This window comes from Halomonas sp. TP35 (assembly GCF_052375975.1).
GTDB classification, from domain to species: Bacteria; Pseudomonadota; Gammaproteobacteria; order Pseudomonadales; family Halomonadaceae; genus Vreelandella; species Vreelandella citrativorans.
The window spans coordinates 110731-226073 of the sequence record NZ_JBQSUZ010000004.1 but is presented as its reverse complement, the minus strand read 5'-3'; the positions used below and the strand labels follow the sequence as shown (position 1 = coordinate 226073).

General features: G+C 54.9%; 94 protein-coding genes and 7 tRNA genes (2 of these 101 only partly in view). 38 read left to right on the top strand and 63 right to left on the bottom strand.

The window, feature by feature from the left end:
- The 3 genes in view from ACT3RU_RS07830 to ACT3RU_RS07820 are tightly spaced (at most 17 nt apart) and all read left to right on the top strand, a layout consistent with a single transcriptional unit that may run on beyond the window.
- Positions 1 to 2765, top strand: partial view of an efflux RND transporter permease subunit gene (locus ACT3RU_RS07830; protein ID WP_192528480.1) — the 3' portion only. The gene continues 331 nt to the left of window position 1, outside the view; only the last 2765 of its 3096 coding nucleotides appear in the window; its start codon lies beyond the left edge, outside the window; the stop codon is at positions 2763 to 2765.
- Entirely contained in the window at positions 2765 to 4165 is a 1401-nt protein-coding gene (locus ACT3RU_RS07825) for an ATP-binding protein (RefSeq protein ID WP_192528481.1), read from the top strand. The genes ACT3RU_RS07830 and ACT3RU_RS07825 overlap by 1 nt, the downstream gene beginning before the upstream one ends.
- 17 nt (positions 4166 to 4182) lie before the next feature.
- Entirely contained in the window at positions 4183 to 4887 is a 705-nt protein-coding gene (locus tag ACT3RU_RS07820; protein ID WP_192528482.1) for a response regulator, read from the top strand.
- A gap of 141 nt (positions 4888 to 5028) precedes the next feature.
- Here the strand turns inward: ACT3RU_RS07820 and ACT3RU_RS07815 are convergent, their stop codons facing one another.
- From ACT3RU_RS07815 to ACT3RU_RS07775, 9 genes are all read right to left on the bottom strand, one after another.
- Complete coding sequence (locus tag ACT3RU_RS07815) at positions 5029 to 5661, bottom strand: TetR/AcrR family transcriptional regulator (RefSeq protein WP_192528483.1); 633 nt, start codon at positions 5659 to 5661, stop codon at positions 5029 to 5031.
- A 35-nt stretch (positions 5662 to 5696) separates the two neighbouring features.
- On the bottom strand, positions 5697 to 7241 hold the full coding sequence (locus ACT3RU_RS07810) for a tripartite tricarboxylate transporter permease (protein ID WP_225733923.1): 1545 nt from the start codon (positions 7239 to 7241) through the stop codon (positions 5697 to 5699).
- A gap of 22 nt (positions 7242 to 7263) precedes the next feature.
- A complete protein-coding gene (locus tag ACT3RU_RS07805; protein WP_192528484.1) occupies positions 7264 to 7785 on the bottom strand; it encodes a tripartite tricarboxylate transporter TctB family protein in 522 nt (173 codons plus the stop codon).
- Positions 7786 to 7884: 99 nt separating this feature from the next.
- Complete coding sequence (locus ACT3RU_RS07800; protein ID WP_192528485.1) at positions 7885 to 8919, bottom strand: Bug family tripartite tricarboxylate transporter substrate binding protein; 1035 nt, start codon at positions 8917 to 8919, stop codon at positions 7885 to 7887.
- Positions 8920 to 9093: 174 nt separating this feature from the next.
- Positions 9094 to 9933 (bottom strand): sugar phosphate isomerase/epimerase family protein, encoded by an 840-nt coding sequence (locus tag ACT3RU_RS07795; RefSeq protein ID WP_192528486.1) that lies wholly within the window; start codon positions 9931 to 9933, stop codon positions 9094 to 9096.
- Positions 9930 to 11099 carry a dihydrodipicolinate synthase family protein gene (locus ACT3RU_RS07790; protein WP_192528487.1) on the bottom strand — a complete coding sequence of 390 codons (1170 nt, stop codon included), beginning with the start codon at positions 11097 to 11099 and terminating at the stop codon, positions 9930 to 9932. The genes ACT3RU_RS07795 and ACT3RU_RS07790 overlap by 4 nt, the downstream gene beginning before the upstream one ends.
- 1 nt (position 11100) lies before the next feature.
- The gene (locus tag ACT3RU_RS07785) at positions 11101 to 12252 is read right to left on the bottom strand and encodes a Gfo/Idh/MocA family protein (protein WP_087111938.1); all 1152 of its coding nucleotides are present in this window, start codon (positions 12250 to 12252) and stop codon (positions 11101 to 11103) included.
- 28 nt (positions 12253 to 12280) lie between these two features.
- A complete protein-coding gene (locus ACT3RU_RS07780; RefSeq protein WP_192528488.1) occupies positions 12281 to 13678 on the bottom strand; it encodes an enolase-like domain-containing protein in 1398 nt (465 codons plus the stop codon).
- A gap of 1 nt (position 13679) precedes the next feature.
- Complete coding sequence (locus tag ACT3RU_RS07775; RefSeq protein ID WP_192528489.1) at positions 13680 to 14492, bottom strand: sugar phosphate isomerase/epimerase family protein; 813 nt, start codon at positions 14490 to 14492, stop codon at positions 13680 to 13682.
- 311 nt (positions 14493 to 14803) lie between these two features.
- Here ACT3RU_RS07775 and ACT3RU_RS07770 point away from each other — a divergent pair, with 311 nt between their 5' ends.
- Positions 14804 to 15208: a hypothetical protein gene (locus ACT3RU_RS07770; protein WP_192528490.1), complete on the top strand. Its 405-nt coding sequence runs from the start codon at positions 14804 to 14806 to the stop codon at positions 15206 to 15208.
- A gap of 78 nt (positions 15209 to 15286) precedes the next feature.
- Here ACT3RU_RS07770 and exaC read toward each other — a convergent pair whose 3' ends face one another.
- The 11 genes from exaC to puuE form a co-directional block, all read right to left on the bottom strand.
- Positions 15287 to 16807 (bottom strand): acetaldehyde dehydrogenase ExaC, encoded by a 1521-nt coding sequence (gene exaC / locus ACT3RU_RS07765; protein ID WP_087111927.1) that lies wholly within the window; start codon positions 16805 to 16807, stop codon positions 15287 to 15289.
- A gap of 94 nt (positions 16808 to 16901) precedes the next feature.
- Entirely contained in the window at positions 16902 to 19184 is a 2283-nt protein-coding gene (locus ACT3RU_RS07760; RefSeq protein ID WP_192528491.1) for an ATP-binding protein, read from the bottom strand.
- The gene (locus ACT3RU_RS07755) at positions 19174 to 19686 is read right to left on the bottom strand and encodes a putative pterin-binding protein (RefSeq protein ID WP_087111923.1); all 513 of its coding nucleotides are present in this window, start codon (positions 19684 to 19686) and stop codon (positions 19174 to 19176) included. The genes ACT3RU_RS07760 and ACT3RU_RS07755 overlap by 11 nt, the downstream gene beginning before the upstream one ends.
- A gap of 247 nt (positions 19687 to 19933) precedes the next feature.
- Positions 19934 to 20362, bottom strand: coding sequence for a universal stress protein (locus ACT3RU_RS07750; protein ID WP_087111921.1), 429 nt, complete (start codon positions 20360 to 20362; stop codon positions 19934 to 19936).
- 10 nt (positions 20363 to 20372) lie between these two features.
- The gene (locus ACT3RU_RS07745) at positions 20373 to 22976 is read right to left on the bottom strand and encodes a TRAP transporter permease (RefSeq protein ID WP_192528492.1); all 2604 of its coding nucleotides are present in this window, start codon (positions 22974 to 22976) and stop codon (positions 20373 to 20375) included.
- Positions 22977 to 23108: 132 nt separating this feature from the next.
- A complete protein-coding gene (locus tag ACT3RU_RS07740) occupies positions 23109 to 24089 on the bottom strand; it encodes a TAXI family TRAP transporter solute-binding subunit (RefSeq protein ID WP_087111916.1) in 981 nt (326 codons plus the stop codon).
- 537 nt (positions 24090 to 24626) lie between these two features.
- The gene (locus ACT3RU_RS07735; protein ID WP_192528493.1) at positions 24627 to 25163 is read right to left on the bottom strand and encodes a DUF192 domain-containing protein; all 537 of its coding nucleotides are present in this window, start codon (positions 25161 to 25163) and stop codon (positions 24627 to 24629) included.
- Between the two features lie 13 nt (positions 25164 to 25176).
- Positions 25177 to 26646: a pyruvate kinase gene (gene pyk, locus ACT3RU_RS07730; protein WP_192528494.1), complete on the bottom strand. Its 1470-nt coding sequence runs from the start codon at positions 26644 to 26646 to the stop codon at positions 25177 to 25179.
- Positions 26647 to 26730: 84 nt separating this feature from the next.
- Entirely contained in the window at positions 26731 to 27222 is a 492-nt protein-coding gene (locus ACT3RU_RS07725; protein WP_192528495.1) for an ureidoglycolate lyase, read from the bottom strand.
- Positions 27223 to 27266: 44 nt separating this feature from the next.
- Positions 27267 to 28097, bottom strand: coding sequence for a bifunctional allantoicase/(S)-ureidoglycine aminohydrolase (locus ACT3RU_RS07720; RefSeq protein WP_192528496.1), 831 nt, complete (start codon positions 28095 to 28097; stop codon positions 27267 to 27269).
- Positions 28098 to 28108: 11 nt separating this feature from the next.
- A complete protein-coding gene (gene puuE, locus ACT3RU_RS07715) occupies positions 28109 to 29047 on the bottom strand; it encodes an allantoinase PuuE (RefSeq protein ID WP_192528497.1) in 939 nt (312 codons plus the stop codon).
- Positions 29048 to 29318: 271 nt separating this feature from the next.
- On the opposite strand from puuE, the gene ACT3RU_RS07710 reads away from it, so the two are divergent.
- From ACT3RU_RS07710 to ACT3RU_RS07700, 3 genes are all read left to right on the top strand, one after another.
- Positions 29319 to 30071 (top strand): aspartate/glutamate racemase family protein, encoded by a 753-nt coding sequence (locus ACT3RU_RS07710; protein WP_192528498.1) that lies wholly within the window; start codon positions 29319 to 29321, stop codon positions 30069 to 30071.
- Between the two features lie 143 nt (positions 30072 to 30214).
- Positions 30215 to 31573 carry an NCS1 family transporter gene (locus ACT3RU_RS07705; RefSeq protein WP_087111903.1) on the top strand — a complete coding sequence of 453 codons (1359 nt, stop codon included), beginning with the start codon at positions 30215 to 30217 and terminating at the stop codon, positions 31571 to 31573.
- Between the two features lie 64 nt (positions 31574 to 31637).
- Entirely contained in the window at positions 31638 to 33116 is a 1479-nt protein-coding gene (locus ACT3RU_RS07700; protein ID WP_192528499.1) for an NCS1 family nucleobase:cation symporter-1, read from the top strand.
- A gap of 146 nt (positions 33117 to 33262) precedes the next feature.
- Here ACT3RU_RS07700 and modF read toward each other — a convergent pair whose 3' ends face one another.
- Complete coding sequence (gene modF, locus ACT3RU_RS07695; protein ID WP_192528500.1) at positions 33263 to 34765, bottom strand: molybdate ABC transporter ATP-binding protein ModF; 1503 nt, start codon at positions 34763 to 34765, stop codon at positions 33263 to 33265.
- Between the two features lie 125 nt (positions 34766 to 34890).
- Positions 34891 to 36363 carry a ketol-acid reductoisomerase gene (gene ilvC / locus ACT3RU_RS07690; protein WP_087111897.1) on the bottom strand — a complete coding sequence of 491 codons (1473 nt, stop codon included), beginning with the start codon at positions 36361 to 36363 and terminating at the stop codon, positions 34891 to 34893.
- Between the two features lie 195 nt (positions 36364 to 36558).
- Here ilvC and ilvY point away from each other — a divergent pair, with 195 nt between their 5' ends.
- Positions 36559 to 37437 carry an HTH-type transcriptional activator IlvY gene (gene ilvY, locus ACT3RU_RS07685; protein ID WP_192528501.1) on the top strand — a complete coding sequence of 293 codons (879 nt, stop codon included), beginning with the start codon at positions 36559 to 36561 and terminating at the stop codon, positions 37435 to 37437.
- Positions 37438 to 37470: 33 nt separating this feature from the next.
- On the opposite strand, the gene ACT3RU_RS07680 is transcribed toward ilvY, so the two are convergent.
- The 3 genes from ACT3RU_RS07680 to ACT3RU_RS07670 all read right to left on the bottom strand — a co-directional run bounded on the left by ACT3RU_RS07680 (position 37471) and on the right by ACT3RU_RS07670 (position 39649).
- The gene (locus ACT3RU_RS07680; protein WP_192528502.1) at positions 37471 to 38187 is read right to left on the bottom strand and encodes a GntR family transcriptional regulator; all 717 of its coding nucleotides are present in this window, start codon (positions 38185 to 38187) and stop codon (positions 37471 to 37473) included.
- A gap of 169 nt (positions 38188 to 38356) precedes the next feature.
- Positions 38357 to 38755, bottom strand: a complete 399-nt coding sequence (locus ACT3RU_RS07675) for a phasin family protein (RefSeq protein ID WP_087111893.1) — start codon at positions 38753 to 38755, stop codon at positions 38357 to 38359.
- 198 nt (positions 38756 to 38953) lie between these two features.
- Positions 38954 to 39649, bottom strand: coding sequence for a glutathione S-transferase N-terminal domain-containing protein (locus ACT3RU_RS07670; protein ID WP_192528503.1), 696 nt, complete (start codon positions 39647 to 39649; stop codon positions 38954 to 38956).
- Positions 39650 to 39987: 338 nt separating this feature from the next.
- On the opposite strand from ACT3RU_RS07670, the gene ACT3RU_RS07665 reads away from it, so the two are divergent.
- Complete coding sequence (locus ACT3RU_RS07665; RefSeq protein ID WP_087111891.1) at positions 39988 to 41679, top strand: L-lactate permease; 1692 nt, start codon at positions 39988 to 39990, stop codon at positions 41677 to 41679.
- Between the two features lie 128 nt (positions 41680 to 41807).
- On the opposite strand, the gene ACT3RU_RS07660 is transcribed toward ACT3RU_RS07665, so the two are convergent.
- Both ACT3RU_RS07660 and glcC read right to left on the bottom strand, forming a co-directional pair.
- Positions 41808 to 42332, bottom strand: coding sequence for a gamma carbonic anhydrase family protein (locus ACT3RU_RS07660; RefSeq protein WP_192528504.1), 525 nt, complete (start codon positions 42330 to 42332; stop codon positions 41808 to 41810).
- A gap of 98 nt (positions 42333 to 42430) precedes the next feature.
- Complete coding sequence (gene glcC / locus ACT3RU_RS07655) at positions 42431 to 43207, bottom strand: transcriptional regulator GlcC (protein WP_192528505.1); 777 nt, start codon at positions 43205 to 43207, stop codon at positions 42431 to 42433.
- 213 nt (positions 43208 to 43420) lie between these two features.
- Here glcC and glcD point away from each other — a divergent pair, with 213 nt between their 5' ends.
- From glcD to ACT3RU_RS07635, 4 genes are read left to right on the top strand one after another with little or no spacing between them, the layout of a single operon-like run.
- A complete protein-coding gene (gene glcD, locus ACT3RU_RS07650) occupies positions 43421 to 44920 on the top strand; it encodes a glycolate oxidase subunit GlcD (protein WP_087111869.1) in 1500 nt (499 codons plus the stop codon).
- Positions 44921 to 44937: 17 nt separating this feature from the next.
- On the top strand, positions 44938 to 46038 hold the full coding sequence (gene glcE / locus ACT3RU_RS07645) for a glycolate oxidase subunit GlcE (RefSeq protein WP_192528506.1): 1101 nt from the start codon (positions 44938 to 44940) through the stop codon (positions 46036 to 46038).
- Positions 46039 to 46052: 14 nt separating this feature from the next.
- The gene (glcF, locus tag ACT3RU_RS07640) at positions 46053 to 47288 is read left to right on the top strand and encodes a glycolate oxidase subunit GlcF (protein WP_192528507.1); all 1236 of its coding nucleotides are present in this window, start codon (positions 46053 to 46055) and stop codon (positions 47286 to 47288) included.
- Between the two features lie 59 nt (positions 47289 to 47347).
- Positions 47348 to 47749 (top strand): GlcG/HbpS family heme-binding protein, encoded by a 402-nt coding sequence (locus ACT3RU_RS07635; RefSeq protein ID WP_087111863.1) that lies wholly within the window; start codon positions 47348 to 47350, stop codon positions 47747 to 47749.
- A 90-nt stretch (positions 47750 to 47839) separates the two neighbouring features.
- Here the strand turns inward: ACT3RU_RS07635 and ACT3RU_RS07630 are convergent.
- The 6 genes from ACT3RU_RS07630 to ACT3RU_RS07605 all read right to left on the bottom strand — a co-directional run bounded on the left by ACT3RU_RS07630 (position 47840) and on the right by ACT3RU_RS07605 (position 49239).
- Positions 47840 to 47916, bottom strand: a tRNA-Asp gene (locus tag ACT3RU_RS07630).
- Between the two features lie 56 nt (positions 47917 to 47972).
- Positions 47973 to 48048 (bottom strand) — tRNA-Val (locus tag ACT3RU_RS07625).
- Positions 48049 to 48086: 38 nt separating this feature from the next.
- Positions 48087 to 48163, bottom strand: a tRNA-Asp gene (locus ACT3RU_RS07620).
- A 38-nt stretch (positions 48164 to 48201) separates the two neighbouring features.
- Positions 48202 to 48278, bottom strand: a tRNA-Asp gene (locus ACT3RU_RS07615).
- 59 nt (positions 48279 to 48337) lie between these two features.
- Positions 48338 to 48413 (bottom strand) — tRNA-Val (locus tag ACT3RU_RS07610).
- Between the two features lie 94 nt (positions 48414 to 48507).
- Positions 48508 to 49239, bottom strand: coding sequence for an alpha/beta fold hydrolase (locus ACT3RU_RS07605; RefSeq protein ID WP_192527649.1), 732 nt, complete (start codon positions 49237 to 49239; stop codon positions 48508 to 48510).
- A gap of 144 nt (positions 49240 to 49383) precedes the next feature.
- Here ACT3RU_RS07605 and ACT3RU_RS07600 point away from each other — a divergent pair, with 144 nt between their 5' ends.
- The 4 genes from ACT3RU_RS07600 (at position 49384) to fnr (ending at position 54278) form a co-directional block, all read left to right on the top strand.
- Complete coding sequence (locus tag ACT3RU_RS07600) at positions 49384 to 51240, top strand: heavy metal translocating P-type ATPase metal-binding domain-containing protein (RefSeq protein ID WP_192527641.1); 1857 nt, start codon at positions 49384 to 49386, stop codon at positions 51238 to 51240.
- Positions 51237 to 51950, top strand: a complete 714-nt coding sequence (locus ACT3RU_RS07595; RefSeq protein ID WP_192527640.1) for a sulfite exporter TauE/SafE family protein — start codon at positions 51237 to 51239, stop codon at positions 51948 to 51950. Before ACT3RU_RS07600 ends, ACT3RU_RS07595 begins: the two co-directional genes overlap by 4 nt.
- A gap of 85 nt (positions 51951 to 52035) precedes the next feature.
- Positions 52036 to 53463, top strand: coding sequence for an oxygen-independent coproporphyrinogen III oxidase (hemN, locus tag ACT3RU_RS07590; RefSeq protein WP_192527639.1), 1428 nt, complete (start codon positions 52036 to 52038; stop codon positions 53461 to 53463).
- Between the two features lie 62 nt (positions 53464 to 53525).
- Positions 53526 to 54278, top strand: coding sequence for a fumarate/nitrate reduction transcriptional regulator Fnr (gene fnr, locus ACT3RU_RS07585; protein ID WP_087106005.1), 753 nt, complete (start codon positions 53526 to 53528; stop codon positions 54276 to 54278).
- Here the strand turns inward: fnr and ttcA are convergent.
- From ttcA to ACT3RU_RS07570, 3 genes are all read right to left on the bottom strand, one after another.
- On the bottom strand, positions 54265 to 55176 hold the full coding sequence (gene ttcA, locus ACT3RU_RS07580; protein WP_192527638.1) for a tRNA 2-thiocytidine(32) synthetase TtcA: 912 nt from the start codon (positions 55174 to 55176) through the stop codon (positions 54265 to 54267). The genes fnr and ttcA overlap by 14 nt on opposite strands.
- Before the next feature lie 195 nt (positions 55177 to 55371).
- Positions 55372 to 56034, bottom strand: a complete 663-nt coding sequence (locus tag ACT3RU_RS07575; protein ID WP_225733820.1) for a 3'-5' exonuclease family protein — start codon at positions 56032 to 56034, stop codon at positions 55372 to 55374.
- Positions 56031 to 57845, bottom strand: coding sequence for a DUF294 nucleotidyltransferase-like domain-containing protein (locus ACT3RU_RS07570; RefSeq protein WP_192527637.1), 1815 nt, complete (start codon positions 57843 to 57845; stop codon positions 56031 to 56033). The genes ACT3RU_RS07575 and ACT3RU_RS07570 overlap by 4 nt, the downstream gene beginning before the upstream one ends.
- A 720-nt stretch (positions 57846 to 58565) precedes the next feature.
- Between ACT3RU_RS07570 and ACT3RU_RS07565 the strand changes: the two genes are divergently transcribed.
- The 4 genes from ACT3RU_RS07565 (at position 58566) to ACT3RU_RS07550 (ending at position 65285) form a co-directional block, all read left to right on the top strand.
- Positions 58566 to 58826: a DUF4212 domain-containing protein gene (locus ACT3RU_RS07565; protein ID WP_087105999.1), complete on the top strand. Its 261-nt coding sequence runs from the start codon at positions 58566 to 58568 to the stop codon at positions 58824 to 58826.
- Between the two features lie 6 nt (positions 58827 to 58832).
- Complete coding sequence (locus ACT3RU_RS07560; RefSeq protein ID WP_192527636.1) at positions 58833 to 60629, top strand: sodium:solute symporter family protein; 1797 nt, start codon at positions 58833 to 58835, stop codon at positions 60627 to 60629.
- A gap of 102 nt (positions 60630 to 60731) precedes the next feature.
- Positions 60732 to 61253, top strand: coding sequence for a hypothetical protein (locus ACT3RU_RS07555; protein ID WP_192527635.1), 522 nt, complete (start codon positions 60732 to 60734; stop codon positions 61251 to 61253).
- A gap of 90 nt (positions 61254 to 61343) precedes the next feature.
- Positions 61344 to 65285: a hybrid sensor histidine kinase/response regulator gene (locus ACT3RU_RS07550; protein ID WP_192527634.1), complete on the top strand. Its 3942-nt coding sequence runs from the start codon at positions 61344 to 61346 to the stop codon at positions 65283 to 65285.
- 73 nt (positions 65286 to 65358) lie between these two features.
- Here ACT3RU_RS07550 and ACT3RU_RS07545 read toward each other — a convergent pair whose 3' ends face one another.
- From ACT3RU_RS07545 to ACT3RU_RS07535, 3 genes are all read right to left on the bottom strand, one after another.
- Positions 65359 to 66021 carry a LuxR C-terminal-related transcriptional regulator gene (locus ACT3RU_RS07545; RefSeq protein WP_016916171.1) on the bottom strand — a complete coding sequence of 221 codons (663 nt, stop codon included), beginning with the start codon at positions 66019 to 66021 and terminating at the stop codon, positions 65359 to 65361.
- A 272-nt stretch (positions 66022 to 66293) separates the two neighbouring features.
- Positions 66294 to 68243 (bottom strand): acetate--CoA ligase, encoded by a 1950-nt coding sequence (gene acs / locus ACT3RU_RS07540; protein WP_087105991.1) that lies wholly within the window; start codon positions 68241 to 68243, stop codon positions 66294 to 66296.
- A gap of 170 nt (positions 68244 to 68413) precedes the next feature.
- On the bottom strand, positions 68414 to 68995 hold the full coding sequence (locus tag ACT3RU_RS07535; protein WP_192527633.1) for a SprT family zinc-dependent metalloprotease: 582 nt from the start codon (positions 68993 to 68995) through the stop codon (positions 68414 to 68416).
- 69 nt (positions 68996 to 69064) lie between these two features.
- On the opposite strand from ACT3RU_RS07535, the gene ACT3RU_RS07530 reads away from it, so the two are divergent.
- Positions 69065 to 69733: a YecA/YgfB family protein gene (locus ACT3RU_RS07530; RefSeq protein ID WP_087105988.1), complete on the top strand. Its 669-nt coding sequence runs from the start codon at positions 69065 to 69067 to the stop codon at positions 69731 to 69733.
- Positions 69734 to 69759: 26 nt separating this feature from the next.
- On the opposite strand, the gene ACT3RU_RS07525 is transcribed toward ACT3RU_RS07530, so the two are convergent.
- From ACT3RU_RS07525 to ampD, 7 genes are all read right to left on the bottom strand, one after another.
- On the bottom strand, positions 69760 to 70887 hold the full coding sequence (locus ACT3RU_RS07525) for a phospholipase D-like domain-containing protein (RefSeq protein ID WP_192527632.1): 1128 nt from the start codon (positions 70885 to 70887) through the stop codon (positions 69760 to 69762).
- A gap of 50 nt (positions 70888 to 70937) precedes the next feature.
- Positions 70938 to 71645 (bottom strand): class I SAM-dependent methyltransferase, encoded by a 708-nt coding sequence (locus tag ACT3RU_RS07520; protein WP_483392651.1) that lies wholly within the window; start codon positions 71643 to 71645, stop codon positions 70938 to 70940.
- Positions 71642 to 72340 carry a tRNA (adenosine(37)-N6)-threonylcarbamoyltransferase complex dimerization subunit type 1 TsaB gene (tsaB, locus tag ACT3RU_RS07515; protein WP_192527630.1) on the bottom strand — a complete coding sequence of 233 codons (699 nt, stop codon included), beginning with the start codon at positions 72338 to 72340 and terminating at the stop codon, positions 71642 to 71644. Before tsaB ends, ACT3RU_RS07520 begins: the two co-directional genes overlap by 4 nt.
- Positions 72341 to 72445: 105 nt before the next feature.
- Positions 72446 to 73099 carry an adenylate kinase gene (gene adk, locus ACT3RU_RS07510; protein WP_192527629.1) on the bottom strand — a complete coding sequence of 218 codons (654 nt, stop codon included), beginning with the start codon at positions 73097 to 73099 and terminating at the stop codon, positions 72446 to 72448.
- Between the two features lie 309 nt (positions 73100 to 73408).
- Positions 73409 to 75460: a dihydrolipoyllysine-residue acetyltransferase gene (gene aceF, locus ACT3RU_RS07505; RefSeq protein WP_483392650.1), complete on the bottom strand. Its 2052-nt coding sequence runs from the start codon at positions 75458 to 75460 to the stop codon at positions 73409 to 73411.
- Positions 75461 to 75519: 59 nt separating this feature from the next.
- Complete coding sequence (aceE, locus tag ACT3RU_RS07500; RefSeq protein WP_192527627.1) at positions 75520 to 78192, bottom strand: pyruvate dehydrogenase (acetyl-transferring), homodimeric type; 2673 nt, start codon at positions 78190 to 78192, stop codon at positions 75520 to 75522.
- A 382-nt stretch (positions 78193 to 78574) separates the two neighbouring features.
- A complete protein-coding gene (ampD, locus tag ACT3RU_RS07495) occupies positions 78575 to 79159 on the bottom strand; it encodes a 1,6-anhydro-N-acetylmuramyl-L-alanine amidase AmpD (protein ID WP_192527648.1) in 585 nt (194 codons plus the stop codon).
- A gap of 107 nt (positions 79160 to 79266) precedes the next feature.
- Between ampD and nadC the strand changes: the two genes are divergently transcribed.
- Positions 79267 to 80121 carry a carboxylating nicotinate-nucleotide diphosphorylase gene (gene nadC, locus ACT3RU_RS07490; protein ID WP_192527626.1) on the top strand — a complete coding sequence of 285 codons (855 nt, stop codon included), beginning with the start codon at positions 79267 to 79269 and terminating at the stop codon, positions 80119 to 80121.
- A 30-nt stretch (positions 80122 to 80151) separates the two neighbouring features.
- Here nadC and ACT3RU_RS07485 read toward each other — a convergent pair whose 3' ends face one another.
- On the bottom strand, positions 80152 to 80682 hold the full coding sequence (locus ACT3RU_RS07485) for a GNAT family N-acetyltransferase (protein ID WP_172117409.1): 531 nt from the start codon (positions 80680 to 80682) through the stop codon (positions 80152 to 80154).
- 104 nt (positions 80683 to 80786) lie between these two features.
- On the opposite strand from ACT3RU_RS07485, the gene tsaA reads away from it, so the two are divergent.
- Positions 80787 to 81518, top strand: coding sequence for a tRNA (N6-threonylcarbamoyladenosine(37)-N6)-methyltransferase TrmO (gene tsaA, locus ACT3RU_RS07480; RefSeq protein WP_192527625.1), 732 nt, complete (start codon positions 80787 to 80789; stop codon positions 81516 to 81518).
- Between the two features lie 9 nt (positions 81519 to 81527).
- Here tsaA and purC read toward each other — a convergent pair whose 3' ends face one another.
- The 3 genes from purC to dapA all read right to left on the bottom strand — a co-directional run bounded on the left by purC (position 81528) and on the right by dapA (position 84238).
- Positions 81528 to 82244, bottom strand: coding sequence for a phosphoribosylaminoimidazolesuccinocarboxamide synthase (gene purC, locus ACT3RU_RS07475; protein ID WP_192527624.1), 717 nt, complete (start codon positions 82242 to 82244; stop codon positions 81528 to 81530).
- Between the two features lie 30 nt (positions 82245 to 82274).
- A complete protein-coding gene (gene bamC / locus ACT3RU_RS07470) occupies positions 82275 to 83258 on the bottom strand; it encodes an outer membrane protein assembly factor BamC (protein ID WP_192527623.1) in 984 nt (327 codons plus the stop codon).
- A gap of 95 nt (positions 83259 to 83353) precedes the next feature.
- Positions 83354 to 84238 (bottom strand): 4-hydroxy-tetrahydrodipicolinate synthase, encoded by an 885-nt coding sequence (gene dapA / locus ACT3RU_RS07465; protein ID WP_087105963.1) that lies wholly within the window; start codon positions 84236 to 84238, stop codon positions 83354 to 83356.
- Between the two features lie 251 nt (positions 84239 to 84489).
- On the opposite strand from dapA, the gene ACT3RU_RS07460 reads away from it, so the two are divergent.
- The gene (locus ACT3RU_RS07460) at positions 84490 to 84966 is read left to right on the top strand and encodes a peroxiredoxin (RefSeq protein ID WP_192527622.1); all 477 of its coding nucleotides are present in this window, start codon (positions 84490 to 84492) and stop codon (positions 84964 to 84966) included.
- A gap of 106 nt (positions 84967 to 85072) precedes the next feature.
- Here the strand turns inward: ACT3RU_RS07460 and ACT3RU_RS07455 are convergent, their stop codons facing one another.
- Together ACT3RU_RS07455 and ACT3RU_RS07450 are read right to left on the bottom strand one after the other, a co-directional pair.
- A complete protein-coding gene (locus ACT3RU_RS07455; protein WP_192527621.1) occupies positions 85073 to 86170 on the bottom strand; it encodes an AI-2E family transporter in 1098 nt (365 codons plus the stop codon).
- On the bottom strand, positions 86170 to 86430 hold the full coding sequence (locus ACT3RU_RS07450; RefSeq protein ID WP_192527620.1) for a sulfurtransferase TusA family protein: 261 nt from the start codon (positions 86428 to 86430) through the stop codon (positions 86170 to 86172). The genes ACT3RU_RS07455 and ACT3RU_RS07450 overlap by 1 nt, the downstream gene beginning before the upstream one ends.
- Before the next feature lie 155 nt (positions 86431 to 86585).
- On the opposite strand from ACT3RU_RS07450, the gene ACT3RU_RS07445 reads away from it, so the two are divergent.
- Positions 86586 to 88046 carry a M48 family metalloprotease gene (locus tag ACT3RU_RS07445; protein ID WP_192527619.1) on the top strand — a complete coding sequence of 487 codons (1461 nt, stop codon included), beginning with the start codon at positions 86586 to 86588 and terminating at the stop codon, positions 88044 to 88046.
- Between the two features lie 96 nt (positions 88047 to 88142).
- Here ACT3RU_RS07445 and nadA read toward each other — a convergent pair whose 3' ends face one another.
- The 8 genes from nadA to purL form a co-directional block, all read right to left on the bottom strand.
- On the bottom strand, positions 88143 to 89174 hold the full coding sequence (gene nadA, locus ACT3RU_RS07440; RefSeq protein WP_192527618.1) for a quinolinate synthase NadA: 1032 nt from the start codon (positions 89172 to 89174) through the stop codon (positions 88143 to 88145).
- 307 nt (positions 89175 to 89481) lie between these two features.
- Positions 89482 to 89557 (bottom strand) — tRNA-Lys (locus ACT3RU_RS07435).
- A gap of 52 nt (positions 89558 to 89609) precedes the next feature.
- Positions 89610 to 89685, bottom strand: a tRNA-Lys gene (locus tag ACT3RU_RS07430).
- A 270-nt stretch (positions 89686 to 89955) separates the two neighbouring features.
- Positions 89956 to 90822 carry a 23S rRNA pseudouridine(2605) synthase RluB gene (rluB, locus tag ACT3RU_RS07425; protein WP_087105950.1) on the bottom strand — a complete coding sequence of 289 codons (867 nt, stop codon included), beginning with the start codon at positions 90820 to 90822 and terminating at the stop codon, positions 89956 to 89958.
- The gene (scpB, locus tag ACT3RU_RS07420; RefSeq protein ID WP_192527617.1) at positions 90809 to 91633 is read right to left on the bottom strand and encodes an SMC-Scp complex subunit ScpB; all 825 of its coding nucleotides are present in this window, start codon (positions 91631 to 91633) and stop codon (positions 90809 to 90811) included. The genes rluB and scpB overlap by 14 nt, the downstream gene beginning before the upstream one ends.
- On the bottom strand, positions 91630 to 92544 hold the full coding sequence (locus ACT3RU_RS07415) for a segregation and condensation protein A (protein ID WP_192527647.1): 915 nt from the start codon (positions 92542 to 92544) through the stop codon (positions 91630 to 91632). Before ACT3RU_RS07415 ends, scpB begins: the two co-directional genes overlap by 4 nt.
- Before the next feature lie 122 nt (positions 92545 to 92666).
- Complete coding sequence (locus tag ACT3RU_RS07410; protein WP_192527616.1) at positions 92667 to 94427, bottom strand: DNA repair helicase RadD; 1761 nt, start codon at positions 94425 to 94427, stop codon at positions 92667 to 92669.
- A gap of 118 nt (positions 94428 to 94545) precedes the next feature.
- Positions 94546 to 98481: a phosphoribosylformylglycinamidine synthase gene (purL, locus tag ACT3RU_RS07405; protein ID WP_192527615.1), complete on the bottom strand. Its 3936-nt coding sequence runs from the start codon at positions 98479 to 98481 to the stop codon at positions 94546 to 94548.
- Between the two features lie 182 nt (positions 98482 to 98663).
- Between purL and mltF the strand changes: the two genes are divergently transcribed.
- A complete protein-coding gene (gene mltF, locus ACT3RU_RS07400; protein ID WP_192527614.1) occupies positions 98664 to 100130 on the top strand; it encodes a membrane-bound lytic murein transglycosylase MltF in 1467 nt (488 codons plus the stop codon).
- Positions 100131 to 100487: 357 nt separating this feature from the next.
- A complete protein-coding gene (gene fni / locus ACT3RU_RS07395) occupies positions 100488 to 101531 on the top strand; it encodes a type 2 isopentenyl-diphosphate Delta-isomerase (RefSeq protein WP_192527613.1) in 1044 nt (347 codons plus the stop codon).
- A 139-nt stretch (positions 101532 to 101670) separates the two neighbouring features.
- Here the strand turns inward: fni and tadA are convergent, their stop codons facing one another.
- Positions 101671 to 102123 (bottom strand): tRNA adenosine(34) deaminase TadA, encoded by a 453-nt coding sequence (tadA, locus tag ACT3RU_RS07390; protein ID WP_318779695.1) that lies wholly within the window; start codon positions 102121 to 102123, stop codon positions 101671 to 101673.
- Between the two features lie 107 nt (positions 102124 to 102230).
- Between tadA and ACT3RU_RS07385 the strand changes: the two genes are divergently transcribed.
- A complete protein-coding gene (locus ACT3RU_RS07385; protein WP_192527611.1) occupies positions 102231 to 103058 on the top strand; it encodes an acyl-CoA thioesterase in 828 nt (275 codons plus the stop codon).
- Between the two features lie 106 nt (positions 103059 to 103164).
- Here ACT3RU_RS07385 and ACT3RU_RS07380 read toward each other — a convergent pair whose 3' ends face one another.
- Positions 103165 to 104436 (bottom strand): malic enzyme-like NAD(P)-binding protein, encoded by a 1272-nt coding sequence (locus ACT3RU_RS07380; RefSeq protein ID WP_087105936.1) that lies wholly within the window; start codon positions 104434 to 104436, stop codon positions 103165 to 103167.
- A gap of 356 nt (positions 104437 to 104792) precedes the next feature.
- The gene (rpmE, locus tag ACT3RU_RS07375) at positions 104793 to 105008 is read right to left on the bottom strand and encodes a 50S ribosomal protein L31 (RefSeq protein ID WP_087105934.1); all 216 of its coding nucleotides are present in this window, start codon (positions 105006 to 105008) and stop codon (positions 104793 to 104795) included.
- A gap of 148 nt (positions 105009 to 105156) precedes the next feature.
- Between rpmE and ACT3RU_RS07370 the strand changes: the two genes are divergently transcribed.
- From ACT3RU_RS07370 to ubiB, 9 genes are all read left to right on the top strand, one after another.
- Positions 105157 to 107376 (top strand): primosomal protein N', encoded by a 2220-nt coding sequence (locus ACT3RU_RS07370; protein WP_483392649.1) that lies wholly within the window; start codon positions 105157 to 105159, stop codon positions 107374 to 107376.
- A 168-nt stretch (positions 107377 to 107544) separates the two neighbouring features.
- Entirely contained in the window at positions 107545 to 109230 is a 1686-nt protein-coding gene (gene argS / locus ACT3RU_RS07365) for an arginine--tRNA ligase (RefSeq protein WP_483392648.1), read from the top strand.
- 3 nt (positions 109231 to 109233) lie between these two features.
- Positions 109234 to 109989 carry an SPOR domain-containing protein gene (locus tag ACT3RU_RS07360; RefSeq protein WP_483392647.1) on the top strand — a complete coding sequence of 252 codons (756 nt, stop codon included), beginning with the start codon at positions 109234 to 109236 and terminating at the stop codon, positions 109987 to 109989.
- Positions 109990 to 110163: 174 nt separating this feature from the next.
- Positions 110164 to 110697 carry an ATP-dependent protease subunit HslV gene (gene hslV / locus ACT3RU_RS07355; protein ID WP_018918810.1) on the top strand — a complete coding sequence of 178 codons (534 nt, stop codon included), beginning with the start codon at positions 110164 to 110166 and terminating at the stop codon, positions 110695 to 110697.
- Between the two features lie 10 nt (positions 110698 to 110707).
- Positions 110708 to 112030, top strand: coding sequence for an ATP-dependent protease ATPase subunit HslU (gene hslU / locus ACT3RU_RS07350; protein WP_192527607.1), 1323 nt, complete (start codon positions 110708 to 110710; stop codon positions 112028 to 112030).
- 92 nt (positions 112031 to 112122) lie between these two features.
- Positions 112123 to 112506: a gamma-butyrobetaine hydroxylase family protein gene (locus tag ACT3RU_RS07345; RefSeq protein WP_192527606.1), complete on the top strand. Its 384-nt coding sequence runs from the start codon at positions 112123 to 112125 to the stop codon at positions 112504 to 112506.
- A gap of 197 nt (positions 112507 to 112703) precedes the next feature.
- Positions 112704 to 113459 (top strand): bifunctional demethylmenaquinone methyltransferase/2-methoxy-6-polyprenyl-1,4-benzoquinol methylase UbiE, encoded by a 756-nt coding sequence (ubiE, locus tag ACT3RU_RS07340; protein WP_192527605.1) that lies wholly within the window; start codon positions 112704 to 112706, stop codon positions 113457 to 113459.
- Positions 113460 to 113499: 40 nt separating this feature from the next.
- Positions 113500 to 114159, top strand: a complete 660-nt coding sequence (locus tag ACT3RU_RS07335) for a ubiquinone biosynthesis accessory factor UbiJ (RefSeq protein WP_483392646.1) — start codon at positions 113500 to 113502, stop codon at positions 114157 to 114159.
- Positions 114156 to 115343 carry the 5' portion of a ubiquinone biosynthesis regulatory protein kinase UbiB gene (ubiB, locus tag ACT3RU_RS07330; RefSeq protein WP_192527604.1) on the top strand. The gene runs 435 nt beyond the window's last position, so 1188 of the gene's 1623 nt are visible here — the first part of the coding sequence; its start codon is at positions 114156 to 114158; its stop codon lies off the right edge, out of view. The genes ACT3RU_RS07335 and ubiB overlap by 4 nt, the downstream gene beginning before the upstream one ends.

The window sequence follows — 115343 nt, the reverse complement described above, 5'->3', positions numbered from 1 at the left end:
AGCAGGCGGTCAACGCCATCACTACCCTACCCAGTGCCGCCGACCCGCCCCGCTTCACGCTAGCGGGCAGATCGCGCAGTGTGGTCAGCCTTCAGGTTTACGGCTCGGTTGGGCTTGCCGCCCTTCACGACGCCGCCGAGGATGTGCGCGCTGAGCTGCAGGCCGCTGAGGGTATTTCGCGCGCCGAGCTTTCGGGTAATCGCGAGCGCGAGATTCAGATTCATCTGGATGAAGAAGCTATTGAGCGCTACGGGCTTGATCATCAGCAGCTTGCCAGCCGCATTGGGGCTGAAGCGCTGGACCTGGCAAGCGGCCAACTCACCACGGCTGAAGGCGAATGGCTGGTGCGCTACCAAGGCCGACGCAACAGCGCCGCCGAGTTTGCCGACCTGCCAATCCTTACCACTGCCCAGGGCACGCCCATTTTGCTGGGTGATATCGCCCGCGTGAGCAACGGCTTTGCCGAAACGGACCGTGAAGAGTTTTATAATGGCGAGCCGGGGCTGTCGGTCAACATCTATCAAATTGGCCACCAAACCCCGACCAGCATTTCCGAGGCGGTCTACGGCGAACTGGAGCGCTTGCGAGCGGGGCTACCGCCGGGCGTTAGCCTGGACGTTGCACGCGACAGCTCGGAAATATACGAAGACCGCTTAAGCCTGCTGCTGAAGAATGCCTGGATGGGCCTGGCGCTGGTGATGGTGCTCATGGCGCTGTTTCTTGAAGCGCGGCTAGCATTTTGGGTCACGCTGGGTATTCCCACAGCCTTTTTGGGCGCCATGCTGTTCCTGCCCTGGATCGGCGTCTCACTGAACATGATGTCGATGTTTGCCTTCATTATCGCGCTGGGGATCGTGGTGGATGATGCGATCATGGTGGGCGAAAACATCTATAGCTATCGCGAGGAAGGCTACTCGCTGCGCGATGCGGCGGTAAAAGGGGCAGGTGAAATTGCCGTTCCGCTAACCTTTGCCATTTTGTCGAATATCGTGGCGTTTCTGCCCCTGCTGTTTTTACCCGGCTTTTTGGGCATGCTGTTTGCCACTCTGCCCGTGGTGGTCGTCACGGTGTTTTTGATCTCCTGGGCCGAAGCGCTGTTTATCCTCCCCTCTCACTTGGCGCATAGCCGTAAACCGCGTGAAACACCGGCCTGGCAGCGGCCGCTGGAAGCATTGCGCCAGCGCCTGCAGGGCGGGCTGCATCACTTTACATACCATCAGTTTGAACCGTTTCTTCAACGCGCACTTAATCAACGCTTACTGAGTGTTTCCATCGGCGTTGCGGTGCTGGTGGTAGTGCTGGCGTGGTCTATGAGTGGACGGCTGGGCTTTTCACTCATGCCCCGTGCAGAGTCAGATCAAGTTCAGGCAACGGTAACGCTGCCAATTGGCACCAATATCAGCGTTAGCCGAGAACTTAGCCAACAGCTACTGGACGCCGCCCAGCAGTTGAGCGAGCGCGAAGAGACACTGGCCTTTAGCAGCACGCGCAGCCGCCTGGACGGAGAAGAGTTGCAGGTACGGCTCGATATCGCCAATGACAGCCTGGAAGCCTGGCCACCTTCACGTATTGCAGGTGAATGGCGCGAGCTGGCGGGGGATTTAGTGGGCGCCCAGTCGGTACGTTTTGAGTCAGATTTTGGCGGCCCCGGCAGCGGCGCTGCGCTTAGCCTGCGCTTATCTCACCCCGATACCCAAGTGCTGGAAGCCGCCGCCACCCGGTTGGCCGAAGTGCTTGGTGAGTATGGGCTGACCGATATTGACAGCGGGATTGGCGATGGCAAACCCCAGCTTGAAATGCGCCTTTCCGCAGAAGGCCGGGCGCTAGGCCTGACCGGCAGCGACCTGGCCCAGGCACTGCGCGGACCTTTACAAGGTGCCACGGCGGTTGAGCAGTTTGTGGGCCGCAGCGAAATTAGCGTAGAGGTACGCCTGCCCGAAGCCGACCGCGCGAGCTTAAACGAACTTTACCGCATGCCAGTACGCACACCCGACGGGCTTAGCGTGCCGCTTGCTCGTGTGGCAGACATTACCTTAAGTCAAGCCTCAAGCAGCCTGCAGCGCATTGATGGCAGGCGCATTATCACCGTGACGGCGGACTCAGAGGGCGATCAAACCATTAACCAGGTACTGGCCACCCTTCAAGAAGACGTGTTCCCAACGCTTACAAACTCTTGGCCGGGGCTTGAGGTCAGCCTGGGCGGCCGCCAGCAGGATACCGCCGACAACCTGGCAGCCCTTCGCACCGCCATGTGGCTGATGCTGGCCGCACTTTACGCACTGCTGGCGATTCCCTTCAGAAGCTATTTGCAGCCCTTGCTGGTGCTTGCGGCCATTCCGTTTGGCGTTGTTGGTGCTGTGGTGGGCCACATGATTATGGGGTTTGGGCTTTCGATTATCAGTCTACTGGGCATGCTGGCGCTTTCCGGCGTGGTGATTAACGATGCGCTGGTACTGATTGATTACGCCAACCGCAAGCGGCGCGAAGGGATGGCGCCTCGCGCAGCCATTGTGGCGGCGGCTACCCGGCGCCTGCGGCCCATCATGATGACCACGCTTACCACCTTTCTGGGCCTGGCGCCCATGATTCTGGAAACCTCGCGACAGGCGCGCTTTATGATCCCCATGGCGATCTCGCTGGGCTTTGGCATGATCTTCGCGACGGCCATTTTGCTGATACTGGTGCCCTGCCTTTACCTGGGTATGGAGAACTGGCGCGAGCGTCTTAGCATGCCTCGCCAACCTCTTCAGGAGGGCACTTCCTGATGGCCGTTACCTTGCCCTCTTGGCGTCCATCCCGGCTAGGACTAAAGCTGTTCTCGGCCATACTCAGCGTTAACGTGGCCATTTCCGCCACCATGTTTCTAGCCGTTTCCTACAGTATCGACCGTGGTTTTATCGACTATTTAAACCAGGCCCAGGAACGCCGTGCCATGCTGCTGGCCGATGGTTTGATTACCCGCTGGGAAACCCAGCAGGACTGGCGCTGGCTTGAACACAACCCGGAACGCTGGCCGCATATCGTACGCTTTGAACTGGGTCAGGAGCATCGTGAACGCCCCTCACCCCTGGGCGAAGCGCAGGATTTTGCGCTGCGCGCGCCAAACGGTGAGTTTGTGATTCCGCCCATGAATGGCCGCATGGGCCCCGGCGATTGGCGCTGGCTCACGCTCCACAGCGACAACGAGGCCATTGGCTCGTTAGGGTTTCGCCCTCCTCAGCAGATGATGGAGCGCATGGAAAATCGCTTTCTAGAACTTCAACAGCGCAACCTGGTAATTATTGTTATCTCGATTGGACTAGCATCGCTGCTGCTGGCCGCCGGGCTCTCGTGGTGGTTAAGTCGACGTACGCGGGCACTGGCTATCGCCACGCGGCGGCTTACCGAAGGCAACTACCATACTCGCCTACCTGAGCGTGGTCGGGATGAGCTTGCCCGTTTGGCGCGGGATTTCAACGTGCTGGCGGCGACGCTAGAAGCCAACCGTGACGCCCGTGCACGCTGGGTCTCCGACACCGCCCACGAATTGCGCACGCCCTTGGCCGTGCTACGTGGAGAGATTGAGGCCATGCAGGACGGCATTCGCCCACTAAATCAAGAAAACCTCAGCTCGCTGGCACAGGAAGTTGCCCAACTTGAGCACCTGGTCGCCGATTTACGCCTGCTTTCGCAAAGCGATGCCGGCGCGCTAGATATTCATCTGGCCCCCATGAATCTTAGCGAAAGCCTGGCCAGCCGACTTGAAGATGCAGACCGTTGGCTCAATGGCAGCGGCCTTACACTGACGACGCACATTGCCCCCGACGTGATAATTCGAGGTGATGCCCAGCGACTGCATCAGCTGTGGAATAATCTGCTGGATAACAGCTGCGCCTACACCGATGCACCAGGCAAACTTCAAGTAACGCTCAACATTGAGCGTGCCCAGGCGGTGATTGTTTGGCAGGATAGCGCACCGGGCGTTCCGGAAAGTGAGCTTTCCCGGCTTACCGAGCGCCTTTACCGTGTTGAAGGGTCACGCAATCGGGCAAGCGGCGGTAGTGGCCTAGGGCTATCCATTGCAAGCGCCTTGGTGATTGCGCACGGTGCAACGCTTGAGGCATCCAATGCGCCGCTAGGCGGGCTTTGCTGGACCTTACGTTTTCCGTTACTGACTTCCCATTAATGACAAGCGAGTCCGCCATGTCCCAAGACGCCCCGCTATTGATTGTTGAGGACGAGCCCAAAATTGCCCGCCTCATGGATGATTATTTAAGCTCTCACGGTTTTAATGTTGCAACGCTGGGTCATGGCGACGATGTGATACCCTGGTTGCAGCAGCACCCCACCACGTTGGTGCTTTTGGATGTCATGCTGCCCGGCAAGGATGGTTTGACGCTCTGCCGGGAAATACGTCAGGCGTGGCCTGCTATCGCAATTATTATGGTGACCGCCAAGGTGGAGGAAGTAGACCGACTGCTAGGGCTGGAGTTGGGCGCCGATGACTATATCTGCAAACCTTTCAGCCCCCGCGAAGTAGTCGCCCGCGTGAAAGCGGTACTACGCCGCAGCCAAGCACTTGCCGAACAGGCCCACACCCCTGAGGCAGCGGTTTCAACCCCGGTGACCCTGAATGACGATGGCTGGCAGGCACTAGCCAACGGCCATGACCTGGGCCTCACCGCGGTTGAATTTCAGCTGCTGCGGGTAATGATGCAGTCACCTGGACGGATCTTTAGCCGTGAGCAGCTAATGGACCATATGTACCGAGACAACCGGATTGTTTCTGAACGCACCGTCGACAGCCATATTAAAAAGCTGCGCAAAAAAATCACCGAAGCCCTCCCCGAGCAGGAGATCATTCGTTCGGTGTATGGAGTAGGGTACAAATATCAGCCCGAGGGCTAACCCGCAGGATTCAAAGGCCTACAAGCGCTCCCCACAACCGGCTACCGGAGTTCAGCATTTGGCCAAGCCGCTTTGAACGCGGCCTGGCGAATGCGGGCCTTTATAGCAGGCTTTTGCAAGTGGGCGGATGAGCCTTGGCTGTCAGTCGTTTTTTCGATAGCGCAGATAATCCAGCACCATGGAGACAGCGTGTGCTTCACGTTCCTGAATCATGGCAATGTGCGAAAGATCTTTATCGAAAATGATCGACAGCGTATGGACATTAGAGATGTAGAAATACCCTAATGCGGCGATAGAAATGTACAGCTGAATCGGGTCCACATCCTGCCGGAACACGCCTTTTTCTGCACCCCGCTGGATCAGAGTTCGGATTTGAGCAACCAGCGGTGAATGCAGTTGCTTCACTTCCGGCAGCGTTTTCAAAAAGCGTGCATAGTTGAGATTTTCCGTCGTCAACAGGCGCAAGAACCAGGGGTTCTGATGAAAATGCCGGAAGGTAAAACGCACTAGCCGATCCATGGCTTCTTCCGGCGAGTACTGATCCAGGCTTAACTCTCGCTCGCCAGCACGAATCGTCTGATAAGCGCCCAGCAATACGATTTTGTAGAGCTCTTCCTTATTGCCAAAGTAATGGTAAAGCAGGCGTTTATTAGCACCGGCTTTTTCTGCAATGCTGTCGACGCGAGCACCCTCAAAGCCCCGCTCGCAAAATTCATCGTGCGCAGCTTTAAGAATGTCTTGTCGAGTTAAGTCCGGATTGCGTTTACGACCCACTGATAAGCACCTTGTAAGTTATTCGAATGACCGCATTACGCTCCGTTTTTGACAGGCCATTTTATTACTAGCCTCACCTTTTTCAGACCTCGCAAGAGCAGGCGGTTAACAGCCGGGATACTCAGCAGGATTGCAATAACGCTAATTAGACATAGTACCAAACTCACCGGGCGGGTAAAGAAAGGGGTCATGTCACCTCCGGTCAGCGCAAGCCCTCGGCGGAGGTTGGTGTCGAGCAAGCTACCCAGAATGATGCCCAGCACAATAGGTGCCATGGGATACTTCATTTCTCGCAGCAGATAGCCGGCTAACCCGAAGAATACCATCACGTAGACGTCAAACATTTGCTGGGAAATGGCAAACGAACCCACCACGCAGAGCACATAGATCACCGGCATCAATTTTTGCCGAGGTACGCTCAATACCTTGACCAGCAATTTGGTCATCGATAGACCATAGATAGTAATGGCCACCGTGGTGAACAGCAGCATCGCAATAACCTGATAGAGAAAATCCGGGTTCTCAATCATCAGCATTGGGCCTGGCCGAATATCATGAATATACATGGCGGCGATGAGGACGGCGGCGGCGGTAGAACCGGGGATTGCCAGCGTTAACACCGGGATCAGCGCGCCAGGAATGACAGCACTATTACCGGTTTCTGCTGCGGTCAGCCCTTCATAAGAACCCTTGCCAAATTTTTCCTTTTCCTTACTGGCGCGACGTGCGGCGGCATAGGAAGACCAGCTGCCGATATCTTCGCCCACACCGGGGATAATGCCCACTATCGTTCCAATGATTCCGGATCGAATCGCCGTTCGACGGTAATTCCAGACATCCCTAAAGTGAGGAATAGTGCGCCCTTGAGAAACAATTACTTGGGCGTCCAGCTTACGCCGCATAACGGTCAAAATTTCAGCAAACCCGAAGGCCCCCACCATGGCGGGGATAATGTCGATGCCGCCTGAAAGATTGGAAATGCCAAAATCGAAGCGCCGGAAAGCATGCAGGCTTTCCATCCCGATCATGGCCACCAGCAAGCCAAGCAGCCCGGCGATATAACCTTTCAAGGGATCGTCGGCACCGGTCAATCGCCCAGAGATGACAACCCCAAAGACCGCCAGCCAGAAGAACTCATAGGAACCAAAATTGAAAGCAAACTCGGCCAGTGTGGATGCCAGTATGGCCAGGAAGAAAATACCAACGAAGGTGCCAATCGCCGAGCTGGTAGTGGCCAGCCCCATTGCATAACCGGCCTTCCCCTGCTGGGCCAGTGGGTAGCCATCCAGACTGGTTGCTGCGCTGGCTGGAGTGCCGGGGATATTCAGCAAAATGGCACTGCGTCCACCACCGTAAATGGCCCCAACGTACATACAGATCAGCGTCAGAATGGCTTGGTCACCAGGCATGCCGTAGGTGAGTGTTACCAGCAACGCCACCCCCATGGTGGCTGTCAGGCCCGGCAACATGCCGATAACAATTCCCAGCAGGCTCGCCCAGGCAATATTAAAAAGGCTCATTGGGGTCATAAAATGCCCCACGCCTTGGGCCAGCATGCCGAGTTCTTCCATCATAAACATAGTGACTTCCTCATAGAGCCCTTCATGGCAGACGCACCAGGAAAATTTCCTGGAATACCAGCGTGACTACCAACGCCACCACTACCGATTGGATGCCTGCCAGGATCAAGCAACGCGCCAATGGCACGGGTTTAGCGGTCAAATAGCGCTCAAACAATACGATTGAGACAAAAATATACACAAAGGTCGCCAGCCAAAACGGTAACCAGCCGACCAATATCAGTGCATAGCTCAACGTTAGAATTAACATGGCCAACAGACGTCGGGATTCTTCGTTAGCCAGCATAGCGCGCAGGCTATTTAGGGGGCTGAAGTGCCTACTCGCCCCCTGACGCCAAGAGCGCAAAGCCAAGAGCAGACCGCTGAGCGCCAGCAAACCACCCAGAATCATGGGTACCAAGCCGGGGATGGTCGAAGGATGTATACCTCTCGACTCAAGGCGTGGCATGGTCCAGGACAAATAGAAGACCGTTAGACCCAACACCACAAATACAATGCCGGAGACCAGGTCGGCTTGGCTCAAACGGTTGGAGTTATTCGTCATCGGTCATTTCTCCTATGGGTAGGCAAATAACATTGATAGATGAACGGAGCCACAGGCTTGGGTAAAAAGCAGGGGCGGCCTTCCCGGCCGCCCTCGCTGTCACTGGGACACTTCGCTGCGCGTTTCACAATCAATACCGATTTCGATGGGATCAATCTCAGCCTCGCCGCGGTCAACGTAGGCACAGGCTTCTTGAATAGCGATCGGCATGGCCCGCTCACGCGCTTCATCGCCATAGGATGGGTCAAAGATGGCGCCTTGCCTGTCCGCATAATCCTGCAGTTCCTGGGACGTCATAATATGCTCCTCCCAGATGCGGTCCATGGTAGCGACGACTTCATCCGGCGCGCCACGCGGGATAAAAATCCCGAAGTAGTCAGGTGCGACGTGTATGTCGGGCAGCCATTCAGTGATGGGCGGAATGGGCTCGTCCATGCCATCAATTGTTAAGGAACGATCACTGAGCACGGCCAAAGGCTTAAGTCGCCCGCCTCGGAGCATCTCTGCCTGCTCTACGGCCAGCTGAGTGGTCAGCATGGCTTCGCCGCGTGCTGCCGCCACCACGGCGGGATTGCCACCGTCGTAGGTGATCATGTTGTAGTCAAAGCCACCCTCATCGCTGAGCGTGGCAATAGCGGTCCCGCCGGAGGATGTCACCCCAGCGGTTGCCACGGTGATTTGATTGCCACGTTCGTTCAATGCCTCAAGTAGCTCGCCGAAACTATCGAACTCGCTGTTGGAGGGGACGCTGACCACCGGCACGTTAGCGACCGACAGGTAAATATGCCAATCATCAATATCCGTGTCTTCAATCAGACCGGTAATTGAGTAGTTAGCATTATTGGCGATGGCATTGGCGGTCCATGTGTAGCCATCTCGTGCGGATTCCAACACTTCCCGTGTACCAATAGCACCGGAGGCACCGCTTTGGTTTACCACCACCACGCTCTGACCCAAGTGCTCTTCCAGGAGAGCGGCGGTTACTCGGGTCACCTGGTCAGTAGAGCCGCCCGCGCCCCAAGGCACGATGATGTTAATGGGTTTCGTGGGCTGCCAATCTTCCGCCAGCGCGGCCCCCGTCAAGGTGACAGCCGCTATTAAACCGCTGCTCAGTGTGGCCTTAATGACATTCATAGATCTCTCCGTTGTTGTTATTCAAGCAGCGTTAAAGCCGCTCTAGTTTGCTCAAAGGGATTCATGGACTCCGAACACGTTTGATACGTTTATTTTTATAGTAATCGTCGCGCTTTGGTTTTAATTACGGCTTAGCTTTAATCACAGTTTCGTTTTGATCACAGTGTCATTGATTTACACCACCGTCAGATAACGCTCCTTACACACCTGAAGCACTTCCTCGGCGGGCTTCTTCCACCAATGATCCGCAGAAAATATCTCCACCTCATGGAAGCCCTGGTAGCCTTCGGCTTCGACCCAGCTGCGAATCAGCGGTATATCAATGACGCCATCGCCCATCATGGCGCGATCCAGCAGCATGTCAGACATCGGCATGCGCCAGTCGCAGATATGGAAAGCCAATAGCCGTTCCTTGCCGGCCCGCTGTATCTGTTTCTTCAACTCCGGGTCCCACCACACATGGAAGACATCGAGCGCTATGCCGACGCCTTCGCCAAGCACATCGCATAGATCATTCGCCTGGCCCATGGTGTTAACGCAGGCGCGGTCTGCCGCGTACATCGGATGCAGTGGTTCTATGGCCAACGGCATACCTGCCTGGCGGGCATGTTCAACAATGCCATGCATTCCATCGAGGACCATCTGGCGGGCACCGGCGATATCCTTGGAGTGTTCCGGCAGGCCACCCACCACCAGCACTAAGCACTGTGCATTCAGTTGCGCGGCATCATCTATGGCGCGCCAGTTGTCTTCAACTGCGGCCTTGCGGGCCTCTCGCGTGGTCGCCGGGAACATACCGCCGCGACAAACGCCGGTAACAGTCATGTTGTTATCGCGTAGCAGTTGGGCCGCTTTGCTTACCCCGCACGCTTCCAGCTTGTCGCGCCAGATGGAAATTCCATGGATGCCCATGTCAGCATAGCCACGAATTTCCTCTTCCAGGGTCCATTGAACCTTGGTCGTGGCATCATTGATCGACAGTCGGCTAAAGTCCGTCAGTGGTTGTGCGATCATTGCGCCACCCCCCGCGTTACCATTACGTGCGTCATGCGTTGCGTGGCCAATTCGGGATCACGCAGCAGCCCGGCCTGGTCAGCGAGCCGGAACAGCTCGGCCAAGTGCAAGGTAGAGCGGGTGCTTTCCTGCCCGCCAACCATGGTGAAGTGATCCTGATGACCGTTCAGGTAAGCCAGAAACACTACACCCGTTTTGTAAAAACGCGTGGGTGCGGCAAAAACATGGCGAGCCAGTGGCACTGTTGGCGCAAATATTCGGTGATAGGTGTCTAGATCCCCCGCATCCAATGCGGCCATGGCGGCGGCTGCCGCCGGGGCGATAGGATCGAAGATACCCAGCAACGCATGGCTATAGCCCTGTTCGTCACCGGCGATCAGGTCGGGATAGTTGAAATCGTCTCCCGTGTACATTTTTACGCCAGCGGGCAAACGCCGACGCATGGCGATCTCCTTGTCCGCATCCAGCAGCGAGATCTTGATACCGTCTACCTTGTCGGCGTGGCGAGCAATAATGTCGATACAAACCTCCATGGCCTGTTCTGTATCAGCATGCCCCCAGTAACCGGTTAAAGCCGGATCAAACATATCGCCAAGCCAGTGCAGAATGACCGGCTCCTGCGCCTGAGATAGCAGCCGCTCATAGACGCGGCCGTAATCCTCCGGCGAGGTAGCCAAGGCCGCCAATGCGCGGCTGGCCATTATGATCAGTCGTCCACCCAAGGCTTCAATCGCGCTCATCTGTTCTTCGTAGGCGCGGATTACCCCGTCTATATCCTTGTAGTTCTCCGGCCCCAAGTGGTCAGTACCGCAACCGCATGCCAGGGTGGCGCCTGGCATATCGCGCGCGGCGTCGATTGAACGACGAATCAGTTCCAGGCTAGTCGGCCAGTCCAGCCCCATGCCTCGCTGGGCCGTGTCCATCGATTCGGCAACACCAAAGCCCAAACGCCACAGGTGCCGCCGATAGTCGATGGTACGCTCCCAATCAATGGCAGTACCCAGCCAGGGATCAACCAGCGCCAGCGGGTCAGACACTACATGAGCTGCTGCATAGGCAACCCTCGATTTGGGAGCGCCAAGGTTTCCCGTGAACGACAGTGGTTCGCCCAGTTGATACGCAACCGGTTTGCCAACATTGTCAGGCAATATCAATCGGGGGCTCATATCACTTCTCCAGCGCAGGTACGTCAAGCCAACGGCGCTCGGCGGAACTTTGCAGCGCCAGCTCGGCAAATTGAACGCCCTTGGCCGCTTCGCGCAACGTCCAGCGGTAAGGCGCGTCTTCCACCACGTGGCGGATGAACATTTCCCATTGATGCTTGAAAGCGTTATCGGTCGATTCACGCTCGGGGACTTTCTGCCAGTCGCCGAAGAAGTCCATTGTCTGCTTCTGGTCCGGGTTCCAGGTGGGCTTGGGGGTTGCCTCACGTGGCTGAATGTAGCAATCGGTTAGGCCTGCGACGGCTGAACCATGGGTGCCATCAACATGAAAGGTCACCAGGTCATCGCGGCGCACCCGGGTGTTCCAGCTCGACTTGATATGCACGATAGCGTCGTTGTCGAGTTCCACCGTCGCATAGCAAGCGTCATCGGCCGTTGCCTTGTAGACATTACCGTTTTCATCCCAGCGTTCGGGAATGTGCGTTTTACCCAAGCACACCAGGGATGTCGGCTCACCAAAAAGGTTATCGATGACATAGCGCCAGTGGCACATCATGTCCAGGATCATGCCGCCGCCATCTTCCTTGCGGTAGTTCCAGGAAGGACGCTGTGCAGGCACGGTGTCGCCCTCAAACACCCAGTAGCCGAAATCCAGGTCGACACTCAAAATGCGCCCGAAGAAGCCGGTATCGTTAAGCTGTTTTAGCTTCAGCAAACCGGGAAGCCAGAGCTTGTCCTGGACAGCACCGTTCTTGACGCCCGCTTGTTCGGCGGTACGGGCGATATCGAGGGCATCGGCCAGGTTTTCGGCAATCGGTTTCTCGCAATAAACGTGCTTGCCCGCACTGATCGCCTTGCGCAGTAATTCACAACGCAACTGTGTTGAGGCCGCGTCGAAAAAAATGCGGTCATCCTTATTGGCCAGCGCCGCATCCAGGTCGGTGGTCCAGCGCTCCACCTTGTAGGTTTCCGCAAGGCGTTTGAGCTTGTCTGCATTACGGCCTACCAGGATCGGGTCGGGGATGACTCGGTCGCCATTACTCAGGGTGACACCGCCTTGATCGCGAATAGCCAGGATCGACCGAATCAGGTGCTGATTCATGCCCATACGGCCCGTAATGCCATTCATGATGATGCCTAAAGATTGTGTAGCCATTGACTATCCTCTTGTTGCTTTTATGTCGTTAGGTTATGACGCGCATAACGTCATACGCAGGTACTGCTTCGCTGGTAAAACCGATACCGCCGAGCGAATCCAGGGCAATACGCCCTTCATTAATTCGCAGATGCAGCCCACTTTCGTCACGTCGATATAACGAAGGGTGGGCTTGAGCGAAGGCGTCCATTTCAGACTCCGCCGCTCCACTCATACCGTCCACATAGTGATGACCATTGCGCTCAACGTGCTCCAAGCCCAGCAGCGCTACCAGGGCTAGATCCTGTTGCACACAAAGCCCTGCCTGAGTGGTCAGGTCCTCTCCCGACAAAAACCAGCCCTCCCCTGGCCAGTGCTGTGTTCGAGCAAGATTGATCAGGGAGCGATACAGGCCCTTGCAGTTCTTCGACGAAACGCCCTGATAACCAAGTTCACGAGCCCGGTGATAACTGTTCAGTTCACTGTCACTTTCGTCGATCAGCAGGGGGACGCGCCGTGACAACGCATGCACCGGGCAGTCCAGCGCCAACGCTCTGGGTAGTGGCTGCTCTACAAAGAGCAATACTTGACGCAGACGGCGCAGTGCAGGCGCTCCTTCGATGGCATCAAGCAGGTCGACGAAATGCTGCACGGATGCGAACTGCTCATTACCATCCAGCGTGACTCGATAGTCAGGCAGCCGTTCCAGCAACGCCGCTATATCGGTCAACCGCTGTAGATCCGTATGCAGATCGCCACTGACCTTTAACTTGAAGTAATTCGGCTGGTAAACATAGATCACTTCACTGAGGCTTTCGGGAAGACCGTCATCGAGGCGCTCAGTGATGTCGTTGGGCGTCAAGGCATCGGCAAGACCAACGGTATGACGCAAGGCGATGCTTGATCGGGGTTGCAAGCTGGCCAGAAACTCATCCAACTCAAAACCTTCAAGGTCATCCGGCAAGTGCTCGGATGTAAGCCCCGCCACGTTGCGCTGAATAACCTGGTAAAAAGAGAGCTTTTTTAGCCGGGCCAGCGCATCAAGCACGGCTCTGGCCATTAGCGCTGGGCCGAAACCGGCCACTAGTCCGTTTTCATCGGAAAGCGTTTTGCGCTGTTTGGCATCCAGGCGCCAGGCATGGTCGGCGGCGGTCAAAGGGTCTTCGGCATTCAGCGTGAGATCAATGGCGCACTTAACTGAACGGCGCAGTTGATCAACATTGTCCGCTTCGCTCAGCGCAGGTGATTTATCAAACCATTTAGGCACCATCAGTTCAGCGGCGTGTCCGTCAGCTTCAAGTCCGGTATCTGCATCCCGAACCTTAATCCGCAAGTAGACTTGCGTCGCTTCGCGCAGCGTCACCACGCCAAAGCGAAACGGGAGCCGCATACGGAGGTCTCTTTCAAAGGCCACGGCTGACAATACAATCAGTTTGGGAGCATTCATTTCATACCTCCATGAGCCCGCGCAGGTAGCCAATAGCGCGCGCCGCCGTGGCTTGGCCATCGGGTTCATAGATAAAGGGCTCAACCGCCAATGTCCCCGCCCAACCATGCCGCCCAAGCGCTTCAATCACTCCTCGAAAACGATTATCACCCTGGCCGGGGCCACGTCGGTTGCGATCATTAACTTGAATATGAGCAATCAGCCCGGATGGCAGCCAGGTTTCCAACAGCTGGGCAGGTGTATCGGTTTCGGTGTTAGCCGCGGCGGATGTATCCAGCATGGTTTTCAGATGAGGTCGGTCCAGTCGCTTAACCAGTTCTACAGCTTCCGACAGGGTGTTAATGAAGTTGGTCTCTCTGCGCGCAAGCGGTTCAATGCAGTAGGTAACACCTGCCTGCGCTGCCCGCTCTCCCGCTGCGTCAAAGAACGCTTCCGCGCGCTCGCGGTCCCCATCACGGCTCAAGTGGCGTTGGCTGGGTGATCCATGCACCAGCACAGAACCACCAAGAACTGCACACTGATCAATCAGCCGATACATCAACTCGAACGTCTGGTCACGCAAGGTTTTGTCAGGATCGACAATGGATAAGCCCTTCGGTGCCACCAGTAGCCAATGCAGGCTGGTAATAGCGATTCCGGCATCCTCGGCCATAGCTTTGTAACCAAGAAGTTCTTTTTCGGACAAATTTCCAGGATTACCTGACAAGGTATAAGGCGCGACTTCAAGACCGTCATACCCCAGCTCGTATGCGTACTGGCATTGATGTTCGAAATCAAGATGTGCCAAAACTTCATTGCACAGTGAGATTCTCATTGGCTACCTTTTTATTTTTATAACCGTTTAGTTACTTAAAAGCTAGCAATAGCCAATTGATCTGTCAATCCTGTTTAAGTCGGATTGTTGGCCAAAATGACGTACAAAACCTTATACAAACTTCTGAAGTGAGCGGCGCCATCCCTCCCGCCCACTGCCAACCTTGCACGGCACCAATTCCCTACCAACATTGAGCCCTATAATCGGTGCTACACGATTGAAGGGATCATCACCGTTATTGCACACTCCGTGCATACGGTTTGCACTCCCCCGCTCAATACTGACATTGTCAACTTACCAGGAGGTACGTTATGAAAATGTCATTACGCCAAATGTTTGCCCCGGCTCTGCTGGCTATCGCGCTAACCCCACTTGCTGTGGTTGCACAGGCAGACCAGCATGAAGGTCGTCATTCAGGCGCTGACCGCGAAGCCTTCTCGCAGCGCATGGAAGAGCGCCGCCATGAAGTGTACGACCGCGCCGGTTTGAACGAGGAGCAGCAAACGGCCCTCAATGAGCTAAACGCAGAGCACTTCCAGGCCATGCAGGCGTTGCGTAAAGAGCATCAGGATAAAGTTGCGGATATTCTTTCCGAAGAGGAGCGCGAGTCTTTAAAGAACGCCATGAAAGAAATGCGTGACGAGCACCACGGGGATGGTAGAGGCCACGGTAGACACGGTCAGCGTGAAAACAGTGCGGAAACGGCTAGCGAATAAACGCTTTCTGCCCGCTTGATACGTCAAAACGCCCGGCTTTTGCCGGGCGTTGCTGTGCGTATACCAGGATGGCTGCGACTAAAAGAAGCCCAGCGGATTGATGTCGTAACTGACCAGCAGGTTTTTGGTTTGCTGATAATGCTCAAGCGCTACCTTGTGGGTTTCACGGCCAACGCCGGACTTCTTGTAGCCACCAAATGCCGCATGAGCGGGATATTGGTGGTAGCAGTTGGTCCATACGCGACCAGCCTGAATGCCCCGCCCCATGCGAAACGCAACGTTAATATCCCGGCTCCATACACCTGCACCCAAGCCAAACTCGGTGTCGTTGGCAATCGCCAGCGCTTCTTCTTCATCCTTAAAGGTGGTGACCGCCACCACCGGGCCAAAGATCTCCTCCTGGAAGACGCGCATTTTGTTGTCGCCTTTCAGCAGCGTCGGTTGGATGTAGTAACCCTTGTCGTAGCTGGGGTCGAAGCTTTCTTTACCTCCACCGGTCAGAAATTCAGCGCCTTCCTCACGGGCGATATCCATGTACGACATGATCTTGTCGTACTGCTCTTGAGAGGCCTGAGCGCCTACTTGCACGTCGGTATCCAAGGGGTTGCCACGCTTAATAGTCTTGGTGCGCTCAAGCACCTTGACCATGAATTCTTCGTACATGCTCTCTTGAATCAGCGCACGTGAGGGGCAGGTACACACTTCGCCCTGGTTAAAGAAGGCCAGCACTAGACCCTCTACCGCTTTATCGATAAACGTCGGCTCGGCGTTCATGATATCGGCAAAGTAGATATTGGGTGATTTACCGCCCAGCTCCACGGTGGAAGGAATAATGTTTTCAGCGGCGCACTTAAGAATATGTGACCCCACCGGCGTGGAACCGGTGAAGGCGATTTTGGCGATACGTTTGCTACTGGCCAGTGCCTGGCCGGCTTCTGCACCGAAGCCATTGACGATGTTGACCACACCCGGCGGCAGCAAATCTCCAATCAATCCCATCAGCACCAGCACAGATGCTGGCGTTTGTTCGGCAGGTTTAAGTACTACGCAGTTACCGGCGGCAAGCGCAGGGGCCAGCTTCCAAACAGCCATTAAAATCGGGAAGTTCCAGGGGATGATCTGACCCACCACGCCCAGCGGCTCATGAAAATGATAAGACACTGTGTTGGCGTCAATATCAGCAGCGGAGCCTTCCTGCGCCCGAATGCAGCCCGCAAAGTAGCGGAAGTGATCAACCGCCAAAGGAATATCAGCATTCAGGGTTTCACGCACGGCCTTGCCGTTATCCCAGGTTTCTGCCACGGCCAGCTTTTCAATGTTCTGTTCAATGCGATCAGCAATTTTTAGCAGGGTATTGCTGCGCTCAGCGGCAGAGGTTTTCCCCCAAGCAGGTGCAGCCTTATGGGCTGCATCGAGGGCTTTATCGATATCGTCAGCAGTAGAGCGCGGAATTTCGCAGAAGACCTGACCATTCACAGGGCTAATATTATCGAAATACTGCCCATTAACGGGCGGAACAAACTCACCACCGATGTAATTACCATAGCGTTTTTCAAACGAGACGACGGACCCATTATCACCCGGATTGGCATAAATCATGAGAAGGCTCCTGAGGATTATGATTATTAAACGTGCCCTAACAGTATTGTTTATTATTGCCAATGACGATATAGCTTGATGCCGGGGTTAGCCCTTATCCCTTGGTAGAAGACTGCCTCTGCCGCCAACGTTTGAGTGCGCTGTGGGTTCGTGCTGCGGTGTGGCGCACTACACCAAGTGATTCATCAAGCTGGCTTTTTGTATTTCCCTCCTCACGAGCTAACACTTCAAGGCTTTTGGCCTTCTCCGCCAGCGCCTCTGCGCCCATACTCAGTGACTCCCCACGAAGCTGATGTGCCAACCTGACTATCTGCTGCCGTGCCTGTTCGCTAAAAGGCGCTTCCGGCGTGGCAAGGCACGCGCTCAGTTGGGACACGTAGTCGCTGATCTGCTGATGATACAAAGCAACCAGATTTATCAAGTGCTCATCGCCCAGACTCTCCTGAAGCATGCTGAGCGTGTCAGCATTCAGTACATTGTGCTCAAAAACATTGTGTTCAAAAACATCGCGCTCAAACGTATCGCCCTGCAACTGCGCAGGTAGCGTTGTTTTACGGGCTGGCGCTGTCGGCGATAAATGCAGAGCAAGCACGTCACCCAGTGCCCGAAGCGAAAGCGGCTTGGTAATGTAGTCGTTCATTCCGGCAGCCAGGCAGCGCTGACGGTCATTGCCTCCCGCCGTCATGGCAACAATGGGCACGTTCGCCAACCAGCCTCCTTGCTCGCGCAGGCGCTGCGTCACCATCAGGCCATCCATATCGGGCAGCTGTATATCCATAAAGATTAAGTGCACCGGCAAGGACGTCGCCATGTCTAGCGCATCCTGCCCATTCTCGGCACACACGACCTCGCACCCCAAGCGTGACAAAAGTTCGATCGCGACTTTGCGATTAATGGCGTTATCCTCCACTAACAGCAGTGCTGTACCCGCAAAGTTTCTCGTCTGCTCATTAGGAAGCGCTGCCTCGACGGGCATCGCTTTAACCAGCGGCAGTTTGCACCAAAATGTACTTCCCTGCCCCAGCCTACTCTGCACACCCAACTGCCCGTTCATGGCTTCACTTAAGCGCTTACAGATAGCAAGCCCAAGGCCAGTTCCCCCGTAGCGGCGAGCGACCGATGCACCCGCTTGCTGAAAAGGTTCGAATAACGTCGTTTGTTGCTCTTCACTAAGCCCGCACCCAGTGTCGCTAACTTCCAGCAGCTGGTGTTCCACCGTTGAAGAGACCCGAACAGTGATCGCTCCGTGATCGGTGAACTTGGTCGCGTTCGCCACAAGATTAAGTAAAATCTGCCTCAGACGACCTGCATCAGCCATCACCCAACGCGGTACCAGCGGGTCGATATGCATGCTTAATGCAACCCCTTTGGCGCTCGAACGCGGTTCAAATAGCGCTACCACGCTATCAACCAAGGGCCTTAATTCAGTAGGTGACGCTTCAAGTGTTAAATGCCCTGCTTCGATTTTGGAGAAATCGAGAATCTCATTGATCATGGCTAACAGCTGGTTGGCGCTCTCATGAATCGTGCGCGCGTAATCTTCTACCTGGGCCGAGCTTGCTGGCTCACTTAGCAGCTCGCTCATGCCGATCACGCCATTAAGCGGGGTACGGATCTCATGGCTGACCATGGCCAGGAAGTCGGACTTGGCATGATTAGCAGCCTGCGCCTGCTCAGCGGTCACTTCCAATTGCTGGCTTAGTTGCTCCTGTCGGCGCCGGGCTGTCGCACTTTCACGCATTTCTCGAATCAGGAACGCAATGACCAACAGCACGGCCAGGCTCATACCGACCAGCAGCGTCATTAATAATTTATAAAGCGTGCTTAACACACGACGCTCTTCAGTGGCAGACTCCGCCAGGTAACCGTTGATGGTGATGACAAACCGCTCGGTTAGCTGGGTGAGTGCTTCAAGCTCTGCTTCAATTAAAACAACGGGCAGTTGATCCAGCACTTCATGAGGTGCAAACAAGAGGTCCAGCGGTTCCATCTGCTGGCCTATTTGCGTTAGCAACTGCCCCGCCCCTTCAATGTCAGTAATCAGCGAGTTAACTTCCCCTTCTTGAAGCAACATAAGGCGGCTATACAAAAGCTCAAAGCGCATATTCAGCTCGTTTTGAGCCGCCAGGGTCATCTCTGCACGGGATTCTGAAAGCAAGTGATTAAGCAATTGTACTGCGTCACGATCGAGTTTATAGGCTACCCAGGAGGTATCTTCGCGCAGACTCTGTGTGAGATTGTCCTGCCGCCAAGAGGCCAGAGCAGCGACTACTAATGCTGATGCAAACAGCAACACGGTAATAATGGCCACCAGTTTAAGGCGACGAGGGTAACGCAGCAGGCGGGGCGAGCTCACCTTGGCTCGGTTAAAGAACATCTATACGCCTAACCTGCCAAACAGCTCTAAAGCGCACTCTTTCACTTAACAGCGTCTCGTCCTGATCAAACGGATAAAGCACCCAAAGAGGCCCGAACTCACGAATAGGGATGAGCTGGTTATTTCGTTTAAGCGCCAGAATGACGTCGTAATCATAAAAATCCTTGATCGGTATTTCAGCCACATAGCCGTTAAGGGCCGCTACCTCTATCGCATCACTCTTGGCACCTACGAGCTCAAGCACATCACGTAACAACGGGCCTGAATATTGGCTGACGCCACTTGTCCAAGGCGTGCTCGTTTCAAACGCGTGCTGTGGCAGACCTTCTAACATGTCAATATCAAAGTCGGCACCCACCTCGGTATTCACATTTGCAATATTGCCCCTTACTTCCAGCAAAACGGCACCGTCTGGTGCTTCCAAGGGGGTGGACACATCGGCAAATCCAGCCAAGGGAGACCCTAGCGCCAGCAGAACCCACCCCAGTAATAATGTTCTCACGATGACATCCTCATATAACTTTGCTCTATAGTTTTCTATTCAACTTTCGATACAGACACCCGTAGAGTATCGCGATCTGCTTGCCCAGGTCAGGAAAAAAAGCGATTTTATATATTAATTACAGTTAGATACACCTAAATAACCACTTAAAGACTATTATTTTACTAGTTGTTATCGTGGGGTTAAAAAAAACTCCAGCTCATATGAGCTGGAGTTTTCATAGTGCCTGACACCTTTTAAAAAGCGGCTAGCGAACGATCATGACGGACACCTTTGAATGATGAACAACATGCTCAGCATTCGGGCCCAGTACATAGTCGACAAACTTATGCCGAGTATGAGAAGCCATCACGATCAGGTCAACGTCCAGCTTTTTACCCACCTTAATAATGGCCTCCCAAGGGGAGCCATCAACAATAATGCTTTGGGTTTTAACATCCTGCGGAATATTGTCCTGAATAAACGTATGCTGCGCCTCTTTCATGGCCTCATGCGCTTTTGCAGAAAAATTCTTGGGGAAGTAAGCCCCTACCATCGGCATTTTGAGTTCTGGCAGCACAGTGACAATGTGCAACGACGCACCGAAGGTCTGGCAAAGCGTTACCGCCGTGGGCAACGCTTTCTTCCAGGAACCCTCTTCATTCAAGTCCACGGGCAGTAATATTTTTTGGTACATGACAACCTCCCTAGGCCACTGCCGCGCCATCATGATCAGACTTTTTACTACGCCGACGACGCTGCATGAGCACAACAAAACCAAATATTGCCAACGCCGGTAGCCACATCCACTCTTTCGTCCAGCGGTTTACAGGGGCCAGTACTTCGATAATCTCCTGGTCGAAGTCAAAGCCCAGGTCCGCGGCCTGACTACCGAAGGCGACGAAGTCGACAAGCGTTTGATCACCGTCTACATACAGCTCCATACCGAGGTTTTCCAGACGCTCCTGGCCCGTATCACCACGAGGTACCGGGACCAGTACGTAGGTCGTCATTGGTGAACCAAAGTCATCTTCACCGGCGATTTGCACTCGCAGATTACTGCCATCCTCGACACGCTCAAGGGCATCAGCAAACTGGGCAGGCGGCACCGACTCATACGGGTCATGTATCTTGTCCATCCAGAAGCCTGGGCGGAAGAGCGTGAAAGCGACCAACAGCAGCAACAGCGACTCATACCACCGATTGCGCGTTAGCATGTAACCTTGCGTGCCCGCGGCGAAAATCAGCATCGCAACGGTGGCCACAACAAACACCACCACGCCCTGCATCGGAGTAACATCAATGAGCAGCAGGTCCGTATTAAAGATAAACAGAAACGGAAGCGCTGCCGTACGCAGACTGTAGTAGAACGCCTGGAAGCCTGTACGAATCGGGTCCCCTCCCGACACGGCGGCTGCCGCAAAAGAGGCCAGCCCCACGGGCGGCGTCACGTCCGCCATAATGCCGAAATAGAACACGAACAGGTGTACAGCGATCAGCGGCACAATCAGGCCATTTTGCTGGCCCAGCATCACAATCACCGGCGCCATTAAGGCCGAAACCACAATATAGTTAGCGGTCGTGGGCAAGCCCATGCCTAAAATCAAGCTCAACAAGGCGGTTAAAAACAAAATCATCATCAGGTTACCGCCTGACAGGATTTCAACCACATCTGCAAGCACCAGGCCCACACCGGTTTGCGACACCGCGCCCACCACGATACCCGCGGTGGCCGTCGCGATACCGATACCGATCATGTTACGCGCGCCGGTCACCAGGCCGTCCCACAGGTCCAAAAAGCCCTCTTTGATATCGGCTGCCATTTTGCTGCGCCCACGAAAGGTGGCAATAATCGGACGCTGCGTCACCATAATAAAGATCATGAACACCGTGGCCCAAAAGGCGGAAAGCCCAGGCGAGAGCCGCTCGACCATCAAGCACCAAACCAGCACAACAACCGGCAAAATATAGTGCAAACCGACCATAACGGTGGGCCGTGTTTGCGGCAGTTTAATAACCTTGGCGTTAGGGTCGTCCATTTCCAGCTCAGGATAGCGAGACCCGATTTTTAAAAGTCCTACATAAATAACGGCCAGGCCGATTGCAATGACCCACGGCGTCGCCTCTCCCAGCAAGGGTTTGAGCCATCCAAGGCCGTAATAGACCACCACCGACAGCCCCATTAACAGCAGCAGGCCGGTTAAAAAACCAATGATTTTGTTGAGCAAGGGACGGGCAGGGTTGTTGGAAGGCAGCCCTTGCATATTGGCTTTAAGGGCTTCCAAGTGAACGATATAAATCAATGCAATATAGGAAATAATCGCAGGCAGGAAGGCATGCTTAATAACGTCCACGTACGAGATGCCTACATACTCAACCATCAAAAACGCAGCCGCGCCCATTACCGGCGGCATGATTTGCCCATTCACCGATGAGGAGACTTCAATTGCACCGGCTTTCTCAGCGCTAAATCCCACCCGTTTCATCATGGGAATAGTGAAGGTACCCGTTGTTACCGTATTGGCAATGGACGAGCCGGAGATTAGCCCGGTCATGCCAGATGCCACAACGGCCGCCTTTGCAGGGCCGCCTTTAAGATGGCCTAACATCGAGAACGCGACTTTTATAAAATAGTTACCGGCACCAGCCTTATCGAGCAACGCACCAAACAACACAAACAGAAAGACAAAGCTGGTAGATACGCCTAGCGCGATACCAAAGACACCCTGGGTACCTAACCACTGGTGGTTGATCAACCCTCCCAGGCTTACGCCCCGGTGGGCAAGAATGCCCGGCATGTACGGGCCAAACAGGGAGTACCCAATAAATATCGCGGCAACCACCATCAGGGGTGGGCCAAGTGCACGCCGAGTAGCTTCCAGCAGCATGATAATGCCGACGATGCCCACCACGATGTCCTGCGTGATAGGGCGCCCGGGACGCTGCGCCAACTCTGAATAGAAAAGAAACAGATACCCACCGCAAAAGGCCGCCACCGCTGCAAACATCCAGTCCTGTAGCGGAATACGGTCGCGCGGTGAGCGCTTTAACGCGGGATAGGCCATATAGGCCAAAAACAGCGCAAACGCCAAGTGGATAGAGCGTGCTTCGGTAGCACTAAAAACACCGAAGCCGACCATATAAGGGAGTGGAGATGCAATCCATAGCTGGAACAGCGACCACGCTGCTGCAATGCTTACCAGCAACTTACCGGGTACGCCGTGAGGCTTCCTTGCCCCTGTGTCACTGGCGGCGACCATATCCTCCAGGTCGCTCTCAGTGGCGTTAGAGGGTTGTTTGTCATCACGCATACGCTTGCCCTGCCTAATGGTCAGCGCTGACAATCAGCGCTTTCAACAAGAAGCGCGGACACCCGAGGTGCCCGCGCTTGAACTTCAAAAGCAATCGCTATTGATCCTGGCTAATAGCGTCACACTTGGGTCTTATTCGATCCAGCCACGCTCGCGGTAGTAACGTGCAGCGCCATCGTGCAGCGGTGCTGTTAGACCGTCAGAAATCATGTCTTCTTCGTTAAGATTTTCAAACGCCGGGTGCAGGCGTTTGAAACGATCAAAGTTATCAAATACCGCTTTAACTGTTTCGTAAATCACCTCTTCATCCACGTCAGCAGATGAAACGAAAGTGGCTGCTACACCGAAGGTTTCAACGTCTTCGTCGTTACCACGGTACAGACCACCAGGGATCACAGAACGCGTGTAGTAAGGATACTCTTCGATCAGCGCATCGATTTCATCACCAGTGACCGATACCAGGTTCGCATCAATCGTGGTGGTGGCTTCCTGGATAGAGCCATTCGGGTGGCCTACGACATAGACCATCGCATCGATGTTGTTATCAGACAGAGCTGAAGCCTGTTCCGCCGCATCCAACTGAGATGCCAGCGCGAACGTATCTTCGTCCCAACCAAACGCTTCCATGACGACATCCATGGTGTTGCGCTGGCCAGAGCCTGGGTTACCAATGTTAACGCGCTTGCCTGGGAAATCGCTGATATTGTCGATACCCGCATCCGCACGCGCGACAACAGTAAGAGGTTCACCATGCATGGTGAATACCGCACGCATGTCCTCCCAAGGGCCTTCTTCTTCAAAGTTGGCTTCGCCGTTGTAAGCACGGTATTGAACGTCAGACTGGACAACGCCCAGATCCAACTCACCGCTTTTCATGCCATTCACGTTGGCAACAGAGCCGCCTGTAGAAGGCGCATTACAGCGAATGCTGTGCTCTTCGCTGCCACGGTTAACCATACGGCAGACCGATTGGCCTACGACGTAGTAAACACCGGTCTGGCCGCCTGTGCCGATTGTAATATAGCGCTCTTGAGCAACAGCGGGGGCAGCAAACGTAGCTGCTGCGATCAACGCGCCAGAAAAAGTGGCGGTAGAAAACACATGGCGATTCATGGATACACCTCTATCTTGATGTTGTGAGCGTTATGCGTTTTGGAACCACCGATGATCTGTTCCCTCGGGTGATTTTTCTTCCAAAACGTTTTCAAGACAAACTGTTACAGTTCGACATTCTGTAGTGCCGACCTTAACTACTTTAGCGAAAAAAACGCTAATTAGCGAAGCCAATGCGTGGCTTCAAGTATACGTGCGGCGCCTATTGAAACACGACTCTAACGCTACGTAACGTTTAGTCACCGTTAATTGCTATGCCTCTTTTGCATAGGGGGTATGAGATAAGCAATCAAACTTCCCGAAAACCTGCTTGGGCCGCCTGGAGGCTGGCTGCTTAATAAGGTATAGCTCAATAGACGGGGGTAGCCAAAATACAACCACTAAAACCCTGGGCGCCAAAACCCGCACGAAGGCTCCCTGGGTACTCGCTACCTGCACTCCGGCAACGGCAAGAACCACCCACGCCTTAAGCGTGATGTGGTTCCTTTTTACCGTTTCTTATGGCGATGCAAGCACCGACCGACACTTTGCAGATGCCTATTGATCGATGGGCTTGCAGAAGCCGGCTTGATCCGGAATCGAAATACAGTCGCCCACTTTAATACCCCGTTCAGCGAAGTAGCCGCCATTGACTTCAAGGGCTGCCCAAAAGGCGGCACCTGCCGGATAGGAGGGACAATTGGTCGGAACACTGGCCTCACAGGGAGGCATGGTGTTAATCGCTACGATACGCCCCTCCTGATCGATAAACGCGATATCCAGCACAATGAGCGTGCGGTACATCCAAAAAGTGTTGCCAGCAGGCTGCTCGCTCTCAAAACGAAACAGCATGCCGCGGTTTTCAGGCAGTGATTCACGCTCCATCAACCCTCGCTGACGCTGCGCCGCGCTTTTGGCCACTTCCACTTCCAGCCGGTGTGGGCCTCCGTCACTATGAATAGCCAGGGACAGTAAATCGCTCTCTGGGTCAACGCCCTCAGCCCAGGCGAGCGCGCCCCAAACCGTACCGGGAAGCAGCGCGGCCAAAGGCAAACCTAATGCAGCTTTTAGCATAAGACGACGAGTCGGGTTCATGGAGGCAGGTCCTTTAGTCAGCAGGCTGATCAATCGTCATGACTTTCATCGTATTGGTACCGCCATGGGCATTCATGTGATCGCCCCGCGTCAGGATGACATGATCCCCCGGCTCGGCAAGCTTATGTTGTACCAGCAGTTCCAGCGCACGGCGATTAAGCTCGGTCGCGCTCATTTCTGACGTATCAAACGGGAGCGACACGACGCCACGATAAAGCGCCATACGCCGCTGCGCGATGGGGTTATGGGCAAGGCCGACAATCGGCAAACCAGAACGAATGCGCGAGGCAATCAAGGGTGTATAACCGGAGGCGGTCATGCAGGCAATCGCAGCCACACCGGTCATATGGTTGGCGGCATACATCGCTGAAAGGGCGATAGTTTCATCGGGGCGAGTAAAGCCTTCATGAATCCGGTGGCCCGACTCTTGGGCCACCTTTTCACGCTCAGCGCCCAAACAGACACGCGCCATGGCTTCCACGGTTTCCACCGGATAGTCGCCTGCGGCAGTTTCCGCTGAAAGCATCACGGCATCACTGCTATCCAGCACGGCATTGGCCACATCAAACACTTCAGCGCGGGTAGGCAACGGCGCCGAGATCATACTTTCCATCATTTGGGTGGCGGTAATCACCGCACGGTTGAGCGAGCGAGCGCGCTTGATCATGCGCTTTTGCACGCCCACCAGTTTGGCGTCACCAATCTCTACGCCCAGATCACCGCGTGCCACCATAACCGCTTCAGAGGCTTCGATAATACCGTCAAGCGTCGCCTCATCGGCAACGGCCTCGGCACGTTCAACCTTGGCCACCAAGCCAATCTCTTTACCCTCTTCGCCCAACAGCCGACGCGCTTCAAGCATATCTTCGGCATGGCGCGGGAAAGAAATCGCCAGGTAATCGACGCCAATCTCAACGGCGGTTTTTAAATCCTGTTTATCTTTATCCGTTAGCGCCGGGGCAGAAAGCCCGCCGCCCTGCTTGTTAATACCCTTGTGGTTGGAGAGTTTGCCCCCTACTACCACTTGGGTATGAACCTGCTGGCCTTCTACACGGGTAACGTCCAACACCACACGGCCATCATCCAGCAGCAGGCGGTCGCCAGCGCCCACATCCTGAGCAAGAGTTTTGTAGTCGCAGCCCACTTGATGAACATCGCCTGCATCACTGTCCATCGCCATATCCAGCACAAACGGCTGCCCCTCTTTCAGGGTGACCATGCCCTCTTTAAAACGGGCAATGCGAATTTTGGGGCCCTGGAGATCCCCCAGTGCTGCCACGCTGCGCCCCAGCTTGGCAGCAATTTCGCGCACCCGTAAAAGACGCTGACGATGATCATCGGGCGTACCGTGGGAGAAGTTCAAACGTACGACATCTACCCCCGCTTTCAGCATTGCCTCCAAAACACCCTCACGGTCACTGGCGGGTCCCAGGGTGGCAACAATTTTGGTACGGCGAAGCGGGATATGTGTCTGTGCGTTCATAGTTTCCCTAAACAATCACGGGGTTTGTCATTAGCGTATCAGTATAAGACCACCAGGATGACAACCGTAAGGCGTGTGCACAAGTTATTCGCGTAAATCGACCGTAATTTCGAGCGAACACTCTTCGCAGTTATTACCTTCGCCACCGCGATCCACCACTAAAAACTCGCCTTCACGCTCAAGCACCGACTGTATTGCATGCCAAGTGCCCGCTCGGTAGTTAACTCCCTGGCGGCCGTCGGTAACAAACGCACGCACTGCCTTTGGATCAATCGTCTCGCCTAGCGGTGCGACCACCACAATAAAACGCTCCTGATGCAGCGGCATAAATGCCTGGCTGCCCAGAGGGTGGCGCTCTAAAAAGGTTAATTCAAGCGGTAAGGAAACGGGCTGACTCACAAACAGATTGATCAGCGTGTGGGCGTTTTCACCCAGGGTCTGCACCTTCGCCAGGTCGTGATGGCGCTGGGTACGCCCGGCGTTAATGGCAAACGAGGGTGACTCGCGCGCGTCGATGACCTCGCCAAAAGGCGCGAAGGCCTCACGCGTCAACGGCTCGGCGGTGAGTGTCAGCATGTTGGCCTCCTCATGGCTTTCTTCATTTCAACGAAAGCTTCATTTCAGCGAAAGAGCTTGAGCTTTGCGTGGCGATTGACGTCCTTGTAAAGCAGGTAGCGAAACTGCCCCGGACCGCCGGCATAGCAAGCCTGAGGGCAGAAAGCGCGCAACCACATGAAATCCCCCGCTTCCACTTCCACCCACTGCTGGTTCAGGTGATACACCGCCTTGCCTTCCAGCACGTAAAGGCCATGCTCCATGACGTGGGTTTCATCAAACGGAATCACGCCGCCGGGCTGGAAGTTGACGATGGTGACGTGCATATCATGGCGCACATCGTTAGGGTCGACGAAACGGGTGGTCGACCAGCGCCCTTCCGTGCCGGGCATCTCGCTGGGCGTGATCGCTTGCTCGTTGGTGACGAAGGCTTCCGGTACATCAAGGCCTTCCACGTACTCGAAGGCCTTGCGAATCCAGTGAAAGCGAACGGGCTCGCGGGATTCATTGCGCACTCGCCACTCCACACCCGGCGGAATAAACGCATAGCCGCCCGGCGCCATGGCATGGCGCACGCCGTCCAGACTCAGCGACAGCTCGCCTTCGACCACGAACAGCACACCTTCGGCATCCTCCTCAGGCTCGGGCTTGTCGCTTCCGCCGCCGGGCTGCACTTCCATGATGTACTGGGAGAAGGTCTCGGCGAAGCCGGAGAGCGGTCGCGCCAGCACCCAAGCACGGGTGCCCTGCCAAAACGGCAGGTTGCTGGTGACGATATCGCGCATGACGCCTTTCGGGATTAGCGCGTAAGCTTCGGTAAAAACGGCCCGATCCGCCGTTATTTGGGTTTGCGGTGGATGCCCGCCTTGAGGGGCATAATAAACTGGGTTGCTCATTGAATGACCTTTTATGAGGTAACGGGCGGATGGTGTTTCGCCCAGTGACGGGCGATATCGACGCGTCGGGCGACCCATACGCGATCATGGGTTTCTATATAGTCCAAAAAGCGCTGTAGGGCGCGGAAACGTCCCGGGCGCCCCAACAAGCGGCAGTGCATGCCGATGGAGAGCATCTTGGGCGCTTCTTCACCCTCTTCATACAGCACATCAAAGGCATCGCGTAGGTAAGTAAAGAAGTGATCCGCCGTATTGAAGCCCTGCGGCGCAGCAAAGCGCATATCGTTGGTGTCCAGCGTATAGGGCACAATCAGATGAGAGTGATCACTCCCTTGGCTGTCGGTAACAGTCGTCCAAAAGGGAAGATCGTCGCCGTAATAGTCACTATCGTAAAGAAAACCGCCTTCATCCAGAATCAGCTTACGGGTATTGGGGCTATCGCGCCCGGTGTACCACCCCGCTGGCTTCTCTCCGTATAAGCGCTGAAATATCTCCACGGCTTTTTGCAGGTGTTCACGCTCAATGTGTTCGGCTACTTCCTGGTAGTGAATCCAGCGATAGCCGTGGCACGCGACCTCATGCCCCAACGCTTTGAATGCCTGGGCGACATCAGGGTTTCGCTCTAGCGCCATCGCCACACCGAATACCGTTAAAGGCAGCCCCCGCCGCTCAAATTCGCGAAGGATCCGCCACACGCCTGCCCGAGAGCCGTACTCGTATATCGACTCCATGCTCAAGTGGCGGTCGGCGTAACTGGCCGCGCCGATAATCTCGGATAAAAACTGCTCAGAGCCATTATCTCCGTGCAGCACGCAGTTCTCCCCACCCTCTTCATAGTTGAGGACGAACTGCACGGCGATTTTGGCCTTGCCTGGCCAGTTGGCATGCGGCGGTGTGCGCCCATAGCCCTTTAAGTCACGCGGATAGCAGAGGTCAGTGGTTAGCGTCATCAGCGGGCCCTTCGGTTATCACCAAGCGTATAAATTTAATTAATCGATCAGTCTTGTATACAAAATAAACACATTAATAGTCCACGGCAATATGCCCAGGAGTGACTGACCAACACATCACACCTCTTGTAACTTAAAAAACTCTAAGCCTGAGTGCGTATTCGAATCTATTAGCCTTTTTAATGAGAGTAAAGACCTTGCTCTTGGCGATAAAGCCCCCTATTTTTGTATACAAGATACCTCGAATTGTTTACCTATAGGATCGCGTGCTGTGCACATACATATTATTAACCCCAATACGACGGCATCCATGACCCAAGCCATTGGGCAGGCTGCTGAGCTTTACGCCTCTCCGGGGACCCACATAAGCTCGTCTCAACCTGAATCAGGTCCGGTTTCCATTGAAAGCCATTTTGATGAAGTTGTAAGCGCGGTAGGCGTGGCCGAAGAGGTGCTTAAAGGTGAGCAACAAGGTGGTATTGATGCCTATATTGTGGCCTGCTTTGGCGACCCTGGTCTGCTTGCCGCACGTGAGTTAACCCGTGCCCCGGTGATTGGCATTGCAGAGGCAGCCTTCCATTTAGCCACGCTAATCAGCACGCGCTTCTCCATTGTTACCACCCTGGGGCGTACCGGCATTATTGCCGAGCACCTGCTTGAGCAGTACGGCTTTCGCCACCACTGCCGACGCATTCGCGCCGCTGAAATTCCGGTACTAGACCTTGAGCACCACCCCGATGCGGCGTTTACCCGAATTGTCGAGGAGTGCTGCCGCGCCAAGGATGAAGATGATATCGGCGCCATTGTGCTGGGCTGTGGTGGCATGGCGAACCTCACCCAACAGATTAGCCGCGAAGTGGGCATACCCGTCGTTGAAGGTGTAAGCGCAGCCTTGAAGCTTGCAGAATCCCTGGTCGGCTTGGGACTGCATACCAGCAAACATGGCGACCTTGCTTACCCACGACCCAAGCCTTTTACCGGTAAGTTTGCAGCCCTATCAAACCTTCAATTGCCGCTTAAATAGCACGGTCATCAGAAGGTCAGAAATTCGTTAAGCAGTGCATTCGTAAAAGAACCAGAACGTCCAGTAGTACGCCATGCCGCAAGCATCTTTCAGGCTAAAACCTGAGAAACCAACAATACTCATAATCTTGCGAGGACGACATCATGAGCATTTCAAATGCTGCTCTTGCGTCAGAAGACTCTTCTACAGCGCGCACCAAAGCCCTGGGGGAGGAAAGCCTGGCCCCCCAGGGTACCCGAATTATGGGGCGAGGCTCCTACTTTCTGGCCTGGTTTGGTGGCTGCGTTTCCATCGGTACCTTTGCCATGGGCTCAAGCGTTGTAGGTACGTTAAACCTGCTACAGGCAACGCTTGCCATCGCCATCGGGTGCTTTGTCATCGGCATTGCGCTGGCGATTAACGGTGCGGCGGGCTACAAATACGGCATTCCGTTTATGGTGCAGGCGCGCAGTGCATTTGGGTTTACCGGTACGCGTATTCCCGGTCTGGTTCGCGCGTTGCCTGCCGTGGTGTGGTACGGCTTTCAAAGCTGGATTGGCGCAGGGGCACTCAACATGGTGTCAGCGACCCTATTCGGCTTTGATAACCTGGTGTTTTACTTTATTACCTTCCAATTCCTGCAAATCGGCCTTTCGGTGATGGGCTTTCAAGGCATCAAGTGGCTGGAAAATATCGGCAGCGCGTTTATTTTGGCATCGCTGATGTACATGTTTTACGCCACGGTGCAGCGCTATGGCGATGAATTATCCGCCAGCCTGTTCACCATGGAAGGCTCTTGGGGTATGCCATTCTGGGGCGCCACCATGCTCTTTTTAGGCATCTACAGCACCATGATGCTTAACGTCAGCGACTACTCACGTGAACATAAAAAAGGCACGGCCCAGAGCCTGCTTACCACCATTTACGCCATGTCAATTCTACCCTGCACGCTGTTTATGGGCCTGATCGGCTATATGGTGTCGGAAGCCACAGGCACCGCAGACCCCATTCAGGTGTTTGCCAATGCAGTGGATAACACGCCGCTACTAATGACCACTCTGCTGTTTATCGCCTTTGCCCAGGTCACGACCAATGTACTGAACAACGTGGTGCCGCCTACCTATGTACTAATGGACATCTTCAAGATCAAGTTCCCGGTCGCGACCGTCATTGTCGGCCTATTAGCGTTTGCCACTTTCCCCTGGAAGCTGGTTCAACCGGGCTCAGCCGCCGGTTTACAGCTGTTTGTCCAAACCTACTCGGCCTTTCTTGGCCCTATCTTTGCCATCCTGGTGGTGGATTACTACATCATCCGCCGCCGCACGCTGGATATCAGCAAGCTCTACGATCCCACCGGTCCTTATCAAGGCGTCAATAAAGCGGCTCTCGTTGCGACCGCGGTGGGCATCCTGGCAGCACTCTCTTTCTCTGCGGTCTCCTGGTACGCCAGCTTAATTCCCGCCGGCCTTACCTATTACCTACTGATGAAACACTGGCCCGCCTGCCAGCGTTTTACACGCTAACCCTTCCCAACCGGCGGCTGCACACGTGTAGCCGTGCTGACGATTAATGCAGAGAGAGCCTGCCATGCATGAGCAACCGCCTAACAGCGATCTTGATATCAAGCAGTTCGATCCCTCGCTTTATAATGAAGACTTGGCCCCCTTAAAGCCCCAGGCACGTACCTGGGGTGCATTTGAAATCTTTAACGTGTGGTCCAACGATATTCAAAGCCTGTTTGGCTATACCCTCGCGGCATCACTGTTCCTCACCTATGGCTTGAACGGATGGGCAGTGATGGCAGCGATTATTCTCGCCGGTGTCATTGTGATGTATCTGGTGAACCTCACGGGTAAACCAAGCGTTAAATACGGCATCCCTTTTCCAGTGATGGTGCGCGCCAGCATGGGCGTGCGCGGTGCCAATCTGCCTGCCATGCTACGCGCGATTGTGGGTATCTTTTGGTACGGCGTGCAGACCTATTTCGCATCAACGGCAGTCGCCCTGCTGATTACCGCCTTTATTGGTGCGGGCAGTGGCACGACCTTCCTGGGCCTTTCTGGCGTCGCATGGGTGTCTTTTGTCATCGTGTGGCTTTTTCAAATCGCGATCTTCTGGCAAGGCATCGAACGGATTAAGCACTTTTTAAACCTGGCAGGCCCGCTGGTGTACGTGGTTATGGTCGTGCTGATGGGGATTGTCTGGTACCAGGCAGGAGACGAGTTGCTACCCGCCATTGGAACCATCTTTAGCGGAAGCGGTGAGCAAAACGTGGGCGCCGTAGGCGCGTTTCTTGCCATTGTAGGCACCATGGTGGCCTACTTTGCGGCCGTGGTGATCAACTTTGGCGACTTTACCCGCTTTGTAAAAACCGAGCGGCAAATGAAGCTGGGCAACCTGCTTGGGTTACCGCTTAACGTGGCGTTTTTCTCGTTTATCGCGCTTATTATTACTGCCGGTACGCTGGTACTGTTTGGCGAGGCGCTCACCAACCCCGCCGACATTGTTGAGCGCGTTGATTCATTACCGCTGACCATCATCGCCGCCCTCACCTTCTTTGCCGCTACCGTGGGCATTAACCTGGTCGCCAACTTTATTCCGCCCGCTTATGACCTGGCCAACCTCTTTCCCAGCAAAATCAGCTTTAAGGTGGGTGGCTTGATTACCGCCGTTATCGCCTTTTTTGTCGGCGCCTTCTGGATATCGTTTATCAGCCAGATCGGCATTCCCGGTTTCGTAAATGCGCTAGGCGCCATCGTCGCCCCGTTCTACGGCATTATCGTGGTGGACTATTACCTGATTAAACGCCAACAGCTGGATATTCAGGCGCTGTTCTCATCGAAACCAGGCAGCACCTACTACTACACCAACGGCTGGAATTCGCGTGCGCTGATTGCGTTCGGTGGCGCAGCGCTTTTCTCACTCTCTACGGTGTTAGTCCCCGCCCTTTCAAGCTTGGGCGGCTACGGTTGGCTCATTGGTGCAGGATTAGGAGGCGCGTTCTACTTTGGCTTGATGCGACAGTTTAAGGCAGCACCCACCTTTACCCAGCAGAAGGCAAGTTGAGGTGAGTGAGTTTTAACGGATACTTCAGGAACTGGTGATTTAAAAACTGATGATTTCAAACTGACAGTTTAGGCAACTTGAAAGCGCCATTAGCTTCGTGCCGATGGCGCTTTTTAGGGTGAAAGCGGCTACGAAAACGTCGGCGCCTAATGGTTTTTATCAAGCGTTAAATGGTTGTCTATTTCCTTTATCCTGTCTTCCGTGTGGTGATTGACGTACAGCACCGTGGTTTCCTTGCCTTCACAGATTTTCTCGATGAGCGCGAGAACGAGCTGGCGGTTCATGTCGTCAAGACCCAGGCAGGGCTCGTCGAGTATCAGAAGCGGTGGGTGCTTCACCATGGCACGGGCAATCAGTAGCAACCGCTGGTCGCCGTAGGAAAGCTTATTGAACGGCTGATCGGCACGCGTTTTCATACCCAATAAATCAAGCCATTGGTCGGCAATCTTTTGCTGATTATCGGTAGATTTTGTGTAAACGCCGATACTATCAAAAAAGCCCGAGATGATGACGTTCCTGCAGCTAGTGCTGACACGATACTCCCATTGCAGGGCCGTGGAGACATAGCCAATAAACTGCTTGATCTGCCAGATACTTTCGCCGTTACCGCGCTGGAAGCCAAACACGAAAATATCGTTGGTATAGCATTGCGGGTGGTCTCCCGTGATCAAGGACAATACGCAGGTTTTACCGCTGCCGTTAGGACCACTCAGTTGCCAGTGTTGCCCGCGTTCGATCGTCCAGTCGAGCGAGTCCACAATGACGGTATCGCCGTATTTAATCGTCGCTTGCTTAAGCTTCACTAACGGCTGGTTGGGGTCGAGCGCGGGCAACTGATGGGCAGGGTCGGCCTCGGGCACGCTTAGGTCAGTCGTTTTCAAATGCAGCAGTTGGTAAAGCTCGTTGAAAGCGGCCTCATCCCGGCGGTCTACCGTGAACGCCAGGCGCCCCTTCTCGCCACCTTTTTTATCCCCGCGTTTTTTATCCCCCTGTGACGGTTCCGGCCGGTCTTTATCCAGGTAAGCCACATGAGTGATGAAGTCCGGCATTTCGTCGAAGCGATTGAGCACCATCACCATGGGGACGCTTTCGATAATAGAGGCAAGATGTGCTTGCAGCATGGTGAGCGTGTCGACGTCCAGGCCATCGAACGGCTCATCTAGAATGAGCAGATCGGGCTTGTTAGCCAGCGCTCGGATCAGCATAACTTTGCGGGTTTCACCCGTGGAGAGTTTGCGAAAGGCGCGGTCGAGGAGTGTCGTTAGGCCGAATTTTTCAACCAGCTCGCCAGCGAGTTCGGCATCCTGGCAGTGCTCGAAAATCATTTCACTGACCGGCGTGCCAAGCGACACGACATCCATGATGTCGGCATCGTCTTTTTTCAGCTCTTCTGCGATAAGCTCGGCCTGCACTTCAAAAGAGACCAGCCCGACGCGCTCGGGAAGCCCTTGAACAGTGCCCGCTTCAATCTTGCCAACGCCAGCCAGTGCCGCCGCCAGGGCCGACTTACCGGAACCGTTAGCGCCGGTGATGACCCAATGCTGGTGAGGTTCGATGGTCCAGTCAATCTCGCTTAGGGTGAAGCGATCATCAAAACTGATCGTCGCATTGTTTAGCTGAATGCTCGCCAAGCGGGTTGAAGGCTCCATGAACATGTTCCTTACATTGGTAAAAAATCAGGGTTCGGAAAGTCTTTATCCAGGGACAAAAAAGCCGAGCATATCGTGGTGGATATCTCGGCTTTCAATTGATTACCTAACGATTAACCCTCGGGTTAAACGATCTTCTTCATATCGGCCATGTGGCCACGCAGCACGGCGCCAACAGCTTCCACCGGATGAGCGCGAAGCGCATCGTTGACGTCAATCAAACGTGCGTTATCGACACCGTTGTCGTCCAGATCAAGGCCTTTACCGATGACATCGGATTTAATGCCCTTCATGAAGTCTGCCAACAGCGGCACACAGGCGTGGTTGTACAGGTAGCAACCGTACTCCGCGGTATCAGAGATCGTCGCGTTCATTTCGTACAATTTCTTGCGCGCGATGGTGTTCGCGATGAGCGGCGTTTCGTGTAGCGACTCGTAGTAAGCAGACTCGGCAATAATGCCCGCTGCAGTCATGGTTTCGAACGCAAGCTCAACGCCCGCTTTCACCATGGCGACCATCAAAATGCCGTTGTCGAAGAATTCCTGCTCGGAAATTTCAACGTCGCTAGCAGGCGTTTTCTCGAAGTTGGTTTCGGCAGTGTCTGCACGCCATTTCAGAAGGTTAGCATCATCGTTCGCCCAGTCTTCCATCATCGTGCGGGAGAAGTGGCCGCTCATGATGTCGTCTTGATGCTTGTTGTACAGCGGACGCATGATGTCTTTCAGCTCTTCCGCCAGATCAAAGGCCTTGATCTTGGCCGGGTTGGAAAGACGGTCCAGCATGTTGGTCACGCCGCCGTACTTAAGCGCTTCGGTGATGTTTTCCCAGCCGTACTGAATCAGCTTGGAGGCGTAACCTGGCTCAATACCTTCTTCGATCATTTTATCAAAGCAGAGGATAGAACCGGTTTGCAGCATACCGCAAAGAATCGTCTGCTCGCCCATCAGGTCGGATTTAACTTCCGCGATGAAAGAGGACATCAACACGCCCGCTTTGTGGCCGCCAGTGCCCACTGCGTAGGCTTTCGCCAGCGCAAGCCCTTCGCCTTTAGGATCATTGGCTTCGTGCACAGCGATCAAGGTAGGAACGCCGAAACCACGAACGTATTCAGCACGCACCTCAGAGCCCGGGCACTTGGGCGCCACCATGATGACGGTCAGGTCATCACGAACCTGCATGCCCTCTTCAACGATGTTGAAACCGTGGGAGTAGGACAGGCAAGCGCCTTCTTTCATAAGCGGCATAACAGCGTTCACTACCGCTGTGTGCTGCTTATCCGGCGTCAGGTTCAAAACGATATCTGCCGTGGGAATCAGCTCTTCATAGGTACCCACCACGAAACCGTTTTCAGAGGCGTTTTTCCAGGACTGACGCTTTTGCGCAATGGCTTCAGGACGCAGTGCGTAGGAAACGTCCAGGCCGCTGTCACGCAGGTTCAAGCCCTGGTTGAGACCTTGCGCGCCACAGCCAATCACTACCATTTTTTTGCCTTTCAGCGCGTCGACGCCATCAGCAAATTCTGAGCTGTACATGAAACGACATTTTGCAAGCTGAGCCAGCTGTTCGCGTAGCGGTAAGGTATTGAAATAGTTAGCCATCGTTTACATCCTGATTAAGTATCATCACGCTATCGATGCACGACACACCGACACGAAAAAAGTGACACAGCCGCTCAATACGGGATCCAGCGCTATGTAAGTGAATCCAATCTAACCAAAAACGACTATTTCTTAAATTGATATATTTGCAACAACACGTCCCTATTTTCACAAAACGCTATTATCATGGCGCTTATGAACTTTAAACTTTTAAAACAATTCCTCGCGCTGGCCGAAACGCTGCATTTCGGCCGTGCAAGCGACGAGTGCTACGTCAGCATTTCTGCGCTTTCGCGCAACATCCGCCACTTGGAAGACGAACTGGGCGTGTCGCTGTTTAACCGCGACAACCGGACCGTGGTGTTGACTCAGGAAGGGCAAAAATTCCTCACGTATGCCCGCGATGCCAGCAGCCAATGGAATTTGATCCGCCATGAGTTAACCGACAATCTTGACCAATTAAGCGGTGAAATCAGTTTGTATGGCTCGGTGACGGCAAGCTACAGCTTTTTGCACGAGCTGCTTCGCCGCTTTCGTATCGCCTACCCGGCCATTGAAATCAAGCTGCGCACAGGCGACCCGGAACACGCCATTGCACACGTGCTGGATGGTAAAGAAGACCTTAGCATTGCAGCAAAGCCTGCCCATCTACCGCGGGGTCTGGCCTTTAAGCCCATCGCTACGTCGCCGTTGCTGTTTATTGCCCCGCTGGAACAGCAAGTGCCGAATGCGCCAACCGGCACGCCATTCACATCGGCAGAATGGGCGAACACTCCCATGATTCTATCGGAAAGCGGCGTTTCCAGAGCGCGTGTAGATGAATGGTTTCGCAAGCTGGACATCTCGCCACGTATTTATGCCCAGGTCACCGGTAATGAAGCCATTGTCAGCATGGTGAGCCTGGGCTTTGGCATTGGCGTGGTGCCTAAAATCGTCCTCGACAACAGCCCATTGGTGGGTCGCATTCGAGTACTCGACGTGGCGCCGGAACTAGCGCCCTACGATATTGGCTTGTTTACCCTGAAGAAGAACCTGAAAAACCCGCTGGTCGAGGCGTTCTGGAGCTTGATGTAAGCTCCACACGCGGCTTTAGCGATTAAGCTCGCCTCAGTCCCCAAATATCTGCTGTAGATCCGGGGCGCTCTCCTCTTCTTCGACCATGGAGAGCGAGGCTTCAATCGCTTTTAGGTGGCGGCTCATAAAGGCTTTGGCGCGTTCTCCGTTGCCGGATTCCAGATAGCCGATCAGGTCGTCATGGTCGTGGGATTCGCAGCCGAGGTGACCACGGTGACCATATACCGCAAGAATAAGCGATGAGCGCGAGCAGAGGCGCTCTACAAATTCGGCAAGTGTGGCATTGCCGGAAAGCTGGGCGAGGCGCACATGAAAATCCGCTGACAAGCGAATGGCGGTGCTCTGTTGACCACTGCGCAGCGCATGGCGCTCCTGGCGGGCCATCTCGCGCAGTTCAGCTGCTTCTTTTTCACCGATTCGCTTTGCCACATCGGGCATTAATCCGCACTCGACAAGCTGGCGAGCATCGAAAACATCCTTGGCTTCATCGGCGGTGGGTCGGGTAACACTGGCACCGCGGCGGGGCGTTAGGGTTACTAATTGCTCCAGCGCAAGACGCTGTAAAATCTTGCGTATGCCGGTACGGCTAATGCTAAACACGTCGGCAAGCGCATCTTCACGCAGCCTGGCACCGGGTTTTAGGCGCTGTTCAACAATCGCATCGCTTACCGCACGATATATAGCATCGTGACGTTCATCGCCCTCTTTTTCTGGAGCAACCCGCTTCGCGGTCGCCTGCGCATCACTCATGTGGCTCTCCTATCGCCTCCTTACGTTTGCATCGCGTCATGATATCGCGCTTGGCCTCGCTTGGGTGGGCGATATTACATGACGTTTGGCTAATGATGAGCAATAAAAAAAGCGCTGCGTCCAGAGGATCGCAGCGCTTTCATCGCCATGTGAATGGCTTAACAGGGATCTACTTTTTTGCCGACTCTGCTGACTTCTGAACGTTATCAGCCGCTTTCTGCGTGGCATTGCTCGCCTTCTGGGCATTTTCTTCGGCCATTTTGGCGCTGTCCTGCATAAAGCTCTGGCTGATAGAGGTTACTTTTTCAGAATCCCCTTTCACCCGCTCCATGAAGTCACTTGCAACGCGCTGCTGGCTTTCCATGGCTTTCTTAAAGCCATCAGCATCTTTAACATCCAGCCAAGTACGTGCTTGGGAAATGGTCATATCTGAGTAAGCGCGGGCAGCATCAAGTTGAGCACCCATCAGCTTTTCATAGTAATCAAGCGCTGCATGCGTGTAAGAACGCATAGGTGACACAAAGGCAGACTCGAACTGTTGGGTGTTATTCTCTGCAGTCTTCATCATCACGACATCTCCTTGAGTTAGCTAGCAGGCCGCCGCCCGTTAGTCGTGGAGGCGCTGCTATTGCGTTGGCATTTGCCGCTGCTGAACGTAAACCTAGCAGTGCTTTTTGTGCAGCGCAACATGGTTTTTTATATTCCCGTGCGCTGCATGCCACGTACTGCTCTCAAGGCGCTTTTTAATCAGCAGTTTATTCGATTTTTAATTTAAATCACGAATCGTGATTGCCTGGCGCGCAATCCCATTATGAGCATCCAGCATACGCGTAAACCACTCAGAGACCGGATCATCGGGTTCGGTCAACGGCTCAAGCGAGACGGTGTGGGTCCACATCATGCTTCCAAACAGTAAGTAATCGATACCGCTGGGTGTTTCGCCATCCAGAAAAGGGCTGCCATGTAACTGCTCACGCACCGGCGCCAGCACTTGGTAAAGCTGCTGCTTGCCCTGTTCGGGGTTATGCACTTCTTCCAGGCGTGCCCCAAAGCGTGCTTCGCGGGTTTTACGAAAGTAATCACGGTCATCGGGATGAATAGCGGCCAATAAATCCAGCGCAACGCTACGAAACAGTGAGGGCGTTACGCTGCGCTCGACATAGTATTTAAAAAACAGCGCGCGTTGGTACGCCGTTCCTTCACCCAATACAGGGGCGTCGGGATAGGCTTTATCCAGGTAGCGCATTATCTTAAAACTATCGGTAATGACCTGATCCCCATCACACAGCACCGGGACTTTATCGTAGTCGGCGAACGCCAGCGCCTGCTTGTCCTCAAATCGCCAAGCGATGGTGTTATAGACCAGACCTTTATGAGCCAGCGCCATGCGCACGCGCCAGCAATAGGGAGAGAAACGCAGTCGTTCGTCACGGCCACACAGGTCATAGAGCGTACGTGTCATCTTTTGCCCTTACCGTTAATGAAAAGAGGAGATTCAAAAATGGCGCATTCATCGCCATTGAGTTTAAAGCACTGTCTGGAGAAGTAGCGAGCCCCTGCACTCTCTTTTAGTCTAATGACGCTCTCTTCCAACAATGCTTGAAACTCCTTAATAACCACAATGAAACAATCACTTGATGATTACCCCGCAGCATTATGCTGCCCCTAAACAACGCGTTTTCTGACAAGATCAACGTTTCAATAGTGTTATTTCCTGTGCTGAGCCGTATCTTTCTCATTAGTACTTAAAACGATAGACAACGATTGCGGGATATCAATAAATAACAAGGCGTCTCTCCCATGAACGAAACAACACTTGCTCTTCTGGCTTTTTTGCCATTACTGCTGGCAGGTATTTTACTCGTTGGTTTTAAAATACCGGCCAAAATAGCGATGCCGATTGTATTCCTCACCGCAGCCACCATTGGACTGACTGCCTGGGATATGTCATTTAGCCGCGTGGCCGCCTCGACTATCCAAGGCCTTATACAAACAGCAGGCCTGCTGTGGATTATTTTTGGCGCCATTTTGCTGCTCAATACCTTGAAGCATTCAGGGGGCATTACCGCTATTCGCAATGGTTTTTCAGGCATCAGTCCGGACCGTCGCGTTCAGGCACTGATCGTTGCCTGGCTGTTTGGTTGCTTTATTGAAGGCGCTTCTGGCTTCGGCACCCCCGCCGCCGTGGCCGCACCGCTAATGGTTGCCTTGGGCTTCCCGGCACTTGCCGCGGTCGTAGTGGGCATGATGATCCAATCTACCCCGGTGTCGTTCGGCGCCGTGGGCACGCCTATTATCGTGGGCGTGGGCAGCGGGCTGGACCGCGCGGGCATAACGGCACAATTGGAAGCGGATGGCTCCACTTGGGGCACATTTTTCCAACTGATCACCAGCGAAGTGGCTATTACGCATGGCATCATCGGCATCTGCATGCCGCTGATTTTGGTACTGGTGATGGTGCGTTTCTTCGGCGCCAACCGCTCCTGGAAAGAGGGGCTTTCGATTGTACCGTTTGCCCTTTTCACCGGCATTTCGTTTGTGATTCCTTATATGTTGGTGGGCGTTTTTCTGGGCCCAGAATTTCCCTCCATGATTGGCGCCATGGTCGGCTTGGCAATTGTTGTACCGGCAGCGCGTAAAGGCTTTTTGCTTCCCAAAGATACCTGGGACTTTCCGGAATCAACCTCTTGGCCAGATGAGTGGATTGGCAACCTGCAAATCAAGCTTGAAGATGTCGCCGGAAAGGCCCCGATGTCTACTTTTATGGGTTGGGTTCCCTATGTATTGCTGGCGCTGTTCCTGGTAGCTTCACGAACCATTGAACCGCTGCGGGTGGCACTCACTTCTATCAGCTTGGACTGGAACAACATTCTAGGCGAGACGGGCGTTAGTGGTGGTGTACAGCCACTTTATCTACCGGGTGGGATTATTATGGCGGTGGTGATCGTTACCTACTTCCTGCACAGGATGAACCCGAGCAAAATAAGCGCGGCGGTATCAGAGTCAACCAAAACGATATTGGGCGCGGGCTTTGTATTGATTTTCACCGTACCCATGGTACGTATTTTGATCAATTCAGGGGTTAATGGGGCGGATCTGGTGTCAATGCCGGTAATGATGGCGCAGGCAGTTGCTCATGGCATGGGCAACATTTATCCCTTCTTCGCCCCCACAGTGGGCGCCATGGGTGCCTTTATTGCAGGTTCCAATACGGTTTCTAACCTGATGCTGGCAGAGTTTCAATTTAACGTCGCCCAAACGCTGGGCGTTTCAACCGCCATGATGGTGGCTCTGCAGGCAGTCGGTGCCGCTGCGGGTAACATGATTGCGATTCACAACGTTGTGGCGGCTTCTGCGACCGTTGGCCTGCTGGGCCGTGAAGGTACGACCATTCGTAAAACCATTATTCCCACCATCTACTATCTTGTCTTCGCGGGTATTATTGCGATGGTAGCGTTCTATGTGCTTGGCGTTACGGACCCACTTATGTAGAACATCTGATTAGCTTCACTATTTACGACACCCCAAGCCTGCCTTGGGGTGTCGTGCTTTAAACGCAAGGAACGTCGTTAGAAAGCCGCGCATTCGTTGATGTGATCGCTAATGTAATAGTTGATGTGCTAATCGATGCGTTTTAGCGAGGTTGCATGCTGCTGGCCGCGTATAACATAGCTTTGCGCGTTTAGCTTAAGCCCTTCTATGGCATCAGGAGAAAGCGTGCGTACTACCCTCGCAGGTGAGCCCACAATCAGCGAGTTGGGCGGAAATACAGCGCCCTCTTTAATAAATGCCCCCGCACCTACCAGACTATTTTCACCGATCACAGCGCCGTTAAGCACCACGGCTTGAATACCGATCAAACAGCCATCGCCTACGGTACAACCATGCAACATGGCTTGGTGGCCAACCGTGACGCCGCGCCCCACTTTGAGCGGATACCCCGGGTCGGCATGCAATACGGCGCTATCCTGAATATTGCTCTCTTCGCCTATTTCCAAAAGGTCGCTGTCCCCGCGCAGCACCGCTTGATACCAGACGCTAGAGCGCGCTTTTAAGATTACCTGCCCTATCACGTCTGCGGTTTCAGCAACGTACACGTCGTCATGAATATCAGGCTGATGCTCACCGAACTGGTAAATAGCCACACCGCTCTCCTTTGATTATTGTCATCGCCTAGGCTAGCGCCTGTGTTAGCCGCTGAGCAACGTGAATCTTTTAGTCCGGTACTTTTTTCAGCCCAGAATCACCACGGCTCCATACGCATGGCTGAGCGCTCCAGGCGCTCGCTCTCTGCTTCCAGCTCCCGTAGCAGCTCGGTAATGCTGGTGAGATGCTCCAGAGCCACCTGCCTGGCCTGTTCGGCGTCGCCGGCGACAACCGCATCATGCAGCCGGGCATGCTGGCGGTTGATCATTTCACGCGGGCCCGCGCGGTGGTAAAGATGCTTAACCGAGGCAAATACCGAACTTAGCAGCAGGTCGGTCAGGCTTTGCAGCGTATGTACCAGCACCGGGTTGTGCGATGCCTGAGAGACTGCTAGATGAAAGGCGTGGTCAAGCCGTGCCAGCCGCTCAACATCAATGTGCTCGGCGTGCTCGGCATAATCCGCCAGCTCCTGGTAGCGCCGGGTAATCAATACGCGGTCCATGGAGGTACCTCTCGTCGCCGCCAAAAAAGCCGACTCTCCTTCCAGCAGGGCGCGCACTTCGAGCAGATCAAACAGCGTGCGCGGATGATCATGGAACAGGTGCATCAACGGACTTTTATCCTGCATGGGTAGAAGCAATGCCACGGTTGAGCCATGCCCTTGGCGAGTTTCAATCACGCCTCTGCTACGTAGAATGCGCAGGCCTTCACGCAGCGAGGCTCTGGATACTTTAAGTCGCTCGCAGAGGCGCCGCTCAGAAGGCAGCAGTTGGCCTGGCCGAAAGACGCCATCCAGAATCAAGCGCTCCAAACGGGCGGCGACATGGTCAGGCGTACGCAGGCCAAGTACAGGTTCTTGATTGGAAAAGGGCATCTGTTTTCTCTCATCCAAGCGTCGGTTGGTCGCCAATGGCAAGGTGAGATTTACTCATCGGCAAGTAGGCGCCATCGCGTTTCAACATCGACTAATTACTGGTCTGACCATTGCACCACACCCTGGACAGCCGCACAAAAAAAGCTCAGATTGACGCCATAGCGAATTGACCGTGCGGTTACCTTTAACGATAAAAAAACCAGAGATGTTGTGATGAATATTCTCTTTGATGAGCGCCTTGACGGCGAGCTTGTCCACCGCGATAAAGCCGAGGTTTTAAGCGATATACAGCAGGCGGTACCCACCATGACCCTGCTGCACCGGGAAGAAGACCTGCGCCCTTTTGAGTGCGATGGCTTGGCGGCGTACCGGGTGCTACCCATGCTGGTGGCGCTGCCTGAGAACCTTGAGCAGGTTGAAGCCCTGCTAAAGCGCTGCCACGCACTTGATGTGCCCGTAGTGACGCGCGGTGCGGGCACCGGCCTTTCCGGCGGCGCACTTCCGCTTGAACAAGGTGTGCTGCTGGTAATGTCGCGTTTTAATCGTATTTTAAGCGTTGACCCGGACGCCCGCCTGGCGCGTGTGCAGCCGGGAGTACGCAACCTGGCTATTTCTGAAGCGGCCGCGCCTTACGGGCTTTACTACGCCCCTGACCCGTCATCTCAAATCGCCTGCTCAATTGGTGGCAACGTGGCGGAAAACGCAGGCGGCGTGCACTGTTTAAAGTACGGGCTCACGGTGCATAACGTACTTCGTGTTGACGTACTTACTATTGAAGGCGAGCACATGACGCTGGGCGCCGAGTCGCTGGATGCGCCGGGGTTTGATCTTCTGGCGCTGATGAATGGTTCAGAGGGCATGCTCGGCGTGGTGACTGAAATTACCGTCAAGCTGCTGCCCAAACCAGAAACCGCCAAGGTCTTGATGGCAAGCTTCAACGATATTGAAAAAGCGGGCCGAGCGGTGGGCGATATTATTGCCGCAGGCATCATTCCAGGCGGGCTGGAAATGATGGACAGGCTAGCCATTAAAGCGGCCGAAGATTTTGTTAAAGCGGGTTATCCCATGGATGCTGAAGCCATTTTGCTCTGTGAGCTTGATGGCGTTGAGGCAGATGTAGATGACGACTGTGAAACGGTACGTCGGGTACTCGAAAAGGCAGGCGCCACACAAATTCAGCAGGCCCGCGATGAGGCTGAGCGAGCCATGTTTTGGGCCGGACGTAAAAATGCCTTCCCAGCGGTTGGTCGTATGTCGCCGGACTACTACTGCATGGATGGCACGATCCCGCGCCGCGAATTGCCGCGCGTACTCAAGGGTATCGCCGCACTTTCTGAACAGAGTGGGCTGGCCGTGGCCAACGTGTTTCACGCAGGCGATGGCAACATGCACCCGCTGATTCTGTTTGATGCCAACAAAGAGGGGCAGCTTGCGCTTGCCGAGGACGTTGGCGGCAAGATTCTGGAGCTTTGCGTGGAAGCAGGCGGGTCCATTACCGGCGAGCACGGCGTGGGGCGCGAAAAAATCAACCAGATGTGCAGCCAGTTCCAGGCCGATGAGATCCGCATTTTTCATGCGCTAAAAGCCGCGTTTGATGCAAAGCGCCTGCTCAACCCCGGTAAAAACATCCCTACGCTTGCTCGCTGTGCCGAATTTGGCGCCATGCATGTGCATAACAATGAATTGCCGCACCCGGAGCTTCCGCGGTTTTGATGGCATAAGGAACACTCATGACCGATCCAGCGATTAACGCCGCAGACCGCGATATCTCTGAGCGCCTGTGTGACCAGGTGCGTAACGCGTATGAAACGCGCACGCCACTGCGTATTGCAGGGGGGAACACCCGTGCGTTTTATGGCCGCCCTGTGGAAGGCCAGCCGCTGCACATGGCAGAGCACAGCGGAATTGTCTCTTACGACCCCGTAGAGCTGGTGGTCACCGTGCGGGCGGGCACACGGTTAAGCGTGCTTCAGGCAGCGCTTGCCGAACACCATCAAATGCTCCCCTTTGAGCCGCCCTCTTTTGGTGAGAACAGCACCATTGGCGGCGCTGTGGCGACCGGGCTTTCTGGCCCCCGGCGCCCCTGGGCGGGCGCCGCACGCGACTTTGTGCTCGGCACTCGCATTATTACCCAAGAGGGCAAACTGCTGCGCTTTGGTGGCGAGGTGATGAAAAACGTGGCGGGGTATGATCTTTCCCGCTTAATGACCGGTGCCCAAGGCACGCTTGGCGTACTGGCCGATATCTCCTTTAAGGTGCTGCCTGTTCCCACAGCAAGCCACTGTCTGCGCCTGTCACTAAGCCTTGAAGAGGCCTTACACAAACTGGCTGAACTTGGCCGCGAGCCACTACCCATCACTGCCGCAGCCTGGCACGCAGGCGAGTTATTTATTCGCCTGGAGGGGGGCGAAAGCTCGGTAAAAGCCACCCGTGAGCGCCTGGGGGGCGAACCGCTGGAGGCCAGCTTTTGGGCCTCGCTGCGTGATCATACCCATGACTTCTTTAAGTACCGCGATGACCCACCGCTGTGGCGCCTTTCTCTCCCTCCGAACACTGACCCGCTTGCATTGGATATTCCCCAGCAAGATATCTTTTACGACTGGGGCGGCAGCCAGCGCTGGGTAAAAACCACCCTCGATGCAGCAACGTTACGCGAGGTATGCCAGGCCGCCGGCGGGCACGCTACCTGCTACACCCCGCAGGCGCGAGGTGGAGCCGCTGAGCCCTTTACGCCGTTAAACAGCGTGGTTGAAAAGTATCACCGTAGGCTGAAAGCGGAGCTGGATACTCACGCTATTTTTAATCCCGGTCGTCTTTATGCGGCGCTTTAATCAGGAGAACTGATATGCAAACGCATTTTACCGATGCGGATCTTCAAAAGCCGCATATTCAGGAGGCGGAGCGCATTTTGCGCACCTGCGTACACTGCGGTTTCTGTAACGCGACCTGCCCCACTTACCAGTTGCTGGGCGATGAGCGTGACGGCCCCCGCGGGCGCATCTACCTGATGAAGGAACTGCTGGAAAGCCGCGACGACGATGACCAGGTCACCGCAGAAACCCGGCTGCACCTGGACCGCTGCCTAACCTGCCAGAACTGTGAAACGACCTGCCCTTCCGGGGTCGAGTATCACAAGCTGTTAAATATCGGCCGCGCTGAAATTGAGCGTCGAGTACCGCGCCCGCCAGCCGAGCGTGCCCAGCGCTATGCGCTGCGTAAAATGATGGTGGAGCCAACGCGCTTCAAGGCGCTGCTTAAACTGGGCCAAACCTTCAAGCCGCTGGTGCCAGGCAAGCTGCGCAATAAAATACCAGCCGCGCCCGTTGATGCTGGCAAACGGCCGGGCAGTACGCAGCATACTCGGAAAATGCTGATGCTAGAGGGGTGTGTACAACCTGGATTATCGCCCAACACCAACGCCGCCACAGCGCGGCTGCTGGACCGACTGGATATTAGCTTAACGCCCGTCACAGAAGCTGGCTGCTGCGGGGCCATTGACTTTCACCTCAATGCCCAGGACGACGGCCGAGCACGCATGCGCGCCAACATTGATGCCTGGTGGCCACATATTGAGCAAGGAGCGGAAGCCATTGTCCAAACGGCCAGTGGCTGCGGGGCATTTATCAAAGAGTATGGCTATATGCTCAAGGATGACCCGCGCTATGCTGAAAAAGCCCAGAGAGTCAGTGCGCTGGCAAAAGACATTGTTGAGATACTTCGAGAGGAACCCCTGGACGCCCTTCAGGTAAAAGAGACTCAGCGGCTGGCCTTTCACTGCCCTTGCACACTACAACACGCCCAGAAGCTTAACGGCGCGGTTGAAGGCGTATTAACCACGTTAGGGTTTACGCTGACCCCGGTGCAGGATGCTCATCTCTGCTGCGGTTCAGCGGGCACCTACTCAGTCACCCAGCCGGAACTGGCCACACAGCTGCGCGACAATAAGCTCAATGCCCTGGAGGCAGGCAATCCTGAGCTTATTGTAACGGCTAATATTGGCTGCCAAACGCACCTGGCAGGCGCGAACCGCACGCCGGTTCGTCACTGGGTCGAAGTGGTAGACGCCGCACTCGCTCAATAACATTCATTAACCAGATACTCTTTAAAGCACTGTTTATCAACTAACCAATAGGAAATGATATGCAAACCAAAGCCGTACTGACGCTTACCGATATCAACAAGATACTTGATGCCGCGCAACAAGAAGCTGACAACAACCGCTGGCCGGTGACGATTGTGGTCACTGACGATGGCGGCCATCTACTGGCGCTACGCCGCCTGGATGGAGCCGCGCCCTTTAGCGCGGAAATCGCCTCTCATAAAGCGCGTAATGCCGCTATTGGCCGCAAGGAAACGCAGGTGTTTGAAGAGATGATTAACGGTGGCCGCACAGCATTTGTTTCCGCGCCCTTCCCCGGCTTATTGTCGGGTGGCGTTCCGGTGATCGTCGATGGGCAAGTGATCGGCGCGGTAGGCATTTCCGGTGTAAAACCTGAGCAGGACGTCCAGATTGCCAAGGCAGGTGTTAGCGCGGTTGCCTGACTAGCGTAACCAACCCGCGCACATACGAAAAACCCCGGATCAATGATCCGGGGTTTTAGAATTCGTTCGGTATAAACCGAAGGTGCTTAATGGCGGACCGGACGAGACTCGAACTCGCGACCTCCGGCGTGACAGGCCGGCATTCTAACCAACTGAACTACCGGTCCACATATAAGGCACTTAACGCGGTATTACAATTACCACCATTTAAAAGGACTTTAAATGGTGGGTGGTACTGGGTTCGAACCAGTGACCCCCAGCTTGTAAGGCTGGTGCTCTCCCAACTGAGCTAACCACCCAAGATGTTGATCTTCATCAACGAATCTGCAAGTTATCGTGGCGGACCGGACGAGACTCGAACTCGCGACCTCCGGCGTGACAGGCCGGCATTCTAACCAACTGAACTACCGGTCCGAATAGCGATAACTGCTACAAAGTAAAACGTATGATGATGGCGGACCGGACGAGACTCGAACTCGCGACCTCCGGCGTGACAGGCCGGCATTCTAACCAACTGAACTACCGGTCCGCATTACATCATGCTGATATTACTTTGGTACTGCTTTACGTTTCCAGACCATCTTTCGATGGTGGGTGGTACTGGGTTCGAACCAGTGACCCCCAGCTTGTAAGGCTGGTGCTCTCCCAACTGAGCTAACCACCCGCTGGTCACGTGGCGCTGCATTCTACAGAAGCCCTGCTGAATGTCAACACGTTATGTTTAAACTTTATGATTTAAACCAGCGCGTTGCTCACATTCACGAAGGCGTTCCATGAGCGCGGACGAAGGATGCCGCAAGTGAGGCTGCCTCGTCAATCAAAAACTCATGTTTTAATCCAGAAGCACGCCTTGGCTTAAAGTCATGGTCACCATCAGTTAGCCAGTCAAGCCTGGTTTGAGGCGTTAATGGATAGCCAATTACTTCTTCACGCGTACCAAACGGGTCACGCTCGCCTTGTAGTACCAGTACCGGACAGTGAATATCAGGCCAGTGACTTAACCGACGTTTTTCAGGTGCTTTCGGCGGATGAAACGGATAGCCCGCGGCGATAACACCAGGGCAAGCCTGCTGGCTGGCCAACATCGTCGCAACCCGTCCGCCCATCGACTTTCCGCCCACCCACAGTGGCGATGCCGCCAATGGCGCAAGCAGACGATACCAGGCAGTAAAATGCGCTACCGTGTGAGCAACCGGCGGTGGCGGGCGGCGTTTCCCCTGTTGATTAATCTGCTGCATATAGGGAAAGTCAATCGCAAACACCTGAAGCCCCTGGGCTGCCAGCCCATTGATCATGCGCTGCATAAAAGACGACTGATGCCCAGCGCCTGCGCCATGCGCCCATAAAATACGCCCGATATGCGCCCGCCCCACCACTGCCAGCGGCCCAAGCCCCTCCACTAAAAAGAATCTGGGCGCTTCAATTTTCGTCAAGGCATCCTCCAGCGCGTCTGGTGGAAGGGGCAAATATCCTGCATAAGCGTCTGGCATCACGGTTTTCTTCCTCTTGGCATTTTAATCCGTTAAACCTTCACTATTCATTCAAGAGTTTTCAGATGGCTGCTACCTTAAGGAAACACTCTTGCCTGATAAAGCGTTGATGATACGGTTATTTAAAGAACGGGCAACGAGGCCATGACAACGTTATCGGCCTCCTCTTGTTACCACTGTGGCAGCCCTGTTCCGAGCAATGCGCCTTGGCATATAACGCTGGACGCCACCACGTACCCGTTGTGCTGCCCAGGCTGCGAGGCCGTTGCCCATGCCATTGTACAGGGCGGCCTGGAGCGCTATTACCAGCAGCGCACTGAACTGCCCGAAACGCCCGCCGGAGAGTCACTCGATAGCGATGCCTGGGCGTATTTCGACAGCCCTGAATTTGAGACAAAATTCCGGAAAACATTGCCCCCTGACGTCGACAGTGACCAGTTAAGCGCTACGTTCGCGGTAGAAGGTATTACCTGCAATGCCTGTGGCTGGTTAATTGAACATCGCTTAAATGCGCTGAAGGGCATCACCTCAAGTGCCGTCGATTTATCACGGCATCGCCTTCACGTTAGCTGGCAACCCAGCAAGCTTAAGCTTTCCCAGCTACTGGCCGAGCTTGCCGGTATTGGCTACAGCGCCCTGCCTTTTGAGCCAGACCCTGAACAGGAACGCGTGCGCTATAAAAAGCGCCTGGGTGCTTGGCGGCTGGGAGCATCGGGGGCGTGCCTTCTCGGTATCGCGCTGCTCATGCTTTTTTTGCAAGGCGAAGCACGGGGGGATCTCAATACGCGTACTACTACGCTGCTTCACTGGCTTCCCATGGTACTGGCAACGCTTGTCATGCTGTTTGCCACACCGCCTTTTTTTCGACAGGCGCTTGCCGATATAAAGCGTGGTTTGTTGGGCCCGGCCGTGCCTATTGCCCTGGCCTTGGGCAGCGCTTACCTGGCCAGCGGCTACGCATCTTTTTTTCACACAGGGGAGCACTACGTTGGCATGTACGTTGGCATGATTGCGCTGCTCACAACGCTGTTACTGCTTCTTGGCTGCGCTAGATCATTGTCAGGCTTAAGAAGCCCTCAAAACACATTTAAAGGAGCCCTACCCGCCACGACCATTCGGCGCTATCCCGACGAAAGCGAACGAATTTTACCCGCGTGCGAGCTTTGCCCAGGTGATCGTATCGTTGTGAATGCGGGACAGCGGGTACCTATTGACGGCATTATCGAGCAAGGCGCATCAAGCCTGAACACCTCACAGCTCACCGGCGAACCGCTCCCGGTGAGTTACGCTAAAGGAGATAGCGTGCTGGCAGGCTGCCAAAACCTCGAAAACCCGCTGGTGATTAACGTAGTCCAACCGCCTGCCCATACCCGTATCGCAGCGCTAGGCGCCTTGGTTGGCGCTGCTTTTACTGGAAAGCACCTGGCCAGTATTAATGCGCGCAGCGTGCACAAGTGGGCCGTTGGCCTGCTTATCATAACGCTGGGTGTGGCAGCCCTCTGGTGGTGGTTTAAACCGCTAATGGCATTGGATGTACTGCTTTCTCTGCTGATAGCAGGCAGCCCTTGCGCCTTGGCGTTGGCAACCCCAGCGGCGCTGACGGTCGCTTACCAGCAGTTACGCACACGAGGCGTGGTGATGACGAATCCTTGCGCCCTGCTTTCATTGGCCAAAACAACGCAGGCAGCAGATGAGGCGATAGCGTCTTGCTCAGACGTAGTCATACTCAGCCCACGAAGCGAGCGCGCAGTAGAAACCCTTAGCATTGCGCGCGCCACGCAGCGCTGCATACAACACTCAATGGGTATGGCGGCCTCCATCAGCGTGATAGCGCTTTGCCTAGCGGCAGTGGGCGCTCTATCGCCGTTTGGCGCCATCACGGGCGCTGGCGTCAGTGTGCTTGCCGTCATTGCTAATACGCTACGCTTTTCACGCAGGCTATCTACTTCAAACGTATCCACCTCCCATTTATCCACTTCAGTAGTCAAAGGCGTGCCATGAACCCGACCGGGCTTGATCTTCCTCCTCTTATCGCCGCGTTTGTGTTTGGGTTGATGGGCGGGGCCCACTGCATCGGCATGTGCGGAGGCGTCATGAGCGCATTAACCTTTGCCATCCCGCCCAGCATGCGTAGCGCGGCACGTATGGGCGGCCTACTGCTAAGCTACAATCTGGGCCGAATATTAAGCTACATGACGGCAGGCGCGCTGGTAGCCGCGTTGGGCACCGTGCTTTCGCCCTCACTGCTGGCGCGCCAACTGCTGCAAGGCGTTGCAGCACTCATGCTGATTCTTATGGCGCTGTATATTGCTAACTGGTGGAAAGGGCTTTTGCGCGTGGAAGCCGTGGGCAAACGATTATGGCGTCACCTTGAGCCCTTGGGACGACGTTTGATGCCGGTGGTTCATTTCCCCCAGGCATTCGCACTAGGCGCCCTTTGGGGCTGGCTGCCCTGTGGGCTGGTTTATTCAATGCTGGCCTGGAGCCTGGCGACGGCCCAACCGCTTCTGGGGGCTTTATTAATGGGCGCTTTTGGCCTGGGCACCCTGCCTGCGCTACTGGCCACAGGACTTGCCGCACGTAAGCTTAATCATCTTATTCGTCACCCCGCGACAAGAACCATCGCCGCGCTCGTCATTATCGGTTTTGCCGTATGGCAGCTTTGGTCACTCAGCATGCACTCAGGTGGGCATTCACACGCCAATCATTGACCTGGCGCAACGCGCTACAGCGCTATGTTCTTTAGCCTATCGGTAGCTTTTTAAAACGTATTTTCAGCTACCGGAGCGCCTCTTCATGCCTGTATGTGCCACGGCTGTCCCCTCATCCGTTACTGCTACCGCGTCATCCAGCACCCGCTGGGATGAAGCATTGCTGCGCCGTTATGATAAAAGCGGCCCACGCTACACCTCCTACCCGACGGCGCTGGCCTTTCACGAGGAATTTACCGCCGAAGATGCGACCCAAGCCATTGAGCGCAGCAACGCAAGTCAGCGCCCGCTTTCCATCTATGTCCACATCCCGTTTTGTCGAAAAATCTGCTTTTATTGCGCGTGCAATAAAATTGCGACAAAAAATACCGCCCTGGCCGAGTCGTACCTCTATCGGCTAGATCGTGAGATGGTCCTGACGGCCCGCCATCTGGATGCAAAGCGCCCTGTCAATCAGTTGCACTGGGGCGGGGGAACTCCCACGTTTCTTTCACTCGAACAGATGGGGGACTTGATTGATCGCTTGGACGCCCGCTTTGGCCTTTCAAGCGCACCAGACCGCGACTACGCCATTGAGATCGACCCGCGCGAAGCCGATGTTTTAACCCTGCGCCACCTGCAGTCTTTGGGCTTCAACCGCTTGAGCCTTGGCGTACAGGACCTGGACCCACGTGTTCAGAAGGCGATTAACCGCCATCAGCCCCGCGTGCTCACCGAAACACTAATGGATGAAGCACACCGTTTGGGCTTTCGTTCGCTGAATCTGGATTTAATCTACGGTCTTCCCTTTCAAACGGAAAGGAGCTTTGCCAAGACGCTTGAACAGGTTATCGCGTTAAATCCGGCGCGTTTATCCGTGTTTAATTACGCGCACTTGCCTGAACGCTTCAAGCCTCAGCGACGTATCAGCGTGGATGACCTGCCAGGTGCAGATGAAAAGCTTTCAATTCTGCGCACAACCATCGACATGCTGACCGCTGCGGGCTATCAACATATTGGGATGGATCACTTTGCCAAACCCAATGACAGCTTGGCGGTTGCCCAAGCCAACGGCACCCTACAGCGCAATTTTCAGGGCTACTCCAGCCATGCCAGATGCGATCTTATCGGTCTGGGCGTGTCCGCTATTTCCCGAATAGGCGATAGCTATGCGCAAAACCCTACTGACCTGGCTAGCTACGAAGAGAACTTAGATCAAGGTCGACTGGCTATCGTGAAAGGCGTACGCTTAAATAAGGACGACCTAATAAGAGCCGACGTTATTGAACGTTTAATGTGCGATATGCGTCTGGATTTAGCAGCGGTTAGCCGGCAATGGCAGGTTAACGCCAACGACTACTTTGCCAGTGCGCTGGAACGCCTACGTACTGCTGAGCAGGACGGGCTAATCGTTCGCCTGGGTGATACGCTTGAGGCGACGCCAATGGGCCGTTTACTGATTCGCCAGTTGGCCATGGCGTTTGATGCTTACCTTCCGGGGCACTCAGGCCAACGCTACTCAAGAATCGTTTAACCAGCGGCATCAACGCCTGCGGTAGATAGCCATTTAGGCAAAAGAGAAACAGGGAGATAGTCATGCCACCCTCGACAAGCCAACGACGCTCGCTTCTTCAAGAAGCACGCTGCCAGACCTGCAGCCTAAGCTCGCTTTGCCTTCCGCTAGCGCTTGAGCTTGAAGACATGGGGCAGTTTGATGCCATCATCAGGCGCCGGGCACCGCTGAAAAAGGGCGAAACACTGTTTCGTCAAGGCGACCGTTTTACCAGCGTGTATGCCGTTCGCTCAGGCAGCCTAAAACAGGTAACCAGCGAAGGTAATGGCAACGACCAGCTCACTAACTTCTTTTTGCCCAGCGAGCTTGTCGGATTGGACGGCATTGATGAAGAACACTACCCAGGCAGCGTGATTGCCTTGGAAACCACCACTATCTGCGAAATCCCCTTTGACCGGCTGGACCTGCTTTCAGAGGAGCTGCCAGAGCTTCGTGGCCAGCTATATCGCAGTATGAGCAAGGAGCTTCGCGATGACCGACGCATGATGCGCCTGTTGTCGCGCAAAACCGCCGACCAGCGGCTGGCCAGTTTCCTGCTGACGCTTTCAGAGCGTTTTCGGCGTCGGGGTTACTCCCCGTACAGCTTTAGGCTTTCAATGGCGCGTGCGGATATCGGCAATTATTTGGGGCTGGCGGTTGAGACGGTCAGCCGTATCTTGAGCCGTTTTCAACAGCAAGACGTGGTGGCCGTCTCAGGGCGGGAGGTTAACATCCTCGATATGCAGCGGCTTATAGCGCTTGCTGAAGAGGAAGAGCCGGTGATTAGCTCACGCTAAATGCTTCAATACGCCCCGCCATGAGCGCTTCCTGTTTGGCTTCCAGTCCCGCAAAGTCAAACAGGTCGCGGTCGGCTAGCTGCGAAGGCGCGACGTTAGTGACCGCTTTAAACATGCTTTCCAAACGCCCCGGATGCTTTTTGTCCCACTCGGCCAGCATTTCCTTAACGACCTGACGCTGCATATTCGGCTGCGAACCGCACAGGTTGCAGGGAATAATCGGGAACTCCATCAGGCGCGAAAACTCCGCGATATCCGCCTCTTTACAGTAGGCCAGCGGACGAATCACGACATTCTTGCCGTCATCGGAAAGCAGCTTGGGCGGCATTGCCTTCAGACTGCCGCCAAAGAACATATTCAGAAACAGCGTTTCCAGAATATCTTCACGATGATGGCCAAGGGCGATCTTGTTGGCGCCAATTTCTTCGGCAAACCCGTAGAGCGACCCGCGCCTTAACCGCGAGCAAAGCGCGCAAGTTGTCTTGCCTTCCGGCGTTTTCTCCTTCACTACCGAGTATGTGTCGCGCTCCAGAATGCGGTACTCCACGCCGAGTTTTTCCAGATACCGGGGCAGTATATGCTCAGGAAAACCAGGCTGTTTTTGATCCATATTGACCGCCACCAGTGAAAAATTCACCGGCGCATTGCGCTGAAGATTGCGTAAAATCTCAAGCATGGTGTAGCTGTCCTTACCACCCGACAGGCACACCATGATCCGATCACCTTCATTGATCATTTGGTAATCGATAATCGCATTACCTACCTCGCGCCGCAGTCGCTTTTGCAACTTGTTGAATTCGCGCTTTTGTTTGGCATCCTCAAGCGCCGACTGGTCCTGTAGGTCAGGCGTCGGTGCAACGGTTGCTGCGGCGGGGTCAAAATGATCAAGGTGTTGCATGGTATAAGCACTGCCAATGGTAGAAGGAGCAGCCGCTATTCTAACAATACTCCCGTCGTTCACCCAACTGGCAAAATCACGTCGTCACTATGGTCATTACTACGGCTATCACTCTGGTTATCACTCTGGTTATCACTCTGGCTATCACTACGGTTATCACTACGGCCATCTGTATGGACGCCACTACGCTAGAAGCTAGCCCGATTGCGTCATATCACGCTGTAAGCGCATATACAGTAAGGCGCTTGCGGTGGCTTTGCCTAACAACCCTTGGGTCGAGATAGCAGGCACTTGCCAACAATCCAACGCCTCGGAAAACGGTTGGGAAGACTCCACTAGCGGATGTAAACGGCGTAATTGGCGCTGATGTAGTTTGGCCACATCGACCTGCACATTGGGTAGCCCAAACCCCAGGTGCGTTCTAAAGGCACTATTAAGCATGCAAAACTGCTGGTCCAGTTGCCACCCAACCAGCGGCCGGTTGCCAATAAAATCGGTAAACGCATGCAGTGTCTCGGCACAGGGGAGTACCGCCGTAGCGGTATTATAAAGCTGCTGATGCTGGCGCAGCGCCGCCTGGTCAACCGTTTGTGGGTCGGCAAACGTTGCCACCCACGGCTGGCTTGTGTGCACTTGCTGTTGATTAAGTACTACGGCAGCCACACTTAATACCGACGTTTCACCGGGTATTGATTCACAAGCCAGCGCCACTAGCTCTTCCCCCATATAGGGCTGAAAAAGCCAAGCGTAAGGCGAATTCGCATAGCGGCGCCGATCTCGCTCACGCTTAAATATTCTGCGCAGCGTTTGCCCCAGCAGTGCCATGCCTTTTTTGCCGCCTTGCATAGCGCTGCTCATGAATACTCTAAATGGTAACGATAGGAGAGGCGCTGTTTAAAGTCTTTAACGATATGTAGCGACTCGCGCAATAAATCGCGCTCAAGCGACGAGAGCTCTTGCACCACCACGTGATTGGAGCGTGCATCGTCCATATCCTGCCCGCTAAGTTGCTGCTTGAGACGCAGCTCGGTCAACAGTGAAAGTGCCTCTCCTAAATCATCAGCGGTGCGTCGTTCAAGGCGGCCGTCATCAACCAGTGCCGTCAACCTGCCCAGCGTCGAGGTTACGCTGATGCGCCGCTCAAGCGCCATGGTACGTACACCGTGGACAATCGGGAAAATGCCGCCTTTTTTGATATCAATACCGTGCTGAGGCTTTTTAAGCGAGCCAAAAAGCGTCAGCGGTGTCGAAAAACGCAGAGCCGCACGTGCAAAGTAGGAAAGCAGAATTTCATCACGGGCACAGCGCTCAAATAGCGCCTCGCGCACGCTTTCAAGTAAACATGGATTACCTGCCATTGAGTGGGCATCCAGCATAATGGCAAGCCTCATTAAACTATCGCCATCGCGCACATTGGCCCATTGAGCAATACGCTTCTTCCACTGAGAAACGCTGGCAACCCACTCGGGATTAGAGACCATAATATTACCAGGGCACGGCGGGTAGCCCAGTTTTATGAGCGTCTCGGTTAAGGCCTGCATATCGTCGGCGACACTTGGCCACTGGGCGTCGTCGTCTAAAATCAGACCATTATCCTGATCCGTTTTCAAAATTTGCTCGCCGCGCCCTTCACTACCCATCACCATCAGGCAGCTATGCTGATGATGCTCCTCATTGATAACAAAATCCCAGGCCTTGCTCATAATCCGGCCATTCAAGGCCGCTAGCAGATCCATGGCAAAATTAAGCTTAACGCCTTGTGCCATAAGGGCTGTGACGAGTTCAGGGGTACGATGACTAGCAACCGCCAGCGTTTCCAGGTCATCAGCCTGCTCCACCTGCAGACTAACAACATAACTTCGGCTGGAAAAATAACTCAGCACATCCGTCAGCTCGACCACGCCTTTTAGCGCAGCCTGCTCCATCACCACAACGCGGGTAACCTTGTGCTGGGTCATTAATACCAGGGCTTCAAACAGGTACTGCTCAGGCGTTACCGTGACAAGGGAGAAGTGCGCTACCTGATCCACCAGAGTGGCTGGCGTGAAGCCGCTCACAACCAAGCCATTGAGCAAATCGGTTTTCGTCACCATTCCAAGCTTGCCCTGGGTTTCCACCAGCAGACTGTCGGCATGGCTTTCGTTAAGCTTTTCAACCGCCCCGGCAATAGTGGTAGAAGCATCCATCAGCAGGGGCGCTCGCATACATTCACTGATGCGGGCCAACATAAAGCCTGCCATGGTGACACCACCGTCGGCGCGTTTTTCTGTCAACCAGCGCGCCTTGTGAGCAAGTGACTGCCTAAAGAACTGCTCAAAAGGAGGGTACTGGCGACAAAGCTGGCTAAACAGAAGGCTGGGCATGATGTAGCAAAGGCACTCCTGCTCAGCCTGAAAACGGTAGCGGCTTTTTCCGTTCAAGATGCTAATGGCGCCAAACAAGTCCCCTGCCGTGTAGTGCCCAATGTGAGCACTTGCCGCAGGCAAGGAGGGGTCTATCTCAGCGACGTCCCCCTTATGAATAAGAAAAACGTAAGCACCCTGCTCGCCCATTTCCAGGATAATGTCATCGCGGTCAAAATAGGCAAGGTCCATGCCTCGACGAACATGCTCGCGCCCCGTGTCATCAAGCAACGTAAATGGCAGTTGGGACAGATCAACATCAACCATGGGGCATGTCCTTACACGACAAAAGAAAAAAGCGACGTCCGTAAAATTGGAAGTACGTCAATCAACGGGTGAGGTACTTCTTTCTGGTTTACGGTGTTTAAGAGCCAGCCTACTACTTTTTATTAGTAACGGTAGAGTCAGACGACTGCCTAGCATAAGCCCTTCTTAATAAAGTAAACCAATTAACCCAAATAAGCCTGTACAAAACCTGCCACTAAGAAACACATACTACGCTATATACCTTTATCTATTATTCCAACGTCGCCCCGACGTTGGTTTAAACGACTAAAGTAGCACCTCCCCAGCAACTAACCGTTAGCATTGAACGCTATTTTAAAGTAGCAAATATTATCTTTTAACCAAACCCTAGACCATCGTTCAACTAACGAGTAGTCTGCTGAAAAAATGTACGTAAAAACGCTAATATTCAGCCATTTGAAACTCTTTATTTAGTCTATAATAGATAGTGATACCAAAGTCTGGGATTATTTTTTAGTGATTATTGTCCAGTATTGACAATGCATCATTCAGGGTAATTGCACAGTGCTAACCAAAACTTACCAAAATCTCATAGAACGCTTGTATCAACGGCAATAATCAATAACCAACCAAGAGACAAAACCAAGCGGTAGGTAGTTTTAGCGTGCAATTACCCTGACATGCTAAACGCTATTCCTGGTGAACTTTCCAAACCTAAAAACACAAGTGGAGAGCAACACAATGGCAGATGACAAATCCAATGCTGCGGAATACTGGAAAGCCAACGTTCGTTTAATTACCGGATGCCTTATTGTGTGGGCCTTCGTGTCTTACGGATGCGCGATTTTGTTTAGACCGCTTCTAGCAAGCATTCAAATAGGGGGAACAGACCTGGGCTTCTGGTTTGCTCAGCAGGGCTCGATCCTTACCTTTATTGCTCTGATCTTCTTCTACGCCTGGAGAATGAATCAGCTCGATAAGAAATTTGGCCTTGAGGAGTAAGTCAGAATGAGCCAATTTGCAATTAACCTGCTTTTTGTAGGCGCTTCCTTTGCGCTCTATATCGGTATCGCGATATGGGCGCGTGCGGGCTCCACAAAAGAGTTCTATGTGGCTGGCGGTGGTGTTCACCCGATCACTAACGGTATGGCCACAGCGGCCGACTGGATGTCAGCGGCCTCGTTTATTTCCATGGCGGGCCTGATCGCCTCTGGCGGTTACGCCAACTCAACCTATCTGATGGGCTGGACCGGCGGCTTCGTTATTCTGGCTATGCTGCTCGCTCCCTACCTGCGTAAATTCGGCAAGTTTACCGTTCCAGACTTTATCGGTGAGCGCTTCTATAGCCGTACCGCTCGGGTAGTCGCGGTTATCTGCCTGATTATCGCATCGGTTACTTATGTTATTGGGCAAATGACCGGGGCTGGCGTTGCCTTCTCACGCTTTCTGGAAGTACCCAGCACTTGGGGCATCTGGATCGCTGCGGGGATTGTTTTCCTGTACGCCGTCTTCGGCGGTATGAAAGGCATCACTTATACTCAGGTCGCCCAGTACATCGTACTGATTGTGGCCTACACCATCCCGGCTGTGTTCATTTCCATGCAGTTGACGGGCAACCCCATCCCCATGTTCGGTATGTTCAGCTCCCACACGGAATCTGGCCTGCCATTGCTGCAAAAGCTTGATGATGTCGTCATGGCACTTGGGTTTCAGGATTACACCGCCGACGTCGACAACAAGCTGAATATGGTGCTGTTCACACTCTCACTAATGATCGGTACCGCTGGTCTTCCCCACGTTATCATTCGCTTCTTCACGGTTCCCAAGGTGGCTGACGCACGCTGGTCTGCGGGCTGGGCGCTGGTCTTCATCGCGCTGTTGTACCTAACAGCGCCAGCCGTAGCCTCCATGGCACGTCTGAACCTGATGACCACCATTTATCCGGAGCTAACCGGCCAGGTTGAGAATTATGAGGAGGCCGGTGCCGAGCCAATCCTCTACGAAGATCGTCCTGAGTGGTTCCGCACCTGGGAAGAGACTGGCCTGATCACGTTCTTTGACTTTAACGATGACGGCCGCATCCAGTTCTATAACGATGCCAACGCTGAGTTTGACGTTATCGCTGATAGTCGCGGCTGGGAAGGCAATGAGCTGACGGTCAACAATGACATTCTGGTTCTGGCTAACCCAGAAATCGCCAACCTACCCGGCTGGGTAATTGGCTTGATCGCGGCGGGCGGTATTGCGGCCGCCCTCTCGACAGCGGCGGGTCTGCTTCTCGCTATCTCGTCGGCGATCAGTCATGACTTAATCAAGAACACGATCAATCCGAATATCAGCGAGAAGAAGGAGATGTTAGCAGCACGCATCTCAATGGGCGGGGCTATCTTGCTGGCCACCTATCTTGGCTTGAACCCGCCAGGGTTTGCGGCACAGACCGTCGCCCTGGCCTTCGGTATTGCCGGCGCCTCGCTGTTCCCGGTACTGATGATGGGTATTTTCTCAACTCGCATGAACAGCACCGGCGCCGTGGCCGGTATGCTGTCAGGCTTGGCGTGTACCCTGCTGTATATCTTTACCTACCTCGGCTGGTTCTTTATCCCGGGCACCAACATGCTGCCCAATACGCCGGATAACTGGCTGTTCGGTATCTCCCCGCTCTCCTTCGGTGCGGTGGGTGCCATGATCAACTTTGCCGTTGCCTTCCTTGTCTCTAGCATGACGGCGCCGCCGCCTAAAGAGATCCAGGAGCTAGTGCAAAGCGTACGCTATCCAAAAGGTGCTGGTGCCGCAGTTGATCACTAAGCCATAATCGTTCCTGAATGCGCTCGCCAGAGCGCATTTCACGGAATCCATGTCGAACCGGGCTTCCTTTGGGAAGCCCGTTCTCTTTCAGGAAATCGCTTTATGATATGGCACTTGATTGCCGCTATTTTTGCTGCACTGGCCGCTGCGGGCATTGGTTTGATTCTGCGCAATCTATCTCGCAATCGGCTTCCTAAATGGATAGTGCCGGTGTTTGCGGGGCTGGGTATGCTCGGTTATCAGATTCACGTGGAGTACTCGTGGTTTGAGCACAAACAACAGCAGTTACCTGAATCATCCGTCGTTGTCAGTAGTGCCACCGGAACAGAAGTATGGCGCCCATGGACGTTTGTTTTCCCCATCACGACCCAGTTTAGCGTGGTGGATAGCGACAACATTATTACCCGCGATATTGAAGGCGATCAGGTGGTGGAGTTTATTCTTTACCAGTTCATTCGCCGTCATACCGATTTTGTGTCTACTCAACCCTACTTGCTGAACTGCGAAAGCCGTGAACTGGTGCCGCTAAGCAACGAGGCTGGCGAAGCGCAGTTGAGCGAACTTCGTCACTTGCGCGAAACATCCACGCTGTTAGCCACCGTGTGCGGGAATGCCGACACATAGGAGAGACGCAAGCGTTGCTCTTCGCCTAGAATGGGCCTCTTTACACGCGCCGCTCGCTGGGCGAGATAAACGTTGGTGGGGGAAATAGGCATGTTTCACGGTGGGCTGCTGGTCGCGGTATCCTTTCTTTATATCGCGATTCTCTTCGGTATTGCCTGGCACGGCGACCGCCGTGCCCGTACCCACGGCGCCAGCCGCCGACGCCCCCTCATGTATAGCCTGGCGCTGGCCATTTACTGCACCTCCTGGACATTTTACGGCGCAGTAGGCCAGGCAGCCACGGCAGGCTGGTCCTTTGCGAGTATTTTTGTTGGTCCAATCCTGACATTTTTACTGTTTTGGCCGGTTCTGGCCAAAATGATTCGCGTTGCCAAGCATCAAAACGTCACCTCTATCGCGGACTTTATCGCCTCGCGCTACGGAAAGACTCAGTCGCTTGCCGCGTTTGCAAGCCTGGTCGCGCTGATCGGAACGCTTCCCTATATCGCGCTACAGCTAAAGGCCGTCTCGACCACGTTTAGCGTACTAACCGATGCCAGCGATAGCGTGGGAAGCCCGCTCTTTGGCGACACCGCCTTTTATGTAGCCGTTATTATGGCAGTCTTTGCCATTTTGTTTGGTACCCGTCATACCGATGCGACCGAGCACCATGAAGGCTTGATTCATGCCGTCGCGTTTGAATCCATCGTCAAACTTGTCGCATTTATTGTGCTAGGCGCGTTTGTTACCTGGGGTATGTTCGGTGGCTTGGGCGAGCTAATGGGGCACGCAGAGAGCCAGCTTGGCCTTCAACGTCAGCTCGCCAACCAGGACTTCGGCCAAAGCTTTTGGGCACAAACGCTGCTCGCGATGCTGGCGATCCTCTGCCTGCCACGTCAATTTCATGTGGCCGTGGTTGAAAATATTCACCCAGATGACGCCACAAAAGCCCGTTGGCTGTTTCCGCTTTATCTGTTGGCTATCGCTTTTTTCGTTGTGCCCTTGGCAGCAGCCGGATTACTGCTCTTTTCAGAGAGCGGCGTAGAGCCTGATACCTATGTGTTGGCACTTTCCATGGCCTCGGGCCATGAGTGGCTAACGCTGCTGACCTTCATTGGCGGGTTCTCAGCCGCCACCGGCATGGTAATTGTTGCAGCGGTCGCCGTTTCCATCATGATTTCCAATGAAATTGTTATCCCGGCCCTGTTTCGGTTGCGCTGGTTTGATACCAAAGCCCGCGACTACGGACGCTTGGTCCTGCGAGCCCGTCGCATCACCATTGCTGTCGTGTTGGCGATGTCCTACGGCTTTTACCGACTAATCGCCGAGCTCACTTCGCTTGCGTCTATCGGCATGCTCTCCTTTGCGGCCGCCGCGCAGTTTGCCCCTGCCGTCATTGGCGGGCTTTACTGGAAACGCGGTAACCGGCTGGGCGTTATCGTGGGGATGAACGCAGGCTTTGCCATCTGGGTTTACAGTCTCTTGATGCCCGCCATGACGAATGCCGGCGTGCTGCCCTTGGCATGGCTCTCTGACGGCCCTATGGGAATTGCCTGGCTCTCTCCCACCGGCCTTTTTGGCCTGAATCTGGGCGATAGCTTTACCCATGGTGTCATGCTATCGCTGGGCATTAACCTGTTTTGCTATATCTTCATCTCTCAGGTGACCTCGCAGCGAGTGGTTGAGCGTATCCAGGCCTCGCTATTTGTCGATAGTGTTGAAACTCGCCAGACCTCGGTGAACCGCCCGTGGACAGGTGCCACTACGGTGGGTGACCTAAAGGTATTATGTGAGCGCTTTTTGGGCGCAAGCCAGGTGGAACGGGCATTTGAGGATTATGCGCGCCGCCTGGGCAAGCCACTGGACTACAGCACACGTGCATCCATTGATGTTATTCAATTTACCGAGCGATTTCTTGCCTCGGTACTCGGCGCATCATCGGCACGCATTGTCGTTAACTCAGCGCTGCAAGGACGCGGAATCGGCATTTCCGATGTTATCTCTATTGTTGATGAAGCGTCACAGGTGCTGGAGTTCAACCGGGCGCTGCTACAGGCCACTATCGAAAACATTAACCAGGGGATTAGCGTTGTTGACCAAAATCTGTGCCTGGTCGTCTGGAACCAACGCTATCTTGAGCTGTTCCGCTTTCCCGACCATTTAATTCGCGTCGGCGCACCGATTGATCGCATCTTCCGCTATAACGCTCATAACAGCGAATATGGCCCGGGCGACCCCGAAGAGCATGTCCAGCTACTGCTGGATAATATTCGCGACGGTCATCCTCATCGCTACGTGCGCTATCGTCAGGATGGCAGCGTGCTGGAAGTTCAGGGTAATCCGATGCCCGGCGGTGGATTTGTTTACACGTACCAGGATATTACCCAGCAAAAGCGGATTGAAGAGGCACTGATTCGCTCCGAAAACAATATCCGTATTTACACCGATAATGTCCCTGCGCTCATTGCCTACTTTGATAAAGAGTGCCGCTACCTGTTTACCAACCGCGCCTATGAGCAAGCGTTTAGTATTGATCGAAATGCGGTGATTGGCCGGCGCTTTGAGGATGTGTTGTCACTTAAGCAGTCAGAAGAGCGTGGCCCTTGGGTCGCCCGAGCACTGAACGGAGAGCGGGTAAGTTTTGAAGTCTCCATGCACGTCAACGATGTCATGCGCCATATGCTGGTGACCTATACCCCTCACTTTGGCGACAGCCAGTCGATTCTTGGCTTTTTCTCGCTTTATCAAGATATTACCGAGCGCCGTCAAGCTGAAATAGCGCTTGAAGAGACCAATGAAACACTAGAAGAGCGCGTTCGCGAGCGCACCCAAGCGCTTTCTGAAGCCAACGCCGCCCTGCGTCAGGAGAACCGTGTTCGCGCCGAGGCCGAGCAGGCCCTGCGTCAAGCCAAGCAACTGGCGGAAGATGCCAATGCCTCCAAGACACGCTTTTTGGCGGCAGCAAGCCACGATTTATTGCAGCCGCTGAATGCTGCTCGACTGTTTACGTCAGCGCTTATGCAAAACGTAACCACTCCAGATACGCAGCGTACCATCGGACATATTGATAACTCGCTACAGGCCGCTGAAGAGCTGTTGAGCACGTTGCTGGATATCTCCAAACTGGACGCCGGCGCGCTGACACCGCGCCGCAGCCACTTTGCACTCGCCGATATATTCCGCCCGCTGCGCGCTGAATTTGAAGTCATGGCCGATAACCGCGGCCTGGATCTCAACGTTGTGCCAACCCAGCTATGGGTTGATTCGGACCCGCAGATGCTGCGTCGAATCGTGCAAAACTTCCTCTCCAACGCGGTGCGTTATACGCAGGATGGGCATGTGCTACTGGGCTGTCGTCGCCAAGGGCAACGGCTTTTAATAGAAGTCTGGGACAGCGGCCCCGGCATCCCCGAGTCCAAGCTCACGGAAATCTTCCAGGAGTTCCGCCGTCTGGATCAGGTATCGCGCCACAAGGAGAGTGAAAAAGGCCTGGGGCTTGGGCTCTCAATTGCCGACCGCATGAGCCGAGTGCTTGACCATCCGATTAAGGTTCGCTCCTGGGAAGGGACGGGCACGGTGTTCTCAGTCAGCGTGCCCATCGTAGCGGCCAGGGAAATCACCGCTGCCGAGCAAGAGCCTACCAATCGGCGCAGCGGCAATAAGCTAGCCGGTGCACGCATTGTGTGTATCGACAATGAAACCCTGATTTTGGAAGGCATGACCGCCATGCTCAGCGGCTGGGGGTGTGAAGTCTTTACCGCCACCAGCATTGGGGGCGCTAAATCCATCCTGCGCAACATGGATGGCGACCCGGATGCAATCCTCGCTGACTATCACCTGGATAATGAAGTGACAGGTTTGATGGCTCTGGACGCACTGAGCGAGCGTTTATCGGGCGCGGTGCCCGGCATTGTGATTACCGCTGACCGTACCGAAGCCGTTGCGGATAAGGTCAAACGCGACGGCTATCAACTGCTGCTGAAACCGGTAAAACCTGCCGCCCTTCGTGCGCTATTGACCCGCACGTTGCAGGCCAGCCGGGCCAATACATAGCCTATATGTACCGCAGAAAAAAACCCGCTTACGTTGCGCGTAAGCGGGTTTTTTAATCACGCTACGAGAGCGTTTATGACTCGACTTTAGGCGGCTCGACTTCCAGTTTTTGAGCCGCAATGACCGCTTGTGTGCGCGAATGAACGCCCAGCTTGCGTAAAATCGCCGTCACATGGGCTTTAATCGTTGCTTCAGAAACGTTGAGCTCGTAGGCAATCTGCTTATTGAGCAGCCCTTCGGTTAGCATATTCAACACACGAAACTGCTGGGGCGTTAACGAAGCAATCGCTTCGGCAAAGCGCGATTCCTCTTCACTGGTCTCTTCCAACACGTTAGCCAACGCTTCAGGCAACCAGACTTCACCCTGAAGAATTTCGCCTACCGCTTCAGCAATCAGCTGCAACGACGATGATTTAGGAATAAAGCCCGAAGCACCGTAGTCAATTGCCCGCCGCACGACGTAAGGTTCATCACTGCCCGATACCACAGCCACCGGAATATCCGGCATTTGGCCGCGCAACTGAATGAGCCCTGAAAAGCCATGCGCACCAGGCATGTGCAAGTCCAGCAATATCAGGTCGGCATCAGGATGGCGATTGACCACTTCCGTTGTGGCTTCCATGGTGTCGGCTTCGACAATCTCAGCCTGCGGGGCTAATTGGCGCAAGGCCTGAGTGAGCGCTGCACGAAACAGCGGATGGTCGTCTGCAACGATAAACTTATGGGCTACTGCCATGGATATTCCTCCGGTTCCTCGTGCAGCGGAAATACGTGCCGCTACGACGCTAGGCTCAAACGGTCAACGCATGGTACCCCAAGGTTTCTTCATGCCCAAGCATACCTGCATATTTTGTCATCATTATGTCACCCTTTTAAACGCAACAGTGCCGACCCTCTGGTCGGCACTACAACGCATAAGCGCAGCATGCTGCTATTTGCGCTCTTTTTGGCTGACACTCATCAACTTACGTAGCACTCATCACGCTTAAGCCACTGAGTAGTAAGCTACTATTGATTGGCTCGATGCTCAATCAATTCGTCAACCACTGAGGGGTCAGCCAGCGTGCTTGTGTCCCCCAGGCCATCACATTCGTTGGCCGCAATCTTGCGCAAGATACGCCGCATAATCTTGCCCGAGCGCGTTTTAGGCAGCCCCGGCGCCCACTGGATCACATCAGGGGAGGCAATAGGCCCAATATCTTTACGTACCCACTGGGTCAGCTCTTTCTTAAGCTCATCAGATGGCTCAATACTATCGTTCAGTGTTACATAGATATAGATGCCCTGTCCCTTGATATCGTGGGGGAAACCGACCACCGCCGCTTCAGCCACCGCCGAGTGCGCAACCAGCGAGGATTCTATTTCTGCGGTGCCCATGCGATGGCCCGACACATTAAGCACGTCATCCACACGTCCGGTAATCCAGTAATAGCCATCTTCATCACGACGGCAGCCGTCCCCGGTGAAGTACATGCCATCGTAGGTGGCGAAGTAGGTCTGCACAAAGCGTTCGTGATCGCCCCAGATAGAGCGCGCCTGCCCCGGCCAGGAATCAAGGATCACCAAATTGCCTTCGGCGACGCCTTCAAGCTGGTGGCCTTCGTTATCCACCAGTGCTGGCTGTACGCCAAAGAAGGGCAACGTGGCAGAGCCAGGTTTTAGATCCATTGCGCCTGGCAGCGGAGAAATCATGATGCCGCCGGTTTCCGTTTGCCACCAGGTATCCACAATGGGGCAATTTTCGTTGCCAATCACCCGATAAAACCACTCCCAGGCTTCCGGGTTAATCGGCTCACCTACCGAACCCAGCAGGCGCAGACTATCGCGTGAGCTGGTGCTCATCACGTTGTCACCGTGGGCCATCAGAGCACGCACGGCAGTGGGCGCGGTGTACAGAATGTTGACCTTATGCTTATCAACAATTTCACCCAAGCGACCGTGAGTCGGATAGCTGGGCACGCCTTCAAACATCAACGTGGTCGCACCGTTGGCAAGCGGCCCGTAGACGATATAGCTGTGTCCGGTCACCCAGCCCACATCAGCGCTGCACCAATAGACCTCACCCTCTTGGTAATCAAACACATACTGGTGGGTCATGGCGGCGTAGGTAAGGTAGCCACCCGTCGTGTGCTTAAGTCCTTTAGGCGCACCTGTTGAGCCAGACGTATACAGGATAAACAGCGGATCTTCGGCGCCCATCGGCTCGGCGTCGCACACGGCTTGCTGTCGATCAACCAATTCATCAAACCAGAGATCGCGGCCTTCTTTCCAGTCGATGTCACCGCCGGTACGTTTTACGACCAGCACGTTCTTGCAGACGTCGGTGCCTTCGCGGGTAAGTGCTGAATCGACGTTCTCCTTGAGCGGCACGTGTTTGCCACCGCGCACTGACTCGTCGGCGGTAATAATCAGTTTGGAATCGGCACCAATAATCCGCTGGGCTACCGCATCGGGCGAGAAGCCACCAAAGACGACCGAGTGGACCGCACCAATCCGCGCGCAGGCAAGCATCGCCATGGCCGCTTCAGGGATCATGGGCATGTACATCGTCACCGTATCGCCTTTCTCAACACCCAGCGATTTCAGGGCATTGGCCAATTGGCAGGTGCGCTCATGCAGTTCACGGTAGGTAATATGCTTGGATTCATCAGGATTATCGCCTTCCCAGATAATCGCCGTTTGATCGCCGCGCTGTTCAAGGTGCCGGTCAAGGCAGTTGGCACTCACGTTGAGTACGCCATCCTCAAACCACCGGATATCCACATTATCCCGTTTAAATGAGGTGTTCTTGATGATGGTTGGCACTTTAATCCAATCAAGACGCTTGGCCTGCTCTGCCCAGAAACCTTCGGGGTCATCCTTGGACTGCTGGTACATGGCCGTGAACTTTTCTTTATCGGCCCAGGCGTTGGCGGCGATAGCATCGCGCACCGGATAGACGTTTTGATGTTCGCTCATAGTTGCCTCATGTCCGTGGAAACGCACTCTCAATAGGAATGTAGTCGGTATTATTCTTTGTTGCCCCGACACCACTGAATGTTCCCCTAGCATAAACCTCCCTTAGGCGGCTTCCTCTTAGACATTGGTATTAACATTTTTTATTTAAAAAACAGAAACTTGGATGACTTTCAACAATTATCGTAAGCGCTATAGACCAACGTCTCCTGGCAATGACGACAGCGATAGCGGCGCCCTTTGTTAACTAGCGCATGACGCCTGGCCGTCAACGGGTGTTCACGGCAGGCGCACTGATAGCGGTAAGGGGTGGGCTGAGCCTTATGAACGTCGAAGCGGTGGGTAACGTGAGGGGCTAGCCCAAACAAGTCCCGCATCACGGTTTTCCACTCTTGCCCATGCGGTTTTAAGCGTCGCCCATCACGTAGATGAAACACCAGCCAATGCGCCATCTCATGCGGAATCACATCGTTAAAGAACGCAGTACGATTGTCACCAAGCAAAATAAAATTAAACCGCAGGCCACCGCGCCCCAAATGGGCTTGCCCCGCTGAAGCGCCCTTTAAATCAAACCATACGCGGGGCCGCGGCAACTGCGGATACACTTCCAGGCAGCGCTGCCACGCTTGCTCGACCCGGCTTAATGCCGCTTTTTGTAGCGCCTCGGGTGACAGCGCCGCCAATTCCTCTTCCGGCCAGGGCGGCAGCGGCAATGTGCCCGTTAGCGATGCACCTATTAGTGATAAACTTGTCATTAATGAATGCCTAAATGATGGTTACCCATTAGTATCATTTTTTAAACGACCCAACCCATGAGGCTTGCTATGGCAGAGCGCCCCGACGATGCAAACGCGCCAGAGACTGTCCCTCCGCAGCCACTGCTGACCGATGAGCAGCTCGACAGGCTGGATGATTTCCTCGACTCAGACCAGGTCGATGAAGACGCGCTGGACTTGATCTCCGCCCACGGCTTTCTCGTGGCACTCGCGGTAGCCCCCAGCGAAGTATCACCGGCACAGTGGCTCGTTGAGCTGTTTCAAGGCGAACCGCGCTATGCCGATGATAACGAGCGCAATGAAATTGTTAATCTGTTAACCCTGCTGCGCAACAACGCAATGGCCGTGCTGGAGCAAGGCGGACTTCCTGAACTGCCTTTTGATTTAACCCTGGATGGGCTGCCTGCGGAAGAAACACCGATTGGCGACTGGTGTGCGGGCTTTATGGAAGGCGTCTTCAGCGATGAAAGCGCCTGGTTCCAGGAGGATGAAGAAGCCGCGGCAACACTGCTTTTGCCCTTTATGCTGCTTTCCGGGCTATTTGATGATGAGCCCGACATGGCCGAGATGGCAAGCGACACTGCACACCAGGAAACCCTGGTAGCGCAATTGCCAGAGCTCGTGCTTGATTTGTATTTACATTACCGCGTTCCACCGGAAACGCCCAAACCCAAGCCGCGCAAAAAAACGCCTGCCAAGAGCCGCAAGCGCCGCTAAGTCAGTGTTAATTCAACCCAGTATCGTTACTTAAGCCGGGTAATCACTGAATCCAGCGTACCAAATATCCATTCAAAGGCGCGCTGCTTCCAGGAGCGCGCGGCCCACTCCTCGGCCAGCACTTCCTTGCTGGCCGAAAAATTACGCTCAAACATAGCGCACACATCCTGAGCAAGCCGCTCGTCCATAACTTCCTGATTGGCCTCCAGGTTCCAGTGCAGATTCCAGTGATCGAAGTTACACGAGCCAATACTCACCCAGTCATCCGCGAGTACAAATTTGGCATGAATAAACGTCGGCTGGAATTCGTAAATGCGTACGCCCGCTTTAAGCATCGACTGATAAAAACGTTGTCCTGCGTAACGCACGCTGGGGTGGTCATGCTTCGCACCGGGCAGCAAAAGGCGTACGTCCACGCCCCGCTTTGCGGCACGTGCCAAGCGGCGGCGCAGCGTAAACGTAGGCACAAAATAGGGCGTACAGAGCCAAAGGCGCTCCTGAACGCCGTGTACTTGCCGATAAAGCGAGTGACGAATCGCCTGATACCGGTAGCCCCGGCCCTGTATAACGCGGCCAGTTGCTCCACCATCGAACGCTTCTGCATGGCGCTGTTTGGGAAGCGGCTCAGCAGGGCGCTTGTCCTCTGAGCGCGTTAAACGCGAGCGCCAAAGGCTGCGAAAAAGCATCTCCCAGTCGGCGATGACCGGACCTTCAATACGCACGGCAATGTCGTACCATGCCTCTAAAAATTCATCGACGGCGCCAAACCCACCGGTAAAAGCTATTTGCCCATCGACCACTATAATTTTGCGGTGGTCACGACTAAGGTTCCGGGCCAATGAGTGTAGCCCCACCGGATTGAAAAAGCGCAGCGCCACGCCCGCGTCAAGAAGTCGCTCGCGGTCGCTGCTAGCAAGCCCCTTGGAACCAAAGCCATCCAACAGCAGATACACCCTTACACCCCGCTGGGTTGCCGTTGTAAGTGCTTGTATCACCTGGTCAGCAAGCGCCCCCGACTCCATCAAGTAAAGCTCAACCAAGACATAGTGATTGGCGTGGTTGATGGCTTCAAGCATGGCGGGTAGAAAGCGAGACGCCTCGGGCAGCAGGGTAAACCGATTGCCCGCATGCCATGTCAGGGGCTGATACTTCATAGCGCTCTGCTCCTGATTAAATACGTCGTGAATGAGTAATGCGCATCGGCTCAACGATGAAGCGACTGCTTAACATAGAGATCATAGCGGCTGGTCTTTCCCTCCAGCACATGCTGAGGCGCGGGGCCTGCAATCGGAGGGGCTTTACGGGGACGTTTTACCACCACTCGGTGTGTCGCTACCTCCAGGGCGGCCTCCAACAAACGAGGCGCATCATCATCATCGCCCGCCAGCTCGCGAAACAGGCGCATCTCTTTTTTGACCAGCGCCGATTTTTCTCGATGTGGAAACATCGGGTCCAAGTGCACGACCTGTGGATCAAACGCGGCATCGGCGACCAACGCTTCAAGCGACTGAGCCGCGTCGCCATGACGCAAGGTCATGCGAGCGATGATATCAGCGATATCATGCGCTTTAGCGGCTCTCAGCAGGCCGTCTTCCAACAGCGCGGCAATCGCGCTGACACGCTCAACCAGCAGCACATGAGCGCCCAGTGCGGCCAGTACAAAGGCATCCCGACCAAGCCCCGCCGTCGCATCGACAACGCTGGGCGTCACGCCTTTAGCAAGCCCACACGCTTTGGCAACCAGTTGGCCTCGCCCACCGCCAAACTGACGCCGATGGGCTGCTTTACCCGCCACAAAATCAACGCTTAGCGGTTTACCATAGCGTTTTTCATCCCCTGCCAGTACTAAACGCCCCTCGCAATACGTAAGCGCCAGTCCTTCTGGGAGTACGGCCTTTTCAGGCAGGCTCATGCTGGCTTTTTCCAGGCAACGTTATTGCGCAAATACACCGGCTGAGCCAGATGAGCCGGCTGACCTAACCCTGCTGCTAAATCATCGGCACCCAACCAGGCCATTTCTTCAGCGCGAGGTTCCATATCAACCAGGTGCTGGCTCATGCGCACTTGCACCGTGGCTGCAAAGCGCTCCCAAAGCGTAAAACCTGAGCCTACGCCGACCCAGTCAGTTTCATCTTCAGGTAGCGAAAACGCTTCCGGGGCCAACACGGCTTCAGCTTGCTCCAGACTCACGCTATCGTTCAAACAGTGCCATGTGGCCGCGTAGATCTCGCCCATACGCGCATCCAGAGCAGTGACGATATAGCGAAAGTGAAAGCGCCGATGGGCCTGGAGAGCCAACGCCTTGAGCGTTGAGACACCGAGTAATGGGCGGTCCAAACCAAAGGCCAGGCCTTGTGCCGTTCCGGTAGCGATTCTCAGCCCGGTAAATGAGCCCGGCCCTTGTCCAAAGGCAATGGCGTCGAGCGTCGCCGGTGTAATCTGCGCTTCAGCTAACAGCTCGTCCACCATCGGCATTAACCGCCGAGTATGCGCACGCGGCGTCATCTCGTAGCGCGCTAGACATTCGCGGTCAGCGCCGTTCTGACGTAGCAGTGCTACCGAGCAGGCGCTGGATGAGGCATCTAGCGCAAGAAGGTGTAACGACATAGCAATTCCGCACTCGTGATAAGTATTCGAACATTATACCTTTAGTGCACCCATACGACGATGGCCCGCGCTTGGCGGGCCATCGGCTTAGCGAGCATCTTTTAATTAGCCAAGGGCTTCTTTTACCTGGCGCGTAATATCGGCAACGCTGCCTACGCCTTCAATACGGTGGTACTGGGGCGCTGCTTCAGCGTCCTTGTCTGCCCACTGCTGGTAGTAATCCACCAGCGGTGCCGTTTGATCGTGATAAACCGACAAGCGGTTACGCACGGTTGATTCCTGGTCATCTTCACGCTGAATAAGCTGCTCGCCCGTTACATCGTCTTTGCCTGGCTCTTTAGGCGGATTATGATCGACGTGGTAAACACGCCCGGATGCCGGGTGAACGCGGCGACCTGCCAGGCGGTTGACAATTTCTTCATCCGGGACAGCGATTTCAAGCACGTGGTCAATCTTCACGCCACCCTCTTTCATGGCATCGGCCTGAGGGATGGTGCGCGGGAACCCGTCAAACAGGAACCCGTTCTCGCAGTCTGGCTGGCTGATACGTTCTTTCACCAGGTCAATAATGATCTGATCGGACACCAGGCCACCACTGTTCATTATCTCTTTAACTTTTAGCCCCAGCTCGGTGCCGTCTTTGATGGCCGCGCGTAGCATATCCCCGGTGGAAATCTGAGGAATCTTGAACTGCTCGCAAATATATTGAGCTTGAGTCCCTTTCCCCGCGCCGGGGGCACCCAATAAGATTAAACGCATGGCCACTGCTCCTTGAATGTAAAACGCAATAAAATGAATTAACCGACAATAACCGGGCCACTCATGCGGCACAACTCCCCAAAAGCCTGAGAAGGGTATTTTTGTAAGATTTTTTTAAATAAAACAGCCAAGTGATGCAAGCCTCGCGCACTAGCTGCCTCGTTTGAAGTGCTAAACGCAAACGGCGCCCATCACTGGGCGCCGTTGACTAAACCTTATTGCAGCTACTTTCTCATATACTTCTTCGTGGATTGCCGTGATACCGCATCAAACAGCGCCACGACAATCCACATCATGCCGACAACCTGATTACAGCAACAAGCGGCGAATATCGGTCAACACATCCGCCAGGAATGCCGTGAAACGCGCAGCATCCGCACCGTTAATTGCTCGGTGATCATAGGAAAGCGACAGCGGCATCATTAAGCGCGGCTGGAAGGCACTGCCATCCCAAACCGGCTTCATTTGGGCTTTGGAAACACCCAAAATAGCCACCTCAGGCGCATTCACGATCGGTGTAAACGCTGTGCCACCAATCGAACCGAGGCTCGAAATAGTGAAGCAGCCACCGGTCATCTCTTCCCGCTTGAGCTTCTTGGTTTGTGCCTTTTTACCCAGCTCTGCCATGTCCTTGGCAATCTCGATCAAGGACTTCTTATCGGCATCACGTAGTACCGGCACCATCAAGCCATCAGGGGTATCAACAGCAATACCGATATGAACGTAGTTCTTCCATACCAGCGTTTCGCCATCGCCTTTTAAGCTGACGTTAAACTGCGGGAATTTACGCAGTGCAAAGGCACACGCTTTCACCAGGAAGGGCAGCAGGGTTAACTTGGCCCCCTGCGCTTCGGCTTCGGCTTTCATCGACTTACGGAAGTTCTCAAGCTCGGTAATATCCGCTTCGTCAAACTGGGTCACGTGTGGCACGTTGAGCCAGCTACGATGCAGATTGGTCGCGCCCATTTTCAACAGGCGACCCATCGGCTTCTCTTCCACTTCACCGAACTGGCTGAAGTCGACTTCCGGAATCGGCGGAATACCGGCGCCACCCGTGGCGGCAGCTGCTCCGCCCGATGCTTGCGCCTTGCCCTGGTTCGCAATGACCTGCTTCACATAGGCCTGAACGTCCTCTTTGAGCACGCGCTCTTTGGGGCCGCTGGGCTTAACCAGGCCAATGTCGACGCCAAGCTCGCGGGCCAGCATACGCACAGCTGGGCCTGCGTGTACCAACTTGCCATCACGCGGCTTGTGCGCGGCCATTTGCGCTTCAGGGCTGGGCGTACCGCCCGCGGCTGATGCACTCTGCTTGGCAGTGCTCTTTTCAGCGGTTTTCTGAGCAGTCTCCTTCTTCGGCGCTGGCTTGGAAGCGGCTTTCTTCGCGCCCGCTACTTCCATATAACCAATGATATCGCCTTCAGAGACGGTATCACCCTCTTTAACGGTCAGCTCAAGGAGCTTGCCTTTATAGGGGCTGGGAACGTCCATGGAGGCTTTATCAGATTCCAGCGTGATCAACGGATCTTCTTCGCTGATCTCATCGCCTACTGCCACACCGATTTCAATAATCGGTACGTCGGTAGAGCCGGAAATATCCGGAACGCGAATCTCCTTGCGCTCTGGCTCGCCGCTGGCCGCGTCGTCTTCGCTGTCGTCGCTGTCGTCGCTGCTGGCATCTTCAGGCTCGCTGTCGGATGCGCTCGTCTCTTCTTCAGCAGGCGATTCATCGTCAGCCTCGTCGCCACCTTCACCTTCGATTTCCATCTGGCCGATAACATCGCCTTCAGAAACCGTGTCACCTTCTTTTACGGTAAACGCGACAATTTTACCGGTATGCGGGCTCGGCACGTCCATGGAGGCTTTATCAGACTCCAGGGTGATCAGCGTATCTTCAGCGTCGATACTATCGCCTTCACTAACCGCGACTTCGATGATCTCAACGTTGTCAGAGCCGCCCAGATCGGGGACTTTGATATCCACGGTTTGCTTACCGCCCGCGGCTTTTTTAGGCGCAGGCTTGGAAGCTTCCTGAGCCTGCTCTTTTGCCGGTGCGGCGTCTTCTTTCGAGCTGTCTTCTTTGGCGCTCTCATCAGACTGGCTTTCAGACGATGTGTCGTCGCTGCCTTCCACTTCCAGCTCAACGATATCGTCGCCTTCGGAAACGGTATCGCCTTCTTTAACCAGCACTTTAACGACTTTACCGCCCTTCGGGGCCGGGATATCCATGCTGGCTTTATCAGATTCCAGCGTGATCAGGGTGTCTTCCGCTGCAATGACGTCGCCTTCCGACACCGCGATCTCGATGATTTCGACACCTTCGCTACCGCCGATGTCGGGCACTTTGATGATTTCGCTACTCAAGGTCGCGCTCCTTTCAAATCGGATCGAGCCGGCGGGTACTTAACCCGCCGGGCAGCGGTTTAACTGGTCAGCGGGTTCGGCTTGTTAGCGTCGATGCCATATTTTTGCATGGCTTCGCCAACCTGCTTACGTTCAATCTCGCCACGCTCAGCCAGTGCACGCAGGGCCGCTACAACAACGAAGTAACGATCTACCTCGAAGAAGTAACGCAGCTTCTTACGCGTGTCAGAGCGACCATAGCCATCGGTACCCAGAACAGTATAGTCACCTGGCACCCATGCACGGACCTGATCCGCATAGAGCTTCATGTAGTCCGTCGAAGCAATGACCGGACCGTCACGGCCTTCCAGACATTTCGTAACGTGCGGCTTGTTGGCCTCAACGTCCGGGTTCAGGAAGGATTCACGCTCAAGCAGCAGCGCTTCACGACGCAGTTCGTTAAAGCTGGTCACGCTCCAGATGTCAGCGCCAATACCCCAGTCTTTTTCGAGCAACTCAGCGGCAGCTTCCACTTCACGCAGAATGGTGCCAGACCCCATCAGTTGAACGCGGCCCTTGTCGCCCTTCGTCTCACGCAGCAGGTACATGCCTTTGACGATATCGTCGACCGGTACGTTTTCAAGCTCCGGATGCTCATAGTTTTCGTTCATCACGGTCAGATAGTAGAAGCAGTTCTCTTTATCAGTGAACATGCGCTTCAAGCCATCCTGAACGATGACGGCGACTTCGTGACCGTACGTGGGGTCGTAGCTACGGCAGTTAGGAATGGTCGACGCCTGGATCAAGCTGTGGCCATCCTGGTGCTGCAAACCTTCGCCGTTAAGCGTCGTACGCCCAGCGGTACCACCAACCATAAAGCCACGTGCCTGCAGGTCACCTGCGGCCCAAGCCAAGTCGCCAATGCGCTGGAAGCCAAACATCGAGTAGTAGATGTAGAACGGCAGCAGCGTAAGGTGGTTATTGCTATAAGACGTGGCAGCAGCCATCCACGCTGACATCGCGCCGGCTTCAGTAATACCTTCTTCGAGAACCTGACCTTTCTGGTCCTCGCGGTAGTACATGATTTGGCCTTTATCCATCGGCTCATACTTCTGGCCTTCGGCGGTATAAATGCCGAGCTGACGGAACATACCTTCCATACCGAAGGTACGCGCTTCATCAGGGATAATCGGAACGACCAGTTTGCCAAGCTTCTTGTCTTTAACCAAGCCATTGAGCACGCGCACAAAGGACATGGTGGTCGATACTTCACGACCTTTTGAACCCGCCATTTGCGTGGCAAAGGTTTTGTCTTCAAGCGTGGGGATTTCCAACGCTTCAAAATCGCTTTTTCGGCTGGGCAGGTAGCCGTTTAAGCGCTCGCGTTGCAGGTGCATATACTTAAGCTCGGGCGAATCATCTTCCGGCTTGTAGTACGGCACTTCCTTGAGCTGCTCATCGGAAAGCGGAATACCGAAGCGGTCGCGGAAGGTCCGCAGTGCTTCGTACTCCATGCTTTTCACCTGGTGCGCTTCGTTGGCTGCTTCGCCATCGCCGCTGCCCATACCGTAACCTTTTACCGTATGCGCCAGGATAACCGTCGGCTTACCGTTAGAGGTATTGACGGCTTCATGATAGGCCGCGTAAACCTTGAACGGGTCGTGGCCACCGCGGTTGAGCTTCCAGATATCATCATCGGAAAGATCTTTAACCATTTCTTCGGTTTCAGGATACTTACCAAAGAAGTGCTCACGGGTATAAGCGCCGCCGTTAGCCTTGTAGTTCTGGTACTCACCGTCGACCGCTTCATCCATGCGCTTTTGAAGGATACCTTTGTTATCCTTCTCAAACAGCGGATCCCAGTGGCGACCCCAAACCACCTTGATGACGTTCCAACCAGCACCGCGGAAAACGCCTTCAAACTCGTCCATTACGCGGGAGTTACCGCGTACAGGGCCGTCCAGACGCTGCAAGTTACAGTTGATAACGAAGATCAGGTTATCCAGGTTCTCACGGCCTGCCAGTGAGATGGCACCCAAGGATTCCGGCTCATCACACTCGCCATCGCCCATGAAACACCAGATCTTGCGATCGTACATGTCTTTCATTTCGCGATGATGCAGGTACTTCATCACGTGGGCTTGGTAGATCGCCTGGATTGGACCAAGGCCCATGGAGACGGTCGGGAACTGCCAGTAATCCGGCATCAGCCAAGGGTGCGGATACGACGACAAGCCATCGCCATCTACTTCCTGACGGAATCTATCCATCTGATCTTCAGACAGACGACCTTCCAGGAAGGAGCGTGCGTAAATGCCCGGCGCTACGTGACCCTGGATGTAGATCAGGTCGCCAGCGAAGTCATCTTTAGGCGCACGGAAGAAGTGGTTAAAGCCCACATCATAAAGGGTTGCCGATGACATAAAGCTGGCAATGTGGCCGCCAAGCCCGGGGTTGGCCCGGTTATTACGAATGACCTGGGCAATCGCGTTGTAGCGAATCAAGGAGCGAATGCGACGCTCCATGAACAGATCACCAGGCATCCGCGCTTCACGATGAAGCGGGATCGTGTTGCGGTGCGGGGTTGTCACCGAGAAGGGTACCTTCATCCCGTCCCGGCGCAATCGATCCGCCAGGCGGGTCATCAGGTAACGGGCGCGATCTTCGCCCTCACGATCCAGCACCGATTCCAAGGATTCCAGCCACTCCGTGGTTTCGACCGGATCGAGATCTTCTCTTGTCTCCAGACTCATAGAGGTCTCTCCGAATGACGATAAATGACATGAGCCCCGCCAACCCGTACGGGCCTGGGGCAGCTGCGGTGATTGATGGCCACCGCAGAAAAGCATTTGCGCGGTAACGCTAATGTTTTTTTAGCTCTATATTCAATGAGCTACAGACATCTGAATGTAGTAAAGCTACATAAATGTCGTAAAAGTTAGCCTTTTGTATATAGGAAGATACCGCAAAGTCGCCACGCTGCCAATTCCGGAGCAGTGGAAAAGCGTATCGAAAACAAACTATTGCGCTGCAACATAGACGTTTCGACAGTGCGACCTATTACCATTTATGCGTAGGCAGTGTAGCTAAACTACCGTTTTATTTTCTTGTCGTTGAACAACTTAATCGTCCTTTTTAAAGCGTATCAAGGTGGATTTTCGCCAAACGCTGGTAAAAATAGGCCCAATCAAAGGCGGGGCCCGGGTCCGTTTTACGCAGCGGCGCGATATGAGCATGGCCAGTAATTCGTGACGCATCAAGCGCTGGGTAACGAACCATTAACCACTGAGTGACTTCTGCCAGCGCGTGGTACTGAGCCTTGGTAAAGGGCGTTATGTCATCACCTTCCAACTCAATGCCCAGTGAAAAGTCATTCAACGTCTGCCGCCACTGCATGGCGCGGCCATCCCACCAGCATGAACGCCCAGCGTGCCAAGCGCGCTGATCCGTATTCACGAACTGCACGCACTCACCATCACGCCGGATAAGCAGATGCGCTGAAACGCGCAAATGGGCAATCTCGGCAAAAAAGGGGTGCTGGTCCATTGCCAGTTGATTAGTGAACAGCGCCTCTATCGCATCACCACTAAATTGCCCAGGAGGTAAGCTGATCGCATGCAGTACCAATAAAGATACTTCATCAATAGGTCGCGCATCACAATTGGGCGAGTCAACCCTGCGCGCCCTGCCCCACCAGCCGTCGTGTGTCTGGTCATTAATCACCCACAAAGTCTCCTTTACGTCGCGCTCTTTTCACTGCTCTCATTAGCGGCTCTCTTTTACTATAATGCCGGTCTCATTTGATCATGCCCAGAGAGCTCACCGCCATGAATAACCAAAATGCGCTAGCTGAAGAGATCAGCACCTGCGTGACTCGCCTGCTTAACGAAGATATAGGTTCAGGCGATATTACCGCCCAGCTAATTCCCGAGGACCAGTGGGCAACGGCGACGGTGATTACCCGCGAGTCTGCAGTGCTGTGTGGGGCTGCGTGGGTCGATGAAATTTTTCAGCAGTTGGATGAGCGCGTCACGCTTCGCTGGCTAGCCGCTGACGGCGACTTGCTGGATGAAGGCCAAGGCTTTTTGGAACTGGAAGGCCCGGCACGTAGTTTGTTAACCGGGGAGCGCGCGGCGCTCAACATGTTACAAACGCTGTCTGCCACGGCAACCACAACGCGCCGCTACGTCAACTTGATTGAGGGTACCGGCGTTCGCCTGCTCGATACCCGCAAAACGCTTCCCGGCCTGCGTTTGGCGCAGAAATACGCCGTTACGTGCGGCGGAGGCCACAATCATCGAATAGGTCTTTGGGATGCATTCTTAATCAAGGAGAACCACATTTCGGCATGCGGCGGCATCAAGGCCGCGGTGAGTCATGCAAGGACACTTGCCAAGGATGTGCCGGTAGAGGTGGAAGTGGAGACCTTTGAAGAGCTTGACCAGGCATTGGTGGCCGGGGCTGACATCATCATGCTGGATAATTTCGCACTTGAAGATTTGTACGTAGCAGTCGAACTGAACGGCGGGCGCGCCACGCTTGAGGCCTCAGGCAATGTCGATGCGGCTACACTCAAAGCGATTGCCGATACGGGGATCGACTGTATTTCCAGCGGCGCGCTGACCAAAGATATCCAATCAATTGATCTTTCCATGCGAATTACCCGCAGCTATAGCGTATAGCCAGGCTCAGCTTCAGAGTTAGTCTCAGGCTCAGGTTTCAATCGCGCTCAAGCGCTTTTCCATCCGATAGCGCTGAAGTGACTCACCGCTTCGTTCAACCCACTGCTCGCCCAGGTTTTCCCAGCCTCGGCGCAGCAGGCGGTCATAAAGCATCAGACTCGCCTCAATCTCTATGCGATCAACTCCCTGCTCCAACAGCATACGCTCAGCATGAATCAATAGTGTGGTGCCAATACCACGCCCGGTCAGCGAGGGCCACACATACAGCGTTTCGATACGCCCTTCCTTAACATCAAGCTCAAGGAAGCCGACACAGCGGCCGTCGCACACCGCCACCAGTGTGGTGTAAAGCGCGTGGCGAACCGCCCAGGCGCTGGCTTCTCGGGGCAGCGCATTGGCCCAGGCGCGCCTCTGGCTCAGCTCATAGTGGCTGGCTGCGCCTTGCATGACCGCATGGTAAAACACTTCTGCCTGGTCGGCGGCGTCGCGCGCTAGAGCGGCGCGGTAGGTCACCCTGGCCGCCGGGGCTTTTGGCGCAGAAAGCTCCTCGGTCGTTGGCATGCATCACCTCTAAGCAGTTATCGAAATGGGGATCAAGCAAACATTCGGCGTATAACGTCAGGCTGCCTTATACTTGGCCGCCTATCTCAGCATAAGGCAGTAGCATGCACAATGCCCCTGACAATGCGTCCTTTACGCTGACGCCTATCGGTTACGTTGTTAGCGACTACCCGGACAAATTTGGCATACCCCGCCAACCAGGCCTGGCGCAGGCGGCCAACGCCTCTCTCGTGCTAACGGCACCCTATAACGACCCATTAACGGTGCGTGGGTTGGAGGATTTTAGCCATCTTTGGGTGTCATTTATTTTTCACCAAAGCCCAGAGCGTTGGACGCCATTAGTACGCCCACCACGGCTTGGGGGCAACCGCAAGGTAGGCGTATTTGCCAGCCGCAGTACCCATCGACCTAATCGGTTGGGCCTCTCGCTGGTAACGCTTGCCGGTATCGACACACACCAAGGGGTTCGTTTAAGACTCGAAGGCTGCGATTTAGTGAGCGGCACCCCGGTGGTCGATATCAAGCCCTACCTGCCCTGGGCCGAAGCACGCCCTGAAGCTGTCGCCGGTTTTGCGCCGCAAGCCCCCGCGTTGCTGCCAGTCACGTTCAGCCACGATGCACTGGATACGTTGGCACGCCGCGTTGATAGCGCAAGCTTGCATGCATTGATCGAACAAGTGCTTGGACAAGACCCACGCCCCGCTTACAAGCAAAGCGAGGAGTCTGGGCGTGTCTATGGCGTTAGGCTGCGCGATGTCGATGTGAAGTTTCGAGCCCTACACAACGACGAAGCCACCACGTTAGAGGTGGTGGCTATCGACATCATGACTGGCTAGTGCGGGCGATCAGGCAGGAAAGGTGATTCCCAAGCGTCGGCCTACTTCTTCGTAGGCTTCGATCACGCCGCCCAGGCCTTGGCGGAAGCGGTCTTTATCCAGCTTCTCTCGGGTATTGGCATCCCACAAACGACAGCCATCCGGTGAAAACTCATCGCCCAATACCACTTCGCCCTTGAATACGCCGAACTCAAGCTTGTAGTCCACCAGCAGCATATCGCCTTCGGCAAACAGTTGCTTTAATACGTGGTTAACCTTGAAGGTCAGCGTTTTCATCTTGCCCAGCTGCTCGGGCGTTGCCCAACCAAAGGTTTCTGCCAACGACTCGTTGATCATCGGGTCGCCTTTTTCGTCGTTCTTCAAGAACAGCTCAAAGGTAGGCGGCGTAAGTGCAACACCTTCTTCAACGCCCAGGCGTTTTACCAGCCCACCCGCAGCGATGTTGCGTACCACGCACTCGACCGGAATCATCTGCATTTTTTTAACAAGGCTCTCGGTATCAGAGAGTTGTTTTTCAAAATGCGTAGGGATACCGGCCTCTTGCAAACGCTCCATAATAAACGCGTTGAAGACGTTATTGACCATCCCTTTACGGGCCAGCGCTTCTTTCTTCTTACCATCAAAAGCGCTGGTGTCATCACGAAACTGCAGCACCAGCAGATCCGGATCATCGGTGTGATATACAGATTTTGCCTTACCGGCATAAAGTTCTTGGCGCTTTTCCATGACAGCTCCGAAAGGGATCAAATAAACAGATTAACGTAAATAGCCAGCAACACGTTCTAACAGCTCACGCTGGTCATCGGCATTAAACTCACGCTCACTGGCATTCACCGCGCGTAAAATGGTCTGATTGCCATCGGGCTGCAGCACAATACGTATTTCCTGGGGCATCTTGCGCACATCGGCACTAAATACAATTTGCAGCGGGTTGCGACCACGCTCAGTCTCGGTCATGTATTCCACCAGAAATTCATGACGCTCCGGGCTGGTAGCGAGCAGATTACGCTGACCTTGCAGGGTGAAGTCCAACGCGAGATAGTGATTGAGTTCAGCCCAAACACGATCAATCGGCTGGGGAATGATAGTTTCCCACTCATCACCCTGCTGACGAAGCTGTAGCGTTTGCTGGGTATTCAAGCGCTGGGCATTCCAGGAGGACGCCACGCTCTGTGACGCACTACGCGCCCCCAGAAACTCTTCCAAGGCGTCGAGGCAGCTCGTCATGGTCTGGCCACCACGTTCACAGCGCACTTCACTGCTGCCAGAACGCATGGCACTTTGCAGACGTAAATCGGCCTGCGACGTTACGAGAACGCCCTGCGACGCATCGCTTTGCTCCACACCTAGCTGACGGCTACGCGCAAAGGATTCCAACTGCGGCCAGACGGCGCCCGTATCGGCCGCCACCACTAGCCAGCTTTGACTACCTGCTTCCCGGCGTTCCACGTATTCGGGCTCTAGACCACTGCCAATCGACAGCGACTGAGGAGCGCGTATTTCCGCAGCTTCTTCGATGCGGGCACCCTGCATGGCTGCTTGAGGAACGGGCAGTGCATCCTGATAGCGCTGAGCATTGCGGGTCTCTGGCAGCGCCAGAGGGGGCGCCGGAGCGGCTTCCGTGTAATCCAGGTTACGGTCGTGGTAATAACCATCGCGCGCGCAACCTGCCAGAGCGACAGCCGTTACGAGTGCCAGCGGTATCCATTTAAGCGCACGTTTTTCAAGCACAAAGCTCATCAAGCCACCTTAACAGTCAACAAATCAGTTAACCGACAGCACATCACTGCGCTCCCGGTAACAAAGGGTATCGCGCTGGGTGTAATGAAAGAGCATTACTCCTCAATCACGTCCGCCAGTTGCAGCGCTTCACTAACAGTGGCGTGGTACTTCTCGGATAACCATGTCAATGGCAAACGAATACCTGCATCCATATACCCCATCCGGTTAAGCGCCCATTTTACCGGTATAGGATTGGACTCGATGCCCAGATTAGTATGCAGCGGCATTAAACGGGTATTAATTTGATGCGCTTTATCTGCATCGCCAGCGACAGCGGCCGCACATAGCTCATGCATTGCCTTAGGGGCAACGTTCGCTGTCACCGAAATATCACCATGTCCACCCATCAGCATAAACTCACAGGCCGTCGCGTCATCACCGGAATACAGCATAAAGTCACTGCCCTTTAAGCGCGAAATTAGATCTTCTGCGCGCTCAAGGTTTCCAGTGGCATCTTTCAAACCGATGATGTTATCAACGCCTGCCAAGCGTACAACCGTTTCATTGTACAGGTCAGAGCAGGTACGCCCCGGCACGTTATACATGATAACCGGTAGTTTGCTGCCTTCTGCCACCGCCTTAAAGTGCTGGTACAAGCCTTCCTGAGTCGGCTTATTATAATAGGGGCAAACGGACAAACAGTAATCAGCCCCTACTTCACTGGCGTACCGAGCAAGCTCAACGGCTTCAGACGTCGCATTAGCACCCGTACCGGCGATCACCGGAATGCGTCCGTTGACCTCCTCCACCACACTGCGGATCACGTCAAAGTGCTCTGCAAACGTCATGGTCGTGGGCTCGCCAGTGGTGCCTGCGGCAACGATGCCGTCTGTTCCGTTATCAAGGTGGAAGTTCACCAGACGACGAAGCGCCTCCCAGTCGATGTCGCCATTGACTTTCATCGGCGTCGCCAGGGCGACGATGCTGCCTGTGATCATCCGTTTATTCCTCATCTACAAAATTATGAGACCAAGCCCAACATGGACATCCAGACAAGGCGCCGAACCACTCTTTTACGCATCATGGCGACTGCCCGTTTGGGCCTACAGAGGGTAAATGGTACTCAGGCGATTCGAGCCTGTACAGCGCAAACCGCTGTGAGTTTGTGATGCACACCTATCCTGCCTTTGACATGCTGCCTCAGGTTGCGTGTAATCACCCTATAAGTCGTCAACGATTAGGAGTCTGCATGCATATCGAATTAGGCCAACCTGTCCCCGATTTTTCTGCAAGTGCGACGGGCGATACGACAATTACGCTGTCGGAACTACGTGGCAAACAGGTCGTTATCTATTTTTATCCCAAGGCCAGCACACCCGGCTGCACCACCGAAGGCGGCGATTTCCGCGACCATAAAAAAGCGTTCGATAACGCCAATACGGTTATTTTAGGGGTGTCTCGGGACGGTTTGCGTGCCCAGGAAAATTTTAAAGCCAAGCAGGATTTTAACTTCCCGCTCATTTCCGACAAGGATGAAACCGTCTGTACGATATTTGATGTTATCAAACTGAAAAAAATGTACGGCAAGGAGCATCTGGGCATTGAGCGCAGTACTTTCTTAATTGATGCAACAGGCAACCTTGCCAACGAATGGCGTGGCGTTAAAGTGCCAGGCCACGTAGAGGAAGTGCTTGCTGCCGCTGAAGCACTAAACGCGAGTCGTTAACAAAAACGCCCGCCCGGTGTCGTCACCGAGCGGGCGTTAACTTTTCAAAAGACTCAGCGTGTTAAGCCAAGGGTATTGTTAACCCTTGGGCAGTGGCTATGCGGCCTTATGACTCCGCCTGGATAATACCCTCTTCCGCATTCTGCTCACGAACACCCCGCGGCCAAGCGTAGACCAACGCTTTTAGGAGCGTGGCCAACGGAATGGCGAAAAACACGCCCCAGAAGCCCCAAATACCGCCAAAGAAAAGCACCGCGACAATAATGGAAACTGGGTGAATATTATTGGTTTCAGAAAACAGCACTGGCGACAGAACGTTTCCATCCAGCGCCTGAATCACGCCATAGGCAACCAGCACGTAAATAAACTGATCGCTTAATCCAAAATGAAAACCTGCTACCGCCATGACCGGCAGTGTAGCCACCGCAGCGCCGATAAAAGGCACCAGCACCGAAAAGCCCACCAGAACGGCCAGCAGCGCTGTATACGGCAAGCCAAAAAAGGTAAAGGTGCAAAACGCTACCGTACCCACAATGATGATTTCGATGAACTTGCCTCGAATATAGTTCGCAATCTGATGATCCATTTCCTGCCAGATGCGCGTTAACAGCGCACGCTTTTGTGGCAACAGCGAAACCGCGAATCCAACCAGTGCCTCGCGGTCCTTCAGCATAAAGAAGACCAGAATGGGCACAAGGACGAGGTAAATAATCAGCGACATGACATTACCCAAAGAGGCCAATGAGAGCGTCAGCGCACGCTGGCCTAGCTGGCTAATTTCACGGCTTGCTACACCGATCCAGCTTTGCATTTGATCAGGCGTAATCAAGTTAGGGTAGCGCGCCTGCATCTCATCCAACCACCCCTGGCCGCTGGCAAACATTCGCGGCGTTTCATGTACAAACCCTACCAATTGATTCCAAATCAGCGGCATTAAAATGAACGCAAGGGTTAACAGGACACTGATAAAGGCTAGAAAAATAAGAGTAACGGCTAAAAGATGCGGTATCCCTCTTCTCGTTAAAGCGCTCACCACCCCTTGCAGCAGAAAAGCCAGAACCAGCGCGGTAAAGAACGGCGCCAGCATGTGGCCAAACCAGATAATGGCCGTAAAGCCAGCCACCAATACCAGCAATAAGACGAGCGCTTCTTCATCAGAGAAATAGCGTTCAATCCAGCTTTTAAGAATAGTACGCATGGTCATTAGTGTGCGTCTCCCGCCTTACGTATCCAAAAAAAGCACGTACCTTCATGCTGCTCTCGCGCCTCCATCTCATGATTGCCTTGATCAGTAAACGACGCGATATCGCGCCATGAGCCTGCATCAGTGGCACGCACTTCAAGCAACTGCCCAGCCGCCAAACCGGCTAGCGCCTGTTTCGTCTTGAGTAACGGCATCGGACACGGCAGCCCACACGCATCAAGCACCACGTCTGGATGAAAACGTACGAATAATTCAGACATACCTGCTCCCTAAAAATGCCTGCATGATCTCGCCATTGTTGCATAAACGGTTTATGTTGCGATGATCACTGTTCACTTGATTTAACGGCACTTCACAGCATCAATCAATGTCACAGCGGTAATCGCTGCGCTTTACCCTTATCAATGAGGATGCCATGCCGCACTTACGGACTGCTTATCCCCGCGGGCTCTGCGCGCTAATTGTTGCTTGCAGCATTAGCGTCTCAAGCCCGCCAAGCTACGCACTTAATGACTATCATCTGCCCACGCTTGGCGGTGCCTCGTCATCAGCCAGCAGTGAAGAGTTCCGTTTGGGCCGAGCATGGCTACGTCAGTTCCGGGCCCAGGCGCCTCAATGGCAAGACCCTATCGTAAGCGATTACCTGGAAAGCCTTGTGGCGCGCCTGGTGCCATACAGCCAATTGGGAGACCTGCAAACGACGATGGTGATGGTCGATAACCGATCACTGAATGCCTTTGCCGTTCCCGGTGGCGTGGTAGGGATCAATTCCGGGCTTTTTGCCTTTGCTGAAGATGAAGGTGCTTTCGTCTCGGTGATTGCTCATGAGCTTGGCCACTTATCACAGCGCCACTACGCCCGAGGCAGCGCGCGAGCAGAACAGACGCAGCTTCCTGCCATGGCCGCCATGCTGGCGGGCATGCTGGTAGCGGCCAGCGGAGGTGGCGAAGCGGGTCTTGCCGCCGCCATGGGCTCACAGGCTGCCCTGATCCAGGACCAGCTCAGTTACTCAAGACGTTTCGAGCAAGAGGCTGACCGTATCGGCTTACAGGCGATGGCCGATGCTGGCTACGACCCTCATGCCATGGTCCGCATGTTTTCTGCCATGCAACGCTTGGCGCGACTACAAGGCGGCAACCCTCCTGAGTTTCTATTGACCCACCCTGTTTCAGATAGCCGTTTAAGCGATGCACAAGGGCGTGCTTCGCAGCTCAGTGTGGCCAACACATATACCAGCAATACGCTTTACGACATGATGCGCGCTCGCGCCCTATTGAGCATTTACCAAAACTCCCCGCAACAAGCCGCTTCCCGCCTTGCCCAGGATGACGCAAAAGAGCCGGCGCGACGCTATCTAGATGCGTTAATGACTGCGCGTAATGGTCAAACGGATCAAGCCTTACAAATGCTCGATCAACTGGCCACTGAGCTACCGGATTACGGCATGCTGCCTGCGTCTGCGGCAAGCGTCGCACTGGATGCCCAACGCTATGATGAAGCCATCACCCGCAGCCAGCGCCTTTTGAGGCTGATGCCGTCTTATCTGCCCGCCCAACTGATTTTGGCAGAGGCACAACTGCAGCGAGACCCAGAAGCCGCTTATCAGCTCCTGCGTAACATAACAGCGCAAAACCCTGAATACCCTCCAGGCTTTAACCTGCTGGCAGAGGCCGCAGGGCGAAGCGGGCACAACGGCTGGGGGCATTTGGCGCGCGCCGAGCATTTACAGCTGACAGGGCGAGTCGACCGAGGCATTCAGCAACTCTCACTGGCTCGCAACGCGGCCGAGCAAGAGGGCGACCAGCAAGCGCTTGCACGTATTGAACAGCGCCGAGAAGCCTTTATTGAATACCGTAAAGCGCTGGATGACTTTTAACGACTTAACGCTTTGAAATTAATAGCACGCACGTATAAAGTTCCTGGCCTGCGAAGGGCCAGGAGCCTGATTGGCTGATCACAGCGTGCAGCTGTCCTATTTAACGTTGAAATTCAGCATACGCTCAAGCGGCTTTAGCGCTTTCTGACGCAGCGACTCATCAACATGAATTTCCCCACTGCCGTAGCGCAGCGCATCCGCCAGATTATCCAATGCATTCATGGCCATCCACGGGCAATGTGCGCAGCTTCGGCAAGTCGCGCCATTACCGGCTGTCGGCGCTTCAAACAATGTCTTGTCCGGCACCGCTTGCTGCATCTTAAAGAAAATGCCGCGATCTGTTGCCACAATAAGCTGGTTATTGGGCAAGGTTTGAGCGGCCTTGATTAACTGGGACGTCGACCCCGCCACATCCGCCATATTGACCACCGAGTCCGGCGATTCAGGATGCACCAGCACCGCCGCATCAGGATAAAGGCGTTTTAAGTCTTCAATACCTTTCGCCTTGAACTCTTCATGCACAATACAGGCGCCGTCCCACATCAGCATATCAGCACCGGTTTTTTTCTGAATATACCCCCCCAGATGCTTATCCGGCGCCCAAAGGATTTTTTCACCTTTTGCCTGCAGATGCTCAATCACGTCAACTGCAATGGATGACGTCACCACCCAGTCAGCACGTGCTTTTACAGCTGCTGATGTATTGGCATACACCACCACGGTTCGGTCGGGGTTGGCATCGCAAAAGGCGCTGAACTCATCTACCGGGCAGCCAATATCCAGCGAACAGGTTGCCTCCAGCGTGGGCATCAATACGCGTTTTTCAGGCGAAAGGATTTTGGCTGTTTCTCCCATAAAACGCACACCTGCCACAATCAACGTAGTAGCATCATGCTGGGCACCAAAGCGCGCCATTTCAAGGGAGTCTGCCACGCAGCCACCGGTTTCTTCCGCTAACTGTTGGATAGCGTCATCGGTGTAGTAGTGCGCGACCAAGACGGCATTGTGCGTGTGCAGCAGTTGCTTTATCTCTTCGACACGCGCTTGGTCTTCTGCGGGAATACGAGTAGGGCAATACGGGCTAGGGAGCGGAGCATCAAGCTCAGCTTGAGAAGTCATAATAGTCATCGTGTCTACCACTGTGACGAACAGGGAATCCCCCTGTTAAACACTAGTCGCGACCTGTGTCATCCACACATGCCGCTCGCGATTGCAACAGGCCGCTGCGTCTCTCGCGGTGACCTACTGCGCTACTAACTATTTCTCTAAACTGTTTTCTCTTAACAGCTTTCTCTAATGAACTTTTCTTAATCACATTGCATGCAGCCATTGTGGTGGCAAATTGTTGTCTTCTGCAAGTGGTATATTGCGCGGCTGTGCACATCAGGCACACAGCAAAACGCCCCTGGCAGCAAGCTACCAAGGGCGTTGAATTTGGTGGGTCGTGTAGGATTCGAACCTACGACCAATTGATTAAAAGTCAACTGCTCTACCAACTGAGCTAACGACCCAAATTTTTGCTTACCGTACTGACATAGCGGTATGTCTAATTACGCTGTTCGATGGTGGGTCGTGTAGGATTCGAACCTACGACCAATTGATTAAAAGTCAACTGCTCTACCAACTGAGCTAACGACCCCTTCGAACGGATGCATATAGTACAGACCATGATCAGCCATGGCAAGAAGTTTTTAACTTTTTCCCGCACTGCACCCACAGGATTAGCCTTTGATCCCGCAGTGTAATTAAAGCGGGTTTCATGGCCCATGCGAGTCTCTACCGCCACGATCATGCCTGGTACAACAACGATCGTTTTAAGGTACCCAGATACTTAAAAGCCAGCCATCAAGCGATTGATGGCTGGCCAGTGCGAACCAATTTTCCACCCCTGGTTTGGGTAGTTATAAAATTAGCGGCGTTTAGGCTTGCGCATTGTCTGTACCGGACGACGCTTATTTTTGTCGCGGCTCCAACGGTTCTTCTCGTCAGGCGTCAGCTCAGGCACCTTACGTGCTTCAAGGTTAGCGATCGTGGCGAGATCATCGACTTCGTCTTGCGAAAGCTCGACCCACTCTCCCGCTTTAGCACGCTTATCAATAAAAATGTTGCCGTAACGCACACGCTTCAGGCGGCTAACCGTTAGCTCTTGAGACTCCCACAGGCGGCGCACCTCGCGGTTACGTCCCTCAAGAATGACGACGTGGAACCAGGTGTTGATACCTTCACCACCAAACTCTTGCACATCGGTAAAGCGAGCAGGGCCATCTTCCAGCATAACGCCATCCACCATCGCTACGATGTGTTCGCGCTTTACTTCACCCATTACGCGCACGGCGTATTCACGCTCAACCTGGGTTGAGGGGTGCATTAACCGGTTGGCAAGCTCGCCATCGGTCGTGAAAAGCAGCAGACCGCTGGTATTGATATCCAGTCGGCCAATGGCAATCCAGCGCTCGCCTTTTAGCCGTGGCAAACGCTCAAATACGGTACGACGGCCTTCCGGGTCTTTACGGGTGCACAGCTCGCCTTCTGGCTTGTTGTACATGATGACGCGACGCGGCGCTTCATTCTCGGGTCGCAGCGTAACGGGGCGGTCATCGAAACTTACTTTATCGCGAATTTCAACGCGGTCACCCAACTTGGCGACCTGGCTGTTGACCTTTACTCGGCCATCAGAAATAGCGGTTTCCATTTCGCGCCGCGAACCCAGCCCCGCTCGGGCAAGCACTTTCTGGAGTTTTTCACTAACGGGAGGGGTGTTGTTACTCTGAGTCATGATCGTCTGACCTCATATCATTGGTCTGCGTGCGTGCGCTGTCATCATGTGAGCGCTGCGCACGTGCCGCAAGTCGAGCTTCTAAATCAGCAAAACTTAGCGGCTGGGTTAACGCCGTCTCGGCGTGGTCGTCGGCTCTCTCAGCCGTCTTGGGTGGCGCATCCTGCACGCTTTCTGGCGCTTCGTCCAGTGTTTCTTTGGGTGTTTCTTTGGGCTTCGCTTCCTCACTCCCCTCTTCGAGGAGAGCCTCTTGTGAAGCCGGTAACTCAGCCTCTTCTCTCTCCTCCCAATTAACCAATTCATGCATGGGGGGAAGTGCATCCAGTGTTTTCAGGCCAAAATCGTCCAGAAAGCTTCGTGTAGTAGCATAGACGGCTGGCCGCCCGGGCACATCGCGGTGGCCAACAACACGAACCCATCCACGCTCCATTAAGGTGCGCATGATCGAACTGCTCACGCTGACCCCGCGTACTTCTTCGATATCACCACGGGTAACGGGCTGCCGATAGGCAATCAACGACAGCGTTTCAAGCAGCGCACGCGAATAGCGCTGGGGGCGTTCGTCCCAGAGGCGTGACACCCAATGCGCAAGGCGTGGCTGAATACGCAGTTGAAACCCTGATGCGGTTTCCACCAACTCTAACGCGCCCTCTTTATGGCGCAGAGCAAGGCGCGCTAATGCGTCACGCAACTCTCGCCTTGGCGGGCACTCATCGTCGATAAACAGTGTTTCGAGCCGCTCGACATCCAACGGTTCGCCTGCGGCGAGCAGCGCGGCTTCTATAATGTTGTCTAAGGTGGTGTCCTTCATGGTGCCTCCTCATCAGGCTCAAAGGCAGGCTCTTCAAAGGCGCCGTCTGCTTCCTCAACAGCAAGCGTTTCAAAAGCGGCTTCTTCATCCACTATCGCGCCGCTGCGCGCCCGTACATGGATAGGAGAAAGTGGTGCGTTCTGGACAATTTCGATCATTGCCTCTTTCGCTAGCTCCAAAATAGCCATAAAGGTGACGACCACGCCTGCTCGCCCCTCTTCCAGGGTAAACAAGGCTTCAAAAGGCGTGTAGCGTTGGTGTGCGCTGTCTTCGCTGAGCTGCTCCATGATCTTGAGCATACGCTCACGGGTAGACAGTACCTCACGGCTAATCTGATGGGACTGGGTTAATTCGGCACGTTTAAGGATATCGGAAAGCGCACTCAGCAGTTCGTCCAGTTCTACATCCGGGTGAATCACCCGCGACTCAAGCGGGGGTAAACCCGCCTGCACGCTAAACCAATCACGCCCTACACGAGGCAACGTATCCAGCGTTTCAGCAGCGGCTTTTAAACGCTCATACTCTTGCAGGCGACGAATCAGCTCTGCCCGGGGGTCCTCTTCATCTTCGCCCTCCGCTTTGGGCGGCCGAGGCAGTAGCGAGCGCGATTTAATTTCCGCCAACATCGCGGCCATCAGCAAGTACTCACCGGCAAGCTCGATCTCCATCGCCTGCATTAGCTCTACGTACTCAATGTACTGGTGGGTAATCGCGGCCACGTTGATCGTCAAGATGTCTAAATTTTGCCGACGAATAAGGTAAAGCAAGAGATCCAGCGGTCCTTCAAAGGTTTCCAAAAAAACGCGCAGCGCCTCGGGAGGAATATACAAATCCTCCGGCAGTTGAGTAATGGGCTCATCGAACAGCCGCCCAAGCACCTCGACGATTGGCTCTTGTGCCAACATAGCCATGCGTTCAGGATCAGCGGTGGCGTTTTGTGTGTCGCTCACGCAGTCGGTATCTCTTGGTCAGTGGGCATTAGAAGGCAGTGTAACAAAGTCGGCACCTGACGTTGCGCCTGGCGCACGGTGCGTTAGCCTGCTTCGGCAGCTTTACGATAGCGTCCTTCATAGTCGAAGAGCTTGTCGCGAATCTGGAAATGTCGGCCCACCTTGCGCCCGACCACAAAATCCGGATAGCGCAAGCGGCGCTGCTCGCTAATAACGTCCTCTGGCTTGAGGGGTTGCCAGGGCGTACCCGGAGCGCGCACATGCCGACGTAAAAAGGCGGCATAAAAGGCGCGGCGCTGGGCGGGGGTTTCCAAAGCAAACCACTCAGAGAGTGTTGTGCCATCCTCATCGTAATAGGTCACTTTCAGACGCGGCAGGCCACGGCCATTAAGGGTTGCGTCCAATTGCATGCCACTTACCCGCAATACTCGGGCATCTTTTAATTTGAGTGCATCTTTAAGCTTGTCATCAGCATCCACCAACAGCTGTTCGCAGCCGTGGCAGCGACGCGCCGCAATATCATTCTCAGCGCCACAGCTATCGCACACCTTGAAGCGAAAGCGAAAATCACACTGGTGGCGCTTGCCTTTATCATCTTCAAGCAGCCCTTGGCAGCGGCGTCCAAAATGCTCAATGACCAGTTCGCCATCGAGCTTGCCCCAAAACAGATTAGCGTGGCCACAGGCCGGGCATTCAACCTGCACCGGCTCGTTGTCGCCCGGCGGTTTTGGCTCGCCCACTTCCGGTGCGTAAAGGTCCCAGGGATTGCCCGCGTAATCCAAAATAAGGCAATCCTGCTTACCTGGCGAGAGTCGAAGCCCCCGGCCCGCAATCTGCTGATAAAGGCTGACCGACTCCGTAGGCCGAAGCATCGCTATCAAATCTACATGCGGCGCATCAAAGCCGGTCGTCAGTACCGAGACATTCACCAGGTATTTAAGCTCACGCGCCTTAAAGGCATCAATCAGCTTAGTACGCTCCACCGACGGGGTCGCTCCAGTAATCAGCGCCGCCTGGTCGGCAGGCAAATACCCCATGATCTCTTCGGAGTGGGCGACGGTTGCCGCAAATATCATCACCCCATGCCGCTCAGTGGCGCGCTCAATAATCTGGCTGATAATCATGGGGGTGGCGCGATTGCCTGCCACGACGCGATTTAGCTCCGCTTCACGGTAATGGCCGTTTTCTGCCGGCGCCAGCATGGAAAAATCATACCCTTCAATCGCCATATCCAGGCGTTTAGGTTCGGCAAGATAGCCCTGCTTGACCATCAAGCGCAGCGGCTGTTCAAACACGCAGTCACGAAAAAAGCTCGCGTCGCTGCCACGCACCATGCCGTGGTAATGGCGATGGTAGATAAAGCCTTGGCCTAGCCGGTAAGGCGTCGCGGTCAGCCCTAACACTTTCAACTTCGTGTTCTGTGCCCGCAGGTGATCAATCACTTGGCGGTAGCTTGCGTCTTTATCAAGCGACACCCGGTGGCACTCATCAATGACCAGCAGAGTGAAGCCTTCGTCATTGAACGCCTCCAGATTACGCACTACCGACTGCACCGAGCCAAACACGACCTGGCGCGACGCTTCCTTGCGCTTTAAACCCGCGCTGAAGATATCGGCTTTAAGCCCATAGGCCTGATACTTGGCGTGATTCTGCTCCACCAGCTCGCGTACATGCGCCAATACCAGTACGCGACCTCTCGCCAAGCGGGCCAGTTCGGCAATCACCAACGACTTCCCGCTTCCCGTAGGTAATACCACCACCGCGGGTTCGCTGGACGCACGGAAATGCGTAACAACACGTTTCACCGCGTCCGTTTGGTAAGGGCGTAAAGCAGGTGGTGGCATACAACTCCAACAGCCAGAAAATTACTTTGCTGGCTCAAGCGGGCAAGAGCAGCGTTAGCCATAACGGCGGCCCAAGGGCCGCCGTTATGTGTTACGCATGGCTTAACGGCGTGAGATATTAACCGACCCAAACACGCGCGTTGCGGAACATGCGCAGCCAGGCACCATCTTCTGTCCACTCTGCCGGACGCCAGGAGTTGGTTACCGCGCGGGTAACGCGCTCCGGATGAGGCATCATGATCGTGACGCGGCCATCGGAGGTGGTTAACCCGGTGATACCTGACGGCGAACCGTTAGGGTTAGCCGGATAGCGCGTGGTCACCTGCCCATAGTTATCAATGTAACGAAGCGCAATCTGATTGCTGGATTGCATGCTACGCAGGTGCGCAGTATCGCGGAACTCAGCACGCCCTTCCCCATGGGCCACCGCAATAGGCAGCAGGGAACCTTCCATGCCGGCCAGTAGAACCGAGGGCGTTTTTTCAACGCGCAGCATGGCTACCCGCGCCTCAAACTGCTCGGACTCGTTACGCACAAAGCCTGGCCAGTTTTCAGCACCTGGAATCAATGACTTCAACTGCGAAAGCATCTGGCATCCGTTACACACGCCCAGCGAGAAGCTGTCTTCGCGGGTAAAGAAGGCGGCAAACTGATCGCGTGCCCGCTCGTTAAACAGCACGGATTTCGCCCAACCACCACCCGCACCTAGCACATCGCCGTAAGAGAAACCGCCACAGGCAACGAGCCCTTTGAACTCATCAAGAGCAACACGGCCTTCCAGAATGTCACTCATGTGAACATCAATGGCTTCAAAGCCGGCTTTATCAAACGCCCAGCCCATCTCGACCTGGCCATTAACGCCCTGCTCACGCAGTACCGCAACAGCGGGCTTGGCCATATTGATAAACGGCGCGCTGACATCCTCATTAATATCAAACGTGGGCGTCGCCGAGAGGCCAGGGTCACGCGTATCGAGCAGGTTGTCGAACTCGTTTTTAGCGCACTCGGGATTATCACGCAGTGCCTGCAGGCGATAGCTGGTTTCAGACCAGGTACGCTGTGTCAGTTGGCGCGTGGTTTCCAGCAGCGGCTCTTCAAACAGAGTTACTCGCACCTGGTCGTCGTAACGCGGCCGGGCGATAACGCCACAGGTTTCAATACCCGCTACTGCAAATTGCGCTAACACCTCTTCGGTGTGTTCGCGGTTGACCTGAATCACCGCACCCAACTCTTCCGAGAACAGCGCATTAAGCGCCTCAACGGGCTCGTCGATCATCCAGTCAAGCTTGATCTCAAGGCCGGCGTGCGCCGCAAAGGCCATTTCCAACAGCGTGACCAACAAGCCGCCATCGCTACGGTCATGGTACGCCAGCAGCTTACCGTCACGATTAAGCCCCTGAATCACCTCAAAGAAGGCTTTGATATCTTCTGGGTCGTCGACATCCGGGCAGGTATCGCCTACCTGACCATATACCTGCGCCAGCGCAGAGCCGCCCAAGCGGTTTTGACCGTTCCCTAGGTCGATCAGAATAAGATCCGACTCATCTTGATCCAGGTTGATCTGTGGCGTCAGGGTTGCCATCGCGTCAGTCACAGGCGCGAAGCCGGTAATCACCACTGACAGCGGTGATGTAACGCTTTTCTCTTCGCTATCCCCTTGGTCACTCACATCCTGCCAGGACGTACGCATCGACATGGAGTCTTTGCCGACCGGCACCGCAATACCTAACGCCGGGCAAAGCTCCATCCCCACCGCGTGAACCGCATCATAAAGCGCCTGGTTTTCGCCAGGGTGATCAGCGGCGCTCATCCAGTTAGCAGAAAGCTTGATATCGCTTAGCTTGGCAATGGGCGCTGCCGCGAGATTCGTAATCGCCTCGGCAACCGCCAGGCGTGCGCTGGCGGCGGGGTTAATCAAGGCAACCGGCGGACGCTCCCCCATCGCCATCGCTTCACCGGCATGGGTGTCATAACTGGCCGTTGTGACCGCTACATCCGCAACCGGCACTTGCCAAGGGCCGACCATTTGGTCACGCGCCACCTGGCCTGTAATTGAGCGGTCGCCAATGGTAATCAAGAAGCTCTTGGAGGCCACGGCGGGCAGGCGTAGGACGCGATCAAGCGCCTCACGCAGGTCGAGATTATCCAGCATTACACCGGAAAGCTCTGGCGCATGGCGCTCAAAGCTGCGCTGCATTTTCGGCGCTTTACCGAACAGCACGCTCATGGGCAGGTCAATCGGCTTGCTGTTGAAGTGGCCATCGCGCACTTCAAGGTGGTGGTCAGCCTGCGCTTCACCCACCACTGCATAGGGGCAACGCTCGCGCTTACACAGCGCATCAAACGTTGCCAGGTCCTCAGCCGCAACGGCCAGCACGTAGCGCTCCTGCGCTTCGTTACACCAGATTTCAAGCGGGCTCATACCCGGCTCAGCATTAGGCACCGCACGTAAATCGAACAGCCCACCCCGATTGCCGTCTTTAACAAGCTCCGGCAGCGCGTTGGAAAGCCCCCCCGCCCCCACATCGTGGATAAAGCAGATCGGGTTTTTGTCCCCCATCGCCCAGCAGCGGTCAATCACTTCCTGAGCGCGTCGCTCGATTTCCGGGTTTTCACGCTGTACCGAAGCAAAGTCCAGGTCGGCACTTGAGGTGCCAGAAGACATGCTGGAGGCCGCGCCGCCGCCCAGGCCAATCAACATCGCTGGGCCACCCATCACAATCAGCTTACCGCCGACAGGAATATCGCCCTTTTGAACGTGCTGGGCGCGAATATTGCCATAACCACCCGCCAGCATGATCGGCTTGTGGAAACCTCGACGCTCAATACCGCCCTCGTTGAGAGTGTCCTGCTCATAGGTACGGAAGTAACCGGTAAGGTTTGGGCGGCCAAACTCGTTATTAAACGCCGCGCCGCCAATCGGGCCTTCCAGCATGATGGCAAGGGCGGACTGCATGCGCTCGGGCTTGCCATAATCAAACGCTTCCCAAGGCTGTACAAACTCGGGGATACGCAGGTTGGAAACGGTAAAACCGGAAAGGCCCGCTTTCGGCTTACCGCCGATACCGGTGGCGCCTTCATCACGAATCTCACCACCCGAGCCTGTCGCCGCACCGGGGAACGGTGCTATCGCGGTGGGATGGTTATGGGTTTCCACCTTCATCAGAATGTGAATCGGCTCCTGATGCGTCCCGTACAGCGCACGCTCTCCCTCAGCACCGGTCAGCGGCGTGGGATAAAAACGACCCGCCTGGCTGCCTTTGATAACGGCGGCGTTATCGCTATAGGCTGACAAGACGTTTTCAGGAGAGGTTGCAAAGGTGTTCTTGATCATCTTGAACAGCGAATGGGTTTGCGGCTCGCCGTCAATGATCCAGTCCGCATTGAAGATTTTATGTCGGCAGTGCTCAGAGTTCGCCTGGGCGAACATCATCAGTTCAATGTCGGTGGGGTTGCGCTGAAGCTCGTTAAAGGCATCGACCAGGTAGTCGACTTCGTCATCGGCAAGCGCCAAACCCAGCTCACGGTTAGCGGTTACCAGCGCATCGCGTCCGCTGTTTACAATATCCACGCTACCCAGCGGTGCCGGGTCGTGGTGAGCAAATAGCGCCGCCGCTTCAGCCGCGTCATTAAGCACGGTTTCGGTCATTCGGTCGTGCAGCAGCGCCATCAGCGCAGTCAGGCTCTCTTCGCTGGGCGCACGGCTAAACCCTACCCGATAATCAACGCCACGCTCTATGCGGCGAATGCCCGACAGCCCACAGTTATGCGCAATATCCGTCGCTTTTGATGACCAGGGCGACTGGGTACCTAACCGCGGTACGACCAGAAAACGTTTAGCGTCGGCAGGTATCTCGGCATGGGTAGGGGTGCCGTAATCCAACAGTTGCGCCAAACGCTCGTGAGAGGCATCACTGAGTTCTTCACGGTGGTCAATCAAATGAACATAGTGGGCAGACAGCGCCTCCACCTCGGGAACACGTTCACGCAGCACCGTTAGCAACCGTGTATGACGGAAGGTAGAAAGGGCGGGCGCGCCTCGCAATTCGAGCATATCCTGAAGCCTCTAGAGCAGGGAGAATTCGTGCAGGGAAATAGCAGGCCGCTAGGCGACCCCTTAAATGACACTCATTGAGCCCTATGATACTGGAAAGCGGCGGCCACACGAAATCAACAAGGTGACAGCATGGCGATGGCTGGGTATTGTGGCTGCTTGTTTCATGCCGACAAGACCTTATGCCGACATTGATTTATGCCCATTTTTTAGCGCACATTCGCCTTTACTTAACCTTATTTATCATCACCTTATTGATACTTGCGCCCACGCTTCCCAAGGTGCCACATGGTGAGCATTTAACGCATATCCAGGCAAAAGATTTTATCACGGCTCAAACGCGCAACACGCCCACGACCTACTACGAAGGCCGCCAGGGACCCACTGGGTTTGAGTATGAGCTGATGCATCAGTTTGCCGAGTATTTGGGGGTAAGCCTCAACCTCAACGCCAAACATCACCCTGAAAGCGTATTGTCGGCCGTGCGTGAACAGGGCGATTTTGGCGCTGCCGCCCTGCCTCTACTCCCTGACGCATCCGATGTGCACTACACCCGCCCCATCATTCAAATGCAACCACTGCTGGTGTACCGGCGCGGTTTACACGGCATAAAGGCACCCAGCGACCTGGTAGGCCTTGAGATTGGCACGCTAAGCCAGGCAGGTACCAGCGAAGCGCTGCGTGAGTTGCAGCGCGACTACGCTGACTTAAGCTGGAAAGAGTCTCACGAGCTGGATGTCGATGAACTGCTTGTCCAGGTCGAGAGCGGCGTGCTGGACGCAGCGGTTATTTTTGATCATCAGTTCCGGCTTAACCGACTCTTTTTCCCCAATGTAGAGCGCGGCTTTTTAATGGGCGACCCGCTTTCCATGGTATGGGCGCTTCCTCGCGGCCGCGGTTTAGGACTACTAGAAGCCGCCAATGACTTCCTACAAACCCTTCAGGAAAATGGCACGCTCGACCACCTGGTTAACCGCTACTTTGGCCATGACGATTATTTAGAGTACGTGGGTACACGCACCTTTTTAACGCACCTGGATGCACGTTTACCCCAGTTTGCCGACCTGTTTAAACAGGCGGCACGTGACACAGGTTTTGACTGGAAACTGCTGGCGGCAGTGGGTTATCAGGAATCCCACTGGGACGCGGAAGCGGTGTCACCCACCGGCGTGCGAGGCGTTATGATGCTCACCCACCCTACCGCCAGCGAAATGGGTGTGGATAACCGCCGAGACGCGGCGCAAAGCATTGATGGTGGCGCCCGCTACCTGCGCAGCCTAAAAGACCGCCTGCCTGAAAGCATTACCGGAGATGATCGTCTTTATATGGCCATGGCGGCCTACAATGTTGGCCTTGGTCACCTTTACGATGCACGTAAAATTACCGAAGAGCTCGGTGGGGACCCCAACCGTTGGCAAGATGTTCGCGAGGCGCTTCCCCTGTTACAGCAACAGGAGTGGCATAGCCAAACGCGCCACGGCTATGCGCGTGGTGGTGAGCCGGTCATTTATGTGCGCAACATCCGGCGCTACTATGAGATGCTTGAGTACGTTGAGCACAGCCGCCAGCAATTTTTCCAGTTAGGTCAAACCGCAACCGGCGGTTCTCTCCTACTTCCATTTGAGTTAATTCCGCCGTTGGATCAGTAGCCTCGCTACAGAGCCCTCCAGCTCGATCCCACGTTGCCCTTCGTAGTTAAAGAAAGTTTCTGGCGTTTGGATTACGCTTTTCAAATAGCAGGTAAAAACGTACTTGCGATTACAAGCGTTTATCCTGCGCCTGCGATCAAGGCATTGCACCTCAGTACTTTATGCCAACCTGGTTGGATAAGCAGTTGACCATGTTTGGTTAGACCAATAGAAACGGGTTAGATAGATAAGAGTTGGTTACATCGAAAACCATTAGTGACTTCGCCGGAAGGCATGCACAGCCATCAGCTAACCGACCACGTACTGTTTCCTACTTGGCAGGCGGCTTCCGCCAGATTCAGGTTCAAGGGAGTGACGATGAAAGACACCGAACTGACTCAGCGTAAGAACGACCATCTGGATATCGTGCTACACCCACGCCAGGCCGTCGGCACCCTTCGCCCAGGCTTTGAACACTGGCGCTTTGAGCATTGTGCGCTGCCGGAATTAAACCTGGATGATATTGATCTGGGGACTCACCTGTTCGGGCAACCTCTAAAAGCGCCCATCCTCATCAGTTCGATGACCGGCGGAGCGAATCGAGCCAAGGATATCAACCGACACTTGGCAGAGGCCGCTCAAACGCTGGGCCTTGCCATGGGCGTGGGTTCACAACGCGTGGCCATTGAAGGCGAAGCCAACTGGGGCCTCACGAGCGAACTGCGCCGAATTGCTCCCGACATCCCATTGCTGGCCAACCTGGGAGCCGCCCAAATTAAAGGCGAACGCGGGCTTGATTATGCCCGACGCGCGGTCGATATGATCGAAGCTAACGCACTCATTATTCATCTCAACCCGCTACAGGAAGCGCTACAAACAGGTGGAGATCGCGATTGGCGAGGCATACTCACCGCCATTGAGCGCACCGTTGCCAAACTGGAAGTGCCTGTGGTGGTCAAGGAAGTTGGGGCTGGGCTTTCTGTTTCTGTGGGTCGCCAACTTGCCGAAGCAGGCGTGGCGATGCTGGACGTTGCGGGTGCGGGTGGCACCAGTTGGGCGGCAGTTGAAGGCGAGCGCGCCAGCACACCTCAAGCGCGTGCCATCGCCATGGCCTTCACCGACTGGGGAATCCCCACCTCACAAGCACTACACGATTTGCGCCAGGCACTGCCCGGTATGCCGCTGATCGCTTCAGGTGGGGTTGCCAGCGGTATTGATGCGGCTAAAGCGCTCTGTTTAGGCGCTCATCTGGTAGGTCAAGCCGCGGCGGTGCTGAGCAGTGCCACCACCTCAAGCGATGCCGTTATCGAGCACTTTCAAACGCTCATTGAGCAGCTGCGCGTTGCCTGTTTTTGTACCGGCAGCGCTGACCTGGTCGCGTTAAAGCACGCGACGCTTACGCAGGCTGAGGCGGGGGCATGAGCCACTACGCAGTCATATCACTACCATTATATAACCACGTTAACGCACTCCAAGCCTTTGCTCTGCAACTCATTGTGCGTGGCCACCAGGTGACGTTTATCCCGCGGTTTCTTGACACGCCAGAGAGCTATAAAACACGCTAGCGCCTTGCTGCAAAAAACGCTTTTAATAACTTGCTGGCCGATGGCGCCAGCACGCCCGCCGTCACCTCCACATGGTGATTAAACCACGGTTGGGCCAGCAGGTTAGCCTTGGACTCCACCATACCGGTACGAGGCTCAGCAGCGCCATAAACCAAACGCTTTAGGCGTGCATGCACAATGGCGCCCGCGCACATCATGCACGGCTCCAACGTGACATACAGCGTACACCCTTCCAGCCGGTAGTTGGCTCTCTGCTGCCCGGCTTCACGCAGGGCACGAATTTCCGCATGACCGCTAGGGTCACAGCTAAGCACCGGCGCATTGTGGGCAGCGGCAAGAATCTCTCCTTCGCTATTCACCACTACGGCCCCTACCGGCACTTCACCCGCCTCAGCCGCCAAATGCGCCTGTTCAAGGGCGCGGTGCATGTAAAATTCATCGCTGCGTATCAAGGCAAACTCCGCTAAGGTAGCAAAATGATGGTAGCAACGGCGGCCTCGCCGTATGTGATATCCGCCACTATGGGCAACAATAGATAGCACCAAGGATACCTGGAATGACCGACGCGCTGAATACGTTAGTAAACCTGCTTGAGCTTGAAGTCCTCGAAGAGACGCTCTTTCGAGGGCAAAGCCAAGACCTGGGCTTTCCTCAGCTTTATGGTGGACAGGTGCTTGGTCAAGCGCTCGCGGCGGCCTCACGTACGGTACCTGCTGAGCGTCATCCGCACTCTCAACACGGTTACTTTCTTCGCCCTGGCGACCCACATCGCCCAGTGGTCTATCAGGTGGATAACGTACGCGATGGCGGGAGCTTTACCACGCGCCGCGTTACGGCGATTCAAAAAGGCCGACCGATCTTCTTCTGTAGCGCGTCGTTTCACAGCCCTGAAGAAGGTTTTCATCACCAGCGCGCCATGCCCCATGTCGAGTCGCCGGAAGCCTTGATTGAGAGCGGCGCCGCCAAGCACTCACGTTTTCCGGGCCACCCTATCGAGTTTTTGCATATTAAAGGCAATCCAGATAGCGGCGACCCGGCTGGGCAATGTTTATGGTTTCGCTTTGCAGGCACGCTGCCTGATGCCCCCACCCTGCACCGGCACTTGCTCTCCTACGCCTCTGATTTCAATCTACTGACCACCAGCCTACTGCCCCACGGCATTCAGTTCACTGACCCAAAACTGCGTATCGCAAGCCTTGACCACGCGCTATGGCTCCATGAGGACGCACGGCTGGATGAGTGGCTTTTATACGTGATTGATTCCCCTTGGGCAGGCAACTCGCGAGGCCTGGCACGCGGTCATATCTATCGCCGTGATGGCCGCTTGATTGCCTCTACCGCCCAGGAAGGGCTAACACGCGTGCATGACGCGCCGATTCGCTAAGCTTCGTACAAAAGCCTTTAGACGTCGCTCCTTAAAAGCACAACGCCCGCAGCAAGTGCGGGCGTTGAAAGGAGCCATCAAACCGGCGTGTTAAACACCCGAAACATCACTGGCCATAAGCCTCATTGATCGTTTTGAGGGGGTAGTGAGCCGGGTACGGTTTGCGCGCCACGCCTGAATCTACTGCCGCCTGAGCCACTGCGGAAGAAACGCGCTCCAGCAAGCGAATATCGACCGGCGTGGGGATAATGTACTCACGACCAAAGCTCATTTCCGTACGCTCATAGGCATTCAACACTTCCTCGGGAACCGGCTCGCGGGCCAGATCCTTAAGTGCATGCACAGCGGCAAGCTTCATGGCTTCGTTAATCCGTGTAGCGCGCACATCCAACGCCCCACGGAAAATAAACGGGAAGCCCAACACGTTGTTTACCTGGTTAGGGAAGTCTGAACGGCCGGTCGCCATAATCACATCCGGGCGCGCTTCACGGGCAACGTCAGGATGAATTTCCGGGTCCGGGTTGGTGCAGGCGAAAATCACCGGGTCAGCGGCCATCTTTTTAACCTGCTCAGCCGACAGCAAGCCCGGGCCGGAAAGACCGATAAACACATCGGCGCCGTCGATAGCATCATCCAGAGTGCGCATTTCGGTATCCAGCGCAAACTCTGCCTTGTACTCATTGATACCATCACGGCCGGTATGGATAACGCCACGGCGATCCAGCATCACCAGGTTCTCTTTTTTGGCGCCACAAGAAACCAGTAGGCGCATGCAGGCAATAGCTGCCGCACCGGCCCCCATGCAAACGATCTTCACGCTATCTATCGTTTTACCAGCGATTTCCAACGCGTTCAGCATACCCGCGGCCGTTACAATAGCCGTGCCGTGCTGGTCATCGTGAAAGACGGGGATATTGCAGCGCTCAACCAGCGCTTTTTCAATCTCAAAGCACTCGGGCGCTTTGATATCTTCAAGATTAATGCCGCCCCAGGTATCGGCAATGCGGGCAACGGTGTCGATAAACGCCTGCGGGCTTTCTGCGTCTACCTCAATATCTACCGAGTTGATCCCGGCAAAGCACTTGAACAGCACGCCCTTGCCTTCCATCACCGGCTTACTGGCCAGCGGGCCAAGATTCCCCAAGCCTAAAATGGCGCTGCCATCGGTAATAACGGCGACCAAATTACCCTTGCCCGTATAACGGTAAGCATTTTCAGGATCGCGGGCAATTTCGCGAACCGGCTCAGCAACGCCAGGGCTATATGCCAGTGCCAAGTCCCGGGCTGTTGCGGTGGGCTTGGTTAACTCCACCGATAGCTTGCCGGGAATCGGTTTCGCATGATAGTCCAGTGCTGCCTGCTTATTTGCATCCGTCATAATGAGGGTCCAATTAGCCTAAAATAGATATAAGTGCTTCCAGAATATAGAAAAACCCAAGACGCCTCAAGCGCGCCGTCAACTCAAAAAGAAAACGCTTTTTTTAGCGATTTTTCCTTCACGTTAATTACTTTTCCCAACCATTTGCTGAATCTTATGCAGAAGCATTTTAGCTATAACGCATTGCTTATTGCTGTATCGCAGCATTTATGAAAAACCCTTTCATCTCGCCATTTGTTCATCCAAACAGGCATTTATAGAAATTCGCCCATAAAAAAACCCACGCCGTAGCGTGGGTTTTTCTTACAAGTACCTGGTATTTTACCCGCACTTGCAGTGTGGCTGATCCGTCAGGATTAGCCGCGCTTAACAGCAGCGCCGAAACGCTTGTTGAAGCGCTCTACACGGCCACCGGTGGTCGCTTGCTTCTGCTTGCCCGTGTAGAACGGGTGGCAGTTGGAGCATACGTCTAGCGAGAAATCCTGGCCAGAAGTAGAGCCTACCTGGAAGCTAGCACCGCAAGAGCAGTTAGCGGTGACCGTATTGTAATTCGGGTGAATACCTTGTCTCATCGTGATGATCTCTCAAGCGGTATGCCGCCACCTGATCCGTTGCCAGGCACCGCATACGGGTTTGGAAAAACTACTAACCGGTTAACCGTCTGATCGTTTAGATTCAGAGCGGCCGCATATTTTAGCAAAACTTATCGCCGGAGGCCAATTGCCTGACACTGTTTCTTTGCAGGTGCTAAAAGTCGCCTTGCCGTCCCCACTCCGACGCCGGTTTGATTACCTGCCCGCCAGCCGCACTCCCCCTTGCGGCTGGCAGCCTGGGCTTCGTGTACGCGTACCCTTTGGACGGCGCGAAGTGGTGGGCGTGGTAGTTGAACTGGCTGCCACCAGTGAACTACCACGCAGCCAGTTACGTGCTGTCAGCGAAGCGCTGGATGATGCACCACTTCCCAATGACTGGCTGTGGCTATGCCGGTTTGCCGCACGCTACTACCAACACAGCTTGGGCGATACGCTCCATCATGCGCTGCCTGCACGGCTGCGCAAGGGCCACCCAATGGCTGGGCGCACGCAAACGCTGTGGTTTGCCGTAACGCATACCCAGCCGGATTTAAGCCGAGCGCCCAAACAAGCCGAGCTATATGCGCTTTTATGTCAGCATCCGCACGGCCTGCCTTCACGAGCTGTCAGCGCCCACGGCTTTAGCCGCGACCAACTGCTAGCACTGGGCAAGAAGGGGCTGGTCACCCACCAGGAAATCACCCTAACCGCCCCCGAGACGCCGAGTGGCAGTTTGCTTGCCACACCGGCACTGCCGCTCAATCGTGAGCAGGCCACCGCCCTTGCGGCGCTACACGAAAAGCTTGAAAGCTACCACCCTTGCCTGCTTGAAGGCGTTACCGGCAGCGGCAAGACAGAAGTGTATCTTCAGCTTATTGAAGCGATTGCCGCCAAAGGCAAGCAGTCGCTGGTACTGGTGCCGGAAATCGGCCTGACGCCGCAAACCCTGGCGCGCTTTAGAAGCCGCTTTCGGGTGCCCGTGGTGGCACTCCACTCCGGCTTAACCGACCCCGAACGGCTGGACGTTTGGGAAGCCGCGGCAAACGGGCGGGCGCTGATTATCATCGGGACACGCTCGGCGATCTTTACCCCGCTTGCCAACCCAGGCGCGATCATTGTCGATGAAGAGCACGACGGCTCTTACAAGCAGCACGACGGGCTGCGTTACCACGCCCGCGACCTGGCCGTTGCACGCGCCCATTACCACGGCATTCCACTGCTGCTGGGCAGCGCCACGCCTTCGCTTGAGAGCCTACAGCAGGCGCTTTCCGGTAGTTATCGCCACCTGCGTCTTACCCAGCGGCCCAGCCGTCATCAGCCCGCCAAGCTGGAGCTTCTTGATTTACGCCACCAGCGCCGCCAGGGGGGCCTGCTACCGGGTGCTATCAAAGCGATCAAAAGCACCTTGAGTGCGGGCAAGCAGGTGCTGATTTTCATCAACCGGCGCGGCTTTGCGCCGTCGCTTGCCTGCCACGCCTGCGGCTGGATGGCGGAATGCGGCCAGTGCGACTCACGCATGACGCTGCACCGCCAGCCGCCGCTACTTGCCTGCCACCACTGCGATAGTCGTCGTGCCCTGCCGGATGCCTGCCCCGAGTGCGGCAGCGGCGACTTACGTGCGCTGGGAAGCGGCACCGAGCGTACCGAAGAGACGCTCCAGGGCCTTTTCCCCAAGGTCACCGTGCACCGTATTGATCGCGACAGCACCCGCAAGAAAGACAGCTTTGAGCAGATCCTAAAGGAGATTCAGCGGGGTGAGCCTTGCCTGCTGGTGGGTACGCAGATGCTTGCCAAAGGGCACCATCTGCCTCACGTCACACTGGTGGTTGTGGTGAATGCTGACGGCGGTCTTTACGCCGCCGACTTCCGTGCCCTGGAGCATAGCGCGCAGCTGCTGGAACAGGTGGCCGGGCGCGCAGGACGTGCAGCCGACCAAGGGCGGGTACTGGTGCAAACACTGCATCCGGATGACCCTCACTTAGGGCTGCTGGCCGAACAGGGCTACGGAGCATTGGCGAGAAACTTGCTGGAAGAGCGCCGCCAGGCACACCTGCCGCCGTTCACGTTTATGGCACTACTACGGATCGAAAGCCCCCAGGAACCGGCGGCCCTTGCCTTAGCGCAACAGGCGGGCCAAGCGCTGCGCGAGTGGCTGAAAGCCTCAGGCCTTACCACTTACTGCCTGGGCCCCGTGCCTGCGCCCATGGAGCGACGCCAAAATCGCTACCACATGCACTTGATGCTGACCGCCAATAAGCGCAGTCAATTGCACGTGGCGGCCAGTTGGCTGGTGCAATGGCTTGAGGCCAACCGCGAGGCGCGCAAGGTGCGCTGGTCGATTGATATCGACCCTCAAACGCTTGCCTAGCCTGCGTCGCCGCCGTTGAAAATAGCCAAGATTACCAAGGGCACTTATGCAAGGATCGCATCAACACCTTTGAAACTGCGCGCCAAATGCTGATAATGGCCGCTTTGCTGATGCACTTCGTAAGTGCGCACTTGCACACGCCGCCACCGACGTTACCCGGATACCTAAATGAAAGACACGATTGTTTCCCTGCTCAACGGCGCCATTGATGCGCTTAAGCACCAAGGCGTGCTGCCTGATGACCTTCAGCCCAACATCAAAGTTGACCCCACCAAAGACAAGGCACACGGCGATTACGCCACGAACCTGGCACTCATGCTGGCCAAGCCTGCTGGTAAGAACCCTCGTGAACTGGCCGAGGCGCTGATTGCCGCGCTGCCAGAAAGCGATGCACTTCAAAAGACCGAAATTGCTGGGCCCGGGTTTATCAACTTTTTTGCCGCCGCAGATGCCGCCGCCCAAATTGTGGTGCAAGTGCTGGATAGCGGCGACGCCTTTGGCCGCAGCATGGTGGGTAAGGCGGAAAAAGTGCAGATCGAATTTGTATCGGCCAACCCAACAGGCCCGTTACACGTAGGCCACGGCCGCGGCGCCGCGATTGGCGACTGCCTGTGCCGCCTGCTGGAAGCAACCGGTTACGACGTCACGCGTGAGTTTTACTACAACGATGCCGGCGCGCAAATTGCCAACCTGGCCCGTTCGGTACAAGCGCGCGCCAAAAATCTGGGCCCTGATGATGAAAGCTGGCCGGAAGACGGCTATCGCGGCGAATACATTACTGATGTCGCTAACGACTACCTGGCGGGTAAAACGGTCACTGCTGATGATCGCGAAGTAACCGCCAAGGCAGACGCTGATGACCTGGAGGCCATTCAAGAGTTTGCCGTTGCCTGGCTGCGCCGCGAACAGGATCTGGACCTAAAGGCTTTCGGCGTTGAATTTGACGTGTACTTCCTGGAGTCATCGCTTTATCAGGACGGCAAGGTCAACGAAGCGGTTGCAAAACTCGTCGCCAACGGCCACACCTATGAAGAAGATGGCGCCATGTGGCTGCGTACCACTGACTTTGGCGATGACAAAGACCGCGTCATGCGCAAGCGTGAAGGCGGCTATACCTACTTCCTGCCCGACGTTGCTTACCACCTGGATAAATGGCAGCGCGGCTTTACCACCGTCATTAACGAGCAGGGGGCCGACCACCATTCGACCGTTACCCGTGTGCGAGCGGGCCTTCAAGCGCTGGAAGTGGGCATCCCCAAAGGCTGGCCCGACTACGTACTGCACCAGATGGTGATGGTCACGCGCTCAGGCGTTGAAGTAAAACTCTCCAAGCGGGCAGGCAGCTACGTTACGGTGCGCGACCTGATTGATGAAGTGGGCCGTGATGCCACGCGTTTCTTCCTCGCTGCACGCCGCGCCGACTCCCAGCTAACTTTCGACATTGACCTGGCGCGCTCGCAGTCCAACGACAACCCGGTGTACTACATTCAGTACGCCCACGCGCGCGTAAGCAGCATGCTGCGTAAAACTGAGGCAGCGGGCCAGCCTTTTGATCATGCCTTGGCGCTTGCCAACCTCGCGCTGCTGGACAGCGATCAGGAAAAAGCCGTGCTTAACCGCCTGGCGCGCTACCCAGAAGTGGTTCAAAACGCGGCGAAAAACCGCGAACCGCAGCAAGTGGCGCAGTATCTACTGGACCTGGCGGGGGATTTCCATACCTGCTACAACGCGGTCAAAGTCATGGTCGAAGACGATACGCTGCGTAACGTGCGTCTCTCGCTGGGTCTGGCAACCCGTCAGGTACTGCGTAATGGCCTGGACTTGATGGGCGTTAGTGCCCCCGAGGAGATGTAAGCCATGGCCAGCCCGCGCAAAAAGCCTACTCGCTCTCGCCAGGGCGCTACCTCGCAGCGTAAAGCCCCTCGCTCTTCCAAAGGCAGAGGGTTTCGCCTGCCGGGGTGGCTATGGGGTCTTGCCGGTTTGGCCGCAGGCTTTTTCCTTGCTCAGCACCAGCACGGCACGGCGCCCTGGCAGGACACGCCAAGTGACCAGCCGCAGGCAACGGTACTCTCCAAACCCGAAAGTGCCGAGCGTGCAGCCGCCAGGGAAAACGAAACCGCAAGCGAACCCTCGATGCCCACGTTCGAGTTCTATACCTTGCTGCCTGAAACCGAGGTCATAGCCCCAGGTGTAACGCTTCCTTCAAGCGTTACCCGCCCAGAAGTTGCCGAGCAAGTTGATGTACAAGACGCCGAGAGCGCCTCGACACAAACATCATCAACTGACGACCCTATCGCTCAGGTGATTGCGGCCAACACGCGACCAGAAGAGCAGACAAGTACCGCGCAGCCGGCAGCCCCCGCCAGCACCAGCGCGCCTAATCGCTACGTATTGCAGGCCGCTTCGTTTCGTGAGCTAAGCGATGCCGAGCAACTACGCAGTCGGTTACGCAACTTAAGCCTACTGGCGCAAATCAGCGAAGTGCAAGCGGGCGGCGATACGTGGCACCGTGTCCAGGTAGGCCCTTACGAAGACACACGCGAGTTGAACCGCGCTCAGGATTTAATGACCACGCAAGGCATTGAACCCTTGTTGATACAGCTGCAAAACTGATTTTAAGAACCGGGTCTCAAACGAATAAAGCGGTAGGCGTTACCCAGCGGGCGGTTGATTTTTTATCAGCCGCCCGCACTTTATTGTTCATCGTCTTTTATAGGCGGTCGCTCTATCATCGTTTAAGCGGCCGTTCAGTTATCGGGAGCACGCCTCCCCCAAGGAGTTATCTCCATGACCACTATCGTATCCGTACGTCGCGGTAATCAGGTTGCCCTCGCAGGCGACGGCCAGGTATCACTTGGCAACACCGTGATGAAAGGCAACGCCAGCAAGGTGCGTCGCCTCTACCGTGGCAAAGTGCTCGCCGGTTTTGCGGGCGGCACCGCTGACGCATTTACGCTGTTTGAGCGCTTTGAAGCCCAGCTTGAAAAGTATCAGGGTCACTTGACCAAGGCGGCCGTTGAGCTAGCCAAAGACTGGCGCACCGACCGTGCCCTGCGCCGGTTGGAAGCGTTGCTTGCCGTCGCTGACCACAGCGCCTCGCTGATCATTACCGGCAACGGCGATGTAGTTGAGCCTGAACGCGGCATTATCGCGATTGGCTCAGGCGGCAACTTTGCCCAAGCAAGCGCCCGAGCGTTACTTGAGAATACCGAGCTTTCCGCGCGTGAAATCACCGAGAAATCGCTCCAAATTGCCGGTGACATCTGTGTATTCACCAACCATCACGTGACGCTCGAAGAGCTGAATATCAACGAACGTTGAGGCTGACTTAATGACTCAGATGACACCCCGCGAAATCGTCCACGCGCTTGATCAATACATCATCGGCCAGCAAGACGCCAAGCGCGCCGTTGCCATTGCGCTGCGCAATCGCTGGCGCCGCATGCAGCTTGACGACGACCTGCGTCCTGAAGTAACCCCGAAAAATATTTTGATGATCGGGCCGACCGGTGTGGGTAAAACCGAGATTGCGCGTCGCTTAGCGAAACTCGCCCGTGCACCGTTTATCAAAATAGAAGCCACTAAATTTACCGAGGTAGGCTACGTTGGCCGCGATGTGGAATCCATCATTCGCGATTTGATGGAATCGGCCATGAAAATGGTACGCGAGCATGCCAAAGAGGAAGTCGGCCATCGTGCCGACGATGCCGCTGAAGATCGCGTGCTTGATGCGCTTCTGCCGCCGCCCCGCGGCCAGGAAGACAAGCCTCGTGAAGACTCCAGCACGCGTCAAAGCTTTCGCAAAAAACTGCGCGAAGGCCAGCTGGATGATAAAGAGATCGATATAGAGGTATCTTCCCAGAGCGCGGGTGTCGACATCATGACGCCACCTGGCATGGAAGAGATGACCAATCAACTGCAGAGCCTGTTTTCCAACATGGGCCAGCAGAAACGCGAGCAGCGCCGAGTAACGGTCAAAGAAGCGCTGGTACTACTGCGCGATGAAGAAGCCAGCAAGCTGGTGAATGAAGATGAAATCAAAGCGCGTGCCGTTGAGGCCGTAGAGCAGCACGGCATCGTATTCCTGGATGAGATCGACAAAGTTGCCAAGGGCAGCGGACAGTCCAGCGGTGGTGAAGTATCTCGTGAAGGCGTTCAGCGTGACCTGCTACCGCTGATCGAAGGCTCTACGGTTTCCACCAAGTACGGCATGGTGAAAACTGACCATATCCTGTTCATCGCATCCGGCGCTTTCCACTTGGCGCGTCCGTCTGACTTGATCCCCGAGTTACAGGGTCGTCTGCCGATCCGCGTGGAGCTTGATGCGCTAACGCCGGGCGACTTCAAGCGCATTCTGACCGAGCCATCCGCATCATTGACCAGACAGTACCAGGCGCTGCTGGCAACCGAAGGGCTGGATATTGAGTTCACCCCTGACGGGATTGAGCGTATCGCCGAGATCTCCTGGCAGGTTAACGAAGGCACCGAGAATATCGGCGCTCGCCGCTTGCATACCGTGATGGAGCGCTTGCTGGAAGAAGCCTCGTTCAAGGGCGGCGATATGGACAGCCCGCTGGTCATTGATGCCAATTATGTGAACGCCCAACTAGGTGAACTGGCTGTCGACGAAGACCTGTCGCGCTATATCCTGTAATGATCGCTTAAATCGCTTGCCCACTGATGCCTGTTTCAATGGGGCGCAGAAGGTGGGCAAGCTATCTCGGCAATGAGCCAAGAGGTTTGTGCATGAACGCTCCCGCCCCCAACCGGGTCCACTACCATAAAAAGGCCCGCGAACTTGAACTTGGCTATGCCAGCGGTGAGAGCTTCCGGCTGTCGATAGAGTTTTTGCGGGTTTACTCGCCCTCTGCGGAGGTACGTGGTCATGGCGGTGATACCGCTGTACTTCAAGTCGGTAAAAAGGAGGTTGGGCTACAAAACATCGTCCAGACAGGCAACTATGCGCTACAGCTTTACTTTGATGACGGGCATAGCAGCGGCATTTATAGCTGGGAATATCTGTTTGAACTCGCCACGCATCAAAAAGCCTATTGGGAGAACTACCTGCAGCGGCTAAAAGAAGCCGGTGCATCGCGCGAGCCGGCAGGTATTCAATTCAAGCAGCTGTGATTCGAGAATCGAGAAGCATGATTCAAGAACCATGCTTCAAGAACCATAACCCAAGAACCAAACTCAAAAACCATGACCCAGCGCATCCGACCAGGCGCAGACAAATTGGGGCAGACAAGGCTACAATATCGCCAACCTTTTTATACGACGGCCATTTGGTCGATTGTTACCGCCTCGAACTCGGGAGCTAAAGCCCCATGAGCCCCACGGAAAAGCGCACCACCGATTTTGGTTATCAAGAAGTCCCGGTCGACGAGAAAGCATCGCGTGTAGCGGATGTATTCCACTCTGTCGCCGCCCGTTACGACGTTATGAACGACTTAATGTCGATGGGCATCCACCGTGTATGGAAACGCTTCACCATTGAGCGTGCGGGCGTTCGCCCCGGCCACCACGTTTTAGATATCGCGGGTGGTACCGGTGATTTAACCCTTAAGTTCTCACGTATTGTCGGCCCGCGCGGCAAAGTCATTCTTGCCGACATCAACGCCTCTATGCTGAAGGTTGGCCGCGACAAGCTGATGGATAATGGCGTCGGTGGCAATGTTGAATACGTTCAGGCCAACGCTGAGTGCTTGCCCTTCCCTGACAATAGCTTTGACTGTATTACGATTGCGTTTGGCTTGCGGAATGTGACCAACAAAGACGCCGCACTACGCTCCATGGCCCGCGTGCTAAAGCCGGGTGGCCGCTTGCTGGTGCTGGAGTTCTCCAAGCCCAATAACCCGCTGCTTTCTAAAGCCTACGATGAGTACTCTTTCCGCCTGCTGCCTAAAATGGGCGAGCTTGTCGCCGGAGACGGCGAAAGCTACCGCTATTTGGCGGAGTCTATTCGCATGCACCCGAACCAGGAAACGCTTAAAGCGATGATGGAAGCAGCGGGCCTTGAGCGGGTGGAGTACACCAACCTGACGGGCGGCATTGTGGCCTTGCACCGCGGCATTAAGTTATGACGTTATCGTCGATAGTGGTATCAACGATCACGAGGTCAGCATGCTGTTAACCCCGGCACTTGTGTTGGCCGGTTGTGAACGTACGCTTAATGCCCTGCTCGCTCGCGACCCTGCCGCACCGGCTCGCTTAGCGGCCCTGGCGGGCAGTCGGCTTTTGGTGCGTTTGGAAAAGCCACATCTGCAGCTGGTACTGCATTACCATTTGGCGGGTATTGACCTACTACGTGGCGATGACGTAGACGAAGCCGATGTCGACGCAGTGGTAGAACTCACGCCTGAAACCTTCTCTGAATGGATCAGCGGCGCCTCCATTGAGCGGCTCATGTTTGACGGCAAGCTCGCGGTGCGCGGACGCCTTCATCTGCTGGAGGCTACCCGCGACCTGCTGTTTGACCTGGATATCGACTGGGAAGCCGAGCTTGCCAATTGGTTGGGCGATATCCCCGCTCACTCGTTGGCCGAAGGCGTGCGCCGCCTGACGCGCTGGGGGCTGCGTACCAAGAATGAGCTTCTTCAGGATGTCTCAGAGTATGTATTTGAAGAAGCGCGTTTACTGCCAGGCCGCCAGCAGCGTGACGTGCTGCGTGACCACTTAACCGAACTTGAAGTGGCAACTGACCGTTTGGAAGCCCGCTTTAACCGACTCCATCGCCGTCTGGTGCGTGACTCATCGCTTGCCTCACAGGAGCCGTCGGCATGAGCCTGCGTCTGTTCAAAATTCTTTGGGTGATTGCGCGCCATCGGCTAGACACTCTGATTCCCATGGAGCGGCTGCCGTTTTGGCTGCGAGCGCTTTTATGGTTTTCGCCGCTGCAGCTTTTTTCGGTTGGTCATCGCAGTCGTGGCGAACGATTGCGCCTGGCACTGGAAGCACTGGGGCCTATTTTTATCAAATTTGGCCAGATGCTCTCCACGCGTCGCGACCTGTTGCCCGATGATGTCGCCAACGAACTTAGACGCCTACAGGATCAGGTGCCGCCCTTTCCGGCCGAACTTGCCGCCGCCCGGGTCGAAAAAGAGCTGGAGATGTCACTTGAGGTAGCGTTCGCTGAATTCGAGCAGGCGCCGCTTGCCTCGGCATCCATCGCCCAGGTACATGCGGCCAAGCTACACACCGGCGAAGAGGTGGTGGTTAAAATTATCCGCCCCGGTATCGACCGCATCATGCGCCAGGACATGGCGCTGATGTATCAGGTTGCCAAACTGTTTGCCAAGGTGCCCGAAGCCCGCCGACTGCGCCCGGTCGAAGTGATTCGCGACTATGAGGCCACGCTATTCGACGAACTGGACCTTTATAAAGAAGCGGCCAACACCTCACAGCTCAAGCGTAACTTCAAGGATTCACCGCTGCTGTTTGTACCGACTATTTATTGGCCATTCACACGTCGACACGTGATGGTTCAGGAGCGTATTCGCGGTGTACCCGTCGCGGATATGGAGACGCTGACCGCCCGTGGAGTCAACTTAAAGAAACTCGCTGAGCGCGGCGTAGAACTCTTTTTTACCCAGGTATTTCGCGACAACTTCTTCCACGCGGATATGCACCCGGGTAATATTTTTGTTAATTGCGATAACCCCGAAGATCCTCAATACATTGCGATCGACTGTGGGATTGTGGGCAGTTTGACCCGCGAGGATCAGGACTATCTCGCGCGTAACCTTTTGGCATTTTTCCATCAAGACTACTATGAAGTCGCCGCGCTGCACATCGAGTCTGGCTGGGTGGGCGAAAATACTCGCGCGAATGAGTTTGCCGCGGCCATCCGCACCGTTTGCGAGCCGATCCTTGAAAAGCCTTTAAAAGACATTTCCTTTGGCCAAGTACTGTTAGGGCTTTTTCAAACAGCTCGGCGCTTTAATATGGAAGTCCAGCCTCAGTTGGTA

Excerpts from the sequence above, each read along its gene's own strand:
- ACT3RU_RS07825 (WP_192528481.1), top strand. The coding sequence starts at position 2,765 with ATGGCCGTTACCTTGCCCTCTTGGCGTCCATCCCGGCTAGGACTAAAG.
- ACT3RU_RS07820 (WP_192528482.1), top strand. The coding sequence starts at position 4,183 with ATGTCCCAAGACGCCCCGCTATTGATTGTTGAGGACGAGCCCAAAATT.
- ACT3RU_RS07810 (WP_225733923.1), bottom strand. The coding sequence starts at position 7,241 with ATGTTTATGATGGAAGAACTCGGCATGCTGGCCCAAGGCGTGGGGCAT.
- ACT3RU_RS07805 (WP_192528484.1), bottom strand. The coding sequence starts at position 7,785 with ATGACGAATAACTCCAACCGTTTGAGCCAAGCCGACCTGGTCTCCGGC.
- ACT3RU_RS07800 (WP_192528485.1), bottom strand. The coding sequence starts at position 8,919 with ATGAATGTCATTAAGGCCACACTGAGCAGCGGTTTAATAGCGGCTGTC.
- ACT3RU_RS07795 (WP_192528486.1), bottom strand. The coding sequence starts at position 9,933 with ATGATCGCACAACCACTGACGGACTTTAGCCGACTGTCGATCAATGAT.
- ACT3RU_RS07790 (WP_192528487.1), bottom strand. The coding sequence starts at position 11,099 with ATGAGCCCCCGATTGATATTGCCTGACAATGTTGGCAAACCGGTTGCG.
- ACT3RU_RS07785 (WP_087111938.1), bottom strand. The coding sequence starts at position 12,252 with ATGGCTACACAATCTTTAGGCATCATCATGAATGGCATTACGGGCCGT.
- ACT3RU_RS07780 (WP_192528488.1), bottom strand. The coding sequence starts at position 13,678 with ATGAATGCTCCCAAACTGATTGTATTGTCAGCCGTGGCCTTTGAAAGA.
- ACT3RU_RS07775 (WP_192528489.1), bottom strand. The coding sequence starts at position 14,492 with ATGAGAATCTCACTGTGCAATGAAGTTTTGGCACATCTTGATTTCGAA.
- ACT3RU_RS07770 (WP_192528490.1), top strand. The coding sequence starts at position 14,804 with ATGAAAATGTCATTACGCCAAATGTTTGCCCCGGCTCTGCTGGCTATC.
- exaC (WP_087111927.1), bottom strand. The coding sequence starts at position 16,807 with ATGATTTATGCCAATCCGGGTGATAATGGGTCCGTCGTCTCGTTTGAA.
- ACT3RU_RS07760 (WP_192528491.1), bottom strand. The coding sequence starts at position 19,184 with ATGTTCTTTAACCGAGCCAAGGTGAGCTCGCCCCGCCTGCTGCGTTAC.
- ACT3RU_RS07750 (WP_087111921.1), bottom strand. The coding sequence starts at position 20,362 with ATGTACCAAAAAATATTACTGCCCGTGGACTTGAATGAAGAGGGTTCC.
- ACT3RU_RS07745 (WP_192528492.1), bottom strand. The coding sequence starts at position 22,976 with ATGCGTGATGACAAACAACCCTCTAACGCCACTGAGAGCGACCTGGAG.
- ACT3RU_RS07740 (WP_087111916.1), bottom strand. The coding sequence starts at position 24,089 with ATGAATCGCCATGTGTTTTCTACCGCCACTTTTTCTGGCGCGTTGATC.
- ACT3RU_RS07735 (WP_192528493.1), bottom strand. The coding sequence starts at position 25,163 with ATGAACCCGACTCGTCGTCTTATGCTAAAAGCTGCATTAGGTTTGCCT.
- pyk (WP_192528494.1), bottom strand. The coding sequence starts at position 26,646 with ATGAACGCACAGACACATATCCCGCTTCGCCGTACCAAAATTGTTGCC.
- ACT3RU_RS07725 (WP_192528495.1), bottom strand. The coding sequence starts at position 27,222 with ATGCTGACACTCACCGCCGAGCCGTTGACGCGTGAGGCCTTCGCGCCT.
- ACT3RU_RS07720 (WP_192528496.1), bottom strand. The coding sequence starts at position 28,097 with ATGAGCAACCCAGTTTATTATGCCCCTCAAGGCGGGCATCCACCGCAA.
- puuE (WP_192528497.1), bottom strand. The coding sequence starts at position 29,047 with ATGACGCTAACCACTGACCTCTGCTATCCGCGTGACTTAAAGGGCTAT.
- ACT3RU_RS07705 (WP_087111903.1), top strand. The coding sequence starts at position 30,215 with ATGAGCATTTCAAATGCTGCTCTTGCGTCAGAAGACTCTTCTACAGCG.
- ACT3RU_RS07700 (WP_192528499.1), top strand. The coding sequence starts at position 31,638 with ATGCATGAGCAACCGCCTAACAGCGATCTTGATATCAAGCAGTTCGAT.
- modF (WP_192528500.1), bottom strand. The coding sequence starts at position 34,765 with ATGGAGCCTTCAACCCGCTTGGCGAGCATTCAGCTAAACAATGCGACG.
- ilvC (WP_087111897.1), bottom strand. The coding sequence starts at position 36,363 with ATGGCTAACTATTTCAATACCTTACCGCTACGCGAACAGCTGGCTCAG.
- ilvY (WP_192528501.1), top strand. The coding sequence starts at position 36,559 with ATGAACTTTAAACTTTTAAAACAATTCCTCGCGCTGGCCGAAACGCTG.
- ACT3RU_RS07680 (WP_192528502.1), bottom strand. The coding sequence starts at position 38,187 with ATGAGTGATGCGCAGGCGACCGCGAAGCGGGTTGCTCCAGAAAAAGAG.
- ACT3RU_RS07675 (WP_087111893.1), bottom strand. The coding sequence starts at position 38,755 with ATGATGAAGACTGCAGAGAATAACACCCAACAGTTCGAGTCTGCCTTT.
- ACT3RU_RS07670 (WP_192528503.1), bottom strand. The coding sequence starts at position 39,649 with ATGACACGTACGCTCTATGACCTGTGTGGCCGTGACGAACGACTGCGT.
- ACT3RU_RS07665 (WP_087111891.1), top strand. The coding sequence starts at position 39,988 with ATGAACGAAACAACACTTGCTCTTCTGGCTTTTTTGCCATTACTGCTG.
- glcC (WP_192528505.1), bottom strand. The coding sequence starts at position 43,207 with ATGCCCTTTTCCAATCAAGAACCTGTACTTGGCCTGCGTACGCCTGAC.
- glcD (WP_087111869.1), top strand. The coding sequence starts at position 43,421 with ATGAATATTCTCTTTGATGAGCGCCTTGACGGCGAGCTTGTCCACCGC.
- glcE (WP_192528506.1), top strand. The coding sequence starts at position 44,938 with ATGACCGATCCAGCGATTAACGCCGCAGACCGCGATATCTCTGAGCGC.
- glcF (WP_192528507.1), top strand. The coding sequence starts at position 46,053 with ATGCAAACGCATTTTACCGATGCGGATCTTCAAAAGCCGCATATTCAG.
- ACT3RU_RS07635 (WP_087111863.1), top strand. The coding sequence starts at position 47,348 with ATGCAAACCAAAGCCGTACTGACGCTTACCGATATCAACAAGATACTT.
- ACT3RU_RS07605 (WP_192527649.1), bottom strand. The coding sequence starts at position 49,239 with ATGCCAGACGCTTATGCAGGATATTTGCCCCTTCCACCAGACGCGCTG.
- ACT3RU_RS07600 (WP_192527641.1), top strand. The coding sequence starts at position 49,384 with ATGACAACGTTATCGGCCTCCTCTTGTTACCACTGTGGCAGCCCTGTT.
- ACT3RU_RS07595 (WP_192527640.1), top strand. The coding sequence starts at position 51,237 with ATGAACCCGACCGGGCTTGATCTTCCTCCTCTTATCGCCGCGTTTGTG.
- hemN (WP_192527639.1), top strand. The coding sequence starts at position 52,036 with ATGCCTGTATGTGCCACGGCTGTCCCCTCATCCGTTACTGCTACCGCG.
- fnr (WP_087106005.1), top strand. The coding sequence starts at position 53,526 with ATGCCACCCTCGACAAGCCAACGACGCTCGCTTCTTCAAGAAGCACGC.
- ttcA (WP_192527638.1), bottom strand. The coding sequence starts at position 55,176 with ATGCAACACCTTGATCATTTTGACCCCGCCGCAGCAACCGTTGCACCG.
- ACT3RU_RS07575 (WP_225733820.1), bottom strand. The coding sequence starts at position 56,034 with ATGAGCAGCGCTATGCAAGGCGGCAAAAAAGGCATGGCACTGCTGGGG.
- ACT3RU_RS07570 (WP_192527637.1), bottom strand. The coding sequence starts at position 57,845 with ATGGTTGATGTTGATCTGTCCCAACTGCCATTTACGTTGCTTGATGAC.
- ACT3RU_RS07565 (WP_087105999.1), top strand. The coding sequence starts at position 58,566 with ATGGCAGATGACAAATCCAATGCTGCGGAATACTGGAAAGCCAACGTT.
- ACT3RU_RS07560 (WP_192527636.1), top strand. The coding sequence starts at position 58,833 with ATGAGCCAATTTGCAATTAACCTGCTTTTTGTAGGCGCTTCCTTTGCG.
- ACT3RU_RS07555 (WP_192527635.1), top strand. The coding sequence starts at position 60,732 with ATGATATGGCACTTGATTGCCGCTATTTTTGCTGCACTGGCCGCTGCG.
- ACT3RU_RS07550 (WP_192527634.1), top strand. The coding sequence starts at position 61,344 with ATGTTTCACGGTGGGCTGCTGGTCGCGGTATCCTTTCTTTATATCGCG.
- ACT3RU_RS07545 (WP_016916171.1), bottom strand. The coding sequence starts at position 66,021 with ATGGCAGTAGCCCATAAGTTTATCGTTGCAGACGACCATCCGCTGTTT.
- acs (WP_087105991.1), bottom strand. The coding sequence starts at position 68,243 with ATGAGCGAACATCAAAACGTCTATCCGGTGCGCGATGCTATCGCCGCC.
- ACT3RU_RS07535 (WP_192527633.1), bottom strand. The coding sequence starts at position 68,995 with ATGACAAGTTTATCACTAATAGGTGCATCGCTAACGGGCACATTGCCG.
- ACT3RU_RS07530 (WP_087105988.1), top strand. The coding sequence starts at position 69,065 with ATGGCAGAGCGCCCCGACGATGCAAACGCGCCAGAGACTGTCCCTCCG.
- ACT3RU_RS07525 (WP_192527632.1), bottom strand. The coding sequence starts at position 70,887 with ATGAAGTATCAGCCCCTGACATGGCATGCGGGCAATCGGTTTACCCTG.
- ACT3RU_RS07520 (WP_483392651.1), bottom strand. The coding sequence starts at position 71,645 with ATGAGCCTGCCTGAAAAGGCCGTACTCCCAGAAGGACTGGCGCTTACG.
- tsaB (WP_192527630.1), bottom strand. The coding sequence starts at position 72,340 with ATGTCGTTACACCTTCTTGCGCTAGATGCCTCATCCAGCGCCTGCTCG.
- adk (WP_192527629.1), bottom strand. The coding sequence starts at position 73,099 with ATGCGTTTAATCTTATTGGGTGCCCCCGGCGCGGGGAAAGGGACTCAA.
- aceE (WP_192527627.1), bottom strand. The coding sequence starts at position 78,192 with ATGAGTCTGGAGACAAGAGAAGATCTCGATCCGGTCGAAACCACGGAG.
- nadC (WP_192527626.1), top strand. The coding sequence starts at position 79,267 with ATGAATAACCAAAATGCGCTAGCTGAAGAGATCAGCACCTGCGTGACT.
- ACT3RU_RS07485 (WP_172117409.1), bottom strand. The coding sequence starts at position 80,682 with ATGCCAACGACCGAGGAGCTTTCTGCGCCAAAAGCCCCGGCGGCCAGG.
- tsaA (WP_192527625.1), top strand. The coding sequence starts at position 80,787 with ATGCACAATGCCCCTGACAATGCGTCCTTTACGCTGACGCCTATCGGT.
- purC (WP_192527624.1), bottom strand. The coding sequence starts at position 82,244 with ATGGAAAAGCGCCAAGAACTTTATGCCGGTAAGGCAAAATCTGTATAT.
- bamC (WP_192527623.1), bottom strand. The coding sequence starts at position 83,258 with ATGAGCTTTGTGCTTGAAAAACGTGCGCTTAAATGGATACCGCTGGCA.
- dapA (WP_087105963.1), bottom strand. The coding sequence starts at position 84,238 with ATGATCACAGGCAGCATCGTCGCCCTGGCGACGCCGATGAAAGTCAAT.
- ACT3RU_RS07460 (WP_192527622.1), top strand. The coding sequence starts at position 84,490 with ATGCATATCGAATTAGGCCAACCTGTCCCCGATTTTTCTGCAAGTGCG.
- ACT3RU_RS07455 (WP_192527621.1), bottom strand. The coding sequence starts at position 86,170 with ATGACCATGCGTACTATTCTTAAAAGCTGGATTGAACGCTATTTCTCT.
- ACT3RU_RS07450 (WP_192527620.1), bottom strand. The coding sequence starts at position 86,430 with ATGTCTGAATTATTCGTACGTTTTCATCCAGACGTGGTGCTTGATGCG.
- ACT3RU_RS07445 (WP_192527619.1), top strand. The coding sequence starts at position 86,586 with ATGCCGCACTTACGGACTGCTTATCCCCGCGGGCTCTGCGCGCTAATT.
- nadA (WP_192527618.1), bottom strand. The coding sequence starts at position 89,174 with ATGACTATTATGACTTCTCAAGCTGAGCTTGATGCTCCGCTCCCTAGC.
- rluB (WP_087105950.1), bottom strand. The coding sequence starts at position 90,822 with ATGACTCAGAGTAACAACACCCCTCCCGTTAGTGAAAAACTCCAGAAA.
- scpB (WP_192527617.1), bottom strand. The coding sequence starts at position 91,633 with ATGAAGGACACCACCTTAGACAACATTATAGAAGCCGCGCTGCTCGCC.
- ACT3RU_RS07415 (WP_192527647.1), bottom strand. The coding sequence starts at position 92,544 with ATGGCTATGTTGGCACAAGAGCCAATCGTCGAGGTGCTTGGGCGGCTG.
- ACT3RU_RS07410 (WP_192527616.1), bottom strand. The coding sequence starts at position 94,427 with ATGCCACCACCTGCTTTACGCCCTTACCAAACGGACGCGGTGAAACGT.
- purL (WP_192527615.1), bottom strand. The coding sequence starts at position 98,481 with ATGCTCGAATTGCGAGGCGCGCCCGCCCTTTCTACCTTCCGTCATACA.
- mltF (WP_192527614.1), top strand. The coding sequence starts at position 98,664 with ATGCCGACATTGATTTATGCCCATTTTTTAGCGCACATTCGCCTTTAC.
- fni (WP_192527613.1), top strand. The coding sequence starts at position 100,488 with ATGAAAGACACCGAACTGACTCAGCGTAAGAACGACCATCTGGATATC.
- ACT3RU_RS07385 (WP_192527611.1), top strand. The coding sequence starts at position 102,231 with ATGACCGACGCGCTGAATACGTTAGTAAACCTGCTTGAGCTTGAAGTC.
- ACT3RU_RS07380 (WP_087105936.1), bottom strand. The coding sequence starts at position 104,436 with ATGACGGATGCAAATAAGCAGGCAGCACTGGACTATCATGCGAAACCG.
- rpmE (WP_087105934.1), bottom strand. The coding sequence starts at position 105,008 with ATGAGACAAGGTATTCACCCGAATTACAATACGGTCACCGCTAACTGC.
- argS (WP_483392648.1), top strand. The coding sequence starts at position 107,545 with ATGAAAGACACGATTGTTTCCCTGCTCAACGGCGCCATTGATGCGCTT.
- ACT3RU_RS07360 (WP_483392647.1), top strand. The coding sequence starts at position 109,234 with ATGGCCAGCCCGCGCAAAAAGCCTACTCGCTCTCGCCAGGGCGCTACC.
- hslV (WP_018918810.1), top strand. The coding sequence starts at position 110,164 with ATGACCACTATCGTATCCGTACGTCGCGGTAATCAGGTTGCCCTCGCA.
- hslU (WP_192527607.1), top strand. The coding sequence starts at position 110,708 with ATGACTCAGATGACACCCCGCGAAATCGTCCACGCGCTTGATCAATAC.
- ACT3RU_RS07345 (WP_192527606.1), top strand. The coding sequence starts at position 112,123 with ATGAACGCTCCCGCCCCCAACCGGGTCCACTACCATAAAAAGGCCCGC.
- ubiE (WP_192527605.1), top strand. The coding sequence starts at position 112,704 with ATGAGCCCCACGGAAAAGCGCACCACCGATTTTGGTTATCAAGAAGTC.
- ACT3RU_RS07335 (WP_483392646.1), top strand. The coding sequence starts at position 113,500 with ATGCTGTTAACCCCGGCACTTGTGTTGGCCGGTTGTGAACGTACGCTT.